This is a genomic window from Streptomyces sp. NPDC088194, from assembly GCF_040702025.1.
Lineage (GTDB): Bacteria > Actinomycetota > Actinomycetes > Streptomycetales > Streptomycetaceae > Actinacidiphila.
This window is the reverse complement of sequence record NZ_JBFBIV010000021.1, coordinates 1-111,678: the sequence shown is the minus strand read 5'-3', so window position 1 is coordinate 111,678 and position 111,678 is coordinate 1. Positions and strand designations below refer to the sequence as shown.

At 72.3% G+C, this 111,678-nt stretch carries 107 protein-coding genes, 2 pseudogenes and 1 riboswitch; of the genes and pseudogenes, 79 read left to right on the top strand and 30 right to left on the bottom strand.

Features of this window, described 5'->3' with window-relative positions:
- Window positions 1-91: 91 nt before the first annotated feature.
- On the bottom strand, window positions 92-826 hold the full coding sequence (locus tag AB0399_RS14385) for a Crp/Fnr family transcriptional regulator (protein WP_366411463.1): 735 nt from the start codon (window positions 824-826) through the stop codon (window positions 92-94).
- Between the two features lie 362 nt (window positions 827-1,188).
- On the opposite strand from AB0399_RS14385, the gene rpsL reads away from it, so the two are divergent.
- From rpsL to tuf, 4 genes are all read left to right on the top strand, one after another.
- Window positions 1,189-1,560: a 30S ribosomal protein S12 gene (rpsL, locus tag AB0399_RS14380; RefSeq protein ID WP_014144289.1), complete on the top strand. Its 372-nt coding sequence runs from the start codon at window positions 1,189-1,191 to the stop codon at window positions 1,558-1,560.
- Window positions 1,561-1,562: 2 nt separating this feature from the next.
- Window positions 1,563-2,033 carry a 30S ribosomal protein S7 gene (gene rpsG, locus AB0399_RS14375; RefSeq protein WP_073492360.1) on the top strand — a complete coding sequence of 157 codons (471 nt, stop codon included), beginning with the start codon at window positions 1,563-1,565 and terminating at the stop codon, window positions 2,031-2,033.
- A gap of 38 nt (window positions 2,034-2,071) precedes the next feature.
- Window positions 2,072-4,201, top strand: coding sequence for an elongation factor G (fusA, locus tag AB0399_RS14370; RefSeq protein ID WP_329365808.1), 2,130 nt, complete (start codon window positions 2,072-2,074; stop codon window positions 4,199-4,201).
- Between the two features lie 150 nt (window positions 4,202-4,351).
- Window positions 4,352-5,545 (top strand): elongation factor Tu, encoded by a 1,194-nt coding sequence (gene tuf, locus AB0399_RS14365; protein WP_329365806.1) that lies wholly within the window; start codon window positions 4,352-4,354, stop codon window positions 5,543-5,545.
- 76 nt (window positions 5,546-5,621) lie between these two features.
- Here tuf and AB0399_RS14360 read toward each other — a convergent pair whose 3' ends face one another.
- The 3 genes from AB0399_RS14360 to AB0399_RS14350 all read right to left on the bottom strand — a co-directional run bounded on the left by AB0399_RS14360 (window position 5,622) and on the right by AB0399_RS14350 (window position 9,771).
- On the bottom strand, window positions 5,622-7,421 hold the full coding sequence (locus tag AB0399_RS14360) for a hypothetical protein (protein ID WP_366411462.1): 1,800 nt from the start codon (window positions 7,419-7,421) through the stop codon (window positions 5,622-5,624).
- Window positions 7,418-8,125 (bottom strand): ABC transporter ATP-binding protein, encoded by a 708-nt coding sequence (locus AB0399_RS14355; protein WP_329365802.1) that lies wholly within the window; start codon window positions 8,123-8,125, stop codon window positions 7,418-7,420. Before AB0399_RS14355 ends, AB0399_RS14360 begins: the two co-directional genes overlap by 4 nt.
- A 218-nt stretch (window positions 8,126-8,343) precedes the next feature.
- On the bottom strand, window positions 8,344-9,771 hold the full coding sequence (locus AB0399_RS14350) for a ricin-type beta-trefoil lectin domain protein (RefSeq protein ID WP_366411461.1): 1,428 nt from the start codon (window positions 9,769-9,771) through the stop codon (window positions 8,344-8,346).
- 561 nt (window positions 9,772-10,332) lie between these two features.
- Here AB0399_RS14350 and rpsJ point away from each other — a divergent pair.
- The 32 genes from rpsJ to truA all read left to right on the top strand — a co-directional run bounded on the left by rpsJ (window position 10,333) and on the right by truA (window position 28,420).
- Window positions 10,333-10,641, top strand: coding sequence for a 30S ribosomal protein S10 (gene rpsJ, locus AB0399_RS14345; RefSeq protein WP_014144312.1), 309 nt, complete (start codon window positions 10,333-10,335; stop codon window positions 10,639-10,641).
- A 14-nt stretch (window positions 10,642-10,655) separates the two neighbouring features.
- Window positions 10,656-11,300, top strand: a complete 645-nt coding sequence (gene rplC / locus AB0399_RS14340; RefSeq protein ID WP_103886919.1) for a 50S ribosomal protein L3 — start codon at window positions 10,656-10,658, stop codon at window positions 11,298-11,300.
- Window positions 11,301-11,305: 5 nt separating this feature from the next.
- On the top strand, window positions 11,306-11,968 hold the full coding sequence (rplD, locus tag AB0399_RS14335) for a 50S ribosomal protein L4 (RefSeq protein WP_328468086.1): 663 nt from the start codon (window positions 11,306-11,308) through the stop codon (window positions 11,966-11,968).
- 38 nt (window positions 11,969-12,006) lie between these two features.
- Window positions 12,007-12,330: a 50S ribosomal protein L23 gene (gene rplW, locus AB0399_RS14330; protein ID WP_329374021.1), complete on the top strand. Its 324-nt coding sequence runs from the start codon at window positions 12,007-12,009 to the stop codon at window positions 12,328-12,330.
- 47 nt (window positions 12,331-12,377) lie between these two features.
- Entirely contained in the window at window positions 12,378-13,214 is an 837-nt protein-coding gene (rplB, locus tag AB0399_RS14325) for a 50S ribosomal protein L2 (protein WP_202235516.1), read from the top strand.
- A gap of 12 nt (window positions 13,215-13,226) precedes the next feature.
- Complete coding sequence (gene rpsS / locus AB0399_RS14320) at window positions 13,227-13,508, top strand: 30S ribosomal protein S19 (RefSeq protein WP_202235517.1); 282 nt, start codon at window positions 13,227-13,229, stop codon at window positions 13,506-13,508.
- A 47-nt stretch (window positions 13,509-13,555) separates the two neighbouring features.
- A complete protein-coding gene (gene rplV, locus AB0399_RS14315) occupies window positions 13,556-13,903 on the top strand; it encodes a 50S ribosomal protein L22 (RefSeq protein ID WP_328468094.1) in 348 nt (115 codons plus the stop codon).
- The gene (gene rpsC, locus AB0399_RS14310; RefSeq protein WP_328468096.1) at window positions 13,903-14,742 is read left to right on the top strand and encodes a 30S ribosomal protein S3; all 840 of its coding nucleotides are present in this window, start codon (window positions 13,903-13,905) and stop codon (window positions 14,740-14,742) included. The genes rplV and rpsC overlap by 1 nt, the downstream gene beginning before the upstream one ends.
- Before the next feature lie 5 nt (window positions 14,743-14,747).
- On the top strand, window positions 14,748-15,167 hold the full coding sequence (gene rplP, locus AB0399_RS14305; RefSeq protein ID WP_093786106.1) for a 50S ribosomal protein L16: 420 nt from the start codon (window positions 14,748-14,750) through the stop codon (window positions 15,165-15,167).
- On the top strand, window positions 15,167-15,391 hold the full coding sequence (gene rpmC / locus AB0399_RS14300) for a 50S ribosomal protein L29 (RefSeq protein WP_328468099.1): 225 nt from the start codon (window positions 15,167-15,169) through the stop codon (window positions 15,389-15,391). Before rplP ends, rpmC begins: the two co-directional genes overlap by 1 nt.
- Window positions 15,391-15,681, top strand: coding sequence for a 30S ribosomal protein S17 (rpsQ, locus tag AB0399_RS14295; protein WP_328468101.1), 291 nt, complete (start codon window positions 15,391-15,393; stop codon window positions 15,679-15,681). The genes rpmC and rpsQ overlap by 1 nt, the downstream gene beginning before the upstream one ends.
- Window positions 15,682-15,797: 116 nt before the next feature.
- Window positions 15,798-16,166 carry a 50S ribosomal protein L14 gene (rplN, locus tag AB0399_RS14290; RefSeq protein ID WP_103886911.1) on the top strand — a complete coding sequence of 123 codons (369 nt, stop codon included), beginning with the start codon at window positions 15,798-15,800 and terminating at the stop codon, window positions 16,164-16,166.
- A gap of 3 nt (window positions 16,167-16,169) precedes the next feature.
- Window positions 16,170-16,493: a 50S ribosomal protein L24 gene (gene rplX / locus AB0399_RS14285; RefSeq protein ID WP_328468103.1), complete on the top strand. Its 324-nt coding sequence runs from the start codon at window positions 16,170-16,172 to the stop codon at window positions 16,491-16,493.
- A gap of 1 nt (window position 16,494) precedes the next feature.
- Window positions 16,495-17,076 (top strand): 50S ribosomal protein L5, encoded by a 582-nt coding sequence (rplE, locus tag AB0399_RS14280; RefSeq protein ID WP_329365791.1) that lies wholly within the window; start codon window positions 16,495-16,497, stop codon window positions 17,074-17,076.
- Between the two features lie 2 nt (window positions 17,077-17,078).
- Window positions 17,079-17,264 (top strand): type Z 30S ribosomal protein S14, encoded by a 186-nt coding sequence (locus AB0399_RS14275; RefSeq protein ID WP_093713218.1) that lies wholly within the window; start codon window positions 17,079-17,081, stop codon window positions 17,262-17,264.
- 130 nt (window positions 17,265-17,394) lie between these two features.
- On the top strand, window positions 17,395-17,793 hold the full coding sequence (rpsH, locus tag AB0399_RS14270; protein ID WP_328468109.1) for a 30S ribosomal protein S8: 399 nt from the start codon (window positions 17,395-17,397) through the stop codon (window positions 17,791-17,793).
- A gap of 21 nt (window positions 17,794-17,814) precedes the next feature.
- Complete coding sequence (gene rplF / locus AB0399_RS14265; protein ID WP_328468111.1) at window positions 17,815-18,354, top strand: 50S ribosomal protein L6; 540 nt, start codon at window positions 17,815-17,817, stop codon at window positions 18,352-18,354.
- A 2-nt stretch (window positions 18,355-18,356) separates the two neighbouring features.
- Entirely contained in the window at window positions 18,357-18,740 is a 384-nt protein-coding gene (gene rplR, locus AB0399_RS14260; protein WP_328468113.1) for a 50S ribosomal protein L18, read from the top strand.
- A gap of 42 nt (window positions 18,741-18,782) precedes the next feature.
- Window positions 18,783-19,388 (top strand): 30S ribosomal protein S5, encoded by a 606-nt coding sequence (gene rpsE, locus AB0399_RS14255; RefSeq protein WP_031524774.1) that lies wholly within the window; start codon window positions 18,783-18,785, stop codon window positions 19,386-19,388.
- On the top strand, window positions 19,388-19,570 hold the full coding sequence (rpmD, locus tag AB0399_RS14250) for a 50S ribosomal protein L30 (protein WP_031524772.1): 183 nt from the start codon (window positions 19,388-19,390) through the stop codon (window positions 19,568-19,570). The genes rpsE and rpmD overlap by 1 nt, the downstream gene beginning before the upstream one ends.
- Window positions 19,570-20,025: a 50S ribosomal protein L15 gene (gene rplO, locus AB0399_RS14245; RefSeq protein ID WP_328474400.1), complete on the top strand. Its 456-nt coding sequence runs from the start codon at window positions 19,570-19,572 to the stop codon at window positions 20,023-20,025. The genes rpmD and rplO overlap by 1 nt, the downstream gene beginning before the upstream one ends.
- A 194-nt stretch (window positions 20,026-20,219) precedes the next feature.
- Window positions 20,220-21,536, top strand: a complete 1,317-nt coding sequence (gene secY / locus AB0399_RS14240) for a preprotein translocase subunit SecY (protein WP_328468115.1) — start codon at window positions 20,220-20,222, stop codon at window positions 21,534-21,536.
- A complete protein-coding gene (locus tag AB0399_RS14235; protein ID WP_329365785.1) occupies window positions 21,536-22,207 on the top strand; it encodes an adenylate kinase in 672 nt (223 codons plus the stop codon). The genes secY and AB0399_RS14235 overlap by 1 nt, the downstream gene beginning before the upstream one ends.
- Before the next feature lie 170 nt (window positions 22,208-22,377).
- Window positions 22,378-23,214, top strand: coding sequence for a type I methionyl aminopeptidase (gene map, locus AB0399_RS14230; protein ID WP_329365783.1), 837 nt, complete (start codon window positions 22,378-22,380; stop codon window positions 23,212-23,214).
- A 198-nt stretch (window positions 23,215-23,412) separates the two neighbouring features.
- Window positions 23,413-23,634 (top strand): translation initiation factor IF-1, encoded by a 222-nt coding sequence (gene infA / locus AB0399_RS14225; RefSeq protein WP_003956442.1) that lies wholly within the window; start codon window positions 23,413-23,415, stop codon window positions 23,632-23,634.
- A gap of 42 nt (window positions 23,635-23,676) precedes the next feature.
- Window positions 23,677-23,790: a 50S ribosomal protein L36 gene (gene rpmJ, locus AB0399_RS14220; RefSeq protein ID WP_003956441.1), complete on the top strand. Its 114-nt coding sequence runs from the start codon at window positions 23,677-23,679 to the stop codon at window positions 23,788-23,790.
- A gap of 187 nt (window positions 23,791-23,977) precedes the next feature.
- A complete protein-coding gene (gene rpsM, locus AB0399_RS14215; RefSeq protein WP_328468121.1) occupies window positions 23,978-24,358 on the top strand; it encodes a 30S ribosomal protein S13 in 381 nt (126 codons plus the stop codon).
- A gap of 69 nt (window positions 24,359-24,427) precedes the next feature.
- Window positions 24,428-24,832 (top strand): 30S ribosomal protein S11, encoded by a 405-nt coding sequence (rpsK, locus tag AB0399_RS14210; RefSeq protein WP_006376016.1) that lies wholly within the window; start codon window positions 24,428-24,430, stop codon window positions 24,830-24,832.
- A gap of 26 nt (window positions 24,833-24,858) precedes the next feature.
- Window positions 24,859-25,485 (top strand): 30S ribosomal protein S4, encoded by a 627-nt coding sequence (rpsD, locus tag AB0399_RS14205; protein ID WP_328468123.1) that lies wholly within the window; start codon window positions 24,859-24,861, stop codon window positions 25,483-25,485.
- Between the two features lie 130 nt (window positions 25,486-25,615).
- Entirely contained in the window at window positions 25,616-26,638 is a 1,023-nt protein-coding gene (locus tag AB0399_RS14200) for a DNA-directed RNA polymerase subunit alpha (RefSeq protein WP_093786121.1), read from the top strand.
- Between the two features lie 198 nt (window positions 26,639-26,836).
- On the top strand, window positions 26,837-27,358 hold the full coding sequence (rplQ, locus tag AB0399_RS14195; protein ID WP_329365777.1) for a 50S ribosomal protein L17: 522 nt from the start codon (window positions 26,837-26,839) through the stop codon (window positions 27,356-27,358).
- A gap of 186 nt (window positions 27,359-27,544) precedes the next feature.
- Window positions 27,545-28,420 (top strand): tRNA pseudouridine(38-40) synthase TruA, encoded by an 876-nt coding sequence (gene truA / locus AB0399_RS14190; RefSeq protein WP_366411460.1) that lies wholly within the window; start codon window positions 27,545-27,547, stop codon window positions 28,418-28,420.
- A 52-nt stretch (window positions 28,421-28,472) separates the two neighbouring features.
- Here truA and AB0399_RS14185 read toward each other — a convergent pair whose 3' ends face one another.
- On the bottom strand, window positions 28,473-29,960 hold the full coding sequence (locus tag AB0399_RS14185; protein WP_366411459.1) for a hypothetical protein: 1,488 nt from the start codon (window positions 29,958-29,960) through the stop codon (window positions 28,473-28,475).
- A 76-nt stretch (window positions 29,961-30,036) separates the two neighbouring features.
- Between AB0399_RS14185 and AB0399_RS14180 the strand changes: the two genes are divergently transcribed.
- The 4 genes from AB0399_RS14180 (at window position 30,037) to glmM (ending at window position 34,544) form a co-directional block, all read left to right on the top strand.
- Complete coding sequence (locus AB0399_RS14180) at window positions 30,037-31,659, top strand: ATP-binding cassette domain-containing protein (RefSeq protein WP_366411458.1); 1,623 nt, start codon at window positions 30,037-30,039, stop codon at window positions 31,657-31,659.
- A gap of 310 nt (window positions 31,660-31,969) precedes the next feature.
- Entirely contained in the window at window positions 31,970-32,413 is a 444-nt protein-coding gene (rplM, locus tag AB0399_RS14175) for a 50S ribosomal protein L13 (protein WP_103886886.1), read from the top strand.
- A gap of 39 nt (window positions 32,414-32,452) precedes the next feature.
- Complete coding sequence (rpsI, locus tag AB0399_RS14170) at window positions 32,453-32,968, top strand: 30S ribosomal protein S9 (protein WP_328468134.1); 516 nt, start codon at window positions 32,453-32,455, stop codon at window positions 32,966-32,968.
- Window positions 32,969-33,185: 217 nt separating this feature from the next.
- Window positions 33,186-34,544 carry a phosphoglucosamine mutase gene (gene glmM, locus AB0399_RS14165; RefSeq protein ID WP_329365767.1) on the top strand — a complete coding sequence of 453 codons (1,359 nt, stop codon included), beginning with the start codon at window positions 33,186-33,188 and terminating at the stop codon, window positions 34,542-34,544.
- 45 nt (window positions 34,545-34,589) lie between these two features.
- Here the strand turns inward: glmM and AB0399_RS14160 are convergent, their stop codons facing one another.
- Together AB0399_RS14160 and coaA are read right to left on the bottom strand one after the other, a co-directional pair.
- A complete protein-coding gene (locus tag AB0399_RS14160) occupies window positions 34,590-35,564 on the bottom strand; it encodes a DUF389 domain-containing protein (protein ID WP_366411457.1) in 975 nt (324 codons plus the stop codon).
- A gap of 100 nt (window positions 35,565-35,664) precedes the next feature.
- On the bottom strand, window positions 35,665-36,666 hold the full coding sequence (gene coaA / locus AB0399_RS14155) for a type I pantothenate kinase (protein ID WP_329365763.1): 1,002 nt from the start codon (window positions 36,664-36,666) through the stop codon (window positions 35,665-35,667).
- A gap of 205 nt (window positions 36,667-36,871) precedes the next feature.
- Here coaA and AB0399_RS14150 point away from each other — a divergent pair, with 205 nt between their 5' ends.
- Window positions 36,872-37,240 carry a holo-ACP synthase gene (locus AB0399_RS14150; protein ID WP_328468142.1) on the top strand — a complete coding sequence of 123 codons (369 nt, stop codon included), beginning with the start codon at window positions 36,872-36,874 and terminating at the stop codon, window positions 37,238-37,240.
- 116 nt (window positions 37,241-37,356) lie between these two features.
- Window positions 37,357-38,796 (top strand): NAD(P)H-hydrate dehydratase, encoded by a 1,440-nt coding sequence (locus AB0399_RS14145; RefSeq protein ID WP_366411456.1) that lies wholly within the window; start codon window positions 37,357-37,359, stop codon window positions 38,794-38,796.
- Here AB0399_RS14145 and AB0399_RS14140 read toward each other — a convergent pair.
- On the bottom strand, window positions 38,793-39,770 hold the full coding sequence (locus tag AB0399_RS14140; RefSeq protein ID WP_329365756.1) for an RNA polymerase sigma-70 factor: 978 nt from the start codon (window positions 39,768-39,770) through the stop codon (window positions 38,793-38,795). The genes AB0399_RS14145 and AB0399_RS14140 overlap by 4 nt on opposite strands.
- 615 nt (window positions 39,771-40,385) lie before the next feature.
- Here AB0399_RS14140 and alr point away from each other — a divergent pair.
- The 4 genes from alr to AB0399_RS14120 all read left to right on the top strand — a co-directional run bounded on the left by alr (window position 40,386) and on the right by AB0399_RS14120 (window position 43,930).
- Window positions 40,386-41,543, top strand: a complete 1,158-nt coding sequence (gene alr, locus AB0399_RS14135; RefSeq protein WP_329365754.1) for an alanine racemase — start codon at window positions 40,386-40,388, stop codon at window positions 41,541-41,543.
- A gap of 131 nt (window positions 41,544-41,674) precedes the next feature.
- A complete protein-coding gene (locus AB0399_RS14130) occupies window positions 41,675-42,943 on the top strand; it encodes an alpha/beta hydrolase (protein WP_329365752.1) in 1,269 nt (422 codons plus the stop codon).
- Between the two features lie 101 nt (window positions 42,944-43,044).
- The gene (gene tsaE, locus AB0399_RS14125) at window positions 43,045-43,563 is read left to right on the top strand and encodes a tRNA (adenosine(37)-N6)-threonylcarbamoyltransferase complex ATPase subunit type 1 TsaE (protein WP_366411470.1); all 519 of its coding nucleotides are present in this window, start codon (window positions 43,045-43,047) and stop codon (window positions 43,561-43,563) included.
- A 190-nt stretch (window positions 43,564-43,753) separates the two neighbouring features.
- Window positions 43,754-43,930 (top strand): hypothetical protein, encoded by a 177-nt coding sequence (locus AB0399_RS14120; RefSeq protein ID WP_329365751.1) that lies wholly within the window; start codon window positions 43,754-43,756, stop codon window positions 43,928-43,930.
- A gap of 10 nt (window positions 43,931-43,940) precedes the next feature.
- Here the strand turns inward: AB0399_RS14120 and AB0399_RS14115 are convergent, their stop codons facing one another.
- Window positions 43,941-44,462, bottom strand: a complete 522-nt coding sequence (locus AB0399_RS14115; protein WP_366411455.1) for a hypothetical protein — start codon at window positions 44,460-44,462, stop codon at window positions 43,941-43,943.
- Between the two features lie 147 nt (window positions 44,463-44,609).
- On the opposite strand from AB0399_RS14115, the gene tsaB reads away from it, so the two are divergent.
- From tsaB to AB0399_RS14095, 4 genes are read left to right on the top strand one after another with little or no spacing between them, the layout of a single operon-like run.
- Window positions 44,610-45,275, top strand: a complete 666-nt coding sequence (tsaB, locus tag AB0399_RS14110) for a tRNA (adenosine(37)-N6)-threonylcarbamoyltransferase complex dimerization subunit type 1 TsaB (RefSeq protein ID WP_329365747.1) — start codon at window positions 44,610-44,612, stop codon at window positions 45,273-45,275.
- Window positions 45,276-45,322: 47 nt separating this feature from the next.
- The gene (gene rimI / locus AB0399_RS14105; RefSeq protein WP_366411469.1) at window positions 45,323-45,874 is read left to right on the top strand and encodes a ribosomal protein S18-alanine N-acetyltransferase; all 552 of its coding nucleotides are present in this window, start codon (window positions 45,323-45,325) and stop codon (window positions 45,872-45,874) included.
- 25 nt (window positions 45,875-45,899) lie between these two features.
- Window positions 45,900-47,039 carry a tRNA (adenosine(37)-N6)-threonylcarbamoyltransferase complex transferase subunit TsaD gene (gene tsaD / locus AB0399_RS14100; protein ID WP_366411454.1) on the top strand — a complete coding sequence of 380 codons (1,140 nt, stop codon included), beginning with the start codon at window positions 45,900-45,902 and terminating at the stop codon, window positions 47,037-47,039.
- Window positions 47,036-47,296: a hypothetical protein gene (locus tag AB0399_RS14095; protein ID WP_329365743.1), complete on the top strand. Its 261-nt coding sequence runs from the start codon at window positions 47,036-47,038 to the stop codon at window positions 47,294-47,296. The genes tsaD and AB0399_RS14095 overlap by 4 nt, the downstream gene beginning before the upstream one ends.
- On the opposite strand, the gene AB0399_RS14090 is transcribed toward AB0399_RS14095, so the two are convergent.
- Window positions 47,286-48,479 carry an SAM-dependent methyltransferase gene (locus AB0399_RS14090; protein ID WP_366411453.1) on the bottom strand — a complete coding sequence of 398 codons (1,194 nt, stop codon included), beginning with the start codon at window positions 48,477-48,479 and terminating at the stop codon, window positions 47,286-47,288. The genes AB0399_RS14095 and AB0399_RS14090 overlap by 11 nt on opposite strands.
- A gap of 244 nt (window positions 48,480-48,723) precedes the next feature.
- Here AB0399_RS14090 and groES point away from each other — a divergent pair, with 244 nt between their 5' ends.
- Complete coding sequence (gene groES, locus AB0399_RS14085; RefSeq protein ID WP_033177833.1) at window positions 48,724-49,032, top strand: co-chaperone GroES; 309 nt, start codon at window positions 48,724-48,726, stop codon at window positions 49,030-49,032.
- 134 nt (window positions 49,033-49,166) lie between these two features.
- On the top strand, window positions 49,167-50,789 hold the full coding sequence (groL, locus tag AB0399_RS14080; protein WP_329365739.1) for a chaperonin GroEL: 1,623 nt from the start codon (window positions 49,167-49,169) through the stop codon (window positions 50,787-50,789).
- Window positions 50,790-50,908: 119 nt separating this feature from the next.
- Here groL and AB0399_RS14075 read toward each other — a convergent pair whose 3' ends face one another.
- The 4 genes and pseudogenes from AB0399_RS14075 to AB0399_RS14060 all read right to left on the bottom strand — a co-directional run bounded on the left by AB0399_RS14075 (window position 50,909) and on the right by AB0399_RS14060 (window position 54,500).
- Window positions 50,909-51,682, bottom strand: a complete 774-nt coding sequence (locus tag AB0399_RS14075; RefSeq protein ID WP_329365737.1) for an SDR family oxidoreductase — start codon at window positions 51,680-51,682, stop codon at window positions 50,909-50,911.
- A gap of 46 nt (window positions 51,683-51,728) precedes the next feature.
- Window positions 51,729-52,368, bottom strand: a pseudogene (locus AB0399_RS14070) (MOSC domain-containing protein).
- Window positions 52,369-52,397: 29 nt separating this feature from the next.
- Window positions 52,398-53,174, bottom strand: a complete 777-nt coding sequence (locus AB0399_RS14065; protein ID WP_366411452.1) for a GNAT family N-acetyltransferase — start codon at window positions 53,172-53,174, stop codon at window positions 52,398-52,400.
- A 252-nt stretch (window positions 53,175-53,426) separates the two neighbouring features.
- Window positions 53,427-54,500 carry an aminotransferase class V-fold PLP-dependent enzyme gene (locus AB0399_RS14060; RefSeq protein ID WP_366411451.1) on the bottom strand — a complete coding sequence of 358 codons (1,074 nt, stop codon included), beginning with the start codon at window positions 54,498-54,500 and terminating at the stop codon, window positions 53,427-53,429.
- Between the two features lie 84 nt (window positions 54,501-54,584).
- On the opposite strand from AB0399_RS14060, the gene AB0399_RS14055 reads away from it, so the two are divergent.
- The gene (locus tag AB0399_RS14055) at window positions 54,585-55,613 is read left to right on the top strand and encodes a LysR substrate-binding domain-containing protein (protein WP_366411450.1); all 1,029 of its coding nucleotides are present in this window, start codon (window positions 54,585-54,587) and stop codon (window positions 55,611-55,613) included.
- Between the two features lie 341 nt (window positions 55,614-55,954).
- On the opposite strand, the pseudogene AB0399_RS14050 reads toward AB0399_RS14055, so the two are convergent.
- Window positions 55,955-56,236 (bottom strand): annotated as a pseudogene (locus AB0399_RS14050) (WhiB family transcriptional regulator); the annotation flags it as partial.
- A 514-nt stretch (window positions 56,237-56,750) separates the two neighbouring features.
- Between AB0399_RS14050 and AB0399_RS14045 the strand changes: the two are divergent.
- The 4 genes from AB0399_RS14045 (at window position 56,751) to AB0399_RS14030 (ending at window position 61,766) form a co-directional block, all read left to right on the top strand.
- A complete protein-coding gene (locus tag AB0399_RS14045) occupies window positions 56,751-57,362 on the top strand; it encodes a response regulator transcription factor (protein ID WP_003948568.1) in 612 nt (203 codons plus the stop codon).
- A gap of 632 nt (window positions 57,363-57,994) precedes the next feature.
- Window positions 57,995-58,612, top strand: a complete 618-nt coding sequence (gene shbA, locus AB0399_RS14040) for an RNA polymerase sigma factor ShbA (protein WP_328468178.1) — start codon at window positions 57,995-57,997, stop codon at window positions 58,610-58,612.
- Between the two features lie 352 nt (window positions 58,613-58,964).
- Entirely contained in the window at window positions 58,965-60,464 is a 1,500-nt protein-coding gene (gene guaB, locus AB0399_RS14035; RefSeq protein ID WP_329365728.1) for an IMP dehydrogenase, read from the top strand.
- A 180-nt stretch (window positions 60,465-60,644) separates the two neighbouring features.
- Window positions 60,645-61,766, top strand: coding sequence for a GuaB3 family IMP dehydrogenase-related protein (locus tag AB0399_RS14030; protein WP_329365726.1), 1,122 nt, complete (start codon window positions 60,645-60,647; stop codon window positions 61,764-61,766).
- A 129-nt stretch (window positions 61,767-61,895) separates the two neighbouring features.
- Here the strand turns inward: AB0399_RS14030 and AB0399_RS14025 are convergent, their stop codons facing one another.
- Window positions 61,896-62,549, bottom strand: coding sequence for a hypothetical protein (locus AB0399_RS14025; RefSeq protein ID WP_366411449.1), 654 nt, complete (start codon window positions 62,547-62,549; stop codon window positions 61,896-61,898).
- Window positions 62,550-62,742: 193 nt separating this feature from the next.
- Window positions 62,743-64,029: a nucleotide sugar dehydrogenase gene (locus AB0399_RS14020; protein ID WP_366411448.1), complete on the bottom strand. Its 1,287-nt coding sequence runs from the start codon at window positions 64,027-64,029 to the stop codon at window positions 62,743-62,745.
- Window positions 64,030-64,355: 326 nt separating this feature from the next.
- Here AB0399_RS14020 and AB0399_RS14015 point away from each other — a divergent pair, with 326 nt between their 5' ends.
- The 6 genes from AB0399_RS14015 to AB0399_RS13990 all read left to right on the top strand — a co-directional run bounded on the left by AB0399_RS14015 (window position 64,356) and on the right by AB0399_RS13990 (window position 76,132).
- Window positions 64,356-66,062, top strand: a complete 1,707-nt coding sequence (locus tag AB0399_RS14015) for a glycerol-3-phosphate dehydrogenase/oxidase (RefSeq protein ID WP_366411447.1) — start codon at window positions 64,356-64,358, stop codon at window positions 66,060-66,062.
- Window positions 66,063-66,122: 60 nt separating this feature from the next.
- Window positions 66,123-67,895 (top strand): serine/threonine-protein kinase, encoded by a 1,773-nt coding sequence (locus tag AB0399_RS14010; RefSeq protein WP_366411446.1) that lies wholly within the window; start codon window positions 66,123-66,125, stop codon window positions 67,893-67,895.
- 181 nt (window positions 67,896-68,076) lie between these two features.
- Entirely contained in the window at window positions 68,077-69,933 is a 1,857-nt protein-coding gene (locus AB0399_RS14005; protein ID WP_366411445.1) for a serine/threonine-protein kinase, read from the top strand.
- Between the two features lie 150 nt (window positions 69,934-70,083).
- Entirely contained in the window at window positions 70,084-72,240 is a 2,157-nt protein-coding gene (locus AB0399_RS14000) for a protein kinase (RefSeq protein ID WP_366411444.1), read from the top strand.
- A gap of 302 nt (window positions 72,241-72,542) precedes the next feature.
- On the top strand, window positions 72,543-74,180 hold the full coding sequence (locus AB0399_RS13995) for a succinic semialdehyde dehydrogenase (protein WP_329365711.1): 1,638 nt from the start codon (window positions 72,543-72,545) through the stop codon (window positions 74,178-74,180).
- A 107-nt stretch (window positions 74,181-74,287) separates the two neighbouring features.
- Window positions 74,288-76,132, top strand: a complete 1,845-nt coding sequence (locus AB0399_RS13990; protein ID WP_329365709.1) for a GMC family oxidoreductase — start codon at window positions 74,288-74,290, stop codon at window positions 76,130-76,132.
- 335 nt (window positions 76,133-76,467) lie between these two features.
- Here the strand turns inward: AB0399_RS13990 and AB0399_RS13985 are convergent, their stop codons facing one another.
- The gene (locus AB0399_RS13985) at window positions 76,468-76,734 is read right to left on the bottom strand and encodes a chorismate mutase (protein ID WP_366411443.1); all 267 of its coding nucleotides are present in this window, start codon (window positions 76,732-76,734) and stop codon (window positions 76,468-76,470) included.
- A gap of 398 nt (window positions 76,735-77,132) precedes the next feature.
- Between AB0399_RS13985 and guaA the strand changes: the two genes are divergently transcribed.
- Together guaA and AB0399_RS13975 are read left to right on the top strand one after the other, a co-directional pair.
- The gene (guaA, locus tag AB0399_RS13980) at window positions 77,133-78,734 is read left to right on the top strand and encodes a glutamine-hydrolyzing GMP synthase (protein ID WP_366411442.1); all 1,602 of its coding nucleotides are present in this window, start codon (window positions 77,133-77,135) and stop codon (window positions 78,732-78,734) included.
- 195 nt (window positions 78,735-78,929) lie between these two features.
- On the top strand, window positions 78,930-79,499 hold the full coding sequence (locus AB0399_RS13975) for a DoxX family membrane protein (RefSeq protein WP_366411441.1): 570 nt from the start codon (window positions 78,930-78,932) through the stop codon (window positions 79,497-79,499).
- Here AB0399_RS13975 and AB0399_RS13970 read toward each other — a convergent pair.
- Together AB0399_RS13970 and AB0399_RS13965 are read right to left on the bottom strand one after the other, a co-directional pair.
- A complete protein-coding gene (locus AB0399_RS13970; RefSeq protein ID WP_329365702.1) occupies window positions 79,441-79,668 on the bottom strand; it encodes a hypothetical protein in 228 nt (75 codons plus the stop codon). The genes AB0399_RS13975 and AB0399_RS13970 overlap by 59 nt on opposite strands.
- Window positions 79,665-81,134, bottom strand: a complete 1,470-nt coding sequence (locus AB0399_RS13965; RefSeq protein ID WP_366411440.1) for a PspC domain-containing protein — start codon at window positions 81,132-81,134, stop codon at window positions 79,665-79,667. Before AB0399_RS13965 ends, AB0399_RS13970 begins: the two co-directional genes overlap by 4 nt.
- A gap of 156 nt (window positions 81,135-81,290) precedes the next feature.
- Here AB0399_RS13965 and AB0399_RS13960 point away from each other — a divergent pair, with 156 nt between their 5' ends.
- Both AB0399_RS13960 and AB0399_RS13955 read left to right on the top strand, forming a co-directional pair.
- On the top strand, window positions 81,291-82,592 hold the full coding sequence (locus AB0399_RS13960; protein WP_329365699.1) for a PspC domain-containing protein: 1,302 nt from the start codon (window positions 81,291-81,293) through the stop codon (window positions 82,590-82,592).
- Window positions 82,589-83,272, top strand: a complete 684-nt coding sequence (locus tag AB0399_RS13955) for a response regulator transcription factor (protein WP_328468210.1) — start codon at window positions 82,589-82,591, stop codon at window positions 83,270-83,272. Before AB0399_RS13960 ends, AB0399_RS13955 begins: the two co-directional genes overlap by 4 nt.
- Window positions 83,273-83,315: 43 nt before the next feature.
- Here AB0399_RS13955 and AB0399_RS13950 read toward each other — a convergent pair whose 3' ends face one another.
- Window positions 83,316-83,633 carry a hypothetical protein gene (locus tag AB0399_RS13950; protein ID WP_329365696.1) on the bottom strand — a complete coding sequence of 106 codons (318 nt, stop codon included), beginning with the start codon at window positions 83,631-83,633 and terminating at the stop codon, window positions 83,316-83,318.
- Between the two features lie 275 nt (window positions 83,634-83,908).
- Between AB0399_RS13950 and AB0399_RS13945 the strand changes: the two genes are divergently transcribed.
- On the top strand, window positions 83,909-84,940 hold the full coding sequence (locus AB0399_RS13945; RefSeq protein ID WP_366411439.1) for a hypothetical protein: 1,032 nt from the start codon (window positions 83,909-83,911) through the stop codon (window positions 84,938-84,940).
- A gap of 82 nt (window positions 84,941-85,022) precedes the next feature.
- Here the strand turns inward: AB0399_RS13945 and AB0399_RS13940 are convergent, their stop codons facing one another.
- A complete protein-coding gene (locus AB0399_RS13940) occupies window positions 85,023-86,249 on the bottom strand; it encodes a MerR family transcriptional regulator (RefSeq protein ID WP_366411438.1) in 1,227 nt (408 codons plus the stop codon).
- Between the two features lie 7 nt (window positions 86,250-86,256).
- Window positions 86,257-86,877, bottom strand: coding sequence for an HAD family phosphatase (locus tag AB0399_RS13935; RefSeq protein WP_366411437.1), 621 nt, complete (start codon window positions 86,875-86,877; stop codon window positions 86,257-86,259).
- A 338-nt stretch (window positions 86,878-87,215) separates the two neighbouring features.
- On the opposite strand from AB0399_RS13935, the gene AB0399_RS13930 reads away from it, so the two are divergent.
- Both AB0399_RS13930 and AB0399_RS13925 read left to right on the top strand, forming a co-directional pair.
- The gene (locus tag AB0399_RS13930) at window positions 87,216-88,124 is read left to right on the top strand and encodes a transglutaminase-like domain-containing protein (RefSeq protein WP_366411436.1); all 909 of its coding nucleotides are present in this window, start codon (window positions 87,216-87,218) and stop codon (window positions 88,122-88,124) included.
- A gap of 122 nt (window positions 88,125-88,246) precedes the next feature.
- Window positions 88,247-89,077 carry a class I SAM-dependent methyltransferase gene (locus AB0399_RS13925; protein WP_366411435.1) on the top strand — a complete coding sequence of 277 codons (831 nt, stop codon included), beginning with the start codon at window positions 88,247-88,249 and terminating at the stop codon, window positions 89,075-89,077.
- A 4-nt stretch (window positions 89,078-89,081) separates the two neighbouring features.
- Here AB0399_RS13925 and AB0399_RS13920 read toward each other — a convergent pair whose 3' ends face one another.
- Window positions 89,082-90,338 (bottom strand): NlpC/P60 family protein, encoded by a 1,257-nt coding sequence (locus AB0399_RS13920; protein WP_366411434.1) that lies wholly within the window; start codon window positions 90,336-90,338, stop codon window positions 89,082-89,084.
- Window positions 90,339-90,656: 318 nt separating this feature from the next.
- Here AB0399_RS13920 and AB0399_RS13915 point away from each other — a divergent pair, with 318 nt between their 5' ends.
- Together AB0399_RS13915 and AB0399_RS13910 are read left to right on the top strand one after the other, a co-directional pair.
- A complete protein-coding gene (locus AB0399_RS13915; RefSeq protein ID WP_329365671.1) occupies window positions 90,657-91,016 on the top strand; it encodes a hypothetical protein in 360 nt (119 codons plus the stop codon).
- A 5-nt stretch (window positions 91,017-91,021) separates the two neighbouring features.
- Entirely contained in the window at window positions 91,022-91,795 is a 774-nt protein-coding gene (locus AB0399_RS13910; protein ID WP_366411433.1) for a class I SAM-dependent methyltransferase, read from the top strand.
- A 106-nt stretch (window positions 91,796-91,901) separates the two neighbouring features.
- Here AB0399_RS13910 and AB0399_RS13905 read toward each other — a convergent pair whose 3' ends face one another.
- Complete coding sequence (locus AB0399_RS13905; RefSeq protein WP_366411432.1) at window positions 91,902-92,975, bottom strand: NlpC/P60 family protein; 1,074 nt, start codon at window positions 92,973-92,975, stop codon at window positions 91,902-91,904.
- Between the two features lie 6 nt (window positions 92,976-92,981).
- Window positions 92,982-93,137, bottom strand: a riboswitch (cyclic di-AMP (ydaO/yuaA leader).
- Between the two features lie 191 nt (window positions 93,138-93,328).
- Window positions 93,329-94,456: an NlpC/P60 family protein gene (locus AB0399_RS13900; RefSeq protein ID WP_366411431.1), complete on the bottom strand. Its 1,128-nt coding sequence runs from the start codon at window positions 94,454-94,456 to the stop codon at window positions 93,329-93,331.
- 256 nt (window positions 94,457-94,712) lie between these two features.
- Here AB0399_RS13900 and pcrA point away from each other — a divergent pair, with 256 nt between their 5' ends.
- Window positions 94,713-97,169, top strand: coding sequence for a DNA helicase PcrA (gene pcrA / locus AB0399_RS13895; protein ID WP_329365663.1), 2,457 nt, complete (start codon window positions 94,713-94,715; stop codon window positions 97,167-97,169).
- A 179-nt stretch (window positions 97,170-97,348) separates the two neighbouring features.
- On the opposite strand, the gene AB0399_RS13890 is transcribed toward pcrA, so the two are convergent.
- Both AB0399_RS13890 and AB0399_RS13885 read right to left on the bottom strand, forming a co-directional pair.
- The gene (locus AB0399_RS13890; protein ID WP_366411430.1) at window positions 97,349-98,827 is read right to left on the bottom strand and encodes a M23 family metallopeptidase; all 1,479 of its coding nucleotides are present in this window, start codon (window positions 98,825-98,827) and stop codon (window positions 97,349-97,351) included.
- Window positions 98,828-98,966: 139 nt separating this feature from the next.
- Window positions 98,967-99,992, bottom strand: coding sequence for an alpha/beta fold hydrolase (locus AB0399_RS13885; RefSeq protein WP_366411429.1), 1,026 nt, complete (start codon window positions 99,990-99,992; stop codon window positions 98,967-98,969).
- A gap of 362 nt (window positions 99,993-100,354) precedes the next feature.
- Here AB0399_RS13885 and AB0399_RS13880 point away from each other — a divergent pair, with 362 nt between their 5' ends.
- The gene (locus AB0399_RS13880) at window positions 100,355-100,762 is read left to right on the top strand and encodes a cobalamin B12-binding domain-containing protein (RefSeq protein ID WP_328468237.1); all 408 of its coding nucleotides are present in this window, start codon (window positions 100,355-100,357) and stop codon (window positions 100,760-100,762) included.
- Between the two features lie 43 nt (window positions 100,763-100,805).
- Here the strand turns inward: AB0399_RS13880 and AB0399_RS13875 are convergent, their stop codons facing one another.
- Window positions 100,806-102,365, bottom strand: coding sequence for a DUF5691 domain-containing protein (locus AB0399_RS13875; protein ID WP_366411428.1), 1,560 nt, complete (start codon window positions 102,363-102,365; stop codon window positions 100,806-100,808).
- A 116-nt stretch (window positions 102,366-102,481) separates the two neighbouring features.
- Window positions 102,482-103,834, bottom strand: a complete 1,353-nt coding sequence (locus tag AB0399_RS13870; RefSeq protein ID WP_366411427.1) for an SWIM zinc finger family protein — start codon at window positions 103,832-103,834, stop codon at window positions 102,482-102,484.
- 159 nt (window positions 103,835-103,993) lie between these two features.
- Between AB0399_RS13870 and AB0399_RS13865 the strand changes: the two genes are divergently transcribed.
- The 5 genes from AB0399_RS13865 to sucD all read left to right on the top strand — a co-directional run bounded on the left by AB0399_RS13865 (window position 103,994) and on the right by sucD (window position 111,521).
- Window positions 103,994-105,178: an AAA family ATPase gene (locus tag AB0399_RS13865; RefSeq protein WP_366411426.1), complete on the top strand. Its 1,185-nt coding sequence runs from the start codon at window positions 103,994-103,996 to the stop codon at window positions 105,176-105,178.
- Between the two features lie 191 nt (window positions 105,179-105,369).
- On the top strand, window positions 105,370-107,910 hold the full coding sequence (locus AB0399_RS13860) for a DUF5682 family protein (protein ID WP_366411468.1): 2,541 nt from the start codon (window positions 105,370-105,372) through the stop codon (window positions 107,908-107,910).
- Between the two features lie 47 nt (window positions 107,911-107,957).
- Window positions 107,958-109,139 (top strand): VWA domain-containing protein, encoded by a 1,182-nt coding sequence (locus AB0399_RS13855; protein WP_366411467.1) that lies wholly within the window; start codon window positions 107,958-107,960, stop codon window positions 109,137-109,139.
- A 303-nt stretch (window positions 109,140-109,442) separates the two neighbouring features.
- Window positions 109,443-110,615 (top strand): ADP-forming succinate--CoA ligase subunit beta, encoded by a 1,173-nt coding sequence (gene sucC / locus AB0399_RS13850; protein ID WP_329365648.1) that lies wholly within the window; start codon window positions 109,443-109,445, stop codon window positions 110,613-110,615.
- 21 nt (window positions 110,616-110,636) lie between these two features.
- Window positions 110,637-111,521 carry a succinate--CoA ligase subunit alpha gene (gene sucD / locus AB0399_RS13845; protein WP_329365645.1) on the top strand — a complete coding sequence of 295 codons (885 nt, stop codon included), beginning with the start codon at window positions 110,637-110,639 and terminating at the stop codon, window positions 111,519-111,521.
- Window positions 111,522-111,678 lie beyond the last annotated feature (157 nt).

Below are 111,678 nucleotides of genomic sequence, written 5' to 3'. Positions count from 1 at the left end.
TGCACACAACGGGGCTCCGGCCTGTGGCAGCCGCCGTCCGCTGCTCGCCGAGACCGACTACTCGCCGAGACCGACTACTCGCCGCGGCCGACTACTCGCCGCGGCCGATCCGGCGCAGTTGTTCCGGCCGGACGATGATCAGACTGCGGCGGCTGGTGCGGACGATGCCGCGCTGGCGCAGGTCCTTGAGCAGCCGCGCGACGGCCTCGCGGGAGGCCCCCACCGAACCCGCCAGATCGTGCTGGCTCAGGCCGGTGGTCAGCCGCAGCCCTTCCGGTACCTGCGTGCCGTGGGTGCGGGCCAGTTCCAGCAGCAGTATGGCCAGCCGCTCCCGTACCCCGAGGGCGCCGAACTCCACCCGCCGGCGGTCGCTGGCCCGGGTGCGGTCGGCGGTGAGGCCCAGGAGCTTCAGGGCGATGGCGGGTGAGGCGGCCAACTGGGCCAGGAACCGGTCGCGTTCGACGGTGACCGCGTTGACCTCCTCCAGCGCGGTCACGGTCGCCGAGCGTGGCCGCCCGCTGACCGCGGACGCCTCGCCCACGATGTCGCCGGGGCCGCGGAGGGCGAGCAGCGCCTGGTATCCGTTGACCGCGGAGCGCGTGACCTTGGTCCAGCCGGTGAGCACCAGCAGCACATGGGCGGCCGGCTCGTCCTGGTGGACGAGGGTCGATCGCGCGGGGTAGACGAGCGGGCGGCCGAGGGCCAGCAGCGCGACGCGGTCGTCCTGCTCCAGGCGGGCCAGGAAGGGAATCCGGTCGTCCAGCGTGCTGGGCTGCTCCGCCCAGCCGGGAGAGGTGCTTCGGCCGGCGTCACCGGTGACAGTCATGAGCGAAGCTCCCCCGAATCGCGGCGGTACGAGGCCGCAGCACCCTAGCGCAGCGCGCGGCCCCGGGGAGCGGAACGGCGTCGGCGGGCGGCCGGTGGAAGCCGCCTCCACCAGGGTCAAGGGGTGAGGTGCATTTGTTTTGACCGTAGCCGATGCGGTAGGTACGCTCTCATCTTGTGCCTGGGGTGTGCCCGGGTCCTTGTGCGTGCCATGTGACCGGACGAGGACACCGAGGCCGCGGCGCCCGACCAAACGCACTTTCCGTTCCTTCGGATACGTGCGGGGTCCGCGACACACCCGACCGCGTGGGTCGGTCCCCAGGTTAGTTTTATCGAGATCGGCACACAGAAACCGGAGAAACGGTGCCTACGATCCAGCAGCTGGTCCGAAAGGGCCGGCAGGACAAGGTCGAGAAGAACAAGACGCCCGCGCTGAAGGGTTCGCCCCAGCGCCGCGGCGTCTGCACGCGTGTGTACACGACCACCCCGAAGAAGCCGAACTCGGCTCTCCGTAAGGTCGCGCGTGTCCGTCTGACCAGCGGTATCGAGGTCACTGCCTACATCCCGGGCGAGGGCCACAACCTTCAGGAGCACTCCATCGTGCTCGTGCGCGGCGGCCGTGTGAAGGACCTGCCGGGTGTTCGCTACAAGATCATCCGCGGTTCGCTCGACACGCAGGGCGTGAAGAACCGCAAGCAGGCCCGCAGCCGCTACGGCGCCAAGAAGGAGAAGTAAGCATGCCTCGTAAGGGCCCCGCCCCGAAGCGCCCGGTCATCATCGACCCGGTTTACGGCTCCCCGCTGGTGACCTCGCTGGTCAACAAGATCCTCCTGCACGGGAAGCGCTCCACCGCCGAGCGCATCGTGTACGGCGCTCTCGAGGGCGTGCGCGAGAAGGCCGGCGCCGACCCGGTCATCACGCTCAAGCGCGCTCTGGAGAACATCAAGCCGACCCTTGAGGTCAAGTCCCGCCGCGTCGGCGGCGCGACCTACCAGGTGCCGGTCGAGGTCCGTCCGGGCCGCCAGAACACGCTGGCGCTGCGCTGGATGGTCGGGTACTCCCGCGCCCGTCGCGAGAAGACCATGACCGAGCGACTGATGAACGAGATCCTCGACGCCAGCAATGGCCTCGGCGCCTCCGTGAAGCGCCGCGAGGACACGCACAAGATGGCCGAGTCCAACAAGGCCTTCGCGCACTACCGCTGGTAGTCACCACCCCCATCGAAACCGAGAGAAGACTGAGCCACATGGCCACCACTTCGCTTGACCTGGCCAAGGTCCGCAACATCGGGATCATGGCCCACATCGACGCGGGCAAGACGACGACCACCGAGCGGATTCTGTTCTACACCGGTGTCTCCTACAAGATCGGTGAAGTCCACGACGGCGCTGCCACCATGGACTGGATGGAGCAGGAGCAGGAGCGCGGCATCACCATCACGTCGGCCGCGACGACCTGTCACTGGCCGCTCGACGATGTCGACCACACCATCAACATCATCGACACCCCCGGCCACGTCGACTTCACCGTCGAGGTGGAGCGTTCGCTGCGCGTCCTCGACGGCGCCGTGACCGTGTTCGACGGTGTCGCCGGTGTGGAGCCGCAGTCCGAGACGGTCTGGCGTCAGGCCGACCGTTACGGCGTGCCCCGCATCTGCTTCGTCAACAAGCTCGACCGCACCGGCGCGGAGTTCCACCGCTGCGTCGACATGATCGTGGACCGCCTCGGCGCGGTGCCGCTGGTCATGCAGCTTCCGATCGGCGCGGAGGCCGACTTCAAGGGCGTGGTCGACCTCGTCCAGATGAAGGCCCTGGTCTGGTCGCTCGAAGCGACCAAGGGCGAGATGTACGACGTCGTCGACATCCCGGACACGCACGTCGAGGCGGCCGAGGAGTGGCACGGCAAGCTGCTCGAGGCTGTCGCCGAGCACGACGACGAGATGATGGAGCTGTACCTGGAGGGCCAGGAGCCCACCCAGGAGCAGCTGATGGCGGCCATCCGCCGGATCACGCTCGCCTCCAAGGGCAGCGCGGACTCGGTCACCGTCACCCCCGTGTTCTGCGGCACCGCGTTCAAGAACAAGGGCGTGCAGCCCCTGCTCGACGCGGTCGTGCGCTACCTCCCGTCGCCGCTGGACGTCGAGGCCATCGAGGGCCACGCCGTCGGTGACGCCGACGAGATCATCAAGCGCAAGCCGTCGGACGACGAGCCGTTCTCCGGTCTCGCGTTCAAGATCATGAGCGACCCGCACCTGGGCAAGCTCACCTTCGTCCGGGTCTACTCGGGCCGCCTGGTGTCGGGTACAGCGGTGCTGAACTCGGTCAAGGGCAAGAAGGAGCGCATCGGCAAGATCTACCGCATGCACGCGAACAAGCGTGAGGAGATCGAGTCGGTGGGCGCCGGCGACATCATCGCCGTGATGGGTCTGAAGCAGACCACCACCGGTGAGACGCTGTGCGACGACAAGAACCCGGTGATCCTGGAGTCGATGGACTTCCCGGCGCCGGTGATCGAGGTCGCGATCGAGCCCAAGTCCAAGGGCGACCAGGAGAAGCTGGGTGTCGCCATCCAGCGGCTCTCGGAGGAGGACCCCTCCTTCCAGGTCCACTCGGACGAGGAGACCGGCCAGACCATCATCGGCGGCATGGGCGAACTGCACCTCGAGGTGCTGGTCGACCGGATGCGGCGCGAGTTCCGGGTCGAGGCCAACGTCGGCAAGCCGCAGGTCGCGTATCGCGAGACCATTCGCAAGACGGTCGAGCGCATCGACTACACCCACAAGAAGCAGACCGGTGGTACCGGTCAGTTCGCCAAGGTGCAGATCATGCTGGAGCCGCTGGAAGGCGGCGACGCGACCTACGAGTTCGTCAACAAGGTCACCGGTGGCCGCATCCCCCGCGAGTACATCCCCTCGGTGGACGCGGGTGCGCAGGAGGCCATGAAGTTCGGCATCCTGGCCGGCTACGAGATGGTGGGCGTCCGCGTCACCCTGCTCGACGGCGGCTACCACGAGGTCGACTCCTCCGAGCTGGCGTTCAAGATCGCCGGTTCGCAGGCGTTCAAGGAGGGTGCCCGCAAGGCGAGCCCCGTGCTTCTCGAACCGATGATGGCCGTCGAGGTCACCACCCCCGAGGACTACATGGGCGACGTCATCGGCGACCTCAACTCCCGCCGTGGCCAGATCCAGGCCATGGAGGAGCGCAGCAGCGCCCGGGTCGTCAAGGGCCTGGTTCCGCTGTCGGAGATGTTCGGCTACGTCGGTGACCTGCGGTCCAAGACCTCGGGCCGGGCCAGCTACTCCATGCAGTTCGACTCCTACGCCGAGGTTCCGCGGAACGTCGCAGAGGAGATCATCGCGAAGGCCAAGGGCGAGTAGTACCCCTCGGTACCTCGTTTAGGCTTGACAGCAGGCTTTCGGGGTGTTTCCGGCACAATGTGTCGGAAACGCCCCCGGGTCGGCATTCCAGCAAAGATCACCTGGCGCCGATGAACCAAGGCGTACAGATCCACTCCCAGGAGGACCCCAGTGGCGAAGGCGAAGTTCGAGCGGACTAAGCCGCACGTCAACATCGGCACCATCGGTCACATCGACCACGGTAAGACCACGCTTACCGCGGCGATTACCAAGGTGCTGCACGACGCGTACCCGGAACTCAACGAGGCTTCGGCCTTCGACCAGATCGACAAGGCTCCTGAGGAGCGCCAGCGCGGTATCACCATCTCGATCGCGCACGTCGAGTACCAGACCGAGTCGCGTCACTACGCGCACGTCGACTGCCCCGGTCACGCGGACTACATCAAGAACATGATCACCGGTGCCGCGCAGATGGACGGCGCGATCCTGGTGGTCGCCGCGACCGACGGCCCGATGCCGCAGACCAAGGAGCACGTGCTGCTGGCCCGCCAGGTCGGCGTGCCGTACATCGTGGTGGCCCTGAACAAGGCCGACATGGTGGACGACGAGGAGATCCTGGAGCTCGTCGAGCTCGAGGTGCGCGAGCTGCTCTCCGAGTACGAGTTCCCGGGCGACGACCTGCCGGTCGTGCGCGTCTCCGCGCTCAAGGCCCTCGAGGGCGACAAGGAGTGGGGCGAGAAGCTGCTCGGCCTGATGAAGGCCGTCGACGAGTCGATCCCCACCCCCGAGCGTGACGTCGAGAAGCCGTTCCTGATGCCGATCGAGGACGTCTTCACGATCACCGGTCGTGGCACCGTCGTCACCGGTCGTATCGAGCGCGGTGTGCTCAAGGTCAACGAGACCGTGGACATCATCGGCATCAAGACCGAGAAGACCACCACCACGGTCACCGGCATCGAGATGTTCCGCAAGCTGCTCGACGAGGGCCAGGCCGGTGAGAACGTCGGTCTGCTGCTTCGCGGCATCAAGCGCGAGGACGTCGAGCGCGGCCAGGTCATCATCAAGCCGGGCACGGTCACCCCGCACACCGAGTTCGAGGCGCAGGCGTACATCCTGTCCAAGGACGAGGGCGGCCGCCACACGCCGTTCTTCAACAACTACCGCCCGCAGTTCTACTTCCGTACCACGGACGTGACCGGCGTGGTGACCCTCCCCGAGGGCACCGAGATGGTCATGCCGGGCGACAACACCGCCATGACGGTCTCGCTGATCCAGCCGGTCGCCATGGAGGAGGGCCTGAAGTTCGCCATCCGTGAGGGTGGTCGTACGGTGGGCGCCGGCCAGGTCACCAAGATCAACAAGTAAGTCCTGCGGGCTCGTCGAGCCGTAGCCGAGGTGCCCCACTCCGCTTGGAGTGGGGCACCTTCTTGCGTGCGGAGGGTCAGCGCAGGAGCTTGTTCGCTGCCGCGCTCGCCGCGTAGGCGATGGCCGCCGTGAGGAGCACCGTGACCGTCAGCACGGTGGCGGGGGCGCCGTGGGAGAGCGTGAGCGCCAGCACGGTCACCGCGACGAGCGGCCCGGCCGCGTACCACGCGAGGTAGATGAGGGGCCCGGGGGAGCCGATGGGGGAGCCGCCGCCGAGGAACATGAGCTGGGTGCGGGCGGGGCCGCGGCAGGCGCCGTAGAGCGCGGCGGCGGTGAACGGGAAGGCGCACAGCGGCAGGTAGAGCAGGGCGATCGGGGCGCCGTGCAGCGCGAAGGGCACCGCGGCGAGCAGGCCGAGGACCGCGCCCACGACGGCCGGCACGATGCCGTGCTGCAGCATGAGGCCGCGCAGTCGGTACGGCGACCAGGCCGCGCGGCGCAGGTCGTCGGTCTCGACCCGGGCGGACTCGGCGAGCGCGCCGACCGCGAGGTAGCCGCAGACCAGGCCGACCACCAGGCCGACCGGCCGCCGCTCGCCGCCGAGGTCGGCGCCGAGCCCGGCCGCGGTCGCGGCGGCGGCCGTCCACAGCACGGCCCGGCCGACCCGGCCGGGCGCGCGCAGCAGCGTCAGGGCGTCGCGCCAGACGACGGCGAGGTGCCGGGCCCAGCGCCCGCGCGGGGGCGGCAGCCGGACCATGCGGGTGGCGTCACCGCCGCCGGCCTCCAGCAGGGCGAGCTTGGCGGCGCGCAGTTCGAGCGACCAGGCGACCGAGGCGACGGTGGTGGCGGTGGCGGCCCTGGCCCGCAGTTGCCCGGTCGGTACGGCGGCGGCCTCGCGGTGGGCGAGCACGACCGCGGCGGCGGTGGCGGCCAGCAGCAGCGCCAGGGCGGCCGGCCAGCCCGGCACGCTGCCGCCGCAGGCGCGGACCACCGGCTGGGCGGCCCAGCCCCACGGCCCCGACCACAACTCGACCCACTCCAGCGGCCGGACCCGGTGCCCGGAGCCGGCCAGCCCGGTCTGCGCGCCGAGCGCGGCCAGCAGCAGGACGGCGGGCGCGGTCCAGCGCCGTACGGTCCTGGCGCGGTCCGGGCGGCGCTCCACGGCCATGCCGAAGGCGACCGCGAGCAGGGGCAGGCAGACGGCGGCGGGCAGCGCGGCCGGCAGGGCCTCGCCGATGGACGCCTGGCCGGTGACGCGCAGCGCCACCGCCCCCGCGACGCCGCCGAGCACGCCGGGGATCAGCGCGAGCCCGGCGGAGAGCCGGAACCAGGGCCGCAGCACCGCCGCGCGCCGCACCGGCTGCGCCAGCAGCCAGCCCACGGCCGGGCCGGGCAGCACCACCGGGCCGCGCCACAGCGCGTCGCGGGCCGAGACCAGGAACAGCAGCAGGCTCAGCGCGGTGAACAGGGCGGGCAGGCCGCGGGTCAGACCGGCGCCGAAACCGCCGTAGTCCGTCCCTTCGTCGAGGCCGCGCAGGAAGTGCACGGCCAGCCCGCTGCCGTAGCCGACGACGGCGAGCAGCACGGAGTAGAGCAGCACCGCCAGGTCGCGGCCCTGCCGGCGGCGGTGGGCCTTGCGCTTGGTCCGCAGCCAGGCGAGCGTCTCGGTGGTGCGGTCGTCGTCGGCCTCGCTCCAGCCGCCGGAAGCGTACGTGTCGGGGTCGTCGGCTGCCGGGTCGTCGGGTGCGAGCTCGCCGGGTACGGGGCTGTCGGGTACGGGGCTGTCGGGCGCGGGGCTGTCGGTCATGTCGGCGTCGTGGTCCGCGAGTCCGGGCCCCTCGGGGGTGTCCGCCGAGGCGCGGCTGCTGCCGGTCATGCGCCCGCGCCGAGCTGCCGCAGCACGTCGGCCGGCGGGCCCTGGGCGGCGACCCGGCCGTCCTCCAGGGCGACCAGGTGGTCGGCGACCGCCTCGGCCAGCTCGGCCTGGTGGGTGGCGAGCAGCACCGCCACGCCGCTCTCCTTCTCGGCGACCAGCAGTTCGGCCAGCCGCTGCCGGGCGTCGGGGTCGAGCCGCTGCTCGGGCTCGTCCAGGACCAGCAGGTCCCGCGGGCGGACCAGCGCGGCGGCCAGCAGCAGGGACTGCATCTGGCCGGAGGACAGGGCGCCGGGCAGCGCGTCCGCGTGGTCGGACAGCCGGCGGTCGGCGAGCACCTGGTCGATCCAGCCGGCCGCGTCGTCGACGGCGTGCGCGACCGTCACCAGTTCCAGGTGCTCGCGCACGGTGAGGTCGGGGTAGCAGGCCACGGTGTCACCGACCACGGCGACCCGGGCGCGTACCTCCGGGTCGTCCTCGCTGATCGGCCGCCCGGCGAAGAGCGCCTGGCCGCTGGTGGGGGCGTCGCGGCCGGACGCGATCCGCAGCAGCGTCGACTTGCCCGACCCGTTGTGCCCGAACAGCGCGGTGCACTTCCCGGCGGTCACATCCAGGTCCAGCGGCAGCAGCGCCTGCCGCTTCCCGTAGTTCCTGCTGACCTTCCGCAGCCGCAGCAGGGCACCCGAACCCTGGGCCTTCACCGCCATCGCGGCCTCCCTGCACTAGGTGGATTCCCGTGACCCTAGTACGGCCGGCTGCGCAGGCGGCGGGGCGTGTCAGTTTCGCGACCGGCCGCCCCCGGTGCGGAGCGGTCGCCCGGCGAGCGCCGGACCGGGCATCGGTGCGGGCCGGTGCCGGTCACGGCCCGACACCCACAGCGGTGTGCCGAGGACGCCGGTCGCATGTCGCCGGGCCTTCCGCACCCTCACGGTTTGGCCCGGACCCACTTCTGGTTGGAGGTGCCGGCGCAGTCCGCCAACTGCAACTTGGTCCCGTTGCCGGTTCCCTTGTTGACCGCGGCCACGCACTTGTTGGCGAGGATGCTCACCAGATCGCCGCCCGTGGTGGTGTTGAGGGTCCACACCTGGGCCGGGCCGCCGTTGCAGTTGGCCAGCTGGACCGTGGTGCCGGCGGCCGTGTTCGCGTTGGCGACGTCCATGCACAGTCCCAGCGAGTGGATGGTGCCCCGGTAGTCGGCCTTCCCGTCCAGGACGAAGGTCCACTGCTGCCAGGCGGCGCCGCTACAGTCCCACAGCTCCAGCGGCTTGCCGTCCTTGCCCCCCGGCGCGACGCCGTCCGTCACCGTGATGCACCGGTGGGAGCCCTGGCCGACCAGCTCGACGGCCGAACTCCCGCTGGCGGGCGGCGTCGTGTGCTTGGGGCCGCTGCCGCTCCCACCGCTGCTTCCGCCGCCGTGGCCCCCACCGCTGCTGCTACCGCCGCTGCCGCCTCCGCCGCTGGTGCCGCCGCCTCCGCGGGCCGGGGTGTCCTGCGGGGTGGTGGGCACCGCCGCACTCGGGGTGGTGGCGGCCGGCTGCGGCGGCGCGGGCGCGGAACTCGGGCTGGGGAGCACACTCGCGGTGCTCTGCTGGACGAGTGGCGTGGCCCGGCTGCTGAGGGCGGGCGCATGGGTGAACCAGAGCGCGACGCCGACGATGACGAGCCCCAGGCAGAGGGTGAGGGCGGTGAAGAGCCAGCGGGGCAGGACGCCGCGCTGGACGTAGGCGCCGTCCACGGTCAGCGGGCTGACCCCCGAGCGGGACACCGACAGCCGGTACGGCCGGTTCTGCTTGGCGCCGATCCAGATGATCTGGCGGGGCTTCAACGTGGCGGCGACGAAGGCCGCTCGGCCCGGCTCGATACGGACGTTGGACGGGACGATCTCGTAGCCGAGCTGGTCGCCGTTGTCCTCGCCGTTCACGGAGGCGGTGAGGGCGGTGTTGCCGAGGTTGTCGACAGCCAGCTTGGGCCGTCCCCGGAAGCGCCCCTTGACGGTGTGCGGGACGAGTTCCGCGCGCACCTCGACGAACGGCGTCACCGTGATGTTGCCCTCGGGGACGGTGGTCGCCTCGGGCTGCTCGGACGGGGTGATCTGCACGGCGTAGGGGTGCGGCCCGGCGGTGGCGTCGGGGGTGCGGGGCGGCGCGACCGTGAGCTCGACCGTGCCCGTGGTGCCCGGGTAGAGGCGGAGGGTCGCCGGCTCGGCGGTGATGTAGGGCGCGAGGTCACCGACGACGGTGAAGCGGTACTCGTCGACGACGTCGCCGGTGTTGCGGATGCGAAGGCGCACGGCCGCGGTGCTGCCCGCGTCGACAGTCGTGGACGGGGGCTCCAGGGAAGTCCATAGGCTCACCTTGGAAAGTTACCCGGGCGGGCGGGTATCGGGACAGAGCGCCAATAGGCCACGATTCGCGCCTCAAAGCGCCTGCCGCGCGCCCCTGTTGACCGCCGCCCGCGCGGGCGGGGCGGACACCGGCGAGGCGACGGCCCCGCGCGGGCGGTCATCGGGACCTGTCCGGACCCGCCCCGCCCAGGTTTGGGTGTTCCGGGCCACGGGGTAAGCTACCCGGCTCGATTGGCGTCCGGTGCGTCCGGTATGGCAGACTACCCAAGTTGCTCGGTCGAGCGCCGATGTTGCGCGCCTCCCGTCGGGAGGACCGGAAGCGAGTCCCACAGTACTCGTCGTCCTTATCTGCCCTCCGGGCAGCGCTGGGGCGGACGTACGGGAATCTTCCGGGAAGTGTCAACGCGGCTCCGATCAGGCATCCGGTGGGTGAGATCTCCCACGCAAATCCCTGGTGCAGGGCCTTTCCGCATGCGGAAAGTCATGTGCGAGAGACGCGACACGCCCGACCGCGTGGGTCGGACAAGCGGATGCCAGAGCGTAAAAAGAGACAAGGACTACGGAGTAGCCATGGCGGGACAGAAGATCCGCATCCGGCTCAAGGCCTACGACCACGAGGTCATCGACTCTTCGGCGAAGAAGATCGTCGAGACGGTGACCCGTACTGGTGCGCAGGTCGCGGGCCCGGTGCCGCTGCCCACTGAGAAGAACGTGTACTGCGTCATCAAGTCGCCGCACAAGTACAAGGACTCGCGCGAGCACTTCGAGATGCGCACGCACAAGCGCCTGATCGACATCCTCGACCCGACGCCCAAGACCGTTGACTCGTTGATGCGCCTGGACCTGCCGGCCGGCGTCGACATCGAGATCAAGCTCTGAGAGGCGCGGAGAAGATGACCAAGCAGATCAAGGGCATCCTGGGCGAGAAGCTCGGCATGACCCAGGTCTGGGACGAGAACAACCGTGTCGTCCCGGTGACCGTGGTCAAGGCCGGCCCGAACGTTGTGACCCAGGTGCGTACGAACGACGCCGACGGCTACGAGTCGGTCCAGCTCGCCTTCGGCGAGATCGACCCGCGCAAGGTGAACAAGCCCCTCAAGGGCCACTTCGCCAAGGCCGACGTCACCCCGCGCCGCCACCTCGTGGAGCTGCGCACGGCCGACGCCGCCGAGTACACCCTCGGCCAGGAGATCACCGCCGAGGTGTTCGAGGCCGGTGTCAAGGTCGACGTGACCGGCAAGAGCAAGGGCAAGGGCTTCGCCGGTGTCATGAAGCGCCACAACTTCAAGGGCCTCGGCGCCGGCCACGGTGTCCAGCGCAAGCACCGCTCTCCCGGCTCCATCGGTGGCTGCGCCACCCCGGGCCGCGTGTTCAAGGGTCTGCGTATGGCGGGCCGCATGGGCAACGAGCGGGTCACCACCCAGAACCTGACCGTTCACGCCGTTGACGCGGAGAAGGGCCTGCTGCTCATCAAGGGCGCGGTTCCCGGTCCGAACGGCGGCCTCGTCCTGGTCCGCAGCGCGGCCAAGGGGGCCTGAAGGATATGAGCACCAGCATCGACATCCTGTCGCCCGCGGGCGACACCGCCGGGACCGTAGAGCTCCCGGCCGAGATCTTCGACGCCAAGGTCAGCATCCCGCTGATCCACCAGGTCGTCGTCGCGCAGCTTGCCGCGGCCCGCCAGGGCACGCACAAGGTCAAGACGCGTGGCGAGGTCCGCGGTGGTGGCAAGAAGCCGTACCGCCAGAAGGGCACCGGCCGCGCCCGTCAGGGCTCGACCCGCGCACCGCAGTTCGCCGGCGGTGGCGTCGTGCACGGCCCCGTGCCGCGCGACTACTCGCAGCGCACGCCCAAGAAGATGATCAGGGCCGCCCTGCGCGGTGCCCTGACCGACCGCGCCCGGCACAGCCGTATCCACGTCGTGACCGGCATCGTCGAGGGCGAGACGCCGTCGACCAAGGCCGCGAAGACGCTGCTGGGCAAGATCAGCGAGCGCAAGAACGTGCTGCTCGTCGTCGAGCGGGCCGACGAGGCCGGGTGGCTGTCCGCCCGCAACCTCCCCCAGGTGCACATCCTGGAGGCCGGCCAGCTCAACACGTACGACGTGCTCGTCTCCGACGACGTGGTCTTCACCAAGGCCGCCTTCGACCGGTTCGTCAGTGTCCCCGGTACCGGCGCCGCCGAGACCGAAGGGAGCGACGCCTGATGGCCGAGCAGACCGAACTGACCGAGGTCACCGACCAGGTGCCGGCCGCCTCGATCACCAGCAAGACCTTCACGGACCCGCGCGACCTGCTGATCAAGCCGGTCGTCTCCGAGAAGAGCTACGCGCTGCTGGACGACAACAAGTACACCTTCGTCGTCGACCCGCGCGCCAACAAGACCCAGATCAAGCAGGCCGTCGAGGCGGTCTTCCAGGTCAAGGTCACCGGGGTCAACACGATCAACCGGCAGGGCAAGCGCAAGCGCACCCGCACCGGTTTCGGAAAGCGCGCCAACACCAAGCGCGCCATCGTGACCCTTGCCGAGGGCGACCGCATCGACATCTTCGGCGGCCCGGTCTCCTAACGGGGATCGGTTCGAGTCGAAGTCCGGAATATTCCGAGGACTGAGAAATGGGTATCCGCAAGTACAAGCCGACGACCCCGGGCCGTCGTGGCTCCAGCGTCGCCGACTTCGTCGAGATCACGCGGTCCACGCCGGAGAAGTCGCTGGTCCGCCCGCTGCACAGCAAGGGCGGCCGTAACAACGCCGGTCGTGTGACCGTTCGCCACCAGGGCGGTGGCCACAAGCGCGCCTACCGAGTGATCGACTTCCGTCGGCACGACAAGGACGGCGTGCCCGCCAAGGTCGCGCACATCGAATACGACCCCAACCGCACCGCGCGCATCGCGCTGCTGCACTACGCGGACGGCGAGAAGCGCTACATCCTCGCCCCCGCCCGCCTGCAGCAGGGCGACCGGATCGAGAACGGCCCCAGCGCCGACATCAAGCCGGGCAACAACCTGCCGCTGCGCAACATCCCGGTCGGTACCACGATCCACGCGATCGAGCTGCGGCCCGGTGGCGGCGCCAAGATCTCCCGCTCCGCGGGCGCCTCGGTGCAGCTGCTGGCGAAGGAAGGCAACATGGCCACCCTTCGCATGCCGTCCGGCGAGGTCCGGATGGTCGACGTCCGCTGCCGCGCCACCATCGGGGAGGTCGGCAACGCCGAGCAGTCGAACATCAACTGGGGCAAGGCCGGCCGCATGCGGTGGAAGGGCGTTCGCCCGACCGTCCGCGGTGTCGCCATGAACCCGGTGGACCACCCGCACGGTGGTGGTGAGGGCAAGACCTCCGGTGGTCGCCACCCGGTCTCGCCCTGGGGTCAGAAGGAGGGTCGTACTCGTTCTCCCAAGAAGGCGAGCAACAAGTACATCGTCCGCCGCCGCAAGACGAACAAGAAGCGCTAGGAGCGGGTTTAGATGCCGCGGAGTCTCAAGAAGGGGCCCTTCGTCGACGACCACCTGATCAAGAAGGTGGATGTCCAGAACGAAGCAGGCACCAAGAACGTCATCAAGACCTGGTCCCGCCGCTCGATGATCGTCCCGGCCATGCTGGGCCACACGATCGCGGTGCACGACGGCCGTAAGCACGTCCCGGTGTTTGTCACTGAGTCGATGGTCGGCCACAAGCTCGGCGAGTTCGCGCCGACCCGCACCTTCCGCGGTCACGAGAAGGACGACCGCAAGGCGCGGCGTCGCTGACCAGCGGCGAGAAGCGACCGACCATGACAGACACTGAAGGGACAACCATGGAAGCCAGGGCCCAGGCGCGGTACATCCGCGTCACGCCCATGAAGGCCCGCCGCGTGGTGGACCTCATCCGTGGCATGGATGCCACGGAGGCTCAGGCGGTCCTGCGTTTCACGCCGCAGGCCGCGAGCGAGCCGGTGGGCAAGGTGCTCGACAGCGCCATCGCCAACGCCGCGCACAACTACGACCACACGGACGCCGAGTCGCTGTTCATCAGCGAGGCGTACGTGGACGAGGGTCCGACCCTGAAGCGGTTCCGGCCGCGCGCCCAGGGCCGCGCCTACCGCATCCGCAAGCGGACGAGTCACATCACCGTGGTCGTTGCCAGCAAGGAAGGGACCCGGTAATGGGCCAGAAGGTTAACCCTTACGGGTTCCGGCTCGGCATCACCACGGACTTCAAGTCCCGGTGGTACGCCGACAAGCTCTACAAGGACTACGTCAAGGAAGACGTCGCCATCCGCCGGATGATGACGCAGGGCATGGAGCGGGCCGGCATCTCCAAGGTGGAGATCGAGCGCACCCGTGACCGCGTCCGCGTCGACATCCACACCGCCCGGCCGGGCATCGTCATCGGCCGTCGCGGCGCGGAGGCCGACCGTATCCGCGGTGACCTGGAGAAGCTGACCGGCAAGCAGGTCCAGCTGAACATCCTCGAGGTCAAGAACCCCGAGATGGACGCGCAGCTGGTGGCCCAGGCGGTCGCCGAGCAGCTCTCCTCCCGGGTCTCCTTCCGCCGTGCCATGCGCAAGAGCATGCAGGGCACGCTGAAGGCCGGCGCCAAGGGCATCAAGATCCAGTGCGGTGGCCGTCTCGGCGGCGCCGAGATGTCCCGCTCGGAGTTCTACCGCGAGGGCCGGGTGCCGCTGCACACCCTGCGGGCGAACGTGGACTACGGCTTCTTCGAGGCCAAGACCACCTTCGGCCGGATCGGTGTGAAGGTGTGGATCTACAAGGGCGACGTGAAGAACATCGCCGAGGTCCGCGCCGACAACGCCGCGGCCCGTGCCGGCAACCGCCCGGCCCGTGGCGGTGGCAACGAGCGTCCGCAGCGCCGCGGTGGCGAGCGCGGCGGCCGTGGTCGTCGTCCCCAGACGGACGGTGCCGCAGCGGCCCCCAAGGCCGACGCGCCCGCTCCTGTCGAGGCGGCGGCTCCGGCTGCTGAGACCCCCGGAACGGAAGGCTAAGTACCATGCTGATCCCCCGTAGGGTCAAGCACCGCAAGCAGCACCACCCCACCCGGCGCGGTATGGCCAAGGGCGGCACGGAGCTGGCGTTCGGCGAGTTCGGCCTGCAGGCCGTCACCCCCGCCTACGTGACCAACCGGCAGATCGAGTCCGCTCGTATCTCCATCACCCGCCACATCAAGCGTGGCGGCAAGGTCTGGATCAACATCTACCCGGACCGCCCGCTGACGAAGAAGCCGGCCGAGACCCGCATGGGTTCCGGTAAGGGTTCGCCGGAGTGGTGGATCGCGAACGTCAAGCCCGGTCGGGTGATGTTCGAGCTGTCCTTCCCGAATGAGAAGGTTGCGCGCGAGGCGCTCACTCGTGCCGCGCACAAGCTTCCGATGAAGTGCCGCATCGTGCGGCGCGAGGCAGGTGAGTCGTGATGGCGGCCGGTACCAAGGCGACCGAGCTGCGCCAGCTTGGCGACGAGGACCTCGTCGGCAAGCTGCGTGAGGCCAAGGAGGAGCTGTTCAACCTCCGCTTCCAGGCGGCCACCGGACAGCTTGAGAACAACACCCGGCTCAAGACCGTCCGCAAGGAAATCGCCCGGATCTACACCCTCATGCGTGAGCGTGAGCTCGGCATCGAGACGGTGGAGAGCGCCTGATGAGCGAGAAGAATGTGACTGAGACCCCCGCCAGTGACGCGCGCGGCTTCCGCAAGACCCGTGAGGGTCTCGTGGTCAGCGACAAGATGGACAAGACCGTTGTGGTCGCTGTCGAGGACCGCGTGAAGCACGCGCTCTACGGCAAGGTCATCCGCCGCACCAACAAGCTCAAGGCACACGACGAGCAGAACGCCGCAGGCATCGGCGACCGCGTCCTCCTGATGGAGACCCGGCCGCAGTCCGCGACGAAGCGCTGGCGTGTCGTGGAGATCCTCGAGAAGGCCAAGTAACCCAGTAATTCCTGCGGGGATTCCCTCGCAGGACGGTTCCGCCAGGCTCGGCGGGCGCCACGCAGGTCAGCTTGCGTGGCGCCCGCCGGGAACCGGCAGACAAACAGGAGACAGACGTGATCCAGCAGGAGTCGCGACTTCGTGTCGCCGACAACACTGGTGCCAAGGAGATCCTTTGCATCCGTGTTCTCGGTGGTTCGGGTCGCCGCTACGCGGGCATCGGTGACGTCATCGTCGCCACCGTCAAGGACGCGATCCCCGGTGGCAACGTGAAGAAGGGCGAGGTCGTCAAGGCGGTCATCGTCCGGACCGTCAAGGAGCGCCGTCGCGCCGACGGCTCGTACATCCGCTTCGACGAGAACGCCGCCGTGCTTCTCAAGAACGACGGCGACCCCCGCGGCACCCGTATCTTCGGCCCGGTGGGCCGTGAGCTGCGCGAGAAGAAGTTCATGAAGATCGTCTCGCTCGCGCCGGAGGTGCTGTAACCGATGAAGATCAAGAAGGGCGACCTGGTCCAGGTCATCACCGGCAAGGACAAGGGCAAGCAGGGCAAGGTCATCGTGGCCTTCCCCCGCGAGGACCGGGTCCTTGTCGAGGGTGTCAACCGGGTCAAGAAGCACACCAAGGCCGGCCAGACCGACCGCGGTTCGAAGACCGGCGGGATCATCACCACCGAGGCGCCGATCCACGTCAGCAACGTGCAGCTGGTTGTTGAGAAGGACGGCAAGAAGGTCGTGACCCGCGTCGGCTACCGCTTTGACGACGAGGGCACCAAGATCCGCGTTGCCAAGCGGACCGGTGAGGACATCTGAGATGACTACTGCAACTTCAGGTGCCGCTACCACCAGCACCGCTCCGCGTCTCAAGACGCGCTACCGCGAGGAGATCGCGGGCAAGCTGCGTGAGCAGTTCGACTACGCGAACGTCATGCAGGTCCCCGGTCTCACCAAGATCGTGGTCAACATGGGTGTGGGCGACGCCGCCCGCGACTCCAAGCTGATCGAGGGCGCGATCCGCGACCTCGCCACGATCACCGGCCAGAAGCCGCAGGTCACCAAGGCCCGTAAGTCCATCGCGCAGTTCAAGCTGCGTGAGGGTCAGCCGATCGGCGCGCACGTCACGCTGCGCGGTGACCGGATGTGGGAGTTCCTGGACCGCCTGCTGTCGCTGGCGCTGCCGCGTATCCGCGACTTCCGGGGCCTGTCGCCGAAGCAGTTCGACGGCCGGGGCAACTACACCTTCGGTCTCACGGAGCAGGTCATGTTCCACGAGATCGACCAGGACAAGATCGACCGGGTCCGGGGCATGGACATCACCGTGGTCACCACGGCGACCAACGACGACGAGGGTCGTGCCCTCCTTCGTCACCTCGGCTTCCCGTTCAAGGAGAACTGACCGTGGCGAAGAAGGCTCTGATCGCTAAGTCGGCTCGCAAGCCCAAGTTCGCTGTGCGCGCGTACAACCGCTGCCAGCGCTGTGGCCGGCCGCACTCCGTCTACCGCAAGTTCGGCCTGTGCCGCGTGTGCCTTCGTGAGATGGCCCACCGTGGCGAGCTGCCGGGCGTGACCAAGAGCTCCTGGTAGTCCTCTCCCGGACATCAGGACCCGATCCACTACGCCGTAGGTCCCCGCACCACACCCGCTCCCGGCTCAAGCCGGGGGAGAGGGACGGAGCAGACAGGAAACCCCGGCGAGAGAGGCCCAGGGCCAACTCATGACCATGACCGACCCCATCGCAGACATGCTGACCCGTCTGCGGAACGCTAACTCGGCGTACCACGACGAAGTCGGGATGCCGTTCAGCAAGATCAAGTCGCACATCGCGGAGATCCTCCAGCAGGAGGGTTACATCACCGGCTGGAAGGTCGAGGAGGCCGAGGTCGGCAAGAACCTCATCCTCGAGCTGAAGTTCGGCCCCAACCGCGAGCGCTCGATCGCCGGCATCAAGCGGATCAGCAAGCCGGGTCTTCGGGTCTACGCAAAGTCCACCAACCTGCCTCGGGTGCTGGGCGGCCTGGGCGTGGCGATCATCTCCACGTCGCACGGTCTGCTCACCGGCCAGCAGGCGCAGAAGAAGGGCGTGGGTGGGGAAGTCCTCGCCTACGTCTGGTAACCGGGAAAGAGAGGTAGAGCAATGTCGCGCATCGGCAAGCTGCCCATCTCGGTTCCCGCCGGAGTGGACGTCACCATCGACGGCCGCACGGTTGCGGTGAAGGGCCCCAAGGGCTCCCTCACCCACACCGTTGCCGCGCCGATCGAGATCGCAAAGGGCGAGGACGGCGTGCTGCTGGTCACCCGCCCCAACGACGAGCGTGTCTCGAAGGCCCTGCACGGCCTGTCCCGCACGCTGGTGGCGAACATGATCACCGGCGTGACCGCGGGCTACAGCAAGTCCCTTGAGATCAGCGGAGTCGGGTACCGCGTCCAGGCGAAGGGCTCCAACCTGGAGTTCGCGCTGGGATACAGCCACCCGATTCTCGTCGAGGCCCCCGAGGGCATCTCCTTCAAGGTCGAGTCCCCGGTGAAGTTCTCCGTCGAGGGCATCGACAAGCAGAAGGTCGGCGAAGTGGCCGCCAATATCCGCAAGCTGCGGAAGCCTGACCCGTACAAGGCGAAGGGCGTCAAGTACGCCGGCGAAGTCATCCGCCGCAAGGTCGGAAAGGCTGGTAAGTAGCCATGGCATACGGTGTGAAGATCGCCAAGGGCAAGGCGTACAAGGGTGCGGCGCTCAAGCGGCGCCACATTCGGGTCCGCAAGCGCGTCAACGGTACGACCGAGCGCCCGCGCCTGGTGGTGACGCGGTCCAACCGCGGCATCGTGGCGCAGGTCATCGACGACCTCGCGGGCCACACGCTCGCGTCGGCGTCGACCCTCGACGCGTCCATCCGCGGCGGCGAAGGCGACAAGAGCGCCAAGGCGAAGCAGGTCGGCCAGCTCGTGGCCGAGCGTGCGAAGGCCAAGGGCGTCGAAGCTGTCGTATTCGACCGTGGCGGCAACCAGTACGCTGGGCGGATCGCCGCCCTGGCGGACGCCGCCCGCGAAGCCGGTCTGAAGTTCTGACCGGTTCCGTTAGCTAGCGGATAACGAAGAGAGGTAATTCCAATGGCTGGACCCCAGCGCCGCGGAAGCGGTGCCGGTGGCGGCGAGCGACGGGACCGTAAGGACCGGCGGGACGGCGGCCAGCAGGCCGAGAAGACCGCCTATGTCGAGCGGGTCGTCGCGATCAATCGCGTCGCCAAGGTTGTGAAGGGTGGTCGTCGCTTCAGCTTCACCGCGCTGGTCGTGGTGGGCGATGGCGACGGCACCGTCGGTGTCGGCTACGGCAAGGCCAAGGAGGTGCCGGCCGCCATCGCCAAGGGTGTTGAGGAGGCCAAGAAGCACTTCTTCAAGGTCCCCCGTATCCAGGGCACCATCCCGCACCCGATCCAGGGCGAGAAGGCCGCGGGCGTCGTCCTGCTCAAGCCGGCTTCCCCCGGTACCGGTGTGATCGCCGGTGGCCCGGTGCGCGCCGTGCTGGAGTGCGCGGGCATCCACGACGTGCTGTCCAAGAGCCTCGGCTCGGACAACGCGATCAACATCGTGCACGCCACGGTGGCCGCGCTCCAGGGCCTTCAGCGGCCCGAGGAGATCGCCGCCCGCCGCGGTCTGCCGATCGAGGATGTCGCGCCGGCCGCGCTGCTGCGCGCCCGAGCCGGGGTCGGTGTGTGATGGCGCGCCTGAAGGTCACGCAGACCAAGTCCTACATCGGCAGCAAGCAGAACCACCGTGACACCCTGCGTTCGCTCGGGCTCAAGCGCCTGCACGACGTCGTGGTCAAGGAGGACCGCCCGGAGATCCGCGGCATGGTCCACACCGTCCGCCACCTCGTCACGGTCGAGGAGGTCGACTGATCATGGGTGACAACCCGATCAAGGTGCACAACCTCCGTCCGGCTCCGGGCGCCAAGACCGCCAAGACCCGTGTGGGTCGCGGCGAGGCGTCCAAGGGCAAGACGGCCGGTCGTGGTACCAAGGGCACCAAGGCCCGTTACCAGGTTCCGGAGCGCTTCGAGGGCGGGCAGATGCCCCTCCACATGCGCCTCCCGAAGCTCAAGGGCTTCAAGAACCCGTTCCGCACCGAGTACCAGGTCGTCAACCTGGACAAGCTCGCCGCCCTCTACCCCGAGGGTGGTGAGGTCACCGTTGCCGACCTGGTCGCCAAGGGTGCCGTGCGCAAGAACCAGCTCGTCAAGGTGCTCGGCGCCGGCGACGTCTCCGTGGCTCTGCAGGTGACCGTGGACGCGGTCTCCGGCTCCGCCAAGGAGAAGATCACCGCGGCCGGCGGTACCGTCACCGAGCTCGTCTGAGCCGGATGTGCAACCCGACCGGGGACGCCCAGTACCTCAGGGCGTCCCCGGTCGTTCATTTCTGTGAATTTTCCCTGGCCGATGGGTCATTCCTACCGGGGCCACGTCGCCGGTAAGGTGGCCGAGCCCCTATCCGTCAGAAATCTCACCAGAGACCGTCCTTCCGCCGTGGCGCGGGGGGTGCAGGAGGCACCGTGCTCACCGCGTTCGCCCGGGCGTTCAGGACGCCCGACCTGCGCAAGAAGCTGCTCTTCACGCTGGCCATCATCGTGGTGTACCGGCTGGGCGCGCACGTCCCGGTGCCCGGTATCGACTTCGGCGTCGTCAATGACTGTGTGAAGCAGACGAAGGGCAACAACAGCCTCTTCGGTCTGGTCAACATGTTCAGCGGCGGAGCTCTGCTCCAGCTCACCATCTTCGCGCTCGGGATCATGCCGTACATCACGGCGAGCATCATCCTGCAACTGCTGACCGTGGTGATTCCGCGGCTGGAGGCCCTGAAGAAGGAGGGGCAGGCCGGCACCACCAAGATCACGCAGTACACCCGGTACCTGACGGTCGCGCTGGCGATCCTGCAGGGCACCGGTCTGGTGGCGACCGCCCGCTCCGGCAACCTCTTCTCGACCTGCTCCAAGGGCAACGACATCGTCCCGAACCAGTCGATCTTCACCACCGTCACCATGGTGACCTGCATGACCGCGGGCACCGTGATGATCATGTGGCTGGGTGAGCTGATCACCGACCGCGGCATCGGCAACGGCATGTCGATCCTGATGTTCGTCTCGATCGCGGCCGGCTTCCCCGGCTCGCTGTGGGGCATCAAGGTCTCCGGCACCATCGCGGGCGGCTGGGTCGAGTTCCTCGCGGTGATTCTGATCGGCCTGGTCATGGTCGGCCTGGTGGTCTTCGTCGAACAGGCCCAGCGCCGTATCCCGGTGCAGTACGCGAAACGCATGATCGGCCGCCGGTCCTACGGCGGCACCTCGACGTACATCCCGCTCAAGGTGAACCAGGCCGGTGTGATCCCGGTCATCTTCGCCTCCTCGCTGCTCTACATCCCGGCGCTGATCGTGCAGTTCTCCGGGTCGACGGCCGGCTGGGCACAGTGGATCGAGCGCAACTTCACCAAGGGTGATCACCCGGCGTACATGGCCGCGTACTTCCTGCTGATCGTCTTCTTCGCCTTCTTCTACGTCGCGATCTCCTTCAACCCCGAAGAAGTAGCCGACAATATGAAGAAGTATGGTGGGTTCATCCCGGGTATCCGGGCCGGTCGCCCCACCGCTGAATACCTGAGTTACGTGCTCAACCGCATCACGTGGCCCGGTTCGCTGTACCTGGGCCTGATCGCCCTCGTTCCGACGGTCGCGATCGCGATCTTCAACGGGAGCAACGGCAACTTCCCTCTGGGTGGCACCAGCATCCTCATCATCGTCGGTGTGGGTCTGGAGACCGTGAAGCAGATCGAAAGCCAGCTCCAGCAGCGTAACTACGAAGGGTTCCTCCGCTGATGCGTATCGTCCTGGTCGGGCCGCCCGGCGCAGGCAAGGGAACGCAGGCCGCGTTCCTCGCCAAGAACCTCTCGATCCCGCACATTTCCACGGGCGACCTGTTCCGCGCCAACATCAACCAGGGCACCGACCTGGGCAAGCAGGCGAAGGCGTACATGGACGCCGGCGACCTGGTGCCCGACGAAGTCACCATCGGCATGGCCGAGGACCGGCTGGAGCGCCCGGACGCGGCCGGCGGCTTCCTGCTGGACGGCTTCCCGCGCAACGAGCACCAGGCGCGGGCGCTGGACGCCTACCTGGCCCGGCATGACATCGCGCTCGACGGCGTGCTGGACCTGGAGGTCCCGGAGGAAGAGGTGGTCAAGCGGATCGCCGGCCGCCGGATCTGCCGCAACGACAGCGCGCACGTCTTCCACGTCGAGTACAAGCAGCCGAAGACCGAGGGTGTCTGCGACGAGTGCGGCGGCGAGCTGTACCGGCGTGACGACGACGCCCCGGACAAGGTCCGCAACCGGCTGGAGATCTACCACCGCGAGACCGAGCCGATCATCGACTACTACAAGAAGCAGGGCCTGGTGGTGACGATCTCCGCGCTCGGCGCGGTGGCCGACGTCACCGGGCGGGCCATGGCGGCCCTGCGCGCGGACGCGGACAGCGAGCAGAGCGCGTAGCCCACCTGGTACCGGCCCGGCCGGTACGCGTACCTCCCACGGCCGTGGTGCCCCGACGGGCGCCACGGCCGTATGGTTGGTGGAGGCAAGGACTTACCGCAGCAACGACTTACGGCAGTAGCGACTTACGGCAGTAGCGACTCACGGCAGCAAGGAAGGCATCAGCCGCGATGGTGGAGCTGAAGACCCCGGAGCAGATCGCCAAGATGCGGGAGGCCGGTCTGGTCGTCGCGGCGATCCACGAGGCGACCCGGGCGGCGGCCGTACCGGGCGCCAGCACCAAGGACCTGGACGAGGTCGCCGCGAAGGTGATCGCCGACCACGGCGCCAAGCCCAACTTCCTGGGCTACGGCGGCTTCCCCGGCAACATCTGCACGTCGGTCAACGACGTGGTGGTGCACGGCATCCCGGACGCCGTGACGGTGCTCAAGGACGGCGACATCCTCGCGATCGACGCGGGCGCCATCGTCGACGGCTGGCACGGCGACGCGGCCTTCACCTGCCTGGTGGGCACCGGACACGCCCCGGAGCTGGCCGAGTTGAGCCGGGTCACCGAGGAGTCCATGTGGGCCGGCATCGCCGCCTTCCGCAAGGGCAGCCGGCTGGACGACATCTCGCAGGCGGTCGAGTCCTACATCCGCCGCCAGCCGCGCCCGTCCTCGGGCAAGTACGGCATCGTGGAGGGGTACGGCGGCCACGGCATCGGCACCCAGATGCACATGGACCCGCACGTGCTCAACTACGTCACCAAGAAGCGCGGCCGCGGCATCCGGCTGGTGCCCGGGCTGTGCCTGGCGATCGAGCCGATGGTGACACTCGGCACACCGCACACCCACGTGCTGGAGGACGAGTGGACCGTCAAGTCCGACGACGGCTCCTGGTCTGCGCACTGGGAGCACACCATCGCGCTCACCGAGCAGGGCCCGCTGGTGCTCACCGCCCCTGACGGGGGCAAGGCCAAGCTGGCGGAGTACGGCATCACCACCGCCCCCGACCCGCTTCGTTAGCGCCTTCTCGCCTCCGGCCGGCTGAACCCGTCCTTCGGCTCGCCGGCGAGGGGTGGCCTCCGCGCGTAACGATCACGCTCGGTGGGCATACATCTCGATTCGTGTTTCAGCGGCGCTTGCCGTAGACTCATATGTCGGCCCCGCGTGTCTTCCGGCATGTCCGGAGCCGACCCCGGTAGCCGATCCCGAAAGCAGGACATGGCCAAAAAGCAAGGCGCCATCGAGATCGAGGGCACCGTGATCGAGTCTCTGCCGAATGCGATGTTCAAGGTGGAACTGCAGAACGGTCACAAGGTCCTCGCGCACATCAGCGGCAAGATGCGGATGCACTACATCCGAATCCTTCCGGATGACCGGGTCGTCGTGGAGCTGTCTCCCTACGACCTGACGCGCGGACGGATCGTCTACCGATACAAGTAACCCGCTTGTAGATCTCACCACGACCCGGAGAACCTCAGTCCCATGAAGGTCAAGCCGAGCGTCAAGAAGATCTGCGACAAGTGCAAGGTGATCCGCCGTCACGGCCGGGTCATGGTCATCTGCGACAACCTGCGCCACAAGCAGCGCCAGGGCTGACGCCCGCCGACCACCCCTGCACCAGCAGAACTTCGCGCGACGCACCACGCGTACATACGCAGTTCCCATCCCCGTCCGGTACGGGGATGACACCCCCGGTGGAGGCCGGGGACCCGTTCCGTACCTGGTACGGCGGAAGGGAACCCGGAACTGCGGAAGACCTCCGAGAACACCAGGAGCCAAGCACATGGCACGCCTTTCAGGCGTTGACCTCCCGCGCGAGAAGCGCGTGGAGATCGCCCTCACCTACGTCTTCGGCATCGGGCGCTCGCGCGCCCAGGAGATCCTGAAGAACACCGGTGTGAACCCCGACACCCGCGTCCGCGACCTTGCCGAGGAAGACCTCGTCAAGATCGGCAAGTGGGTCGACGAGAACTACACGACCGAGGGTGACCTCCGCCGTGAAGTCCAGGCCGACATCCGCCGCAAGGTCGAGATCGGCTGCTACCAGGGTCTGCGCCACCGTCGGGGCCTGCCGGTCCACGGCCAGCGCACTCACACCAACGCCCGCACCCGCAAGGGCCCGCGTCGCGCCATCGCCGGTAAGAAGAAGCCGGGCAAGAAGTAGTCCGACAGCCAGACCCCATCAGCGGTCTTCGCTGTAGGACCGATCACCTCCACCGGGAGAAGTTGACACATGCCTCCTAAGGGCCGTCAGGGCGCAGCCAAGAAGGTGCGCCGCAAGGAAAAGAAGAACGTCGCTCACGGGCACGCCCACATCAAGAGCACGTTCAACAACACCATCGTCTCGATCACCGACCCTGCCGGGAACGTGATCTCCTGGGCCTCCGCCGGTCACGTCGGCTTCAAGGGCTCGCGCAAGTCCACCCCCTTCGCCGCGCAGATGGCCGCCGAGTCGGCTGCCCGCCGCGCGCAGGAGCACGGCATGCGCAAGGTGGACGTCTTCGTCAAGGGTCCCGGCTCCGGCCGCGAGACCGCGATCCGCTCCCTCCAGGCCACCGGCCTCGAGGTGGGTTCGATCCAGGACGTCACCCCGACCCCTCACAACGGCTGCCGCCCGCCGAAGCGCCGCCGCGTCTGACCAGCTGATACAGGAGAACTGAGACAATGGCGCGTTACACCGGGGCCGACTGCAAGCGATGCCGTCGGGAGAAGCAGAAGCTCTTCCTCAAGGGAGCTAAGTGCGAGAGCGCGAAGTGCCCGATCGAGATCCGTCCTTACCCCCCGGGTGAGCACGGACGCGGGCGCACCAAGGACAGCGAGTACCTTCTCCAGCTTCGCGAGAAGCAGAAGTGCGCGCGTATCTACGGTGTCCTCGAGAAGCAGTTCGTGAACTACTACAAGGAAGCGAACCAGAAGACCGGCAAGACCGGTGAGAACCTTCTGCGCATCCTCGAGACCCGCCTCGACAACGTGGTGTACCGGGCCGGCTTCGCCAAGTCCCGTGACCACGCCCGTCAGCTGGTCCGGCACGGACACATCACCATCAACGGCCGCAAGACCGACATCCCGTCGGCGCGCGTGGCCGTGAACGACATCGTCGAGGTCCGCGAGCGCTCTCGTAACCTGACCCCGTTCGCGGTGGCGCAGGGCGAGGCCGGCGACAAGACCGTGCCCGCGTGGCTCGAGTCGAACGCCGGCAAGCTGCGGATTCTGGTGCACAGCATGCCCGAGCGCCAGGTGATCGACACCCAGGTGCAGGAGCAGCTCATCGTCGAGCTCTACTCGAAGTAGTAGTCGAGTAGAAGTTCGCAGGTGGGGGGTGGTGCGGCGGCCGTTTCACGACGGTTTCGCCGCGCCACCCGTACCCTCGTAGTACAGGGGGCGTCAAATAGCGGGCGCCCACGACTGAAGGACCGAACACATGCTGATCGCTCAGCGTCCCTCGTTGACCGAAGAGGTCGTCGACGAGTTCCGCTCCCGGTTCGTGATCGAGCCGCTGGAGCCGGGATTCGGCTACACCCTCGGCAACTCCCTGCGTCGTACGCTCCTCTCCTCGATCCCGGGTGCGGCTGTCACCTCGATCCGGATCGACGGGGTCCTGCACGAGTTCACCACCGTGCCGGGCGTCAAGGAGGACGTCACCGACCTCATCCTCAACATCAAGCAGCTCGTCGTCTCCTCGGAGCACGACGAGCCGGTCGTGATGTACCTGCGCAAGCAGGGCCCGGGTGTGGTCACCGCCGCCGACATCGCGCCGCCGGCCGGTGTCGAGGTGCACAACCCCGACCTGGTGCTGGCCACGCTCAACGCCAAGGGCAAGCTGGAGATGGAGCTGACCGTCGAGCGCGGTCGCGGCTACGTCTCCGCGGTGCAGAACAAGCAGCAGGGCCAGGAGATCGGCCGTATCCCGGTCGACTCCATCTACAGCCCGGTGCTCAAGGTCACCTACAAGGTCGAGGCGACCCGTGTCGAGCAGCGCACCGACTTCGACAAGCTGATCGTCGACGTCGAGACCAAGCAGGCCATGCGGCCGCGTGACGCCATGGCGTCGGCCGGCAAGACCCTGGTCGAGCTGTTCGGCCTGGCCCGCGAGCTGAACGTCGACGCCGAGGGCATCGACATGGGTCCGTCCCCGACGGACGCCGCCCTGGCCGCGGACCTGGCGCTGCCGATCGAGGAGCTGGAACTCACCGTCCGCTCCTACAACTGCCTCAAGCGCGAGGGCATCCACTCGGTGGGCGAGCTGGTGGCCCGCTCCGAGGCGGACCTGCTCGACATCCGCAACTTCGGTGCCAAGTCGATCGACGAGGTCAAGGCGAAGCTGGCCGGCATGGGCCTGGCCCTCAAGGACAGCCCGCCCGGATTCGACCCGACCGCCGCCGCCGACGCCTTCGGCGCCGACGACGACGTGGACGCGGGCTTCGTGGAGACCGAGCAGTACTGACCGTCTCCGACGGTTGACGTGTGACATGCCCCGAAGGGGCGCGTGGGAACTCCCGGGCCGCCAGGCCCAGGGGGAGGACCCCGCGCCCCTTCGGGGAGCCCCGAGGCGCGAGCCTCGGGTACTGACGAGCCGGCGGCCGCCGGCTCGCACTGACATCGGTACCTGACACGGCCGGTGCAGCGTAGAAGGAGAAGGACCATGCCCCAGCCCGCTAAGGGCGCCCGTCTGGGCGGGAGTGCCGCGCACGAGAAGCTGCTGCTCGCGAACCTCGCGAAGTCGCTCTTCGAGCACGGCCGGATCACCACCACCGAGGCCAAGGCGCGCCGGCTGCGCCCGGTCGCGGAGCGGCTGATCACGAAGGCGAAGAAGGGCGACATCCACAACCGTCGCCAGGTGCTGCAGCAGATCACCGACAAGGGGATCGTGCACACCCTCTTCACCGAGATCGCGCCGCGGTACGAGAACCGCCCGGGTGGCTACACCCGCATCACCAAGATCGGCCCCCGTCGCGGCGACAACGCCCCGATGGCGGTCATCGAGCTGGTGGAAGCCCTCACCGTGCAGCAGAACGCGGTGGGCGAGGCCGAGGCCGCCACCAAGCGCTCCGCCAAGGACCGCGCCGGTGACGAGGCCCTGGCCGACGTCAAGAAGGACGCGCCGGTCGAGGACGCCGCGCCCGAGGCCGACGCGGCCGCGGACGAGGAGTCCAAGGACGCCTGAGCGTCCTGACGGTTCCCCGGATCTCCGAGGACCGACGAGCGGGCCCGCACCCACCGGGGTGCGGGCCCGCCGCCGTATGGCGAGGGTGAGGGCGGTGCGCGCCGTGGCGTGGGCGCGGGCCGAAGCAGGTGGCACAGGCACCGGACGGGGCACCGGACCCGGGGCACGAGGCGCGAGGAGCGACGGGTGAGCGAGGGGCCGGCGGCCGGATTCGTACGGGTCAGGTTGGATCTCGGGTACGACGGGGCGGACTTCTCCGGGTGGGCGAAGCAGCGCAGCCGGCGGACGGTGCAGGGGGAGCTGGAGTCGGCGATCGGCACGGTGCTGCGGCTGCCGGACCCGGTCGAGCTGACGGTGGCGGGCCGCACGGACGCGGGGGTGCACGCGCGCGGGCAGGTGGCGCACGTGGACCTGCCGGCGGAGGTGTGGGAGCGGGAGAGCGGGAAGCTGCGGCGCCGGCTGGCCGGGCGGCTGCCGTGGGATGTGCGGGTGTGGGGGGTGGCGCGGGCGCCGTCCGGGTTCGACGCGCGGTTCTCGGCGGTGTGGCGCCGCTACGCGTACCGGATCGGGGACCACCCGGGCGGGGTGGACCCGCTGCTGCGCGGCCATGTGCTGTGGCACGACCGCCCGGTGGACGTGGACCTGATGAACGACGCCGCGAAGCTGATGCTCGGCGAGCACGACTTCGCCGCGTACTGCAAGAAGCGGGAGGGCGCGACCACCATCCGCACCCTGCTCGACCTGTCGTGGGAGCGGACCGCGGACGGCCTGGCGGTGGCGACCGTACGGGCCGACGCCTTCTGCCACAACATGGTGCGGGCGCTGGTCGGCGCGATGATCCTGGTCGGCGACGGACACCGGCCGGTCGGCTTCCCGGCGGAGGTGCTGGCCGGACGGGAGCGGCACTCGGCGGTCAACGTGGTGCGGCCGCACGGACTGACGCTGGAGGAGGTCGGCTACCCGGCGGACGAGCTGCTGGCCGCGCGCAGCCGGGAGGCCCGCAACATGCGGACGCTGCCCGGCTGCCTGGAAGGACCCGGGGCGCCAGGGCCCGCGGTGTGAGGAGCTGGGGTGTAAGGACCCGCCTCCTGGAGGTGGGTCCTTACCCGCGTCCTTACTGCTTGTTCGCCTGGGCCTGTGCCGCGTCGCGGCCGCGCTGGACGATCCGCTGGAAGGCGAAGTCCGAGGCGTCGTTGGCGGCCTGGGTGCCCGTGGTGTTGCCCGCGGTGAGGGTCTTGCCGTTCTTGAAGCCGGCGATCGCGAAGTAGGCGTACCGGCCGACCGAGTTCGAGGTCATCTGGCAGGCCACGGCGTGGCAGAAGTCGGAGATGCCGCCGCCGTTGAGCGGGGCGACGTACTGCGCGACGTTGTGCACCTTGGTGGCGCGCGCCTCGTCCGCGAAGACCGCGACGCCGACGGTGACGGCGATCTGGCCGTTGGTGTACGTGGCGCGCAGCAGCTTGGTGCAGCCGTTGGAGGCGAGCACGCCGGACAGCTGGCCGCCGGCCGCCGAGGAGCAGCTGGTGGTGCTGGTGCTGTTGGTCTTGACGTAGGTGCGGCCGCCGAGCACGAACTGCTTGCCCGGGAAGAGCGACGCCGGGGTGATGGGCGCCTTGTCCTTCGCCGCCGTGGAGAGGAAGTCCAGCGGGTTCGCGGGCGGCGGCGGGGCCACCGAGGAGAACGACGGCTCGGGCGGCAGCGGCTTCTGGCTGGCCGTGCCGCTCCCCGACGCGCTCGGGTCGGCGATGGCGTGGCCCGAGCTCTTGCCGGACATGACCACGGCGGTGGCCACACCTCCGGCTATCACCGCCACCGCGACGATCCCGCCGACCAGCATCATGACCCGGCGCCGCCGGGCCGCCCCGCTGGCCTGCTCCTCGGCCAGGGCGCCCCAGTCCGGCGTCCCCGGCTCCGAGGACGGGCCGGGCCCCCTCGCGGGTGCCGGGCCGGTCGAGGGCGCCCCCGGCCCGGTGCCGCCGCCCGCGCCGGGACCACCCGGAGCGCCCGGCCCACCGGTGCCTTGCGGGCGCGGGAAGCCGTATCCGCCCTGGGAGGCAGGGGGTGCGGCGGGGTTGCCCGCGGTTCCGGGTGGCTGCTGCTGGGGGAAGCCGTATCCGCCCTGGCCGCCGGGAGGTGTGCCGGGGTTGCCCTGGGCGGGGGGTGGCTGCTGTTGCGGGAAGCCGTACCCGCCGGCCGGCTGGCCCGGCCGGCTCTGAGGGCCGCCCTGGGCGGGGCCGGGGTTCTGCGCCGGGCCGGGGTTCTGGGCCGGGCCGGGCGGCGCCGGGGCGGCCTGCGTGGGGGTGTGCGGGGGCTGCTGCCCCGCGGCCGCCCCACCACCGGGCTGGCCCGGGCCGCCAGGGCCGCCCGGCCGGAAGCTGTAGGGGCCGTCGGGGGTGGCGCCCCCGGGTGCCGTGGCGGCAGGGCCCTGGGGGTCCTGCTCCGCCTCCTCCCGGGGCCGCGCGTGCTGCGGCGGGCCTGCGAAGCCGCGCCGGGGGTCGGATGTGCGGGAGGGGATGACACGTCCCTCCAGGACCTCGCGGGGGCCGTCGGAGGCTTGGTTACGGGGTTCCTGCGGGGGCTGCTGCCCCGGCCCTTCACTCATGTGGCGCATCATATTGCCGCCGAGGCCCCGGAAAAGGACTTGGGGCAGGTCCGTGGAGGCAGGGAGAATCCGGGCCATGGGTCATGTGGAAGCCGCGCACATCGAGTACTACCTCCCGGACGGCCGGGCGCTGCTCGGCGACGTCTCGTTCCGGGTCGGCGACGGCGCCGCGGTGGCCCTGGTGGGCCCCAACGGCGCGGGCAAGACGACACTGCTGCGGCTGATCTCCGGCGAGCTGAAGCCGCACGGCGGCACCGTCACCGTCAGCGGCGGCCTCGGCGTGATGCGGCAGTTCGTGGGCAGCGTCCGCGACGACCGCACCGTCCGCGACCTGCTGGTGTCCGTGGCGCACCCCCGTATCCAGGCCGCCGCGAAGGCCGTCGACGCCGCCGAGCTGGCGATCATGGCGCAGGACGACGAACCCGCGCAGATGGCGTACGCCACGGCGCTGAGCGAGTGGGCGGAGGCGCGCGGGTACGAAGCGGAGACGCTGTGGGACATGTGCACCATGGCGGCGCTCGGGGTGCCGTACGACCGGGCGCAGTGGCGCGAGGTGAAGACGCTCTCCGGCGGCGAGCAGAAGCGGCTGGTGCTGGAGGCGCTGCTGCGCGGCCCCGACGAGGTGCTGCTGCTGGACGAGCCGGACAACTACCTGGACGTGCCGGGCAAGCGCTGGCTGGAGGAGCAGATCGCGCAGACCCGTAAGACCGTGCTGTTCGTCAGCCACGACCGCGAGCTGCTGTCGCGTACCGCGGAGAAGATCGTCAGCGTGGAGACGGGCCCGGCCGGGTCCACCGCGTGGGTGCACGGCGGCGGGTTCGACACCTTCCACGAGGCCCGCAAGGAGCGGTTCGCCCGGTTCGAGGAGCTGCGCCGCCGCTGGGACGAGGAGCACGCCAAGATCAAGGCGATGGTGCTGCGGCTGCGGCAGCAGGCGGCCATCAGCCCCGACATGGCCTCCCGGTACCACGCGGCGCAGACCCGGCTGCGGCGGTTCGAGGAGGCCGGCGCGCCGCAGGAACCGCCGCGCGAGCAGGACATCCGGATGCGGCTCCAGGGCGGCCGGACCGGGGTGCGCGCGATCACCTGCGAGCAGCTCGAACTGACCGGCCTGATGCGGCCGTTCGACCTGGAGGTGTTCTACGGCGAGCGGGTCGCGGTGCTGGGCTCCAACGGCTCGGGCAAGTCACACTTCCTGCGGCTGCTGGCCGGGGACACGTCCGTCGCGCACACCGGGGTGCACAAGCTGGGCGCCCGGGTGGTGCCCGGGCACTTCGCGCAGACCCACGCCCATCCCGAGCTGACCGGCCGCACCCTGGTGGACATCCTGTGGGCCGAGCACGCCCGCGACCGCGGCCGCGCGATGTCCGTGCTGCGGCGGTACGAACTCGAGCGGCAGGGCGACCAGACCTTCGACAAGCTGTCCGGCGGCCAGCAGGCCCGCTTCCAGATCCTCCTGATGGAGCTCCAGGGCACCACCGCGCTGCTGCTGGACGAGCCGACGGACAACCTGGACCTGGAGAGCGCGGAGGCCCTCCAGGACGGCCTGGAGGCGTACGACGGCACGGTCCTCGCGGTCACCCACGACCGCTGGTTCGCCCGCGCCTTCGACCGCTACCTCGTCTTCGGCTCCGACGGCCTGGTCCGCGAGACGGCGGAGCCGGTCTGGGATGAGCGCCGCGTGGACCGGCCGCGCTGACCCCCCCGGGGGTGGTGCGTTCTGTCGGTCGAGGGACCACCTGTCGGTGGGTGGCTGGTCGCGCGGTTCCCCGCGCCCCTGGCCCCCGCAGGGGATCGTTTTGACCCGGCAGGGACCACACGGGTATTCTGCGATGTCGTTATGCGTATTGGCTTGCTCTATCTCACGTGAGAGGCCCTTACGCCGGTCCACCGGGCCGATGACCAGCGGTAGGCCCATGGGTTGCGTCCCCTTGTGTCTCCAAGGCTGTCGTGATCGCCGGGTGGCCTTGTCAGGACCAACTCACCGAAGATAGCGAAGGCTAACGACCGTGCGTACGTACAGCCCCAAGCCCGGCGACGTTCAGCGCCAGTGGCATGTCATCGACGCGCAGGACGTCGTCCTGGGTCGCCTGGCCACCCAGGCCGCGACTCTCCTGCGGGGCAAGCACAAGCCCATCTACGCGCCCCACGTCGACACCGGTGACTTCGTCATCATCATCAACGCCGACAAGGTGCACCTGTCCGGGAACAAGAAGACCCAGAAGATGGCCTACCGCCACTCCGGGTACCCCGGCGGCCTGCGCTCCGTGCGCTACGACGAGCTGCTGGCCAAGAGCCCGGAGAAGGCCGTCGAGAAGGCCGTCAAGGGCATGCTCCCCAAGAACACCCTGGGCCGCCAGATGCTCACCAAGCTGAAGGTCTACTCGGGCGACCAGCACCCGCACGCTGCCCAGCAGCCGGTGCCGTTCGAGATCACCCAGGTCGCGCAGTAGTCCCGGCCACCTGCTACCAGAAAGAATCTGAGGAGAATCGTGGCTGAGACCACCGCCGAGACCGTCGTCGAGGGCGAAGAGTCCTACGACGAGATCACGACCTTCGAGTCCGAGGCCGTCGAGGGGGAGTACACCTCCGAGTCGCTCGCCTCCCGCTTCGGCGACCCGCAGCCGGCTGCCGGCACCGGCCGCCGCAAGCGCTCGATCGCCCGCGTCCGGATCATCCCCGGCAGCGGCAAGTGGAAGATCAACGGCCGCACCCTTGAGGGCTACTTCCCCAACAAGGTGCACCAGCAGGAAGTCAACGAGCCGTTCAAGGTGCTCGAGCTCGACGGTCGCTACGACGTCGTCGCCCGCATCTCCGGCGGCGGCATCTCCGGCCAGGCCGGTGCGCTGCGCCTGGGTGTCGCCCGTGCGCTCAACGAGGCGGACGTCGACAACAACCGCGGCCCGCTCAAGAAGGCCGGCTTCCTGACCCGTGACGACCGCGCGGTCGAGCGGAAGAAGGCCGGTCTGAAGAAGGCCCGCAAGGCGCCGCAGTTCAGCAAGCGCTAGTCGTCCCGACGGGGGAGTCGGGCGTTCCGCTTCACCCCCGTTCGGCGCGCAACGCAACGCCCCGGAGGCACATCGGTGCCTCCGGGGCGTTCGCATGATGAGCTAGGGGCGTATATGTGTGCTTGTACGACCCAGCGGCACCGCGACACCCAGCAGTACCGCGGCACACCGCAAGCACCGCAAAGCAGAGCCGCCGCATCGCATCGGAGGAAACACTGTGGGACGACTCTTCGGCACCGACGGGGTGCGGGGCATCGCCAACGCCGACCTGACCGCGGAGCTGGCGCTCGGGCTGTCGGTCGCGGCGGCGCATGTACTGGCCGAGGCGGGCAGTTTCGCCGGACACCGGCCGGTGGCCGTGGTCGGGCGCGATCCGCGTGCCTCGGGTGAGTTTCTGGAGGCCGCCGTGGTGGCGGGCCTGGCCAGCGCGGGCGTGGACGTCCTGCGCGTCGGTGTGCTGCCCACTCCCGCGGTGGCGTATCTCACCGGCGCGCTGGGCGCCGACCTCGGCGTGATGCTCTCCGCCAGCCACAACGCGATGCCGGACAACGGCGTCAAGTTCCTGGCCCGCGGCGGCCACAAGCTCGACGACGAGCTGGAGGACCGGATCGAGTCGATCTACGAGGAGCACCGCACCGGCGCCCCGTGGGTCCGCCCGACCGGCGCCGGCGTCGGCCGGGTCCGCGACTACGACGAGGGCTTCGACCGCTACGTCGCCCACCTGGTCGCGGTGCTGCCGAACCGGCTCGACGGCCTGAAGATCGTGCTCGACGAGGCGCACGGCGCGGCCTCCCGGGTGTCGCCCGAGGCGTTCTCCCGGGCCGGCGCCGAGGTGATCACCATCGGCGCCCAGCCCGACGGCCTCAACATCAACGACGGCTGCGGCTCCACCCACCTCGACCTGCTCAAGGCCGCCGTGGTCGAGCACGGCGCGGACCTGGGCATCGCCCACGACGGCGACGCCGACCGCTGCCTGGCCGTCGACGCGGCCGGCGAGGAGGTCGACGGCGACCAGATCCTCGCGGTGCTGGCGCTGGCGCTGCGCGAGCAGGGCACGCTGCGGGAGAACACCGTGGTCGCCACGGTGATGTCCAACCTCGGCTTCAAGCTGGCGATGGAGCGCGAGGGCATCACCTTCGTGCAGACCGCGGTCGGCGACCGCTACGTGCTGGAGGCGATGAAGGAGCACGGCTACGCGCTCGGTGGCGAGCAGTCCGGCCACGTCATCGTGCTGGACCACGCCACCACCGGCGACGGCACCCTGACCGGGCTGCTGCTGGCCGCCCGGGTCGCCGCCACCGGCCGTTCGCTCGCCGACCTGGCCACCGTCATGCAGCGGCTGCCCCAGGTGCTCGTCAACGTCCCCGACGTCGACAGGAGCCGGATGTCCCGCGCGCCCGAACTGGCCGTCGCCGTCACCGAGGCCGAGGCCGAACTCGGCACCACCGGACGGGTCCTGCTGCGCCCCTCGGGCACCGAGCCGCTGGTGCGGGTGATGGTCGAGGCCGCGGACATCGACCACGCGCGCACGGTGGCCGGACGGCTGGCGGACCTGGTCAAGGCGACGCTCGGGTAGTGCCCGGGCCCGGCGGACGGGTACGCGTACGGGCCCGGCGGAAGGTCAGCGCGGGGCCCGGCCCGGGCCGCGCCGGGTGAACAGGCCCTTGGGATACCGCTGCACGTTGCTCGCCCAGTACCACTTCTGGGCGAGCAGCGTCAGCGTGCCGGCCATCGCGATGCCCGCCAGGTTCAGCGCGAGCTGCACGGTGGAGCCCCAGACCTCGTGCCAGTCGGTGTACGAGATGGCCAGCGCGGCGTTCGCGGCGGCCGGCACGGTGGTCACCGAGATCGCCACGCCGACCAGCGCGCCGGACTTCGCCGACGTCAGCGACAGTATTCCGGCGATTCCGGCGAGGAAGGCCACCATGAAGGAGTCCGCGGTCGGCTGCCAGATGAACTGGGTGGCCGGGTGCGGGGCGGAGAACTTCGCCTGGGTGAACAGGCCGACGGCGTTCAGGATCTCCGCGAAGGCGCCGGTGAGCAGCACCGCCAGCGGGAAGCCGATCAGCAGCGCCACCAGCGAACGCCGGGCCAGCGCCGCGTCGCGCCGGACCAGCGACGTGCAGAACCCGGCCAGCGGGCCGAACTCCGGGCCGACCACCATCGCGCCGACGATCAGGATCGAGCTGTCCAGCATCACGCCGTAGGCGGCGAGCATGGTCGCCACCGTGAGGAACGCCAGATAGGTGACGGTCAGCGAGGACTCCTCGTGGGTCTCCTCGACCAGGGACTCCCACAGCACGGCGTCGGCGCCCTCGCCCGGCGCCTCCTCCTCCGCCCGGTCGGCGCTCTTCGAGAGCGTCAACTCGACCGGCTCCACCGAGATCGAGCCGGTCTCGCTGATGCCGAGCTCGCGCAGCGCGGCCAGCAGCGGGTCGGCCGCCTCGCGGGCCACCTCGCACGTCAGCAGGTCGCCGGGCGGGTCGAGCGCGGCACCGCGCAGCCGGGTCAGGTGGGTGGCGCCGACGGTGTTCCGTACCAGGTCGCAGACCTGCTCGGTGCGGTCGGACGGCACGATCAGCCGCAGATGAAGCACGGGTTGCTCTCCGTCGGGTAGCGCGGGGTGGGAGGGCCGGGGGGCGGGTCCGCCGCAGTGGGGCGGGGGTGGTTCTGGGCGGCTGCCGGGCGCCGGCCGGTCAGAGCTTGCGCAGCCTCAGCCGCTGGACCTTGTGCCCCTCGCCCTTGCGCAGCACCAGCGTGGCGCGGCTGCGGGTGGGCAGCACGTTCTCCTCCAGGTTCGGCTGGTTGATGGTCCGCCACATCAGCCGGGCGTAGTCCAGCGCCTCCTCCTCGGGCACCTGGGTGTACTTGCGGAAGTACGAGTCCGGGTTCTGGAAGGCGGTCGCGCGCAGCTTGCGGAAGCGGTCGAGGTACCACTGCTCGATGTCCCCGGTGCGCGCGTCGACGTACACGCTGAAGTCGAAGTGGTCGGCGAGGCCGATCCGGGTGCGGCCGTCCTTGCCGGGCAGCGTGGGCTGGAGGACGTTGAGCCCCTCGACGATCAGGATGTCCGGGCGGCGCACGGTCAACCGCTCGCCGGGCACGATGTCGTAGCTCAGGTGCGAGTAGACCGGCGCGGTGACCTCGGGGCGGCCGGACTTCACGTCCACGACGAAGCGGGTGAGCGCGCGGCGGTCGTAGGACTCGGGGAAGCCCTTGCGGGCCATCAGCCCGCGCCGCTCCAACTCGGCGTTGGGCAGCAGGAATCCGTCGGTGGTGACCAGCTCCACGCGGCGCGGGGGCCGCACGGCGCCCCCGGACGGGGCCTGGGGGAGGGCGAGCAGGGCGCGCAGCACCCGGGCGGTGGTGGACTTGCCGACCGCGACGCTGCCGGCCACCCCTATCACGAACGGCGTGCCGGGCTGCACGCCGGCCGGTCCGGCCGCCGCGCCGAGGAAGGTGTTGAGCGCGCCGCGCAGCCCGCTGTGCGCGGCGATGTACAGGTTCAGCAGCCGGGACAGCGGCAGGTAGACGTCGACCACCTCCTCCAGGTCGACGACGTCGCCGAGCCCGCGCAGCCGCTCCACCTCCTCGGCGGTGAGCGTCAGCGGCGTATGGTCGCGCAGCGCGCTCCACTGGGCGCGGGTCAGGTCGACGTAGGGACTCGTGGCGGCGGCGAGCGGCGGCGTGGTCGGCACCGGGCCATTGTCCAGTGGCCGCGGGCCGGCGGTGCCGCGGGGGCGGGTGCGGACGGCGTTCAGGTCGCCCGCCGCGCCCTAAGCTGACCTCCATGGACGGCAGCACGCGGCAGGGCGGTCCGGTCGGGACGGCGCCCCGGACCGCATCCCGGACCGCATCCCGGACGGCACCCGGTACGGTCCCCGGCACGGCAGCGGGCGCGGCGTGATCGTCGGCGTCGGCATCGACGTTGCCGAGATCCAGCGCTTCGAGGCGGCTCTGGCCCGCACCCCGGGCATGGCCGGACGCCTTTTCACCCCGGCCGAGTTGCTGCTGCCCTCCGGCGCCCCGCGCGGGTCCGCCTCACTGGCGGCCCGCTTCGCCGCCAAGGAGGCCCTCGCCAAGGCGCTGGGCGCGCCCGCGGGCCTGCAGTGGCTCGACGCGGAGATCACCACGTCCCCGGCCGGCCAGCCGCACCTCGCCGTCCAGGGCACCGTCGCCGCCCGCGCCGCCGCTCTCGGCGTCCGCAACTGGCACGTCTCGCTCTCCCACGACGCGGGCATCGCCTCGGCCGTGGTCATTGCCGAGAGCTGAGACCGCGACGGCTCACCTCGGCCGGGCCCCGGAGCGGGCACCACGGGTCGGCTTGGCGTGGCAGGGAGTTCGGGTGCTCCGTAAGCTCGGGAGGGGCGCCGAGCGGAAGGTTGCTGATGAGGTACGGGCACAGTGTGGAGACCGTGCGGCGGGGCGAGGCGGCGCTGATGGCGCGGGTGCCGCAGGGCGCGCTGATGCAGCGCGCGGCGGCCGGGCTGGCCACCGCGGGCGCGGACCTGCTGGGACGGGTCTACGGAGCGCGGGTGGCGGTGCTGGTGGGCAGCGGCGCGAACGGCGGGGACGCGCTCTTCGCGGCGGCGCGGCTGGTCCGCCGGGGCGCGGCGGCGACCGCCGTGCTGCTGAACCCGGAGCGGGCGTACGCCGAGGGGCTGGCGGCGTTCCGGGCGGCCGGGGGACGGGTGGTGACGGCGGACGAGGGTGCGCGGGCCGTCGCGCGGGCGGACCTGGTGCTGGACGGCGTGACCGGCATCGGCGGCAAGGGCGGGCTGCGGCCCGAGGCGGCCGACCTCGCGCGGGCCGCCCAGGACGCGCGGGCCGCGGTGCTCGCCGTGGATCTGCCCAGCGGGGTGGACGCCGACACCGGCGAGGTGCACGGCCCGGCGGTGCGCGCGGACGCGACCGTCACGTTCGGCACGTACAAGCCCGGGCTGCTGATCGACCCGGCGGCGGGGTTCGCCGGGGCGCTGCGGCTGGTGGACATCGGCCTGGACGGCGACCTCGGGGCGCCCGAGTTGGCGGCGCTCCAGCACGCCGACGTGGCCGCGCTGCTGCCGCGGCCGAGCGGGGAGAGCGACAAGTACCGGCGGGGCGTGGTCGGGGTGGCCGCCGGGTCGGAGCGGTACCCGGGCGCGGCGGTGCTCGCGGTGTCCGGGGCGCTGTGCGGCGGCGCGGGCGCGGTGCGGTACGCCGGGCCCGGCGGGGCGGCGGTGCTGGCCCGGCACCCGGAGACCCTGGTGTCGGCCGGATCACCGCGCTCCGCGGGGCGGGTGCAGGCGTGGGTGGTCGGGCCCGGGCTCGGCGACACCGCGGACGCGCACACCGCGGTGGGCGACGCGCTGGCCGCGGACGTGCCGATCCTGGTCGACGCGGACGGGCTGCGGCTGCTGACCCCCGAGGCGGTCCGGCGGCGTACGGCGGCCACCGTGCTGACGCCGCACGCCGGGGAGGCGGCGGCGCTGCTCGGCTGGGCGCGCGAGGAGGTGGAGGGGCGGCGGCTGCACGCGGTGCGCGAGCTGGCCGCGCGGTTCGGGGCGACCGTGCTCCTCAAGGGCTCCACGACCCTGGTGGCCGACCCGGACCCGGCCCGCCCGGTGCGGGTCAACGCGACGGGCAGCGCGTGGCTGGCCACGGCCGGCAGCGGCGACGTGCTGTCCGGGCTGACCGGTTCGCTGCTCGCGGCCGGCCTCGCGGCCCAGGACGCCGCCTCGGTCGGCGCCTACCTGCACGGCCTGGCGGCCAGGCTGACCGAGGTCCCGCTGACCGCGCTCGACCTCGCCGACGCGCTGCCCCGCGCCTGGCGGAACGTGTCGGACTAGGGCTTGCCGCCGTCAGATCCGGGGGACCAGGTCGCGGTCGGGTCGCCTGGTCCGCGCAGCCCGCTCAGCTTGTCGGGGTTGACCTGGAAGCGCAGCTCGCTGATCAGGCCGTCGGTGACTTCGAAGGTCAGCGCGCCGACGGGGTGGCCGCCGAGGGTGAACAGCACGCCGGGCTGCCCGTTGATGCCGGCCGCCCGCACGACGACGTCGGCCAGTTCCGGCTTGGCGAGCACCCCCAGCATCCAGCGGGCGACGCGGTCGGGCCTGCGCAGTGGCCTGGTCGCCGCGGTGACCTTTCCGCCGCCGTCGGACCAGGAGGTCACGTCGGGCGCGAGCAGTTCCATCAGCGCGTTGACGTCGCCGCCCGCGCTCGCGGCGAGGAACCGCTCGGTCAGTTCCCGCCGCGCTGCCTGGTCGACGTCCTCGGTGTCGTAGCGGGGGCGGCCGGCCTGGACGTGGTTCCTGGCGCGGTGCGCGGTCTGCCGTACGGCCGGCTCCGTACGGTCCAGGAACCCCGCGATCTCGCCGTAGCCGTAGCCGAAGACGTCGTGCAGCACGAACACCGCCCGCTCCAGCGGGCTCAGCGACTCCAGGACCACCAGCATCGCCATCGACACCGAGTCCGCGCGTTCGGCGTGTTCGGCCGCGTCCGGGCTCGCCAGGCCGGTCAGCAGCGGCTCCGGCAGCCACGGTCCGACATACGTCTCCCGGGTGGCACGCGCCGACGTCAGGCGGTTCAGGCACAGATTCGTGACGGTGCGCACCAGATACGCCGTCGGGCGCTCCACCCTCGTACGATCCACCGCCGCCCACTTCAGCCAGGCGTCCTGCAGCACATCCTCCGCGTCCGCCACGCTCCCGAGCATCCGGTACGCCGTCGAGAAGAGCAGCGCCCGGTCCCGGGTAAACGGCTCCACCGCCGCCCCCCCGACCACCTCGCCCTCCCCCGACTCCCCCTCAAAAAACCCGCGCATACGCCCACGCTATCCCGACCCCCGAGCAACCGATCCCCGGGTAGCTGGGGCAGGCCCGGGTGAGCCGCACTTATCCGGGGGCGCGGGGAACTGCGCGCGCAACCGGCCCCCGGCGGGTGGCCGGGGCAGGCCCGGGTGAGCCGCACCTACTCAGGGGCGCGGGGAACTGCGCGCGCAACCGGTCACCGGCGGGTGCTCGGCGCCGAGGCCGGAGCCGTCGCGGCGGGGAGCCGGGGGACCCGCGGGTATACGCGGCGAGCAGCCACTCCCCAGGGGCGCGGGGAACTGCGCGCGCAACCCACCACCGGCGGTGGCCGGCGCCGAGGCCGGAACCGTCGCGGCGGGGAGCCGTCGCCCGTTTCTGCGGCGGGAGTCGAATCGCGGGGTGCCGTCGCCCGTTTCTGCGGCGGGAGTCGAATTGCGGGGTGCCGTCACCCGTACCCGCGGCGGGAGCCGAGCTGCGGGGAGCCGTCACCCGTACCCGCGGCGGGAGCCGAACCGCGGGGCCCGGGCCTGCGACACTTGCACGTGCGCAACGCGCAAAACCGCACCCGGACCGCCGCCCGACAAGAAGATTCCGCACCGCACCCACAAGTCACCGCAAGGACCACCGCCATGGACACCGACTCCGCCGTCGCCCCCGCGCTTCGCGCCACCGCACGGATCGACCTCGCCGCGCTCCGCTCGAACGTGGCCGCGCTGCGCGCGCACGCGCCCGGCGCGGCGTTCATGGCCGTGGTGAAGGCGGACGCGTACGGCCACGGCATGGTGGCGTGCGCGCGGGCCGCGCAGCAGGCCGGCGCGGAGTGGCTCGGCGCGGCCACCCCGCAGGAGGCCCTCGCGTTGCGGGCGGCCGGCCTCGGCGGCAGGGTGCTGTGCTGGCTGTGGACCCCCGGAGGGCCCTGGCAGGAGTGCGTGGAGGCGGACATCGACGTGACGGTCAGCGCCCGTTGGGCGCTGGACGAGGTGGTCGCGGCGGCCCGCGCGGCGCACCGCACCGCACGGGTCCAGCTCAAGATCGACGCGGGCCTGGGCCGTAACGGCGCGCAGCCCGCCGACTGGCCGGACCTGACCCGCGCGGCACGCGCCGCCGAACGGGCCGGCGCGATCCGCGTCACCGGCGTGTGGTCCCACTTCTCGTGCGCCGACGAGCCCGACCACCCCTCGATCGCGCGCGAGCTCGGCGTGTTCCGTACCGCCCTCGCGCAGGCCGCGGAGGCCGGGCTCGACCCGGAGGTGCGGCACCTGGCGAACTCGCCCGGCACGCTCACCCTCCCCGAGGCCCACTTCGACCTGGTGCGGCCGGGCGTGGCGATGTACGGCATCTCGCCGGTGCCGCAGATCGGCGGCCCCGCGGACTTCGGGCTGCGCCCCGTGATGACGCTCGCGGCCCGGCTCGCCTCGGTCAAGCGCGTCCCCGGCAACCACGGCGTGAGCTACGGCCATATGTACGTCACCCCGGGTGAGACCACGCTTGCCCTGGTCCCGCTGGGGTATGCAGACGGTGTACCGCGGCATGCGTCGGGCAGCGGCCCGGTGCTGGTGGCCGGCAAGTGGCGGACGGTGGCGGGACGGGTGGCGATGGACCAGTTCGTGGTGGACCTCGGCGGCGACACCGCGGCGCCGGGCGACGAGGCGGTGCTCTTCGGTCCGGGCGACGCGGGCGAGCCCACCGCCGAGGACTGGGCGCGCGCCTGCGGCAGCATCGCGTACGAGATCGTCACCCGGATCGGCCCGCGGGTGCCGCGCGTGTACGTGGGCGAGGTGGCATGAGCGGCCAGGCCCAGGGGGCGCGGTCCGCGGGCTTCCGCGCGCCGGCGTGCATCGATCGGGTCCAGTGCGCCCCCACCTCCGGCCGGCCCGGCCGGAGTGCCGCCTCCGCACCGACGGGGAGTGGCTGACCGATGGCGGAGGGAGCGGGGATGAAGTGGGAGCGGGCCGGGCTGGTCGGCGCCGCGATCGGCGTGGTGGCGGCCGGCGCGGCCGCGGGCGTGGCGATCGAACGGGCCACCGTCGGCCGCGGGATGCGCCGCCGCGCGCAGCTCGCGCTCGATGCCGCGGGCCCGTACGGCAGCCTGCGCGGCACCCCTGGCGTCGCGGTGGCCGAGGACGGCACCGAGCTGTACTACGAGGTGGACGAGCCGCCGCCCGCACCGGAGCCGGAGAGCCCGCCGCCACCCGCCAGGTCCGCCCGTCCCGCCAATCGCGGCTGGCTGCGTGCCCGCCGCGCCGAGTCCGACGCAGAGTCCGGGGCCGGGCCGGAGGCCGAAGGGGCGCCGCAACCGCCGGTCACCGTGGTCTTCTCGCACGGGTACTGCCTCAACCAGGACTCCTGGCACTTCCAGCGGGCGCTGCTGCGCGGCGCGGTGCGGGCGGTGTACTGGGACCAGCGCAGCCACGGCCGCAGCGAGCGCGGCCGGGACCAGCTCGCGGGCGAGCCGGCCACCATCGACGAGCTGGGCCGCGACCTGAAGGCGGTGCTCGACGCGGCGGTGCCGCAGGGCCCGGTGGTGCTGGTCGGGCACTCCATGGGCGGGATGACGGTGATGGCCTTCGCGGACCAGTTCCCGGAGTACGTCCGCGAGCGCGTCGCCGGAGTCGCGCTGATCTCCACCTCGGCGGGCAAGCTCGCCGCGGTGCCGCTGGGTCTTCCCGCGGTCGGCGCGCGGGCCTTTCGGGCGCTCGCGCCCGGCATGCTGCGGGTGATGGGCCGCCAGGCGGAGCTGGTGGAGCGCGGCCGGCGGGCCACCGCCGAGCTGTTCGCCGGCGTCATCAAGCGCTACAGCTTCGGTTCCAGCGATGTCGATCCGGGCGTGGCCCGCTTCGCCGAGCGGCTGATCGAGGGCACCCCGATCGACGTGGTGGCCGAGTTCTACCCGGCGTTCACCGAGCACGAGAAGAGCGAGAAGCTCGCCGCGCTCGCCGGCCCGCCCGCGCTGGTGCTGGCCGGCGACAAGGACCTGCTGACGCCGAGCGCGCACAGCGCGGACATCGCCGAGAAGCTGCCCGGCGCCGAGCTGGTGGTGGTGCCGGGCGCCGGTCACCTCGCGCTGCTGGAGCAGCCCGAGGTGGTGGGGGCCGCGCTGGCGGGGCTGATCGCGAAGGCCGCGGACGGCGTGCGCGCCCCCGTACCGCAGCGGCTGCGCGACCTGACGGCCACCATCGACGCGTAGCATTCGCCTTCATGGGCAAACCGCACGACCCTTATCCCGCGGCCGCGGGCACCGCAGAAGACGCGCACGCGGTCCGGATCACCGTACGCACCGCGGATCACATGCGTGAGCTGGGCAGACGGCTCGCCGCGCTGCTGGTTCCCGGCGATCTGGTGCTGCTCACCGGTGAGTTGGGCGCCGGCAAGACCACGCTCACCCGCGGGCTGGGCGAGGCGCTCGGCGTGCGCGGCGCGGTCACCTCGCCGACGTTCGTCATCGCCCGGGTGCACCCCTCGCTCACCGGCGGACCGGCGCTGGTGCACGTCGACGCGTACCGCCTCGGCGGCGGCCTCGACGAGATGGAGGACCTGGACCTCGACGTCTCCCTGCCGGAGTCCGTGGTGGTGGTGGAGTGGGGCGAGGGCAAGGTCGAGGACCTGTCGGACGCGCGGCTCCAGGTGGTGATCGGCCGCACGATCGGCGAGGAACGGGACCACGCGGCGGGCGGGGAGCCGCCCCACCCGGGCCCGGACGACGCCCTCGGGTCGGAGCCGGAGGCCGCCGACGACACGCGCGAGGTGACCGTGATCGGAATCGGGCCGCGCTGGGTCGGGCAGGACCTCACACCGCTGGTCTTCTGAGCGGCCGAGCGAGCGGCCGGCCGAGCGGTCCGCCGAGCAGTCGGACCCGCGGTCGGCCATGCGGTCCGCCGAGCCGGAGGTTACGCCGACAGGCTGTCGGGAAGATGTTGCGCGAGGGTGGGTGGCCGTGGTGTGCTGGTAGCGGACACCTGCTTAGGGTTGCCTAACTTCTCTTCCCGGGGAGGCGCGCATGACGGCCCACGACGACGCTGCTGCACAGGCCCCGGCGCCTGCTGTGCCCAGGGTGCCCACGGTGCGGGACGTCCTCGCGTCCTGCGCCGCCGCGCGCACCGTCTCCACCGCTCCCTGCGACCCCGCCGAGCGGTCCGAGGACGAACCGGCCGACGGCCCGGCCCCGTCCGCCTGAGATCGCGGGGCTACGGCACCACGGCCACGAGGGAGCCCATGGGCGCGTGCCGCCAGAGCGCGGCGGCGTCGGAGGGCGCCTCGCGCATCACGGCGCCAGGAGCGCCCGCGCCCGCCCCCGCGTCCGCACTGGAGCCGAACCCGACGTTCGCTCCGTTGGTGGACGCGAACAGCACCACCTCGCCGCCCTCGCGGGCGAAGACGCGGTGCGTGCCGCGCGCGGGGGCGACGGTGCCGCCGCGCACCCCGTAGGTCCGCAGCACACCCTCGTGCGCGTCGACGAGCCACACCCGGTGCCGCCCGAGGCTGTAGACGACCCGGGCGCCGTGTCCGGAGCCGGCGGGGAGCGCGGTGGGCGCGGGGTCGGGGGAGGCGGCGGCGGAGCCGGGCGCGGAGGTGGCGGTCCTGCCGGGTGCGGCGCCCGGGTGGTGCCGCGGCGGCGCGCCCACCGCGGCGGCCGTGAGCATCCCCACCGTCGCGAGCGCCGCCGCGAGGAACCCGGCCGCCGCGACCCCCGAACTGATCCGCACCACGGCCGCCGTCCTCCCGCCGGATCGACGTGCCGCCGAACCGACTGTCATATACGTGTAATGAGGCTTTTGTCGGAATTGAAAGTAGCAGTCGCACCGCTCGCCCCCCTGGCGCCCCGCCGCGCCCCGCGTGCGCCGTAGGCTGGGGGCGTGCTGCTGCTTGCCTTCGACACCGCCACACCCGCTGTCACCGCCGCCCTGTACGACGGGGAGAGGGTGCTCGCCGAGTCCACCGTGATCGACGCGCGCAGGCACGGCGAACTTCTCGTACCCGCCGTCGACCGGGTGCTGGGCACCGCCGGCCGCGCCCTCGCCGATGTCACGGGCGTGGTCGTCGGCACCGGCCCGGGCCCGTACACCGGGCTGCGGGTCGGCCTGGTCACCGCCGCGTCCTTCGGCGACGCCCTCGGCGTTCCGGTGCACGGCGTCTGCACGCTGGACGGGCTGGCCTGGGCGGCCGGCGAGGCGGGCCTGGACGGCCCGTTCGCGGTGGCCACCGACGCGCGCCGCAAGGAGGTGTACTGGGCGCGGTACGACGGCCCGCTGCACCGGGTGGGCGAGCCCGCCGTGGACCGCCCGGCCGACATCGCCGCCGAAGTCGCGGGGCTGCCCGCGGTCGGCGCCGGCGCCGCGCTCTACCCCGACGTCTTCACCGACCACCGCCCCGACCCCGCGCACCAGTCGGCCGGTGCGCTCGCCGCGCTCGCCGCCCACCGGCTGGCCGCGGGCGAGACGTTCCCGCCGGCCCGGCCGATGTACCTGCGCCGGCCCGACGCCCAGGTGCCGGCCGGCTACAAGGCGGTACTGCCGAAGTGACCGAGCGAACCGGCGGCGCCCCCGCGGGCGGCGCCACCCTGCGCGCCATGCGCTGGTGGGACCTGGACGCCGTACTCGCCCTCGAACACGAACTCTTCCCCGAGGACGCGTGGTCGCGCGGCATGTTCTGGTCCGAACTCGCCGACGCCCGGCACCCGTCCGCCAGCCGCACCTACGTCGTCGCCGAGGAAGCCGTCGAGGAAGCCGTCAAGGAAGCCGTCGAGCAGGCCGGAGCGCAGGCCGCCCCGGACCCGCCCGGCGCCGCCCCGGCCGGCGCCCCGCGGATCGTCGGCTACGCCGGTTTCGCGGCGATCGCCGGCACCGGCGACGTGCAGACCATCGCCACCGCCCGCGACCAGTGGGGCAGCGGCCTCGGCGGCCGGCTGCTCACCGAGCTGCTGCGGGCCGCGACCGCCGCCGAGTGCCACGAGGTGCTGCTGGAGGTGCGGGTGGACAACGCCCGCGCCCAGCGGCTCTACCAGCGCTTCGGCTTCGAGCCCATCGGCGTGCGCCGGGGCTACTACCAGCCCGGCAACGTGGACGCGCTCGTGATGCGGCTGGCCGATCCCGCGCAGACCTTCGCCGCCGACCTTCGTTGAGGAATTCTGAGGATCTGAGGAACTGATGGCTGACGAACCCCTGGTCCTGGGTATCGAGACCTCCTGCGACGAGACCGGCGTCGGCATCGTCCGCGGCCACACCCTGCTCGCCGACGCCGTCGCCTCCAGCGTCGACGAGCACGCCCGCTACGGCGGGGTGGTGCCCGAAGTCGCCAGCCGCGCGCACCTGGAGGCGATGGTCCCCACCATCCAGCGCGCCCTGAAGGACGCCGGGGTCAGCGCCCGCGACCTCGACGGCATCGCGGTCACCGCCGGGCCCGGGCTGGCGGGCGCGCTGCTGGTCGGCGTCTCGGCCGCCAAGGCGTACGCCTACGCGCTCGGCAAGCCGCTGTACGGGGTCAACCACCTCGCCTCGCACATCTGCGTCGACCAGCTCGAACACGGCGCGCTGCCCGAGCCGACGATGGCGCTGCTGGTCTCCGGCGGCCACTCCTCGCTGCTGCTCGCCCCCGACATCACCAGCGACGTCCGCCCGCTCGGCGCGACCATCGACGACGCGGCCGGCGAGGCGTTCGACAAGGTCGCCCGGGTGCTCGGCCTCGGCTTCCCCGGCGGGCCGGTGATCGACCGCTACGCCCGTGACGGCGACCCGCGGGCGATCGCCTTCCCGCGCGGCCTGACCGGCGGCCGCGACCCGATCTACGACTTCTCCTTCTCCGGCCTGAAGACCGCCGTCGCCCGCTGGGTCGAGGCGCGCCGCCGGGACGGCGAGGACGTGCCGGTCGCCGACGTGGCGGCGTCCTTCCAGGAGGCCGTGGTCGACGTGCTGACCCGCAAGGCCGTCCGCGCCTGCAAGGACAACGGCGTCGACCACCTGATGATCGGCGGGGGAGTGGCCGCCAACTCCCGGCTGCGCGCGCTCGCCCTTCAGCGGTGCGAGGACGCCGGCATCCTGCTGCGGGTGCCGCGCCCCGGGCTGTGCACGGACAACGGCGCCATGGTCGCCGCGCTCGGCGCCGAGATGGTCGCCCGCGGCCGCTCGGCCTCCACCCTGGACCTGCCGGCCGACTCCTCGCTGCCGGTCACCGAGGTCTCGGTGCCCGGCCACACCCACGACGAGCAGCACCCCCACGACCACGGCCACGCACATCCCCACGACCACGACCATGTGCACGAGTTGAGCAAGGACAACCTGTACGGATGACCGTCACGCTGATGTGGGAGGCGGCCGCGGCCGACGACCGCGGCGCCGAACTCCTGGACTGGGCACGGCGGCAGGAGCTGTCCGGCGCGCCCGAGCGGGTGGAGTACCTGACCGCGCCCGGCGACCGGGTGCTCGTCATCACCTGGTGGGACGCGCCCTACGGTGCCGAGCTGCCCGAACTCCCGGACCCGCCGGCTGAGTTGGTCCGCCGTCAGGTGCACCGCTGGCGGTTCGTGTCGGTCGCGGTCAGACCCTGATCCGGCCGTCCCACGCCACCGGCTCGCCGACCAGCATCGCCGGCGCCCCCGCCATCCGGGTCAGGAACACCGTCGCCTCGTGCGGCCCCCGCGGCCGTACCCGGCGCCTCAACTCCTCGGGTTCCATGGCGAATCCGCGCTTCTTCACGGTCAGCCGCCCCACCTCGCGCTCCCGCAGCAGCGCCTTGAGCCGCTTGAGCCCGAACGGCAGCGCGTCCCGGATCTCGTACGCCGCCGCGTACGGCGTCGGGTGCGGCGCGTCGCCGGTCACGTACGCGATGGTCGGGTCGATCAGCCCGCCGCCCACCTCGTCCGCCACCAGGGCGACCAGGTGCGCGCGGATCACCGCGCCGTCCGGCTCGTACAGGTACCGCCCCACCGGCCGCACCGGCGGGTCCGGCGGCAGGCCGCGCACGGCGAGGTCGGCCCCGCCCGGCAGCAGCGTGGCGCGTACGGTGCCGGGCGCGGTGCCGAACCACAGCGCCGCCTCCTTCACCTCGCCCCGGTCCGAGACCCACTCCGCCTCCGCGTCCTGGGGCACCGCCTCGTGCGGGATGCCCGGCGCCACCTTCACCGCGGCGTGCGGGACGGTGCGTGCCGCCGCCAGCGCCCAGGACAGCGGCGGGGAGTACGCCTCCGGGTCGAACGTGCGGCCCCGGCCCGAGCGGCGCGCCGGGTCCACGAACACCGCGTCGTACCCGGCGGTGTCCACCTCCGCGACGTCCGCGCAGCGCACCTCGATCCGGTCGGCCAGGCCCAGCGCGTCGGCGTTCGCCCGGGCCACCGCGCAGGTGAGCGGGTCGCGGTCCACCGCCAGCACCTCGATGCCGGCGCGGGCCAGCGCGACCGCGTCGCCGCCGATGCCGCCGCACAGGTCGGCCAGCCGCCGTACGCCCAGCGCGCGGAAGCGCTCCGCCCGGTGCGCGGCGACCGACGCGCGGGTCGCCTGCTCGACGCCGTCGGGCGTGAAGTACATCCGCGCGGCGTCCTCGGCCGCGAACTTCGCCGCGGCGCGCTGCCGCAGCCGGCTCTGCCCGAGGGCGGCGGAGACCAGCGCGATGTCGTGGGTGCGCCGCAGCCGGGTGGCGGCCGCCAGTTCGTCGGCGGGGTCCAGTTCACGCAGCTCGGCGAGCAGGGCCTGCCCCTCGGGGGTGAGCAGCGCGTCGAAGTCCTCGGGATTCACCCGCCCATTGTCCGCGCCCGGCCGAACCCCCTTGGACGGGGCCGCGGGTACACCCGTATGTGCGGCGCCGCTGGCACTCCGCTTGACCGAGTGCTAAGCGCGTCCTAGTCTCGGTTCTGGCACTCGGCACCGCTGAGTGCCAGAACTCAGCGACGGGCAGGTCCGGCACCCGCGACGACGGGCCTACCAGGTCGCCGACCCAGACAGACACTCCCGTGAGCCCTTTGAAGGGGGAGGTCGGATCGTGACGACCGCCAGCACCAAGGTTGCCATCAAGCCGCTTGAGGACCGCATCGTGGTCCAGCCGCTCGACGCCGAGCAGACCACGGCCTCGGGCCTGGTCATTCCGGACACCGCCAAGGAGAAGCCCCAGGAGGGCGTCGTCCTGGCCGTGGGCCCGGGCCGCTTCGAGGACGGCAACCGGCTGCCGCTCGACGTCGCCGTCGGCGACGTCGTGCTCTACAGCAAGTACGGCGGCACCGAGGTGAAGTACAACGGCGAGGAGTACCTCGTCCTCTCGGCCCGCGACGTTCTCGCGATCATCGAGAAGTAATTTTCCGGCTTCACCACCAGCCGTGATCCCGCCCCGGATTCTCCGCGCCCTCTTCCGGCCGGGGCCGGGGCGGTTTCGTTGACCGTCCTCACTGACTGACGACGACATACGAGTAGACGAGGTAGTTCGCAGGCATGGCCAAGATCCTTAAGTTCGACGAGGACGCCCGTCGCGCCCTTGAGCGCGGTGTCAACAAGCTCGCCGACACCGTGAAGGTGACCATCGGCCCCAAGGGCCGCAACGTCGTGATCGACAAGAAGTTCGGCGCCCCGACCATCACCAACGACGGCGTGACCATCGCCCGCGAGGTGGAGATCGAGGACCCGTACGAGAACCTGGGCGCCCAGCTCGTCAAGGAGGTGGCGACCAAGACCAACGACATCGCGGGTGACGGCACCACCACCGCGACCGTGCTGGCGCAGGCGCTGGTCCGCGAGGGCCTGCGCAACGTCGCCGCCGGCGCCTCCCCCGCCGCGCTGAAGAAGGGCATCGACGCGGCCGTCAAGGCGGTCTCCGACGAGCTGCTCTCCTCCGCCCGCGCGATCGAGGGCAAGGAGGACATCGCCGCCGTCGCCGCCCTGTCCGCGCAGGACAAGCAGGTCGGCGACCTGATCGCCGAGGCGATGGACAAGGTCGGCAAGGACGGTGTCATCACCGTCGAGGAGTCCAACACCTTCGGGCTCGAGCTGGACTTCACCGAGGGCATGGCCTTCGACAAGGGCTACCTGTCGCCGTACTTCGTCACCGACCAGGAGCGGATGGAGGCCGTCCTCGACGACCCGTACATCCTCATCCACCAGGGCAAGATCGGTTCGATCCAGGACCTGCTGCCGCTGCTGGAGAAGGTCATCCAGGCCAACTCCTCCAAGCCGCTGCTGATCATCGCCGAGGACGTCGAGGGCGAGGCGCTCTCCACCCTCGTGGTCAACAAGATCCGCGGCACCTTCAACGCGGTCGCGGTCAAGGCCCCCGGCTTCGGTGACCGCCGCAAGGCCATGCTGGGCGACATCGCCACGCTGACCGGCGCCACCGTCATCGCCGAGGAGGTCGGCCTCAAGCTCGACCAGGCCGGTCTCGACCTGCTGGGCTCCGCCCGCCGGGTCACCGTCACCAAGGACGAGACCACCATCGTCGACGGTGCCGGCGACAAGGCCGAGATCGAGGGCCGGGTCGGCCAGATCAAGGCCGAGATCACCACCACCGACTCCGACTGGGACCGCGAGAAGCTCCAGGAGCGCCTCGCGAAGCTGGCCGGCGGCGTCTGCGTGATCAAGGTCGGCGCGGCCACCGAGGTCGAGCTGAAGGAGAAGAAGCACCGCCTGGAGGACGCGATCTCCGCGACCCGCGCGGCCGTCGAGGAGGGCATCGTCTCCGGCGGTGGCTCCGCGCTCGTGCACGCGGTCAAGGTGCTCGGCGACAACCTGGGCAAGTCCGGCGACGAGGCCACCGGTGTCGCCGTCGTGCGCCGCGCCGCGGTCGAGCCGCTGCGCTGGATCGCCGAGAACGCCGGCCTGGAGGGCTACGTCATCACCTCCAAGGTCGCCGAGCTCGACAAGGGCCACGGCTTCAACGCCGCCACCGGCGAGTACGGCGACCTGGTCAAGGCCGGCGTCATCGACCCGGTGAAGGTCACCCGCTCCGCCCTGGAGAACGCGGCGTCCATCGCCTCCCTGCTGCTCACGACCGAGACCCTGGTCGTCGAGAAGAAGGAAGAGGAGCCGGAGGCCGCTGCCGGCGGTCACGGCCACAGCCACTGACGCACACCCGCGTCCGAGGCCCCTTGAGGCCCCGAGGGCCCGCCACCCCGTTCACGGAGTGGCGGGCCCCGGTCGTTCCCGCGGGCGGGTTCCCGCGGTGGCCGGCCCTCGCCGCGCGGTCAGCCCTTCGGGTCGAACCGGCCGGTCCGGCTGGAGGCCGCGCCGAAGAGGGCCGGCGGCACATGGCGGGCGAGCGAGACCGCCACCTTGTAGCGGGCCGACGGCACGCTGATCGTGCGGCCCCTGGCCAGGTCGCGCAGGGCGGTGGCGACGACCGCGTCCGCGTCGAGCCAGGCCCACGACGGCAGCCGGGAGGCGTCCATGCCGGCCCGGGCGTGGAACTCGGTGCGCACGAACCCCGGGCACAGGGCGAGGAAGCGCACCCCCGAGCCGCGCAGTTCGTGCGACAGCCCTTCGGTGAACCGCACCACCCACGCCTTGCTCGCGCCGTACGTGCCGCGCGGCACGTAGGCCGCGACCGAGGCGACGTTCACCACGAAGCCGCGCCGCCGCTCCCGCATCCCCTCCACCGCGGCCGTGGTCAGCCGCAGCACCGCCTCGCAGTGCACCTTGATCATCCGCACCTCGTCCTCGACGGGCACGTCGAGGAAGGTGCCGCCGTGGCCGAACCCGGCGTTGTTCACCAGCACGTCCACCGGCCGGGCGGAGTCGCGCAGCCGCGCCTCGACCGCCTCGATCCCGGTGTCCGTCGCGAGGTCGGCGGCCAGCACCTCCACCTCGACGCCGTGCCGCTCGCGCAGGTCCGCCGCGAACCGGGCGAGCCGGTCGGCGTTCCGGGCGACCAGCACCAGGGCGTGATCGTCGGCGGCGAGCCGGCGGGCGAAGGCCGCGCCGAGGCCCGCGGTCGCCCCGGTCACCAGAGAAGTCGTCATACCGCCACCCTAGAAGGGCCGGGCCGCGCCTGGCGCCCCGCCGCGGTCAGCGGTCCAGCCGCCGCCGGATCTGCGCCCGGTCCGCGGCCGGGAAGGCGGCCAGGTCGACCAGCAGCGGCAGCAGTTCGGGCTCGCTGGTCACCGCGCGGAACGCCACCGCCACGGTCACCTCGTGCGCCGGCCGGTCCACCACGTCCACCGCGTCGCCCGCGCTGACCTCGCCCGGCTCGATCACCCGCAGATACGGTCCCGGCCGCGGCCCGCACGAACCGCCGGGTCCACCCGCCCTCCGCCAGCCATCCGGCGAAGGTCGCACACGGGATGCGCGGGCAGGACACCTCCAGCAGCGCGGAGCCGATCCGCCAACGCTCCCCGATCAGCGCCGCGTTGACGTCGATCCCGGCCGTGGTCAGGTTCTCCCCGAAGGAGCCGTTGGGCAGCTCCCGGCCCAACTCCTGCTGCCAGCGGTCCAGATCCTCCCGGGCGTACGCGTACACGGCCTGGTCGTCGCCGCCGTGGTGCTTCACGTCGTACACCCGGTCGCCCGCGAGCCCGACCGCGCCGGTTCCCTTCGGACCAGGCGCCGCCACGGCCACCGGACCGGGCACCGGCCGCTTGTCGATGCCGGTCGCGGGCAGCTGCTTCCACTGATTCGGCTGCGGCCGACCGATGTTGACGGTCAGCACCTTCCGGTCCGTCGCCCGCCGCCCCTTCGTCAGTCCGCCGCGAGGATGTACGGCGTGGTGACGGCCAGCGCGGCGAAGCCCAGCCGCTCCAGGATCGGCCGGCTCTGGTCCGAGGCGTCCACCTGGAGGTAGCGGCAGCCGCGCGCGGCGGCGATACGGGCGCGGTGCGCGACCAGCGCGCGGTAGATGCCGCGGCCACGCCACTCCTCGACGGTGCCGCCGCCCCACAGGCTCGCGAACTCCGTGCCCGGGTGGAACTCCATCCGGGCGCCGCACACCGGCCGCTCGCCCGCCATCGCCACGGTCATCTCCACGTCGGGACCGCCCACTTCGGCCAGCAGCCGCTCCCTCAGGCGGGCGGATTCCGTGCCGAACGCCTGGTCGTGCACGTCCGCGATCAGGTGCACGCCCGCCGCGTCCGTCACCGGCTCCAGCTGGACCCCCTCCGGCACCGGGGTGTCCGTCGGCAGCGCCGCGATCTCCGCGACCATCAGGGTCTCCGGGGGTTCGGCGACGAACCCCGCGGCGGTCAGGCGGTCGGGGAGGTCCGCGGGCAGGTCGTACGAGTACAGCTTCCACTCGAACTCGCGGCCCTTGCCTTCGGGGGAGCGCAGCCATGTCCGCTGCGCGGCGATCGCCCGGTCCGCCTGCGCGCCCTCCTCCGCGGTGAACCCCGACCACACGACTCCGGCCCACCCGTTCGGGCCGTCGCCCTCGACAAGGCGCACGACCCCCTCCGCCGTCACCGGTCCCGCCCCCCGCCGGATCTGGCCGTCAAACGTCTTCCGCAGCTGCCCCATGTCCATCCCCGCACTCTAGGGGGCCCCTGTCCCCCCGGGCTGCCCCTTTTTCCCCGTCCCGGGACCTCGCGGCCGGTGGGTGGTTGCGCGCGCCGTTCTCCCCCGGAGCTCCGCCTGGGAGGTGCCCCCACGCGCCCCTGAGCAACTGCGGCTCGCCGCGTGCTTGCCCCGGGGGACCCGGGCACGTCCGCGCAACCGGCCACCGGGAGGTGGTCCCGGAGCCGACAGCACGAGGCACCCCGGGGGGTCAGGGGCCCCTCAGGGAGCAAGGGCGTTCAGGACCCGCTCCACGTCGGCTGACGTGTTGTGGAGGTGGACCGCCAGACGGATGGCGCCGAGGGGCGCGGAGAAACGGATGCCGGCGGCGGAAAGGCGGCTCGGGTAGGAGGAGGGCGCCCCCGGCACCGAGACGATCGCCGAGTCCCCCGGCACCGCGGGATACCCGAGCGCGGCGAACCCTTCGCGCAGGCGCGCCGCGAGCGCGAGGTCGTGGGCGCGGACGGCGTCCACGCCCAGCTCGGCGAGGAGCGAGAGGGACGCGGCGGCACCGACGAACGGCAGATACGCCGGGCGGGAGTCGAAGGCGTGCGCGGCGGCCGCGAACCGCTCGATCGGGCCGTAGCAGTTCGCCCACCGGTCCGCCGCGGCGTACCACCCGGCGGAGCCGGCGGACAGGGCGTCCTCCGCCCCTTCCCGCACCGTGAGGAAGCAGGCCCCGTGCGGGCTCACCAGCCACTTGTAGCCGTGGGCCACCACGAAGTCGTAGTCGTCGGCGCCCAGCGGCAGCCACCCCACCGACTGGGTGCCGTCGATGAGGACGCGGGCCCCGGCCGCCGCGGCGGCCGAGCGGATCGCCGGGAGGTCGGCCACCCGGCCGTCCGCGGACTGCGCACCGCTGACCGCGACCAGCGCGGTGGAGGGCCGGACCGCGTCGGCGATCCCCTCCAGCGGCACCAGCCGCAGCTTCAGGTCCGCGCGGGCCGCGAAGGGCTGGACCAGCGAGCTGAAGTCCCCCTCGAAGGCGACCACCTCCGCCCCGGCGGGCAGCGCGGCGGCGATCAGGCCGACCGCCTCGGCGACGGTACTGGCCAGCGCCACCCGCTCGACGGCGACGCCGACCAGCCCGGCGTACGCGGCCCGTGCGGCGGCCACCGCGGCTTCGTATCCGTCGAGGTCGGGCCGGCCGGCCGCCCACGCGTCGACGGCGGACCGCAGCGCGGCGGCGGTACGGGCCGGCGCCAGCCCGTGGCTGGCCGTGTTGAGGTACCCGGGCGCGATGCCCGCGTACTCGGAGCTGACGATTTCCTGGAAGCGGGAGGCGTCGGTGTCCATGACTCCTGAGCCTGACGGCTCCTCGTCCCAAAGTCCATCAACGATGTCTGTCGTGTGCATCCAAGCTCCGCTTATGGTTGTGGGGTGATCGAGGCACGACATCTACGAGTGCTGCGCGCGGTGGCCCGTACCGGTTCCTTCTCCGCCGCGGCCCGCGAACTGGGCTGTACCCAGCCGGCGGTGAGCCAGCAGATGAAGGCGCTGGAGGGCGCGGCGGGCACCCCGCTGCTGGTCCGCGGTGCCCGCGAGATGCGGCTGACGGAGGCCGGCGAGGTGCTGGTGCGGCATGCGGCGGGCATCCTCGCCGGGCTGACCGCGGCCGAGGAGGAGGTCGCGGCGATCGCCGGGCTGCGGGCCGGACGGGTCCGGCTCGCCTCCTTCCCCTCGGGCAGTTCCACGCTCGTGCCGGCCGCGGTGGCCGATCTTCGTGCCCGCCATCCGGACACCCGCGTCTCGCTGGTCGAGGCGGAGCCGCCCCGGTCGGTGGAGATGCTGCGGGCCGGCGACTGCGACATCACGCTCGCCTTCCGGTACGTGGACCTGCCGACCCCGGCCGAGGAGTCCTGGTCGGACCTGGTGGTGCGCCCCCTGTTCACCGACCGCCTGGTCGGCCTCGTCCCCGAGGGCCACCGGCTGGCGAAGGCGGGAACACAGAGGGGGCCGGAGCCGGGAGCCGGGACGGAGAGCGTGGCGCCGACAGCGGCGGTGGCCGACACGCGTGCCGCCGCGGGCCCGCACAGCTCCCGCGCGGGCGGGGCGCCCGTGCCGTACGCGGAGCTGGCCGCCGAGCAGTGGATCGCCGGCTGCCCGCGCTGCCGCCGGCACCTGGTCGAGGTCTGCGAGCGGGTCGGCTTCACCCCCCGGATCGACTTCGCGACCGACGACTACCCGGCGGTGGTCGGCCTGGTCGCCGCCGGTCTGGGCGTGGCCGTGCTGCCCGAACTCGCCCTCGCGGCGGTGCGGACCGACGGGGTGGCCGTGCTGGAGATGGCCCCCGCGGTGGAGCGCGAGGTCGTGGCGCTCACCCTCCCCGACCTCGCCCACGTACCGGCGGTGGACATGATGCTCACCCGGCTGAGCCGGGCGGCGCTTCGTTCCCGAGTCCCCCGATGACCCCCCTCCGATGACCGAGCCCCCCGACACCCCCGGCGGGGCCCGTGGGGACCCCGTCTGAAAAATCGATTCTTCGGAACGGTCGCGGTATCCCGCGGTCAGTAGATGCGCACCGCTTCGGTGTCGCGGTCGGGCTCCATGCCGAGGTCGGGCTCGCCGTCGTACGGGTCGTAGTCGTCGTGGGCGTCGTGGCCGGCGTGCGGGCCGTCCTCGTCGGCGTCCGCCGCGGCTTCGGCGGCGTCGGCCTCCTCCAGGTCCGCGTCGGCGTAGCGCTCGTACCGCTTGCGCTCGCGGTCCCGCTCACGTTCGCGCTCGCGTTCGTCGTCGTCCCGGTCGTTGGCGCGGTGGCGCGAGCGGCCCATCATGGCCTCGCGCTCGTCCTCGGTGAGCCCGCCCCACACTCCGTACGGCTCGCGTACGGCCAGTGCGTGGGTGGCGCACTCCGCGCGGACCGGGCAGCGCATGCACACCTCCTTGGCGGCGGCCTCGCGCGCGCTGCGGGCAGCGCCGCGCTCGCCCTCGGGGTGGAAGAACAGCGAGCTGTCGACGCCGCGGCAGGCGGCGACGAGCTGCCAGTCCCATAGGTCCGCGTTCGGGCCGGGAAGGCGGGAGAAGTCTGCCATTGCTCATCCCCTCGAAGCGTGGGTGACGGCCTGGGAGGTCGGCTTCGCTCAGCCGTACGTCCGACCGTACATCTACTGTCGTAGTAGATGTAAATATGACTCATCGCCAATCTAGCGGCGATTACCCCACGCACCAGAAAAGAGCCGCCAAACAGTGCAAATTCCGGCATAAGACCCGTTTGGCAGAATTCGCGAACCCGATCGCTGCGCCGCGCGGGTGGCGCGTCACCCCTCGCGCGGCTGAACCAGGCCGCCCGTCACCTCGGAAATCACGGCCGCCTCGCCCATCTGACCTGCGACATGGTCGATCCGTACACGCATGATCACGTAGAGTGCACACGACTGCGATCCGACGTCGTAACTCTTTCGGGTGAGGGTCGTTGAGTGTGGCGGAAGCGGTTGGCGGGATCACGTGATTCGGGCACTTGCCCGAGCCGTCAGCCCCAACGGTGAAGATTCGTACTTCGTACAGCCTGGAGGCACAAGTGACGCGGTTCAGCTGCGGAGGGCGGTCATGACTTCCGTCCTCGTCTGCGACGACTCCCCGCTCGCCCGAGAGGCCCTGCGCCGCGCGGTGGCCACCGTGCCCGGCGTCGAGCGCGTTACCACCGCGGCCAACGGCGAGGAAGTCCTCCGCCGCTGGGGTGCCGACCGCTCGGACCTCATCCTGATGGATGTCCGCATGCCCGGCCTCGGCGGCGTGGAGACGGTACGGCGGCTGCTGTCCGCCGACCCCGGCGCCCGCATCATCATGCTCACCGTCGCCGAGGACCTGGACGGGGTGGCGCTCGCCGTGGCGGCCGGCGCCCGCGGCTACCTGCACAAGGACGCCTCGCGCGCCGAACTGCGGGCCACCGTCACCCAGGCGCTCGCCGACCCGACCTGGCGGCTCGCCCCGCGCCGGCTGCGCTCGGCCGAGATGGGCGCCGCGCCCACCCTGACCGCCCGCGAGATCCAGGTGCTCGAAGGGATGAGCCACGGCCGCTCCAACGCGGAGATCGGCCGCGAGCTGTTCCTGTCCGAGGACACCGTCAAGACGCACGCCCGGCGGCTGTTCAAGAAGCTCGGTGCCTCCGACCGGGCGCACGCGGTCGCCCTCGGCTTCCGCTGGGGCCTGGTCCGTTAGGGCCGTGTCCCGGTGGGTGTCGGCGGGTCCATTCGGTCGCCCGGACCCCCGGCCGACCTCGGCGAACTCCCGTGGAACTGCCGCGGGAACGCCGGGAAGTCACCGGCGGGTCCTCGGTTTCCCGGGGGAGGACGCATGCTTGACGTATGGACTTCCTCGGGGATCGGTGGGGGCCGGGTATGGCGGAGATGACGGCGGCGGGCGCGCGAGCGCGGCCGTCCGTGCCCGCTCCCGGTGTGAACGGCGGGCCTGACGCCGTGCGGAGCGCGCCTTCCGGTGCGGCTTCCGCGGCTTCGGCAGCCTCGGCTGCTCCGGCGGTGCCGGGCGCCGTGCCAGGCGCGCGGTCGTCCGTTGCCGCGCGCGGCACTTCGTCCGGGGCGCCGTCCGCGGCGCGGTCCGGAACCGGGTCCCCGGCAGGGGCCGGAACCGGGGCCGGAACGGGCGTCGCGACCGGCGTCGCGACCGGCGTCGCAACTGGCGTCGCGACCGGGTCCGATGCCGCGGGCGACTCCGTCCCGGAGGCCGGGTCGGGGGCTCCGTCGGATGCCCTGCCGGGCGGACCGCATAACGCTTCGGTGCAGAAGTACGGCCGCGATGCGGCGAATCGTCCGGTGGCGAGGCACCATGGGGGGATGCGTGACGACGACCCCCCGGCCATCGGTGCCCTCGTTCGTCGCGCGGTCGACGGGGATCAGCGGGCCACCCACGACCTGCTCGCCGCCGTTCACCCCCTCGCTGAGCGCTACTGCCGGACCAGGCTGTCCCGTCTGCCCGGTGACGCGCGGCACTTCGTGGACGACCTCGCCCAGGAGGTCTGCCTCGCGGTGCTGTGCGCGCTGCCCCGCTACCGCGACCTCGGCCGCCCGTTCGAGGCGTTCGTCGTATCGATCGCCGCGCACAAGATCGCCGACCTCCAGCGGGCCGCGATGCGCGGCCCCGGCGCCGCGGTGCCGTCCGACGAGATGCCGGAGAAGCCGGACGACTCGCTCGGGCCCGAGGAGCGCGCGCTGCTCAACAGCGACGCGGCGTGGGCCCGCAAGCTGCTCGCCCGCCTCCCCGACCACCTGCGCGAGCTGGTGCTGCTGCGGGTCGCGGTGGGCCTGAGCGCGGAGGAGACCGGGCAGGTGCTGGGCATGTCGCCGGGTGCCGTCCGGGTCGCCCAGCACCGCGCGCTCAGCCGGCTGCGGGCGATCGCGGAGGAGTCCGGCGCGGTGTCGGCCGAGACGGACGCGTCGGGCCTGAGCGCGTAGCCGTTCCGGGTACAGCGGTCTGAGCGGGTTCAGCGGTTCCGGGGCCGACCGGCGGTCCGGGAGGGTCGTTCGGGTTGAGTCGTTCCCGGGGTGAGTTCCCGGGTCGGTCGTTCCCGCTCACGCGTTCCGGGGGCGTTCGTTGCCGCTCCCGCGTTCCGGGGCGGCCGTCCGCGGGCGGCTGTTCGCGGGGAGCCGCCGTTCCGGGGCCGGGGCGCCCGCGTCCCCGGGCGGTGCGGGCGACGCGCGGGGGTGGCGAAGCCGACAGACCGGGCGGCTCCGGGCGGTCAGGGGAATAGCGGCAAAGCCACTACCATTGAACAACTCGCCGGGCAAGACCATTCGGGAAGGTGTCATGTCGCTGAACGCCGACGGAGTAGCCGAGAAGTTCGCCACGCTCGGGCTCACCTACGACGATGTGCTGCTGCTCCCGGGGGCGTCCTCGGTGCTGCCGCACCAGGTGGACACCTCCTCCCTGATCTCGCGGAACGTCCGGGTCAACATCCCGCTGCTCTCCGCCGCGATGGACAAGGTCACCGAGGCGCGGATGGCGATCGCGATGGCCCGCCAGGGCGGCGTCGGCGTGCTGCACCGCAACCTTTCGGTCGAGGACCAGGTCAGCCAGGTCGACCTGGTCAAGCGCTCCGAGTCCGGCATGGTCACCGACCCGATCACGGTCCGGCCCGACGCCACCCTCGGCGAGGCCGACGCGCTGTGCGGCCGGTTCCGGATCAGCGGCGTGCCGGTCACCGACGAGGCCGGGCGGCTGCTCGGCATCGTCACCAACCGCGACATGGCCTTCGAGTCCGACCGCAACCGCCAGGTCCGCGAGGTCATGACCCCGATGCCGCTGGTCACCGGCAAGGTCGGCATCTCCGGCACCGACGCGATGGCGCTGCTGCGCCGGCACAAGATCGAGAAGCTGCCGCTGGTCGACGACGAGGGCCGGCTCAAGGGCCTGATCACCGTCAAGGACTTCGTCAAGGCCGAGCAGTATCCGCACGCCGCCAAGGACGCCGAGGGCCGGCTGCTGGTCGGCGCGGCCGTCGGCGCCAGCCCCGAGGCGCTCGACCGGGCCCAGGCGCTGGCCGCCGCCGGCGTCGACTTCCTGGTGGTCGACACCTCCCACGGCCACAACAGCAACGCGCTGGACTGGATGGCGAAGATCAAGTCCAGCGTCCAGGTCGACGTGGTCGGCGGCAACATCGCCACCCGCGACGGCGCCAAGGCGCTGCTCGACGCGGGCGTCGACGGTGTCAAGGTCGGTGTCGGCCCCGGCTCGATCTGCACCACCCGGGTGGTGGCCGGCATCGGTGTGCCCCAGGTCACGGCGATCTACGAGGCGGCGCAGGTCTGCATCGACGCCGGTGTCCCGGTGATCGGCGACGGCGGCCTGCAGTACAGCGGCGACATCGGCAAGGCGCTGGCCGCGGGCGCGAGCAGCGTCATGCTCGGCAGCCTGCTGGCCGGGTGCGAGGAGTCGCCCGGGGAGCTGCTGTTCATCAACGGCAAGCAGTTCAAGTCCTACCGCGGGATGGGCTCGCTCGGCGCGATGCAGTCGCGCGGGCAGGCCCGGTCGTACTCCAAGGACCGTTACTTCCAGGCCGACGTCTCCTCCGACGACAAGCTCGTTCCCGAGGGGGTCGAGGGGCAGGTCGCCTACCGCGGTCCCCTCTCGGCGGTCCTCCACCAACTGGTCGGCGGGCTGCGGCAGACCATGGGGTACGTCGGCGCGGCGGGCATCGCCGAGATGGAGTCCAAGGGGAAGTTCGTCCGTATCACGGCCGCGGGGCTCAAGGAGTCCCACCCGCACGACATCCAGATGACCGTCGAGGCCCCCAACTACCACGGCTGAACCCGGACGGGACCGCCCGGGTCGCCTGGTTGCCGATCTGCCCGGACCTTGCGGTCCGCGGGTGGCTTGTCGCGCAGTTCCCCGCGCCCCTGGATCACTGCGGCTGCTTCCGGGGCAGGCAACCCACCCGGGGGGACCCGTCATACTGGGCTGCGCAGGACGTACAGAGAGGCGTAGGACGTGACTGAGATCGAGATCGGGCGGGGCAAGCGGGGCCGCAGGGCGTATGCGTTCGACGACATCGCCGTGGTGCCCAGCCGGCGGACCCGGGACCCCAAGGAGGTCTCGATCGCGTGGCAGATCGACGCCTACCGGTTCGAGCTGCCGTTCCTGGCCGCGCCGATGGACTCGGTGGTCTCCCCCGAGACGGCGATCCGGATCGGCAACCTGGGCGGCCTCGGGGTGCTGAACCTGGAAGGGCTGTGGACGAGGTACGAGGACCCGGAGCCGCTGCTCGCGGAGATCGCCGAGGTCGACGACTCCCGGGCCACCGCGCGGCTCCAGGAGATCTACGCCGCGCCGATCCGCGAGGAGCTGATCGGCCAGCGAATCAAGGAGGTGCGCGACGCCGGGGTGACCACGGCGGCGGCGCTGTCGCCGCAGCGTACGGCGCAGTTCTCCAAGGCCGTGGTGGACGCGGGCGTCGACCTGTTCGTGATCCGCGGCACCACGGTGTCGGCCGAGCACGTCAGCGGGTCGCACGAGCCGCTGAACCTGAAGCAGTTCATCTACGAGCTGGACGTGCCGGTGATCGTCGGCGGCTGCGCCACGTACACCGCGGCGCTGCACCTGATGCGGACCGGGGCCGCGGGCGTGCTGGTCGGCTTCGGCGGCGGGGCCGCGCACACCACGCGGAACGTGCTGGGCATCCAGGTGCCGATGGCGACCGCCGTCGCGGACGTCTCGGCGGCCCGCCGGGACTACATGGACGAGTCCGGCGGCCGGTACGTACACGTCATCGCGGACGGCGGCTTCGGCGCGAGCGGCGACCTGCCCAAGGCGATCGCGTGCGGCGCGGACGCGGTGATGATGGGCTCCCCGCTGGCCCGCGCCACCGACGCGCCCGGCCGCGGCTTCCACTGGGGCATGGAGGCGGTCAACACCGAACTGCCGCGCGGCAAGCGGATGAACCTCGGCACCGCCGGGACCACCCAGGACATCCTGCTCGGCCCGTCGCACGCCCCTGACGGCTCGATGAACTTCTTCGGCGCCCTGCGCCGCTCGATGGCCACCACCGGGTACTCGGACCTGAAGGAGTTCCAGCGCGTCGAGGTCACCGTGTCGCCGACCCACCACCGCTGAGGCCGGGAGCACCGGAACCGGAGCACCGGAACCGGAGCACCGGAGCCGGAGCCCCCGACCGGGAGCACACGAAGGGGCCCGTACCGCGTCCGCGCGGTACGGGCCCCTTCGTCATGCGGTGGTGGCGGCTCAGCTTTCGCCCATCCGCTTGGCCAGGCCGAAGGCGGCGAGCGCGGCGAAGATCAGGAAGAAGACCCGCATCGCGCCGAAGTCCGACTTCCACGCCTTGAAGAGGGTGCCGAAGTGGTGGAAGAGCAACTGGCTGACGGAGAGGTCCCCGCCCTGCTGGCTGATGTAGTGGCTGATGACCAGCGCGCCGCCGAAGATCTCGCCGAACATCACCGAGAGCAGCGCGAGCACGATCGCCACGAACGGCAGCGCGAGGTTGCGGCCGCCGACCTTGCCCATCGCGACGCCGATCAGCGCGCCGACCGCGAGCGCCGCGTAGCGGAACTCGACCGTGGTGCCGTCGCTCTTGGCCATGGCGCGCAGCAGCCCGCCGTAGGCGAGCGCCGCGACGATGGCGACCACGACGCCGGCCACGATGCCCAGGCCCACGTTGTCGCGGTGCTGGGCGACCGCCGGCGGCGGGTAGGCGTTCGGGTTGAAGGCGGGTGCGGCCTGCGGAGCGCCGTACGGGTTCTGCGGCTGGTTCTGCGGCTGGTTCTGCGGCTGGCCGTACGGGCTCCCGGCCGGCGGCTGGCCGTAGGGGCTGCCGGGCGGCTTCGGGGCGAACGGGTTCTGGCCGGACGGCTGTTGCGGAGGTGGGAAGTTGGCGCTCACGAAAGGTTCCCCCGGGGACGGAAGCGGGTATCGCACAAGGTTGCGCAGGTGCGAAACAGTGACGCCGAAATCTAGCAGGGGGGGATGACAATCGGACAAGATGCTTCATCTGCTCGTTACAGGACCACGACAAGTGTGCGCAACCTCCGCCCCACAGGACCCTGTTGTCCCGTCCCGGGCCCGGGCCCGGGGCCTACAGCCGGGCCGCCGCTCCCGCGGGGGTCGCGCCCCTGGTGTCCAGCAGGAGTTGGGCCTTGACCGCCAGCCCCTGGAGGTCGTAGGTGCGGTGGTGCTGGAGCAGCAGCGTCAGGTCGGCGTCGGCGGCGGCCTCCCACAGCGAGTCGGCGCGCGGCACCGGATGGTCGAGAACGCGCCACTGCGGCACGTACGGGTCGTGGTAGCAGAGTTGGGCGCCCAGTTCCATCAGCCGGGTGCCGATCTCCCGGGCCGGCGCGCCCTCCTGGTCGGCGAGGTCCGCCTTGTAGGTGACACCGAGCAGCAGCACCCGGGCGCCGCGCAGCGACTTGCCGTGCTCGTTGAGCAGGGCCGCGGCGCGCTGCACCACGTAGCGCGGCATGCGGCCGTTGACCTCCTGGGCGAGTTCGACCATGCGCAGCGGGTGGCCGGGGGTGCGCGGGCGGCCGGTGCCGCCGCCGGTGCCGGTGGCGAAGTGCGGTGCCGCGTTGGGGTCGAGGGGCACCGCGTGGCCGCCGACGCCGGGGCCCGGGCGGAACGCCTGGAAGCCGAACGGCTTGGTCTCCGCGCAGCGGATCACGTCCCACAGGTCGACGCCGAGGTCGTGGCAGTAGACCGCCATCTCGTTGGCGAAGGCGATGTTGACGTGCCGGTAGTTGGTCTCCAGCAGCTTGACCGCCTCGGCCTCGCGCGGGCCGCGGGCGCGTACCACCCGCTCGCTCAGCCGGCTGTAGAAGGCGGCGGCCGCCTCGGTGCAGGCGGGGGTGAGGCCGCCGACCACCTTGGGGATGTGGGAGAGCGGGAAGTCGCGGTTGCCGGGGTCGAGCCGGCCGGGGGAGTAGGCGAGGTGGAAGTCGCGGCCGGCCCGCAGCCCGCCGGCCTCGATCAGCGGCCGCAGGTACTCCTCGGTGGTGCCCGGGTGCACCGCCGACTCCAGGACGACGGTGGTGTGCGGGCGCAGGTGCCCGGCGAGCGCGCGGGCGGCGGCGGCGACCGCGGTCAGGTCCAGCGCGTGGTCCTCGCCGAGCGGGGTAGGAGCGCAGATCACAGCGGTTCTGACCCGGCCGAGCACCGCGGGGTCGCTGGTCGCGCGGAAGCCGCCGGCCAGCATCCGGCGCAGTTCGGCCGCGGCCAGGGTGCCCGGCGGCACCCGGCCGGCGTTGATGTCGGCCACGACGGCCGGATCGGGGTCGTAGCCGATGGTGCCGATACCGGCGGCGGTGGCCGCCTGCGCGAGGGGGAGACCGGTATGGCCCAGTCCGAGTACGGCGAGGTCTGCGGGCATCGTTGCGGGTCCTCTCCCTGGAGCCGACCCTCGGTGAGACACACAAAGAGGCTCACAGATGGTTTTAAAACAGGCTAACCAGACAAATCACTGATATGACCACACGGCGCGCCGGGCAGCGCTGGCCGGTCGGCGCGGGTGCGGTCACTATCGAGAGGGAGCGGGTAGGTACGCGGCGGCCCGGTCCGACCGCGCCACCAGCCGCGGAACGCGCTGTGGCGGCGACGCCACGGCACCGATCGGCAGGCGGCAGCGCGACACCGCGCGACAGCGAGCGACACCGAGACACCGAGCGACACCGCAGCGACGCAGTCACGGAGGCACGGATGCGTACGACATCACTCGGCCCGGCGGAAAGGGCCCAGGCTCTCGCCCGGATGGCCGAGCACGAACTGGACATCCTGGTCGTGGGCGGCGGCGTGGTCGGCGCGGGCACCGCGCTGGACGCCGCCACCCGCGGCCTGTCGGTGGGCCTGGTCGAGGCCCGCGACTGGGCGTCCGGCACGTCGAGCCGGTCGAGCAAGCTCATCCACGGCGGCCTGCGCTATCTGGAGATGCTGGACTTCGCCCTGGTCAGAGAGGCGCTGAAGGAGCGCGGCCTGCTGCTGGAACGGCTGGCCCCGCACCTGGTCAGGCCGGTGCCGTTCCTCTACCCGCTCCAGCACAAGGGCTGGGAGCGGCTCTACGCGGGCTCCGGCGTGGCGCTCTACGACGCGATGTCGATCTCCTCCGGGCACGGCCGCGGCCTGCCCGTCCACCGCCACCTCAGCCGCAAGCACGCGCTGCGGATCGCGCCCGCGCTGCGCAAGGACGCCCTGGTCGGCGCCCTGCAGTACTACGACGCCCAGGTCGACGACGCCCGCCTGGTGATGACGCTGGTGCGCACCGCGGCGTCGTACGGCGCGGTGGTGGCCAACCAGGCCCGCGTGGTCGGGTTCCTGCGCGAGGGCGAGCGGGTGGTCGGCGCCCGGGTCGAGGACCTGGAGGCCGGCGGCGAGTACGAGGTCAGGGCCCGTCAGGTGGTCAACGCGACCGGGGTGTTCACCGACGACACGCAGGCCCTGATCGGCGAGCGCGGCCAGTTCCACGTCCGCGCCTCCAAGGGCATCCACCTGGTCGTGCCGAAGGACCGCATCCACTCCAGCACCGGGCTGATCCTGCGGACCGAGAAGAGCGTGCTCTTCGTCATCCCGTGGGGCCGGCACTGGATCGTGGGCACCACCGACACCGACTGGGACCTGGACAAGTCGCACCCGGCCGCCTCCAGCGCCGACATCGACTACCTGCTCGAACACGTCAACTCGGTGCTCGCCACCCCGCTGACCAGGGACGACGTCCAGGGCGTGTACGCGGGCCTGCGGCCGCTGCTGGCCGGCGAGTCCGACGCGACCAGCAAGCTGTCCCGCGAGCACACCGTCGCCCACCCGCTGCCGGGCCTGGTGGTGGTGGCCGGCGGCAAGTACACCACCTACCGGGTGATGGCCAAGGACGCGGTGGACGAGGCCGTGCACGGCCTGGACCGCAAGGTGGCCGGCTGCTGCACCGAGGAGGTGCCGCTGCTCGGCGCCGAGGGCTACCAGGCGCTGTGGAACGGCCGGGCCCGCACCGCCGCCCGTACCGGCGTGCACGTCGCCCGGGTGGAGCACCTGCTCAACCGGTACGGCACGCTCGCCGAGGAGGTGCTGGCGCTGATCGACGAGGACCCCTCACTCGGCGAACCGCTGCCCGCCGCCGACGACTACCTGCGCGCCGAGATCGTCTACGCGGCCCAGAGCGAGGGTGCCCGTCACCTGGAGGACGTGCTGACCCGCAGAACGCGTATCTCGATCGAGACCTTCGACCGCGGCACCGGAAGCGCGCGCCCCGCCGCGGAGTTGATGGCACCCGTGCTGGGCTGGGACCAGGCGCAGATCGACAAGGAAGTCGAGTACTACGAGAAGCGGGTCGAGGCCGAGCGCGAGTCGCAGCTCCAGCCCGATGACCAGACCGCGGACGCCGCTCGGTTGGGCGCGCCCGATATCGTGCCTCTCTAGGCGCCAAGTTCGCCTGGGCGCAAGACGGGAGGCGCCCGCGGGGGACCGGAAGGGCACGACATGAATGGGGCCGGACACGGCGACGAAGGGCGGCTCGTCGCGGGCCGCTACCGGCTGCTCGAACGCATCGGCCGGGGTGGGATGGGCACGGTGTGGCTGGCCGAGGACGAACTCCTCGGCCGGCGGGTCGCGGTGAAGAAGCTGCACCCGCCGCAACCGCACATGGACGACGAGGAGATGGCCACCCTCTTCGAGCGCACCAGACGCGAGGCCCGGGCCGCCGCGCGGATCAGCCATCCCAACGTGGTGGTCGTGCACGACGTGGTCGACGACGCCGGGCTGCCGTCGATAGTGATGGAGTACGTCCCCTCGGTCACCCTGGGCGAACGGCTCAAGGCGCAGGGCCCGTTGGAGCCGGCCGAGGCCGCCCGGGTGGGCCGCGGCATGGTCGCCGCGCTGCGCGCCGCCCACCGCGCCGGGGTGCTGCACCGCGACGTGAAGCCCGGCAACGTGCTGCTCGGCGAGGACTCCCGGATCGTCCTCACCGACTTCGGCATCGCCCAGGCGTCCGGCACCTCGACCCTCACCCGCACCGGCGAACTCATCGGCTCCATCGACTTCCTGAGCCCGGAGCGGATACGCGGCGTCCTGCCCGGGCCCGAGTCGGACCTGTGGGCGCTGGGCGCGACCCTGTACCAGGCGGTCGAGGGCATCTCGCCGTTCCGCCGCCCCACCGCGATCGAGACCGCGTACGCCATCGCCGAGGAGCCGCTCGAACCGCCGGGCAAGGCCGGGGTGCTCGCCGACCTCATCGCCGGACTGCTCGTCAGGGACCCGCAGCAGCGGCTGTCGGCCGAGGATGCCGAGCGGATGCTGCGGCTGCCGGCCGCGGAGACGGACACCGCGGAGGTGGAGCGCGAGCGGTTCGGCGCCGAGCAGTCGCCCCGCACCGGGACCACCGTCGTCACACCGCTGGGCACGGCCACGGCGGCGGGCCCGCAGCAGGGCGCGGACGCCGCTCAGGAGCACCCTGGCGGTGCTGCGGGAGCCGCGGGCGGCCCGGGGACGGCGCCCGGCCCGGGGGAGCCCGAGCCGGGCGGGCAGGGCCGGGACGACGACACACCGCGGAGCCCGCAGCACAGCGACTCGCTCGCCTCCCACCGGTCGGGCACCGCCCCGCGCCGCCGGCGCCGCGCCCTGCCGTGGATCGCGGCCGTCGCCGTGGCCGCCCTGGCCGCCGGCGGCGCGCTGTACGCCGTCCACCGCTCCCACAGCGGCGGCGCGGACGACTCCGCCGTCGGCAGTCCGACACCGACCGCTCCGACCAGCGCCCCGGCTCCCACCACGGCCCCCGCGCCGACCACACCGCCGCCGCCGAAGCTCCCGGCCGGCTACCGGCTCGCCACGGAGCAGCACGACGGCTACGACTACTCCTTGCCCGTGCCCGAGGGGTGGACCAGGTCCACGCCGAACGGCAGCGACGAGGTCGACTGGCTCACCGCCGACGGGCTGGTCGGGCTGAAGGTCAACGCGCTGCCGTTCGGCAGCACCGACCCCCTGGAGCACTTCGAGGAACTGGAACCGCAGACCGAGAAGCAGGTCGACGGCTACCACCGCAAGCGGATGGACCGCACCCTGGTCCTCGGCGAGCGGGCCGCGCTGTGGGAGTTCACCTTCAAGGGCAAGATCCGCGACTGGCACGCCATCGACATGGGCTTCGGCAAGCCGGGCGGCACCGAGTACGCGATCTACCTGTCGGCCCCCGAGGCCCAATGGCAGCAGTGGCTACCGGTGTTCAACAACGCCGTCGCCGGATTCCGGGCCAAGGACTGACCTGCGGGGTTCGCAAGCACCTTCCCCGTTCGGGGATGATGGGTAGCCGAACCGCCCGACAACCGCCGCCGGTGAAGCCGTTGGCGGCTGCCGCCATCCGGCACGCGCGCAGGCGAGCACCGGTGCGCGCCGCCACCCCGGGAACCAGGCACCCACCCGGAAGACACGACAGAGGGATTCCATGAGCGAGGACGAAGGTACCGACGGACGCCTGCTCGCCGACCGGTACCGCCTCGGTGGCGTGCTCGGCAAGGGCGGCATGGGCACCGTGTGGCGCGCGGTCGACGAGACGCTCGGCCGCAGCGTCGCCGTGAAGGAGCTGCGCTTCCCCGGCAACGTGGACGAGGACGAGAAGCGCCGGCTGGTCACCCGCACCCTGCGCGAGGCGAAGGCCACCGCGCGCATCCGCAACACCGGCGCCATCACGGTCTTCGACGTCGTCAAGGAGGACGACCGGCCGTGGATCGTCATGGAGCTGGTCGAGGGCCGCTCGCTGGCCGACGCGATCCGTGAGGACGGGCCGCTCTCCGCCCGGCGCACCGCGGAGATCGGCCTGGTGCTGCTCGACGTGCTCAAGGCGGCGCACGCGGAGGGCATCCTGCACCGCGACGTGAAGCCGTCCAACGTGCTGCTCGCGGAGACCGGCGACGACGAGGAGGGCCGGGCCTCGGGCAGCGGGCGGGTCGTGCTCGGCGACTTCGGCATCGCGCTGATCGACGGTGACCCGTCGGTGACGTCCACCGGCATGCTCGTCGGCGCGCCGTCGTACATCTCGCCCGAGCGGGCCCGCGGCCAGAAGCCCGGCCCGCCCGCCGACCTGTGGTCGCTCGGCGCGCTGCTGTACGCCTCCGTCGAGGGCCACCCGCCCTACGACAAGGGCTCCGCGATCGCCACCCTCACCGCGGTGATGACCGAGCCGGTCGGGCCGATGCGCAACGCCGGGCCGCTCGCCGAGGCGATCAACGGGCTGCTGGTCAAGGACCCGGACCGGCGGCTGGACGACGCGGGTGCGCGGCGGCTGCTCAACGCCGTGGTGAACGCCCCGGAAGAGCCGGTCGAGCCGGCCGCCGACCCGACCAGCGTGATGCCGATGCCGTCGGTGCCACCCACCGTGGGTACCGCGATCGACCCCCAGCCCGTGCCGACGGACGCGCCGCCCGCCGCCCGCAAGGCCGCGATCGACCAGGCCAGGGCACGCGAGGCGCTGCGCGCGCTGCGCAAGGCGACCGACCGGAAGGTGCCCGCGGGAGCGGGAGCGGGTGCGGCGGCCCCGGCCGGACCGGCGCGCGCGCCGCTGAGCGACGTGGTGCCGCGCCGCACCATGGTGATCGTCATCGCCTTGGTGGTGCTGGCGCTGCTGGGCACCGTGATAGGCATCGCGATAGCCAACTCCGGTGGCGGCGACGGCAAGAGCGGCAAGGGCGCGTCCGGCGGCGGCGCGCCGAGCACCTCCGCCCAGGGCACCGACGAGAACGCGGCCAAGGAGAAGGGCCAGAGCCAGGACCCCGACGGCGCGGCCGGGTCGCCCAGCACGGCCGGCACGGCCGCCTCCACCACCCCGCCGGCCTCCGGGTCCGGCACCGACGCCCTCCCCCAGGGCTGGCACACCTTCAAGGACTCCGAGGGCTTCTCGATCGCGCTCCCCGCGGGGTGGAAGCGGGTCGGCGACGACGGCTACGGCGTCGGCTCGCGCTTCAAGGGCAGCGGCGGCGAGAACCTGCTGGTGGACTGGACCCACAGCCCGGGCAAGAGCGCCCTGCACAACTGGCAGGTCTCGGCGGCCGCCGCGCCCGGGCAGATGAAGAACTACCACCAGATCAAGGTGGCTTCCGCGGACTACCGTGACTACGACGCCGCCGACTGGGAATACACCCGGCAGCAGAACGGCAAGGCCGTACATGTCCTGAACCGCGGCATGGTGACGGACAAGAAGCACGGCTACGCCCTGATGTACACCACCCCGGCCGGCGCGTGGGGCAGCGACGTGAACCAGCACAGGCTCACGACCTTCTTCAGTACCTTCAAACCGGCCAAGTAGGCGGGGCGAAGCACGTAAGGTGAGTGCGTGTGGACTGTCCGCAGCCGGATACGGACCGACTCGCCGTCGGAAGTGTCCGGACCTGAAAGGGCCTGACCGTTTCGGGTGCGCGGGCGGATGAGCGAACGGGCGGGCCGGAAGGGGGGCGCCGTGGAGGAGTACGCAGGACGGGTGCTCGCTGAGCGCTACCGGCTGCCCCGGCCGCCCGCCGACGAGTTCGAACTCGTCGAGAGCCGCGCCTTCGACACCTACAGCGGCCAGGAGGTCCTGGTCCACCAGGTGCTGCTGCCCGAGGTGGTCAGCGCCGACTCCGGCGAGGAGGGCCCCGGCGGGTCCGACGGCGCCGGGGGGCTGGACGAGAGCGCCCGGCGCGCCCTGGAGGCGGCCCGCACCGCGGCCGCCATCCCCGACCACCCGCGGCTGGTCCAGGTCTTCGACATCTTCGTCGAGGACGGCAGCCTGTGGATCGCGAGCGAACTGGTGTCCGCCCGGTCGCTGGCCGCGTTACTCGCCGAGCGCCCGCTGGACGCCTACCGCGCCGCCGAGGTCGCCTCCGACGTGCTGACCGCGCTGCGCGCCCTGCACGCCACCGGCTGGACGCACCGCAACGTCACCGCGAGCACCGTGCTGGTCTGCGACGACGGCCGCGCGATGCTCGCCGGCCTGGCCGCGGGCGCCGCCCAGGAGGCGCTGTGCGGATACGACCCGGTGCCCGAGCAGGTGCTCGCCGGCGGCACCGACGCGGACCCCGACGACTGGCACGGCCCGCGGTCCGCGCTGGAACAGGAGCGGGCCCGGCAGAACCGCATCACCGTGGTCGGCGCCGTCACCGAGCGCTGGGCGCCCGAGCAGGCGCACGAAGTGCACGAGAACTGGCGGCTGTCCCCGCCGGTCGGCCCGGCCGCCGACCTGTGGGCGCTCGGCTCGCTGCTGTTCCGCAGCGTCCAGGGCCACCCGCCCTTCCCCGAGGAGAGCGCGGCCGAACTCGTCCAGCTGGTCTGCGCGGAGCCGCCGGCCTTCGCCGAGGAGTGCGGCCCGCTGCGGCCGATCGTGGAATCGCTGCTGCGCCCGGACCCCGAGGAGCGGCCGGAGGCCGAGGAGCTGGGCGGCTGGCTGCGCTCGCTGATCCGCTCCGCGCCCGAACCCGACCTCGGCGTCAGCACCGTGCAGGTGCCCACCGACCCGGCGAAGCTGCCGGTGAAGCGGCGCCGGGGCGAACTGGTCCGGCGGCGCCGGCGGAAGGCGGCCGCCGAGGAGGCCGGCGCCCAGCACCGCAGGCACGCCCGCGGCAAGCAGGCCAAGGTGGGCCGCCCGCCGAAGCCGCCCAAGCCCGCCAAGCTGCCGAAGGCGCCCGGTGCCACGACCGCCCTCGGGATGTCCGGCACCGGTCCGGCCCCCGCCGCGCCGGTCGCGCCGGCCGCGTCGATGGAAGCGACCCGCCCGGCCAAGGCGGCCCGGCAGCCGCGCCCGTCCGTGCCGGCCCAGCCCACCGCCGGCCGTAGCGGCCCGCGCACCGCGGCCCGCCCGCACATCCACGAGGAGGACGTCGTCTACCGGCGTCCCGACGGCAGCGACGACTCGCCGCGCCGGCTCGGGGTGCGGCTGCTGATCGCGGTGCTGGTGATCCTCGCGGCCGCGGTGGCGTACGCCCTGCTGGTGATGCCGCACCGCGGCGACTCCTCCGACGGCGCGAAGGCCGACCGCAGCGTGCCGGCCCGGATGCCGAACCCCGGTGCGGGCAAGGGCGACGGCAAGGGGGACGCTTCCACGGCGCCGTCCACCGGCACCTCCGCGCCCGCCGGCAAGTCCCCGACCAAGCCCGCGAAGACGGCGCCCGCCTCCCCGTCGGGACCCGCGCTCGGCCCCGGCTACGCGCTGCGGCACGACACGGCCGGCTTCTCCGTCGCGGTGCACACCGGCTGGCAGCGCTCGAGCCCCAACGCCCAGGACGAGGTCACCTACTCCGGCGACGACCTCCAACTCACCGTGGTCCCCGGCCGAGACAAGTCCTCCGCGCGCGGCACCGACCCGGTCGCCTACCAGCTCAACGAGCCGGAGCTGTCCGACTTCCGCTCCTCGTCCTGGTCCTCCGCGTCGGGCCTGCAGTCCCTGACGCTCGACGGCCACCCGGCGGCCGAGGGCGAGTACACCTACCGCAACTCCAGCGGCCAGGGCGTGTACGCGCGGAACCTCGCCATCCTGATCGACGGGAAGTACCACATCGTGCTGGTCACCGGCCTGGACAACCAGCGGGCGGCGGTCCAGCAGGCGTTCGACAAGGCCGTCCAGACCTACACCGCGAACTGACCCCGGCCCGGCCCCCAGGCCCGACGGTCCGTCAGCCCGCCGCCCGTTCGCGGTCCCGCTCGTTCGCAGGTCCGTGCGTGCGCCCGCCGCCGGTCGTTCGCCTGCCGTCCTTCCGTTCGCCCGCCGGACCGCCGTCCGTCCGTTCGCCCGCCGGACCGCCGCCCATCCGCCCGCCTGTTCGACCGTGCTGACCTGCGAAGATCACCACGATGCCATTGCGCGCTGGCGTGGTTGCAGAAGTCACGGAGAAAAAAGCTACTGATGGGTACCCACGGCGGGCCGGTCGCCGTACCCTCACCGGCATGACGGATTCGCCGGAAAGCGTGACACGCAGTGCCTCCCTCACCGACGGCAGCACCGACAACCCCGTCGCGCCGCAGCCCGCCACCGCACGCGGCCCGCGGGATGTCGTCACCCCCGACCTCGTCGCCCGGCTGACCCGGGGCGTGCTCGGCTCCGGCCGCACCGCCGGCCACACCCCGCTGACCGGCGACAAGCTCGCCGACCTGCCCGAAGCCACCCCGGACGACGTCGCCGAGGCGTACCGCCGCGCCCGCGCCGCCCAGACCGGCTGGGCGGCGACCTCCGTACGCGAGCGCGCCCGGGTGCTGCTGCGCTTCCACGACCTGGTGCTCGCCCGGCAGGCCGAAGTCCTCGACCTGATCCAGCTGGAGACCGGCAAGGCGCGGCTGCACGCCCACGAAGAGGTGCAGGTGGTCGCGATGGCCGCCCGGCACTACGGCTTCAAGGCGCCCGCCTACCTCAGGCCGAAGCGGCACACCGGCGCCGTGCCCACCCTCACCAAGGCGCTCGAAGTGCGCCAGCCGCGCGGGGTGGTGGGGCAGATCGCGCCCTGGAACTACCCGCTGGAGCTGTCCGTCGGCGACGCGCTGCCCGCCTTCGCGGCGGGCAACGCGGTGGTGATGAAGCCCGACACCGAGACCGCGCTGACCGCGCTGTGGGCCCGCCGGCAGCTCATCGAGGCCGGGCTGCCCGAGGACGTCTGGCAGATCGTGATCGGGGACGGCCCGGTGGTCGGCCCCGCGGTGGTCGAGCACGCCGACTACGTCTCCTTCACCGGCTCCACCCGCACCGGCCGCGAGGTCGCCCAGCGCGCCGCCGCCCGGCTGGTCGGCGCCTCGCTCGAACTCGGCGGCAAGAACGCCCTGCTGGTGCTGCGCGACGCCGACCTGGACCGGGCCGCGGCCGGCGCGGTGCGGGCCTGCTTCGCCTCCGCCGGGCAACTGTGCATCTCCATCGAGCGGTTGTTCGTGCACGAGTCGGTCGCCGACGCCTTCACCGCGAAGTTCGTCGAGCTGACCCGCTCGCTGCGGCTCGGCACCGCGCTGGCGTACGGCGCGGGCATGGGCTCGCTGGTCGGGCCGCGGCAGCTCGACGTGGTCACCCGGCATGTGGACGAGGCCCGGGAGAAGGGCGCCACGGTGCTCACCGGCGGCCGCCCGCGCCCCGACATCGGCCCGTACGTCTACGAGCCGACGGTGCTGACGGGCGTCGAGGCCCCGATGGCGGTGTGCGCCGAGGAGACCTTCGGCCCGGTGGTGTCCGTCTACCGCTTCCACGACGAGGACGAGGCGGTCGAGCGCGCCAACGCCACCGAGTACGGCCTCAACTCCAGCGTGTGGACCCGCGACGTCCGCCGCGGTACCGCGCTCGCGGCCCGGCTGCGCTCCGGCACGGTCAACGTCAACGAGGCGTACGCGGCGGCCTACGGCAGCGTGCGGGCGCCGATGGGCGGCATGAAGGACTCCGGGCTCGGCCGCCGGCACGGCTCGGAGGGCATCGTGAAGTACACCGAGGCGCAGACCATCGCGGTGCAGCGGCTGATGCCGATGGGCCCCGCGTTCGGCATGAGCGACGAGAAGTACGCGGCGCTGCTCAACGCCTCGCTGCGGCTGATGAAGGGGCTGCACATCCGCTGAGCGCGGCCCGGCTCCCGACGTGCGCCGGCTCCCGACCGCGCCGGTATCCGACGTGATCCGACCCGACCCGACCCCGCTCGACGACCGATCACCCTCCGGAGGACCAGGTGGCACAGGAAGACGGCTACGACTACGACGTCATCGTCGTCGGATCGGGCTTCGGCGGTGCGGTGTCCGCGCTGCGGCTGACCGAGAAGGGCTACCGGGTCGGCGTGCTGGAGGCGGGCCGCCGCTTCACCCGCGAGGAGCTTCCGAAGAACTCCTGGGACGTGCGCAACTACCTGTGGGCGCCGTCGCTCGGCCTCTACGGCATCCAGCGCATCCATGTGCTGGGCAAGGTGCTGGTGCTGGCCGGCGCGGGCGTCGGCGGCGGTTCGCTGAACTACGCCAACACGCTGTACGTCCCGCCGGCCGCGTTCTTCCAGGACCGGCAGTGGGGCGCGATCACCGACTGGCAGCAGGAGCTGGCGCCGTACTACGACCAGGCCAAGCGGATGCTCGGGGTGCGGCTCAACCCGACGATGACGCCGTCCGACGTCCATCTGAAGTCCGCCGCCGAGAAGATGGGCGTGGGGGAGAGCTTCCACCTCGCGCCGGTCGGGGTGTTCTTCGGCGACGGGCGGGACGCCTGCGGCGGCGAGGGAGCCGGCGGCGCGGGCGACGGGACCGGCGGGCCGGGCGCGGCGCCCGGCGAGGAGGTCGCGGACCCGTACTTCGGCGGCGCCGGGCCGCGCCGGCGGGCCTGCGTCGAGTGCGGCGAGTGCATGACCGGCTGCCGGCACGGCGCGAAGAACACGCTCAACGAGAACTACCTCCACCTCGCGGAGCGGGCCGGCGCCGAGATCCGGGCGATGACCACCGTCGTCGAGCTGGCCGACGACCCGGCGGGGGGCTACCGGGTCACCACCGTGCCCACCGACCGGCGCAGGAAGGGCGCCCGCGGCGTGCTGCGGGCCCGCCAGGTGGTGGTCGCGGCCGGCACCTACGGCACCCAGACGCTGCTGCACGCCATGCGGGACTCCGGCCGGCTGCCGCGGATCTCGGCCCGGCTGGGCGAGCTGACCCGGACCAACTCCGAGGCGCTGGTGGGCGCGCAGACCTCCGCGTCCCGCTACCGCAAGCGCCACCCGGACCGCCCGCTGGACTTCACCCGGGGCGTGGCCATCACCTCGTCGGTGCACCCGAACGACCACACCCACATCGAGCCGGTCCGCTACGGCCGCGGCTCCAACGCGATGGGCAACCTGTCGATCATGGCCGCGCCGTACCGCGGGAAGCTGCCGCGCTGGGCGGAGTTCGCGGTCAACTACCTGCGGCACCCGGCGGTCGCGTTCCGTTCGCTGTCGAATTTCCGATGGTCGGAACGGACGATCATCGGACTGGTGATGCAGACCAGCGACAACTCGCTGACCACCTACCGCAAGGACAAGGGCCTGGGCAAGGGGCTGCTGACGGCACGTCAGGGCCACGGTGCCCCGAACCCCGTGCACATCCCCGAGGGCGCGCGGGCGGCCGAGCTGATCGCCGAGGAGATCAACGGCTTCGCGGGCAGCAACGTCGGCGAGGCCACCGACCGGCCGATGACCGCGCACTTCCTGGGCGGCTGCCCGATCGGCGCGGACGCCGACCACGGCGTGATCGACCCGTACCACCGGCTGTTCGGGCATCCGGGCATCCATGTGGTCGACGGCGCCGCGGTCTCGGCGAACCTCGGCGTCAATCCCTCGCTGACGATCACCGCACAGGCCGAACGGGCGATGTCGCTGTGGCCGAACAAGGGCGCGGCGGACCCGCGGCCGTCCCAGGGCGAGGCGTACCGCAGGATCGCCGCGGTCGAGCCGGAATCCCCGGCGGTGCCGGCGGACGCGTTCGGCGCGCTGCGGCTCACGCTGCTGCCGATACCCCGAGTTCCTCGGGCGGAAGAAGCGCCGCGGGTGCCCAAAACGCCCTGAACACGCTGTAATGTGTCACTCGCAGAGCGGCCGGTCCCGGGCGTCCCCGGGAACCGACCGCCTCTTTAGAGTCGTGACCGGGCTGCTGTCCCCTGCCGTCCGGCCACTCGCACCGATGCGAGGTCCCACGGCGGCCACATTGCCGCGGCCGCCTCATCGCACCGGCTCACACCCCGCCTAGCTGCGTCTAGGCGGTGTCCATTTCCACGCGTGGTGTTGGGTTACCGCCCCTGGCTGGCACGGACATCACCTCCAACGAAGGGGCCGTCGGCCGGTCACGTGCCGTTCGGGTGATCCCCCTCGAAAGGGGAACCTCGCCCGTCGCGGTCATACCGTCATACCCGGCCCCGGCCCAGTTCCAGCAGGGTCATCGCGAGCGCGGTGCCGGGGCGGCCGAGGGTGTCGCCGTACGCCCGCAGCACCTCCATCTCGCGGGCCAGGTGCAGCCGCCGGCCGCCGGCGCCCATCCGGGCCCGCTGCACCTCCTGCGACACCGCGGCGCGCTGCTGGACGAGTTCGATGATCCGCGCGTCGAGGTCGTCGATGCGCTGCCGGGCCTCGGCGATGATCTGCTCGGTGTCGGAGGGAAGGGTCTCGGTCACGGTCTGCTCCTCGGGTCGGTGGCACGTCGGTCACGACCCGGGCCGCGGTCCGGGGAAACGACAGGCGCCCCGGGCCGAGTGGCCCGGGGCGCCTGGAGGTCGCTTGCGTCAGCTCACGCGACGCGACCATGGCAGCCGGACCAGCCGGTGCCATAGGTAAACGCGAAGGTGTGCGTGTGCATGGCGCCCAGTATGGACCACCGACCGGGTGCGCGCGCAAGGCGGTGCGCGGGCGGTGCGGCGGCGGTGCGGTGGGGGCTGCGTCGGACGGTGTGGCGCTGGGCGCGCGGGGCGGGGCGGCGGGCGGAAGCGGTGGGGGCGGCGGGCGCCGTCGGGGGAGCCGCCCGGCGCTGGGTAGACTGGCGGCACACTCCCGCACCCTCGCCGGAAGGCCGCCCGTGTCCTCAGCGACCCCAGCCGACCCCGCTCCCGACGCCGCCGCCACCGACACCGTCCTGGTCGTGGACTTCGGCGCGCAGTACGCCCAGCTCATCGCCCGCCGGGTGCGCGAGGCGCGGGTCTACAGCGAGATCGTGCCCTCGTCCATGCCGGTCGCCGAGATGCTGGCGAAGCGGCCGAGCGCGATCATCCTGTCCGGCGGCCCCTCGTCGGTCTACGCACCGGGCGCGCCCAGCCTGGACCGCGAGCTGTTCGAGGCCGGAGTACCCGTCTTCGGGATGTGCTACGGCTTCCAGCTGATGGCCACCTCACTCGGCGGCACCGTCGACAACACCGGCGCCCGCGAGTACGGCCGGACCGCGCTCGAGGTCTCCAAGCCCGGCTCCACCCTCTTCGAGGGCACCCCCGCCCAGCAGTCGGTGTGGATGTCCCACGGCGACGCCTGCTCGGCCGCGCCCGACGGCTTCACCGTCACCGCGAGCACCGACGTCGTCCCGGTCGCCGCGTTCGAGAACGACGAGAAGCGGCTGTACGGCGTGCAGTACCACCCCGAGGTGATGCACTCCACACACGGCCAGCAGATCCTGGAGCACTTCCTCTACCGCGGCGCCGGCATCAAGCCGGAGTGGACCACCAGCAACGTGGTGGACGAGCAGATCGCCGCGATCCGCGCCCAGGTCGGCGACCGGCGGGCGATCTGCGGACTGTCCGGCGGGGTGGACTCCGCGGTCGCCGCCGCGCTGGTGCAGCGCGCCATCGGCGACCAGCTGACCTGCGTCTACGTCGACCACGGCCTGATGCGCAAGGGCGAGACCGAACAGGTCGAGAAGGACTTCGTGGCCGCCACCGGGGTGCGGCTGAAGGTCGTCGACGCCTCCGAGCGGTTCCTCGCCGCGCTCGCCGGGGTGTCCGACCCGGAGCAGAAGCGCAAGATCATCGGCCGGGAGTTCATCCGGGTCTTCGAGCAGGCGCAGGCCGAGATCATCGCCGAGGCGCCGGACGACCAGCCGGTGGAGTTCCTGGTGCAGGGCACCCTCTACCCGGACGTGGTGGAGTCCGGCGGCGGCACCGGCACCGCCAACATCAAGTCCCACCACAACGTGGGCGGCCTGCCCGAGGACCTCCAGTTCGCTTTGGTCGAGCCGCTGCGCAAGCTCTTCAAGGACGAGGTGCGGATGGTCGGGCAGGAGCTCGGCCTGCCCGACGAGATCGTCCAGCGGCAGCCGTTCCCCGGCCCGGGCCTCGGCATCCGTATCGTCGGCGAGGTCACCAGGGACCGCCTCGACCTGCTGCGCGAGGCCGACGCCATCGCCCGCGAGGAGCTGACCGCGGCCGGCCTGGACCGCGACATCTGGCAGTGCCCGGTGGTGCTGCTCGCCGACGTCCGCTCGGTGGGCGTCCAGGGCGACGGCCGCACCTACGGCCACCCGGTGGTGCTGCGGCCGGTCTCCTCCGAGGACGCCATGACCGCCGACTGGTCCCGGCTGCCGTACGACGTGCTGGCCCGGATCTCCACCCGGATCACCAACGAGGTCGCCGACGTGAACCGGGTCGTGCTCGACGTCACCAGCAAGCCGCCGGGCACCATCGAGTGGGAGTGAGCGGGCACCGCCCCCGTACGGTCTCGCGCCAGGGGGCGGTCCGCTGCGGCAGCAGGTGCGGCGGCCGGTGCGGCGGGCCGGGAAATGTCCCGCCGGGTTGAGTCACAGCCCGCCGGTATACGTATGACCCCCTGACGCCGCTGCAACGGAAGACGACTTCCACCCCACCAAGAGCGGCGGGAGAGGCGGGAGACGATGCTGGAGATGTGGCGGGAGACCGCACGTCGCTACGCACTGCTGCCGTTGCGGATCTTTCTCGGTGTGACGTTCACCTACGCCGGGCTCGACAAGCTGACCAGCAACACCTTCTTCACCGACTCGGCGAACGGCTCGCTGCTGCAGACCCTGCACGGCGTGCGGGACTCCGCGGCGATCCCGGCCATGGTCGACCTCGCGCTGAAGGCGCCGCACGGCTTCGGATACGCGATCGCGCTCGGCGAGCTGGCGGCCGGTCTCGGCGTGCTCTTCGGGCTGCTCGGCCGGGTCGCCGCGCTCGGCGGCGCGCTGATCTCGCTGAGCCTGTGGCTGACCGTGAGCTGGTCCACCACGCCCTACTACTACGGCAACGACCTCGCCTACCTGATGGCATGGCTGCCGCTGGTGCTGGCGGGCACGCCCTACCTGTCGATCGACCTGCTGATCAGGAAGCGGCGCACCGGTGCGGGCGCCGGCGCCGCCGTCGCCGGGGCGGCCGGGTCCGCGGCGGCTACCGCCGAGGGGATCGACGCTTCCGCAGGGCCCGTACGGTCCGCACCCCCTGCGTGACGACCCCCGTCGCCACCACCAGGCCGAGGCAGGTGCCCGCGACGGGGATCGACAGGTTGGGGTCCGAGAGGTTCCCCACGCCGGCCACGTCGAGGAAGAAGGCCACCGCCAGGCCGATCAGGACCAGGCCCATCACCAGGGCGGTCGGTTCAAAACGGTGCCGCTTCACCGGACCACCCGCAGATCTCCGACGCCGACCTTGACCGTGAGGTCGATGGTGCCGGTCGACGGGGTGCCCGGCCTCGGGCTGTAGACCTCGGTGTCGTGGGTGCCGCTCCTGATGTTCACTCCGCTGTGGCTCTTTCCCGGCAGCAGCACGTCGCCGACGCCGATGTGGTAGGTCAGGACCACCGTGGCGTTCGGCGGCAGCTTCACTTCTGCCTCGCCCACGTGCACGTCCAGCCGGGTGCTGACCGTGCGGTTGCCCAGGGGCACGGTCCGCAGGTCGAGGACGCCGTCGCCCGCGCCGCGCACGTACGACGGTTGGATCGCGGTCGCGGTGGCCGGGGTCCAGCGGCTGGTCCACCCCTCCTGGTCCTTCGGCAGCGAGGCGGCGCCGATCAGGCCGGCGATGGTCAGCAGCGACCAGAACGCGGTCAGGCCGCGCGGCCGCCCCGCGAAGGACGCGATCAGGTAGGCCACGCCGAACACGCCCAGCGCGGACGCCAGTCCGATCTCCACGCTGCTGCCCACCGACGTCCGGTGCACCGCCACGCAGGTGCCCACGCCCGCGGCCGTCGCCGCCAGCAGGAAGGCCACCAGGCCGAACGGCCACTGGCGTTCCTTGCGGGTCTTCCTCTTCCGCTCCCGCCACGCCTGCCGGTCCGCCGCCTGGTACGGCCCGTCGTCCGGGCCCCACAGGTAGGGCGGCGCCTTCGTCAGCGGGTCGCGCCACCAGGACGGGGCGCTGCCGGGCTCGGGCGGCGCCTGCGCGGCGGGCGGTGCGTCGGCGACGGCGCTCGCCGCCGCGAGCGGGGTCTCGCCGGCCGCCTGCATCCTGGTCCGCTGCTGCGACCAGTACACGGCGGCCACGGTGGCGGCCAGCAGGATCAGGGAGAACGCCTGGTTGGCGCCGTTGCCGAGCATCGAGGCGTACAGACCGCAGCCGACCAGTGCCATCAGCACGGCGGTCAGCGGCGCCCCCTCGATCCGGCCGGAGAGCAGGCGGTGCGCCTCGCTCTCCTCCTCGTCCTCCTGCGGGATGACCAGCCAGCCCAGGCCGTAGATGATCAGACCGATGCCGCCGGTCAGCGCGAGGACGGCGAGCACGATACGGAAGATGACCGGGTCGACGCCGAAGTAGCGGCCCGCGCCGTGGCAGACGCCGGCCAGCACCTTGTCCTTGCCGTGGCCGCGCCGGAGTTGCGGGCGGCTGTCGTCGGAGGTGCCCTCGCCGTCGCCGTCCTTGCCGTCGTCCCCGTGCGAGGCGCGGGTGCTGCCGGACCGCGTGCCGGTGTCCGTGCCGCCCGCGTCGGTGCCGCGGTCGTCCCGGGTCGCGCCGGCCGGCGGCGGGGCCTCGTCCGCGGGCGAGGGGGGCGGCGCACCGGCGCCCTCGTCCCGAACCTCGCCGCGGACCTCGTCCCGGTCCGTGGCCCGGTTACGGGCCGCGCTCGTCTCGGTGGGGTCGTCGGTCATGGACACCATGGTCGCCCGTCCGCCGCCGTACCGGCACCCGCCCCGACCCTGGTACGACCCTGATCCCGCCCCGGACGCTCCCTGGGGGTCGGGCCGGGCAATCCTCGGGGGTTCACCCTGATGCCCGCGAGGACGTGCTTGTGTGACGATCGGGGTATGTCAGCCAGCACCCCGCCGCCGCCCGGACCGTCCGGCGGCGTCTCCGGAGCGTCCTTCCTCACCCCGCCCGAACCGGCGGGGTCCGGTGTGCGCAAGCTCTACCGCAGCTCCGAGGGCCGGATGGTCGGCGGGGTGGCGCGCGGGCTGGCCGGCCACCTCGGGCTGCCCGTGCTGTGGGTACGGGCCCTGTTCGTGCTGCTCGCCGTCTTCAACGGCATCGGCATCCTGCTCTACGCGGTGTTCTGGTTCTTCGTGCCGCTCGGCGTCGGCGGTGTCTCCGAGGCCAAGGAGCCGCGCGACGCCCGGTCCTGGCTGGCGGGCAAGCGTCCGGACAAGGGCCAGATCATGGCCCTGATCGCGCTGGCCGGCGGCACCGGCATCCTCGTGGACAACCTCAACCTCGGCGCGGCCAACCGCGCGGTGTGGCCGCTGCTGCTGATCGGCGCCGGCGTCGCGCTGGTGTGGCGGCAGGCCGACAACGCCCGCAAGGCGCGCTGGGTCGAGATGAGCCACGGCAAGCGGTTCTGGCCGCTGGTACGGGCCGCGGGCGGCATCGTGCTGGTGATCGCGGGGGTGACCGGCTTCATCGTGGTGCGCGGTTCCGGCAGCCACCTCGGCGGCATCCTCCAGGCCGCGCTCGCCGTGCTGGTCGGGGTCGCGCTGATCGCCGGGCCGTATCTGGTGCGGATGACGCAGGACCTGTCCGCGGAGCGGCTGATGCGTATCCGCGCCCAGGAGCGCGCGGAGGTCGCCGCCCACGTGCACGACTCGGTGCTGCACACGCTCACGCTGATCCAGCGGCACGCGGAGGAGCCGCGCGAGGTGGCGCGGCTGGCCCGGGCCCAGGAACGCGAGTTGCGCGCCTGGCTCTACCGCCCCGAGGGCACCGGCCGCGACGACGAGCCGACCACGCTCGCCGACGCCGTACGGGCCGCCGCCGCGGAGGTGGAGGACGCGCACGGCGTGCCGGTGGAGGTGGTCTGCGTCGGCGACTGCCCGCTCGACGAACGGCTGGCGGCGCAGATGCAGGCCGCGCGCGAGGCCATGGTCAACGCGGCGAAGTACGGTGGCGACGGCGCGGTCCAGGTCTACGCCGAGGTCGAGGAGGCGAAGGTGTTCGTCTCCGTACGCGACCACGGTCCCGGTTTCGACCTCGACCAGGTTCCCGGCGACCGCATGGGCGTAAGAGAATCGATCATCGGACGGATGCGGCGCAACGGCGGCGAGGCCCGGTTGCGGGCCGCGCCCGGCGGCGGCACGGAAGTCGAACTCGAGATGGAGAGGGTGGCGGTGGCATGACTACGCCCACGGGAGACGAACGACGGGTCCGGGTGGTCCTCGTCGACGACCACCGCATGTTCCGCACCGGGGTGCAGGCGGAGATCGGCGTCACCGCGGAGACCGGGGTCGAGGTGGTCGGCGAGGCGGCCGACGTGGACCAGGCGGTCACCGTCGTCAACGCGACCCGGCCGGAGGTGGTGCTGCTCGACGTCCACCTGCCCGGCGGCGGCGGGGTGGAGGTGCTGCGGCGGTGCGCGGCGCTCAGCGCGGACCCGGACCGGCCGGTGCGCTTCCTCGCGCTGTCGGTGTCCGACGCGGCGGAGGACGTGATCGGCGTCATCCGCGGCGGCGCGCGCGGCTACGTCACCAAGACCATCACCGGGCCCGACCTGGTCGACTCGATCTTCCGGGTGCGCGACGGCGACGCGGTCTTCTCGCCCCGGCTGGCCGGCTTCGTGCTGGACGCCTTCGCCTCCACCGACGCCCCGCCCGTCGACGAGGACCTGGACCGGCTCACCCAGCGCGAGCGCGAGGTGCTGCGGCTGATCGCCCGCGGCTACGCCTACAAGGAGATCGCGAAGCAGCTGTTCATCTCGGTGAAGACCGTCGAGTCGCATGTCTCCGCGGTGCTGCGCAAGCTCCAGCTCTCCAACCGGCACGAGTTGACGCGCTGGGCGACCGCCCGGCGGCTGGTCTGAGCGCGCGGGTCGCGAAGAGCGGGCCGGGCCGGGCGGCGACGGCTCACTCGTCCTCGTCGGTGGGCCAGACCAGGACGTAGTTGGGGGTGTGCGCGGTGCGCTCCTCCACCGGGGTGTGCACGGAGTCCATGGGGACGTCGTCCGGCACCGCGCAGCGGCTGAGGTGGATGCCGGTCAGGCACCCGTCGCACCAGAAGGACGCGTAGCCGACGCGGTCGGCGGGCAGACCGCAGAAGGTCAGATTCAGCTCGCGGGCACCGCAGTTGGGACAGCGGACGTCCGGCGCCGTGCGCGGCAGCCGGTCGTAGCGCTGCTGGAAGGCTGCCATCCAGTCGCCCCAACTCGCCTTCAGGGCTTGCATCGGTGGTTCTCCCGTCGGGTCGGCTCATCGGGCGAGCGTAGACACTACGCCGGTGCGGGGCGGCGACGGTCGGAATGCCCGAACCGTGACCTTCGGCGGCGCGGGGAACGGCGATTGGTCCTTTATGTCGGACAAGTTCTCACAGAAACTTCACAGCTCGTGCAACGTGTGCGGGCGCGGGCCCGTCAAGCAGGGTGAGCCACAAGGCTCTTGATTCCTCTCGTCACGGCGGCCGGGCCTCCCGGCCGCCGTGACGCTGCTCAAGCGGAGAATCCATGCGTATACGCGCAACCGCGGCCGTCGCAGTCGTCTCGGGCGCACTGGCCCTGACTGCCGTCGCGATCCCGGCCGCACAGGCGACCGGCGCTTCCGGCGCTTCCGGCGCTTTTCCGGCCCACGGCGGCTGGGCGTCCGTCCACCGGTTCGCGGTGGGCACCTCGGCCGCCGGGCCGGAGGCCAGGTCCGCCGCCAAGCCTGCGGTGAAGGAAGCCACTTCGGCCGCGACTTCGGCCGCTGCCTCGGCCGCGACCGCCGCCGCCGAGCCGTACCCGCTCGCCGTGACCTTCTCCCAGCTCAAGGTCGACAACGGCAAGCCGGCCGTGGTCGTCGGCACGACGAACACGGTGCACGTGCCCTTCAGCTTCACCCTCACCGCCACGAACGTCGACGTCCGCGCGGCCGACTTCTACGCCGGCGTCGACCTCTACCGCGGCTCGGCGAACACCCCGAGCAACGACCTGTTCGGTGACAACCCGCCGAAGTGCAGCGTCACTTCCTCCACCAGCTCCGCGAACTCCGTGGTCACGGTGGAGAGCTGCAAGGGCACCGTGGACATCTACCCGGGCCAGGACCTCACCTTGAAGGACCCGGGCACGGGCTGGCACTCGGTGGCCTGGGCGGTCGCGCTCAACGGCCAGGACGGCGACAACCCGGACCCGAGCAAGATCGGGCAGGCCGCGCTCACCGGCCAGCACGCGCCGGCCATCCAGCGCTACGCGACGCTGACCGCGAGCGCCAAGCCGAAGCCGGTGAAGAAGGGCGGCACCGTGACCGTCACCGGCAAGCTCAGCCGCGCCAACTGGGACACCCACAAGTACGCCGGCTACACCGGCCAGCCGGTCAAGCTGCAGTTCCGCAAGAAGAACAGCAGCACCTACACCACGCTCAAGACGGTGAAGACCGACAGCCACGGCAACCTGAAGACCACCTACAAGGCGACGGCCGACGGCTACTGGCGGTTCTCCTTCGCCGGCACGTCGACCACCCCGGCGGTCTCGGCCGCGGGCAGCCACGTCGGCCTCAAGTGAGCAGCGCGCCCCGGCCGGTTGACGGTCCGGGGCGCCCCTGAGGTGATTCCTGACGGATTCCTGACGGGAGTCCTGACGGAAGTTACGGCGTGGCGGGGGCGACCACGTCCGCCACCACGCAGCTCACGTTGTCGGGGCCGCCCGCGCCGTTCGCGAGAGCGATCAACGCGCGGGTGGCCTCGTCGGGTTCGGCCTCCTCCATCAGCACCCGGCGGATGTCGGCCGGCTCGGCGACCACCGGCAGCCCGTCGGAGCACAGCAGGTAGCGGTCGCCGGGCCGCGGGGCGTGCAGCTTCAGGTCGGCGGTGGGCGGCGGGCCGTCGGACAGCAGCGCCCGCAGCAGCAGGGACCGGTCCGGGTGGGAGGCCGCCTCGGCCTCGGTGAGCCGGCCGTCGTCGATCATGGACTGCACGAGGGTGTGGTCGTGGGTGATCCGGAACAGCTCGCCGTCGCGCAGCAGATACGCCCGGCTGTCGCCGATGTGCACCAGGGCGAGGTGGGTTCCGGTCCACAGCATGGCGGTGAGCGTGGTGCCGACGGGGGCCGTGCCGGGTGCGGGTGGTGCGGACGGTGCGGATGTCGGTACGGGTGCGGGTGCCGCGGTCCCGACCGCGCGGGCCGCTGCCTCCACCGCGTCCTGGAGGACGTTGAGCAGGTTGCCCGGCGGGAGCGGTGCGCCCGTGTCCAGGTCGGCGAGCGCCTCGATCGCGGCCGCGCTGGCCGGGGCGCCGGCCGGCCCGAAGCCGTCGGCGACCGCGAGCAGGCGGTCGCCCGCGTACACCGCGTCCTGGTTGCCGGGCCGGACCAGACCGGTGTCGGAGCGGGCGGAGTAGCGCAACGTCAGAGTGGTGTCGGGCATGGGTGCGTTCCCTTCTGAAGGGCCAGGTGTTCGGGGGCCGTGCTCTTGGGGGCCGTGCTCTTGGGTGTCGGGCGTTTGGGTGTCGGGCGTTTGGCGGCCGGTTGCTCCGGCGTGCGGCGCGCGGTCGAGGTGGGCGAGCAGGAAGCCGGCGAGGTCCCGCCGCGCGGCGGTCTCCGCCTCCACCTGCGCCCAGTACCCGCGTATCTCCTGGGCGGCGGCCGCGTCGGTGGCGCACGCGCACACCCGCTGGATGCGGGCCAGCGGCATGCCCAGCCGGCGCAGCCACGCCACCAGCCGGGCCCGTTCGAGCTGTTCGGGGGCGTAGAAGCGGTAGCCGGTGTCCGGGTCCACCCGGGCCGGGGGGAGCAGTCCGAGGTCGTCGTACAGCCGCAGCGCCTTCGGCGAGAGCCGGGCCGCCTTCGCGAAGGCGCCGATGGTCAGCAGGTCCATGCCCGGGTCAGGCCGCGGCCGCGACGTGGGAGGCGATCCGCTCCCGCGTCGTCGCGTTGTCCGTGTGCAGCACCGCCGACATGCCGAGCGCCTGAGCCGCCTCGACGTTCGCCGCCAGGTCGTCCACGAACAGGCAGTCCGCCGGGCGCGCCCCCAGCCGCTCGCAGGTCAGCGTGAAGGCGCGCGGATCGGGCTTGGACCACCCGATCTCGTGCGAGTAGACCACCGCGTCCGCGCCGCCCACCAGCGCCGCGAAGCCGTACCGCTCCTCCTCGCGCTCCCGGGCGCCGACGAAGCTGTTGCTGAGGATGCCCAGGGTGCAGATGCCCTTCAACTCCCTTATGTACGCGATCAGTTCGGTGTTCGGCGTGCCCAGGTACTCCGTCCACAGGTCGGCGAAGAACGCGTCGGTCCGGGCCGGGTCGAGGCCCAGCTCGGCGCTGACCGCGGCCCGGGTCTCCGGCTCGGTCATGGCGCCGGACCCGCCCGCCGTCCACACCGCCTCCAGCCGCTGGTCCACCGCGCCGGCCGGCAGCCCCAGCCGCCGCTCCCAGGCGGCGTCCCAGCCGGTGCGCGGGGTCAGTTCCAGCACCCCGCCGATGTCGAGGATCAGGCACGCAGTGGTCATCCCGGTCGTCCTTCCGATGCGTGGCCGGGCGGGCGGCCCGGGGAACCGGCCTGGTCGGCGGCCGGTACGACCACGATGGGCCCTGTCCCAGGGGGAAGGTCAAGCACGGCCCGGCCGGGCGCCCGGCCGCCATCCGGTGGGCGCCCGGTCGCCATCCGGTGGGCGCCCGGCAGATGCGTGCCCTCGGGCCGCCCCCGGATCGGCCTCGGGCCGGCCTCGGCCCAACCCCTGGACAGTGCGGCCCGGTTTTTGGCACGGTGGGGTGCGCCGACCCACCCTTCGAAAACGTGGCCGATGGTCGACGTCACAGTCGAATGCCGCAGGCAGGGGGCTCCACCATGACCGCAGACCGCCTCGCCCCAGAGGAAGCCGCCTTCTACGCCTCGCAGAGCAGCTTCTCCGACCCCGGCGAGCTGGTCGGCTGGTACACCGACCTCCCCAGGGACGTCGGCGAACTCGCCCGGGTGGTGCGGGACGTGATGGTCCACCGGGTCGAGGGCGGCCAGTTCGGGGTGCCGATCGCCGAGGACCGGATGCGCGACGACGCGGAGACCCGCTACGTCGACGACATCCTGCGGCTGGTGGTGAACCGCAACGGCGCGCCGCTGGTGGAGCGGCGGGAGTTCGCCGACCGGTTCGTGGGGATCTGCCGCGACTTCACCCTCCTGCACGTCTCCCTGCTGCGCCACGTCGGCATCCCCGCGCGGCTGCGCTCCGGGTTCGCCGACTACTTCGGCGACGACGGGTTCCACTTCGACCACGTCGTCACCGAGTACTGGGACGACCAGCGCGGCTGGCTGCTGGCCGATGCCCAGATCGTCGACCCCGAGCGGTACTCGATGCCGTTCGACCCGACCGACGTGCCCAGGGACCGCTTCCTGGTCGCGGGCAAGGCGTGGCAGCTCATCCGCGCCGACGGGGCGGACCCGAAGTCCTTCGGGCTCCACCTGCCGGAGGGGCCGATGGTGGGCGCGTGGTTCGTGGCCGGCAACGTCAGGCTCGACCTGGCCGCCCTCAACAAGGTCGAGACCCTGCTGTGGGACGTCTGGGGGACCGGCGCGGGGTCGGACGACGAGATGGGCGACGAGATCCGCGACCTCTACGACACCGCCGCCCGCGTTACCGGCGACGAGGTGCCCTTCGCTGAGGCCCGCGCGCTCTTCGCGGACCACGACGGGCTGCGCACGCCGTCCACCGTGCTGTCGCTGGCCCCCTTCAACGGCCCCAGCCGGGTCGCACTGCGCTGACGGTCCGCTCTGCGCTGAAGACCGGCCCGCGCTGACTGCCGACCCCGCACTGACAGCCGACCCGGCGCGCGGGTCCGGCCGCCGGTGATCCTCGCCTCCCACTCGACAGAGAGGTACTTGACATGGTTCAGGTGTACGAGGACCGGCGGCTCGCCGGCTCCTACCACGCGGGAAACGACATGCCGGACGCTTCGCTCCGCGCCTGGGCCGGACTGATCGCGGACTGCGCTCCCGTCCCGGCGCCGCGCGTGCTGGAAGTGGGCGCCGGCACCGGCATGTTCGCGGCGGCGCTGGCCCGGTGGACGGACGCGCGCCTCGTGGTGGGCGTCGAGCCGTCGCCCGCGATGCTCGCCGAAGCACATCGGCTGCACCCGGCCGCGCACCGCCCGGACCGCCTGCACTTCGCGGCGGGCCGCGCCGAGGCGGTGCCGCTCCGCCCGCGCTCGGTCGACCTCGCCCTGCTCTCGCGGGTGATCCACCACCTGCCCGACCGCCGCGCCTGCGCACGGGAGTTGGCGCGGGTGCTGCGGCCCGGCGGGGTGGTGGTCGTCCGGACCACCTTCCGGGAGCGGCTGGACGCCGTCGTCTACACCTACTGGCCGCGGCTGCTCGACATCGACCGCGTCCGTTTCCCCGCGGAGGCGGACGTCCGCGCGGACTTCGCGGCGCACGGGTTCGAGGTCGTACGGATCAGCTCGCACGCCGAGCCGGTCGCCGCCGGCCTGCGGGCGTACCACCAACGGCTGGTAACGCGCCCGCAGTCGAAGTTCACCCACCTCACCGAGGCCGAATTCGCCACGGGGCTGGCCCGGTTGGCCGCTGACGCGAAAGCAGAAGCCGAAGCAGAAGCCGAGGCCGCAGCCGCAGCCGGAGCCGGAGCGGACGCCGAGCCGCTCGTACGGCCGCGCCCCGTGTCGGAGCGCTACGACGTGGCGGTGTTCCGGCTCCGTTAGCCGGTCACGCGGGGCGGGTGGCGCCGGCGAAGGGCATCTCGGAGATGGGGGCGATCCGGATCGGGGCGCCCGGGTGCGGGGCGTGGATCATCTCGCCGTGGCCGATGTAGAGGCCGACATGAGAGATGCCGGAGTAGAAGAAGACCAGGTCGCCCGGGCGCAGTTCGGACTCGGCCACGCGGGTGCCGGCGTTGATCTGGGTGTAGGTGGTGCGCGGCAGGGAGACGCCCGCGGCCCTCCACGCGGCCTGGGTGAGGCCGGAGCAGTCGTACGAGCCGGGCCCGGTGGCGCCCCAGACGTAGGGCAGCCCGATGGCGCGGTAGGCGAACGCGACGGCCTGGGCGGCGCGCGCGGAGGGTGCGGGCGAGGCGTCGAGCGGCGGCCGGGAGGTGCCGCGGGTGGCGGTGCCGGAGCCGGGGGCGCCGGAGCGGTTCGCGTCCGCGCCGCCGTCGGAGCCGTCGACGGTGGCACGCTGGGCCGGCGTGAGGGAGTCCAGCAGCACCTGCGCCTGGTGCAGCGCGGTCTGCACGGTCCGCTTGCGGTCGGCGAGTTGGCCCTGCGCGGCCTTGAGGGTGGCGAGCTTGCCGTCCGCCTCGGCGCGGGTCTGCTCGATGTCCCTTCGCTGCCCGGCCAGTTGGGCGAGCGTGGCGGCCTGCCGGTCGCCCATCCGGTCCAGCGCGCCGACCTGGGCGAGGTAGGTCTCGGGCGAGGAGCTGAGCGCGAGTTGCAGGGCGGGGTCCAGCGTGCCGGAGCGGTACTGCGCGGTCGCGATCGAACCCAGCCGGTCCCGGGTCGTGTTGAGCTGCGCGGTCTTGCGGGCCAGCTCGTCCTGGAGGTCGGTGACCGCCGCGCGGGCGGTGGCGGCCTTCTGCCGCGCGCCGTCGTACTGCTGTGTCGCCGCCTCCGCCTGCTGGTAGAGCGCGTCGACCCGCGCCTTGACCGCCGTGACGGAACCGGCCGGGCCGTTCGCGCCATTCGGGCCGTTCGCGCCGTCGGCTTCCTTCGCGCCGTCCGCGCCGTCCGCGCCGTCCGCGCCGTCCGCTCCGGACGCCGTCGTGGCGCCGGCGGCGGCCGGGCCCGGTTCGGCCTGCGCACTCTCGCCGAGCAGGCTGACGGACGCGGCCGACACCAGCGCCAGCGACAGCGCGGCGCGGGCGGTCGCCCGTGAGACGAGCGGTGGCCGGGCGGCGGTGCGGTCCGTGACGCGGTCAGCGGGGACCGGGCCGCGGCGGTGGCGACTCCGGCGACTGTGCGAGGCCATGCGGCCGTCACTCCTTCGGCAGGGCGGGCCCGGCGGCGCCGCGTTACGGGGGGACGCGGCACCGCCGGACGTCGGCAGGGCGGCCGTGCCGACGACGTACCGACGGCGAAGGGAACCGGCCACCTGCCAGTGACGCTAAACCTGCCCCGGGGGCCGTCCGGGGCAGGTGTCCGGGACTGCCCGCTTTCCGCCGCGGCCGACCGGATTCGACCGCCGTTCGACGGGTGACCCGCCCGCATCCGGGCGCCCGCCGACCGAAGCCCGCGATACGGCACCCCGCCCGCCGCGCGCTGCTATACGCGCCGTAGGGTCCGGCCCATGGACACCCTCATCAATGTCTTTGTCGGGCTGCACATCATCGGCATCGCGGCGCTGCTGGGCGGCTTCCTCACCCAACTCAAGGCGATGGGCCGGGGCAGCGCCGAGCCGCGGTTCGTGCCCGGCATGCTCTACGGGGCCGGCACGATGCTCGTCACCGGGGTGGCGCTGGTCGGCCTCGCACACGCCGACGACCGGCACCTCAGCAACGTGAAGCTGGGCATCAAGCTGGTCGTGCTGCTGGTGATCCTCGGGCTCGTCTACGTCAAGCGCGACGAGGAGAAGGTCGACGCGGCCTCCTTCGGCGCGGTCGGCGGCCTGACCGTCGTCAACATCTTCATCGCCGTGCTCTGGACCTGACCGCGATGACCGGCATCTCCTACGACCGCGCCACCGCCGAGCAGTACCGGCTGGCCCGCGAGGTCCCACGCGCCGGGCTGGCCGCGTGGCGGGCGGCGATCGAGGCGGCGGTCGAGGCGGCGGCTGAGCGCACCCCCGGGCTCACCCCCGGGATGACCGTGCTCGACGTCGGTGCCGGCACCGGGGGTTTCGCGGCCGCGCTGCACGACTGGTTCGGCGTCCACGTCGTGGCGGTCGAACCGGCCGAGGCGATGCGCGCGCTCATCCCGCGGGTCCCCGCGACGGACGGCCGCCCCGGCATCGAGGCCCTGGCCGGCCGGGCCGACGCGCTGCCGGTGCCGGACGGCGGCGCGGACGCGGCCTGGCTCGGCTCGGTGCTCCACCACATCCCCGATCTGCCCGCCGCCGCCCGCGAGTTGCGCCGCGCCCTGAAGCCCGGCGCGCCGGTGCTGATCCGCAACCTCTTCCCCGGCCGGGCCGACCGCGACCTGCGGGTCCGCTTCTTCCCCGAGACGGTGGCGGAGATCGACGGCTACCGGACGGTGGACGGCGTCTGCGCCGACTTCGCGGCCGCCGGGTTCGTACGGCGCCGACTGGTCGCCGTACCGCAGGAGAGCGCGCCGAGCCTCGGGCACTACGCCCGCCTGCTGCGCCGGGACACCGACTCCAAGCTGCGGGCGCTGAGCGACGAGGACTTCGAGCGCGGCATGGCACGGCTGCGGGCGGCCGATCCGGCGGCGCCGGCGACGAGCTGGATGGACCTGCTGGTGCTGGCCTGAGCCGCGGGGTGGGGCACGAAGGCCATGGGTAAGGGCCGGTCTCCTGGAGACCGGCCCTTACCCATTACGTGCTGACGTGGCCTGCGTTCAGCCGCCGCACGCCCGCTTACGCGATGCGGCGGGCCGCCGCGAACGGCATCCAGTCCATCGGGGCGACCTCGACCGTCGCGCCCGTGTGCGGGGCGTGCACGATGTTGCCGTTGCCGATGTAGATCCCGACGTGGCTGATGCCGGAGTAGAAGAACACCAGGTCGCCCGGGCGCAGATCGGCCTTGGAGACCGCGGTGCCGTCCTTGACCTGGTCCCAGGTGGTGCGCCCGATGGTGATCCCGGCGGCGTGGTAGGCGGCCTGGGTCAGCCCCGAGCAGTCGTACGATTCCGGGCCGGTGGCGCCGCGGTAGTACGGCTTGCCGCGCTGGGCGAGCGCGAACTGGATCGCGGCGGCGGCGCGGCCGGACGCGGGCCCGTTGTACTTGTAGGTCGAGCTGGAGCCGGACGACGAGGACGAAGACGAGGACGACGAAGAGGTCGACGTCTTGGGCTGCATCGCGGCGAGCTTCCTCTTCTGCTCCGCGTTGAGGCTGTTGAGCAGTTTCTGCGCGGCGGCGAGCTTCGTCTGCAGGTTCTTCTTCTGCGTGGCGAGCGTGCTCTGCGAACCGGTCAGCTTCTTGAGGCTCGCGGTGGCCTGGGCCCGCTGGACCGACGCCTGCTCCTGCTGGATCTTGAACGTCTTGAGCGCCTGCTCCTGAGTGGCGGTCATCCGGTCCAGCAGGTGGTTCTGCGAGAGGAAGCTCTCCGGGTCGTCGGAGAAGAGCAGCTGCGTGGTGGCACCGAAACCGCCGGTGCGGTACTGCTCGGCGGCGAACTGCCCCAGCACCCGCCGGGACTCGTTCATCTGCTGGGTCTTGTCGGCGACCTGGGCGAGCAGCTGGTTGGTCTTGGTGCGCTGCGCCGCCGTGTCCTCCTGGGCCTGGTCGTACTTCTGCGTGGCGACCTCGGCCTGCTCGTTCAGCGAGTCGACCTGCTTCTTGACCTCGGCGATGGAGGGCTTCGCGGGCGCCGCGTTCGCGGTCTCGCTCATCAAGGTGACCGAGGCCAGGGCCGCGGTGGTGATACCGACGGCGGCCCGTGTGCCGGTCGACGCGAGTATCGGGGTACGCGGCTTGCGATGCGACGCCAAGGAGACGACTCCTTCCGGGTACCGCCGACCGGGTTAGCTGACGGGTTCGGGCGGGGAAGGTCGCCCTACGGGTCGAACGCTCGTCGCGTCCACCCCGATTCACCCCAAAGTGCCTGTGGGTCCCCGGTTCCGGCCGCCGGCCGGATTAGGCGGAGATGGTTCGCTGCCGGACCTTCGCCGACGGGAGGCGGACCACCTAGCGGGCTACCGTAGTCAACTTCGCCGGGTCTTGGGAAGTTTGGATTGCAATGTGACCGAAATCGCTTTGTGACCTTGGGTTTTGCCGGATACTTCGCCCCGGCGCCTTATCGGTCATCCGGGTCATCCGGTGGCGACCCGGTCGGGATGCTCCATTACGGACGGACGGCCCCGTAGAAGGGCATCTCGGTGATCGGGGCGATCTTCACCACGGTGCCGGTGTGCGGGGCGTGGATCATCTCCCCGTTGCCGATGTAGAGGCCGACGTGGCTGACGTCGCTGTAGAAGAAGATCAGGTCGCCCGGCTGAAGGTCGGCCTCCGACACCCGGGTGCCCACGTCCACCTGGTCGTAGGTGGTGCGCGGCAGGTCGATCCCGGCGGCCTTGTAGGCGGCCTGGGTCAGCCCCGAGCAGTCGTACGAGTCCGGGCCGGTCGCGCCCCACACGTACGGCTTGCCGATCTGCTTCCGGGCGAAGGCGATGGCCTGGTCGGCGGCCGAGGAGTTGACCGGCGCGACGGGCGCGTCGGTGCCCTTGGCGGCGGCGGCCTTCGCGGCGGCCTCCGCCTTCTGCTTCTCCTGCGCGGCGAGCTTCTTCGCCTTCTCCTTCGCCTCGGCCTCCTGCTTGGCCTGAAGCTCCGCCAGCCGCTTCTTCTCCTGCGCGTTGAGGCTGTTGAGGAGCTTCTGCGCCGCGCCCAGCTTCGTCTGCACGTCCTGCTTGGCGGACTTGAGCTGCCCCTGCTGCGCGGTCAGCGAGGCCAGGCTCTTGGCCGCCTCGATCCGCTGCTGGGTGACCGCGACCTGCTGGGTCTGGTAGTCCTCGACCGCCGCCTGCTGCCGCTTGCCCATCACGTTGGCGAGGTGGATCTCGTTCGCGAGGTCCTGCGGGTTCTCCGACAGCAGGTAGCGGGTGGTGGTCAGGTCGCCGCCGCTGCGGTACTGCGCCGCCGCGAACTCGCCCAGCACGCGCCGCGAGTCGTTGAGCTTCTGCGTCTTCTGGGCGACCTGCGCGAGCAGCTTGTTGACCTTGGTGTTCTGCTGGTCGGTCTGCTCCTGCGCCTGGTCGTACTTCTGGGTGGCGGCCTCGGCCTGCTGGTTGAGGGAGTCGACCTGCTTCTTGACCGTGCTGATCGACGGCTGCTTGGGCTTGGTGGGAGCGGGGGTGGCGCTCGCGCTCTCGCTGAGCAGCGTCACAGTGGCCAGTGCCGCCGTGGTGAGCCCCACGGCGGCACGCGGACCGGGGGTGCTGAGTAGCGCGGTACGAGCCTTACGGTGCGTCGCCATGGCGCGCGGACTCCTCTCGGACGCTGCCGGTTCCGGCTGGTGCGGCACGCTAGCCAACGCCCGGCGCGCCTGGGAAGGGCGATGTCCGATAGGCCCGATACCTTTTCGTAATCTTTTGCCGAAGCGGCGCGGCCGTCACGCAGCGTGGTAATCGGGCTACCCGGGAGGCCGCTTTCCGGCAGGCCCGGGCGCCGAGCGCGTGGACTTCGGCGGACGGCGGTGGACTGTCGGTGCGGGCGCCTAGACTCGGGAGGCGATGAGCAGCCTCTTTGACGACAACTTCCTGGCCGGTATGGACGCGGCCCACGGGCCTTCCGACGGCGAGCAGCCCCCGCCGCCGGAGGACGGCCCCGGTGGCGAGGACGTCCCGCACGACCTGTTCCAGGGGCGGTACGACAGTCCGCCCGCGCACGACGCGCACTACCGCAACGGCGCGGCGCGTCCCGTGCTCGACCCCGCGCAGCTCCTCGTGGGGCTCAACGAGCAGCAGCGCGCCGCCGTCGAGCACCACGGCGGGCCGCTGCTCATCGTCGCCGGCGCCGGCTCCGGCAAGACCCGCGTGCTCACCCACCGCATCGCCCACCTGCTCGGCGCCCGCGGCGTCCACCCGGGCGCGATCCTCGCCATCACCTTCACCAACAAGGCCGCGGGCGAGATGAAGGAGCGCGTCGAGGAACTGGTCGGGCCGCGCGCCAACGCCATGTGGGTGTCCACCTTCCACAGCGCCTGCGTGCGCATCCTGCGCCGCGAGTCCAAGACGCTCGGCTTCACCTCGTCGTTCTCGATCTACGACGCCACCGACGCGCGCCGGCTGATGGCCCTGGTCTGCCGCGACCTGGACCTCGACCCCAAGCAGTTCCCGCCGAAGTCGTTCAGCGCCCAGGTCTCCAACCTCAAGAACGAGCTGGTCGACCACGAGACGTTCGCCGCCAAGGCGGAGAACCCGTTCGAGCGGAAGCTCGCCGAGGCGTACGCGATGTACCAGGCCCGGCTGCGCGACGCCAACGCGCTGGACTTCGACGACATCATCATGACCACGGTCAACCTGCTCCAGGCGTTCCCCGACGTCGCCGAGCACTACCGGCGGCGCTTCCGGCACGTCCTGGTCGACGAGTACCAGGACACCAACCACGCCCAGTACACCCTGGTCCGCGAGCTCGTCGGCACCGGCGACGAGGCCGCCGAACTCTGCGTCGTCGGCGACGCCGACCAGTCGATCTACGCCTTCCGCGGCGCGACGATCCGCAACATCCTCCAGTTCGAGGAGGACTACCCGCAGGCCCGCACCATCCTGCTGGAGCAGAACTACCGCTCCACCCAGAACATCCTCAACGCCGCCAACGCCGTCATCGAGCGCAACGCCGGCCGCCGCGCCAAGAACCTGTGGACGGAGTCCGGCGAGGGCCCCGTCATCACCGGCTACGTCGCCGACCAGGAGCACGACGAGGCGCAGTACGTCGCCGAGGAGATCGACCGGCTCACCGACGCCGGCGACGCCCGCCCCGGCGACGTCGCGGTCTTCTACCGCACCAACGCCCAGTCCCGTGTCTTCGAAGAGATCTTCATCCGGGTCGGCCTGCCCTACAAGGTCGTCGGCGGCGTCCGCTTCTACGAGCGCCGCGAGGTCCGCGACGTCCTCGCCTACCTGCGCGTCCTCGCCAATCCCGAGGACGCCGTGCCGCTGCGCCGCATCCTCAACGTGCCCAAGCGCGGCATCGGCGAGCGCGCCGAGGCGATGATCGACGCGCTCGGCCGGCGCGAGCGGATCTCCTTCCCGCAGGCCCTGCGGCGGGTCGACGAGGCGTACGGCATGGCGGCGCGCTCGGCCAACGCGGTCAAGCGCTTCAACACCCTCATGGACGAGCTGCGCACCGTCGTGGAGTCCGGCGCGGGCCCGGCCGTCGTCCTGGAGGCGGTGCTGGAACGCACCGGCTACCTGGCCGAGTTGCAGGCGTCCACCGACCCGCAGGACGAGACCCGGGTCGAGAACCTCCAGGAACTCGCCGCCGTCGCGCTGGAGTTCGAGCAGGAGCGGGAGGGCGAGGAGACCGGATCGCTCGCCGAGTTCCTGGAACGCGTCGCCCTGGTCGCCGACTCCGACCAGATCCCCGACTCGCCCGAGGGCGAGGAGGACACCGGCGGCGTGATCACCCTGATGACGCTGCACACCGCGAAGGGCCTGGAGTTCCCGGTGGTGTTCCTCACCGGCATGGAGGACGGCGTCTTCCCGCACATGCGCGCCCTCGGCCAGGCCAAGGAGCTGGAGGAGGAGCGCCGGCTGGCCTACGTCGGCATCACCCGCGCCCGCCAACGGCTCTACGTCACCCGGTCGATGATGCGCAGCGCCTGGGGCCAGCCCTCCTACAACCCGCCCTCCCGCTTCCTGGAGGAGATCCCCGAGGCGCTCATAGAGTGGAAGCGGACCGGGCAGTCCTCCGGCGGTGGCGCCGGGTCCAAGGCGGCCGCGTCCGTCGCGTCCTCCATCGGCGCCCGCGGGCGCTCCGGCACCGGCGGGTTCGCCACGAAGCGCTCCGTCGGGGACCGGCCGGTGATCTCGCTGAGCGTGGGAGATCGCGTCACCCACGACCAGTTCGGGCTCGGCACCGTGGTCGCGGTCACCGGGCGCCCCGGTGACGAGAAGGCGACGATCGACTTCGGGGACGAGCGGCCCAAGCAGTTGCTGCTGCGCTACGCGCCGGTGGAAAAGCTCTAGCGAAGGTGAGGGGGCTCCCTCCGTGCCTGGCGCGGGAGGAGCCGCACTTGCTCAGGAGCGCGCGGGGGCACTCCCCCTGGCTCCGCCGGGGGCACCCGCATCCAGGCCAAGCTCTGGGGGGAGAACGGCGCGGCAAGCCACCCGCTCAGCGCAAGGTCCCTCGACCCGTGGAACCGGGACTACCTCGGGTCCAGCCCGTGGGAGAGAAGCCAGGGGAGGGGGTCGATGGGGGTGCCGCCGTGCGGGCGGACCTCAAGGTGGAGGTGCGGCCCGGTGGTGTTGCCGGTGTTGCCCGAATAGGCGATGACCGTCCCGGCCTTGACCGTGCCGGAGCGGATCTTCGTGCTGCTCAGGTGGCAGTACCAGGTCTCCGTGCCGTCGGGCGCGGTGACGATCGCCATGTTGCCGTAGGAACTGTTCCACTGGGTGCGCACGGTGCCGTCGGTCACGGCCATCACCGGGGTGCCGACCTGCACCGGGAAGTCGATCCCGGTGTGCAGCGCCATCCAGTGCTCGCCGGACTGCCCGAAGTACGCGCTCAGCCCCTTCTGCTTCACCGGCAGCACGAACTTCGGCCGCAGCGCCTCCTTGCGGGCCGCCGCCGCCTCCGCGGCCTTCTTCGCCGCGGCCTGCCGGTCCTTGAGGTCGACCCGCTCCTGGGAGCGGCTGGCGCGGCTGGCGAAGTCGTCGGCGTCCCGGCTCACTCCGGACAGCTGCCGGTCGAGCTGGGTGGTCGGAGCCTTGCCCGCGGCCTCGTCGGTCGTCGTCCTCGAGGTGTCCCGGGCGACTCCGACCCCGCCGAACGCCGCCGCACCGACCGCCGCCACGCCCATCACGGCCACTGACGGCACCCCGACGGTCAGCAGCGCCGAGCGCTTGGCCGGCTTTCGGCGGCGGCTGCGCGCGGTGGGCACCTCGTCGTCGGTGAAGTCGTGCCGTACGGGTTCGTCGTCGTCGGGCGTGCCGAGCGCGAACTCCTCGCCGAGCAGCGCGGTGTCGTCGGGCGCCGTCTCGGGCGCGACGGGCGACACGGTCGCCATCGTGGCCGTGGCAGAGCCCGGTTCCGCGGCCGGCTGGTAGCCGGACCCGTACGCGGTGGCGGAGTAGCCGGCGGGCGCTTCGTACGCCTCGGAGGTCGCGAACGGCGCGGACACCTGCTCGTAGACGCCGGTGTCGCCGCTGCTGTCGTACCCGTAGCCGTACCCGTAGGCCGGGTAGGCGCCGGACTCCCACTCCTGCTGCTGCGGGTGGGCCGGCTGCTGGGTGGTCTGCCAGGCGGTCGTGTCGTACGTGCCGGTGTCGTAGTACGTCGTACCGGTGCCGGTCGTGGTGCTGGTCGCGGCGTACGGGTCGTACGTGGAGAAGCCGCCGGTGTCGTAACTGCCCGTGTCGTAACCGCCGACGGCGTACGTGCCGGTGTCGTACCCGTTCGGGTCGTAGCCGGGCTGCGGCTGCTGGGCCGCACCCTGGTCGTAGCCGTAGGCGTACTGCTGGTCGTACGGGGCGGCGGCCTGCTGCGGGATCTGGGCGTAGCTGTAGCTGCCGGTCGTGTCGTCCGCGTAGGTGGTGCCGACGGTCGGGTAGGAACCCGAGGAGTAGGCGTCGTACGCGTGGGCGTCGTGGTCGGAGGCGTACTCCGACGGGTGACGTTGGTTCACCGCCAGCTTCTCTTTCGCCTAGGCAGCAGGAGAATTAGCGGCGACTGTAGCCCTCCGTACCGGCTGCGGACAATCTTCTGGCCGGACCTGGCGCCCGCCTTGCCCGGTGTTCGGTTGATATTCGACCGTTATGTGTCCGTTATGCGGCGTCGATCGCGTCGGGCAGCGGCCCCGGACCGGACAGTGCCTGCCTGATTTCGGCGGCCACCGAGCCGTGCACGGGGAGGGCGAGGTGACCGATCCCGCGCACCTTGATGTTCGCGGTGGAAAGGTCCGGGTGTTCGAGGCGCGCCGACTCGGCGGGGATCATGAACTCGTCGAGGTCGCTCCAGAAGGCCACGAACCGGGTCCGGCAGCCCGGGGCGGGGCCCGCCAGCTCCGCCAGCACCGGCGAACCCGGCCGCATCTGGCGGGCCAGCGGGTGCGGTGCGAGCGCGGGCACCGCGCGGGTGCCGGAGTGCGGGGTGCCCATGGTGACCAGGTTGCGCACCCGGGCGTCACCGCCCAGGCACTGGACGTAGTAGCGGGCGACCAGGCCGCCCAGGCTGTGCCCGACGATGTCCACCTGCGCGTGCCCGGACTCGGCGCAGACCCGCTCGATGTGCGGGCCGAGCATCGCGGCGGCGGTGCGGATGTCGCCGGTCAGCGGGGAGTAGTTCAGCGCCTGGACGCGGGTCCAGCCGTGCCGCAGCAGCGAGCGGCGCAGCAGGGTGAAGGCCGAGCGGTTGTCGACGAAGCCGTGCAGGAGCAGGACCGGGGGCTGGTCGCGGCCTTCGGAGGGGCCCTCGGAGGGGCCCTCGGCGCGGCGCTCGGTGCGGCTCTCGGCGGGGAGCGGCGTGGCGCCGCGGGCGCGCCGTGCGCGGGAGGCCCCGGAGCTGCCGGAGCTGCCGGAGCTGCCGGAGCCGTCAGGGCCGTCCTGGTCGTCCGGCGGGCGCGGTGGCGTGGGGATGCGCTCGGGCAGTATTCCGGTCGGATACAGCAGCAGGTGCCCGGCGAAGAGGGCGAGGTCGATGGCGGCGACCTTGGCCAGCTCGGCGCTGTGCCCGCTCCACAGTGAACTGGTCCACAGCGCGTGACCGGGGATGCGGTTCCAGTGGCTGTCGCCGGGGGGCTCCTCCGGTGTCGGCCCCGGCTCCGGCTCGCTTTCCGAGGACTGGGCTGCCATGGCCCACCTCCCGTCGCGGCGCCGCGGGGTCGTCGTCGACCCCGGGTGCCCTCAGCGGGAGCCGGAGCGGATGCCGCACCGCCGCGCCCTGCGGCTTGATACGCGGTGATGCGGCGTCCTGGCTGCGGCTCTCGAAGGAACGAGCCGGGCGTCCCCGCGGCTCCCGGCGTGTCCCGCGCCGGCCGCCGTGGGCAGCCCCGACCCTTTGGTGAATGTGTCCCACTGTGTGATTTCCCCCTCCCCGCCCCACGTAAAACTGTCGGGTGCGGCGCGTGGGCGCTAACGTTCGTTTACGCGGTACAGCTCGCTCACTCTGCGCCACCGCACCCGGTGTGCCGCATCCCATGATCATGGAGGCAGTTATGGGAGTGTCCGGACCGATCCGCGTGGTGGTCGCCAAGCCGGGGCTCGACGGCCACGACCGCGGAGCCAAGGTGATCGCGCGTGCGCTCCGCGACGCCGGCATGGAGGTCATCTACACCGGGCTGCACCAGACGCCCGAGCAGGTGGTGGACACCGCGATCCAGGAGGACGCCGACGCGATCGGGCTCTCCATCCTCTCCGGCGCCCACATGACGCTCTTCGCCAAGGTGGTCGAGCTGCTCCGCGAGCGCGACGCCGCCGACATCAAGGTCTTCGGCGGCGGCATCATCCCCGAGGCCGACATCCCCCCGCTCACGGAGCTGGGCGTCGCCGCGATCTTCACCCCCGGCACGTCCACGGGCGAGGTCGTGGCGTGGGTCAAGGCGAATATCGGGCAGGCCGCCTGACGGGGACCCTCCGGGGCGCCTCGCTCTGGCACCCCTGGGCACGTCAGGCCGCCCCCAACTCCTCGGCCATCAGCGCGCGCAGGCGCAACGTGGTGGTCAGCCGCTGGAACGCCTCCGACCAGTAGGCGGATGCGCCGGGGGAGCCGTTGGGGGCCTCCTCGGCGGCGGCGCTGAGGAGGGCGACCTGCTCGGCCGCGGCGGGGTCGAGGCAGCGTTCCGCGAGGCCCATCACCCCGCTGAAGCTCCACGGGTAACTCCCGCCGTCCCGGGCGATGTCGAGCGCGTCTACCACCGCGCCGCCGAGCGGCCCGCTCCACGGCACCGCGCACACCCCGAGCATCTGGAACGCCTCGGACAGACCGTGGGCGGCGACGAACTCCGCGACCCAGCCGGCCCGTTCGTCCACCGGGAGGATCGCCAGCAGCTTCGCGGGGTCGCCGATCGCCGCCACCGGACCGCCCCGCGCGGACGGGGCGCCGAGCAGGGCGCGGGCCCAGGCGGCGTCGCGTTGGCGTACGGCCGCTCGGCACCAGGCCGCGTGCAGGTCGGGCTGCCAGTCGTCCAGCACCGGGAGGGCGACGATCTGCTCCGGGGTGCGCCCGCCGAACCGCGCCGGCCAGGTCGACAGCGGGGCGGCGTCCACCAACTGGCCCAGCCACCAGGAGCGTTCGCCCCTTCCGTTGGGCGGCTTCGCGGCCACCCCGTCCCGCTCCATGGCCGCGTCGCACTCGTACGGCGCCTCGACGGTGATGCCGTCGGGGCCGAGCGACACGCAGCTACGGGCGCGGGCCGCCATCCGCCCGGCCAGCGCGGAAGCGGGCAGCGCGGAGAGCAACTCGGCCGCCGTGGCACGTACGTTGCGGCTGCGGTCCGCCAACGAGGACTCCAGGAACGGTTCGTCCGACGGAGACAGGCCGGTACGCAGCGCGTCCATGAACATCAGCCGGTCCTCGGCGCGTTCGCTGCGCCAGGTGGAGACGAGCAGGGCCAGCGCGCCCGCCGCGTCGGTCTGGCGCAGCCGGGTCAGCAGGGCGACCCGCTCGGCGAACAGGCCCTCATCCCAGAGCCGTTGCCGTGCCGCCTCGTCGCCGGCCGCTGACGCCGCACCCACCGCGCCGCCGCCCGCCCGCAGCGCGAACTTCCACTCCGGGTTCAGCTCCGCCAGCCACAGCGCCCGCGGGCCCGCGAACGCCAGGGCGTCCGCGCGCAGGTCCGTGCGGGCCCGGGCGATGTCCAGGAGCGCGGGCAGCAGCGCGGGGGGTGCGGCGAAGCCGCGGACGCGGGCCGTCGCCAGCCACTGCGGCAGCAGTTCCAGCAGGTTGGGCGCTGTGCCCTGCCGGCTGCGGCCGGTCTCGGTCAGCATCATCTCCAGCCGGCGCCGGGCCGCGTCGGGCAGCTCCGGGCGCGGGTCCGGCGCCACCGTCTTCGGCCGCTGCCCGGCGACCCCCGGCCGCAGCCCGGCCCGGCGCCGCACCACGCCCACCGCGGCGGCGTCCAGCAACCCGACGGCCGCTTCCTCCGCGTCCCCCACGACCCCCGTGGGCCGGCGCCGCTCCGTGCCCAGCAGCGCGCTGCCCACCAGGTCCTCCCATGTCCCACCCATCGGGTTCCCCTTCCTGTCCACTGCTTGCGTCTCAACAGGGCCGGTGCTGCGGTCTCTTCGGTCTCCCGGGTCTGCCGGGTCTCCTCCTCGGTCGCGCGGCGGGCGCGCGGCGGCGGTCAGGGCAGGACGGGGGTGGGCGTGGGCGAGGACGGGGACCACGCGGTGAGCGGCTTCGCCCCGGTGGGGGTGAGTTCGGCGAAGAGGGTGAGCGGGTGTCCGCCGGACAGGGCGGCCAGGCGCCAGGGCGCGGGGCCGTTGAGCGGGATGGCGTCGGTGCCCGCCGCGTCGGCGAGTTGCCAGCGGTCGGGCCCGGGTATGGGGACGACGTCGCTGAGCAGGACCGGCCAGGCGTCCAGCCAGGGGTCGTCGGCGAGGGCGGCACCGTACGCGTCGAGCGCCGGGCCGATCGGGGTGCCGGGCGGGACGGCCGCCGGGGGAGTGGTGGTGGTCCCGTGCGAGCCGAGAACCGCACGGAGCGGGACCGCCGACGGGTGGTAGGCGAGGTCGGCCTCGATCATGACGCCGACCGGCAGGGCGAGTTGGGGCGCGCGGCCGGCGGCTCCGAAGGACAGTACGAGGGCGAACCGCCCGGCCGCGCTGTCACGCAGCCAGATCCGGCGGGTCGTCAGATCCTCGGTGGTGTCGTACTGGGCGAGGACCAGCCAGTGCCCCCGCACGGTCGGCCCCGCGAGCAACTCGGCGCTGTCCACGGTGAATCCGACCCGCGCCCGCACGGTGTCCACCAGCGGACCCGGCAGGCCCTCGCGGCCGAGGAACCCGCGGGCGAGCAGGTGCAGCAGCGCGGTCTCCTCCAGCATGCGGGACGGCCAGTCACCGCCCGACGCCGGTATCGCGCCCAACTCCCGCACCCGCGTGGCCAGTCCGGGCGCCTGGGCGTCCACCATCCGGGCCGCCGTCTCGTCGAACGAGCGGTGCCCGGCGCGGTCGGCCCCGGCCAGCCCGCCGCGCAGCAGATCGGCGAGCCGCTGCTCCAACTCGGCGGCGCCGCCCTCGACCCGGACCGCCCGCCGGTCGGCCCGCCGCCTGGCCGCCTCCGGGTCCGCGGGCCCGGACGCACGCGGCGCACCGGCGCCGGCGGCATCGGCCTCCTCCTTCTTACGCCGCGCGGCCACCCACTGCTCCACCCACTCCGGCTCCGAGCCCGCCGCGCCGGCCGTCGCCATCGGCCCGTCCGCGCCGCCGGCCCACAGCAACAGCAGCGCCAGCGCGTGCTTGCACGGGAACTTCCGGCTCGGGCAACTGCACCGGTACGCGGGCCCGCGGGTGTCCACCGCCGTCTGGTACGGCTTGCTGCCGCTGCCCTTGCACAGCCCCCACACCGCCGTGCCCGCCGTCCCCGTGCCGGACCACGGCGCGGGCGTGGCGAGCTTCGCGCCGGCCTTCCGTGATGCGGCGTCAGGCGCGAGCGCGAGCACCTGATCCACCGTCCACCGCGTTTCCGTCTCCATGTCACAGACCGTAGAACCCGCCACTGACAATCGTCATGACCTGCGGAAATAGCGCTGGGTGACCGATTGTCAGTGGTCGGGTGCATCGTGGAGACCACACCGAACGAGCACGGGGCCGAAGGGTCCCGCGCAAGCGAGTGGGGGAGAACCGTGTCGCTCATGTCCGAAACCAGCAGCACCACCGCCGGTCCCGAGCCGGTCGCGCCCGGCGGCGGCTCCGGCACCGCTCAGGCCGGTCCTGACGGCAGTGCCGCGCCCGGCTTCGAGCAGGCCCTGCGGCCGCACGCGGAGGACACCTTCGCGGGAGAACTCGCCGCGCTCGCCGCCGCCGACGACCGCACCCGCCCGGCCCGCTGGAAACTGTCCCCGTGGGCGGTCGCCACATACCTGCTCGGCGGCACCCTCCCGGACGGCACCGCGATCACCTCGAAGTACGTCGGCCCACGCCGCATCGTGGAGGTCGCCGTCACCACCCTCGCCACCGACCGCGCGCTGCTGCTGCTCGGCGTGCCCGGCACCGCGAAGACCTGGGTCTCCGAACACCTCGCCGCCGCGATCAGCGGCGACTCCACCCTCCTGGTCCAGGGCACCGCGGGCACCCCGGAAGAGGCGATCCGCTACGGGTGGAACTACGCACAGCTGCTCACCCACGGCCCCACGCCCGACGCCCTCGTGCACAGCCCGGTGATGCGCGCGATGGCCGAGGGCCGGATCGCCCGGATCGAGGAGCTGACCCGCATCCCGGCCGACGTGCAGGACACCCTCATCACCATCCTCTCCGAGAAGACCCTGCCGATACCGGAGTTGGGCACCGAGACCCAGGCCGTGCGCGGCTTCAACATGATCGCGACCGCCAACGACCGCGACCGCGGGGTCAACGAACTGTCGAGCGCCCTGCGCCGCAGGTTCAACACCGTGGTGCTGCCGCTGCCCGCCACCGCGGAGGAGGAGGTGGACATCGTCTCCCGCCGGGTGGACCAGCTCGGCCGCGGCCTCGACCTGCCCGCCGCCCCGCGCGGCGCCGACGAGATCCGCCGCGTGGTCACCGTCTTCCGCGAACTGCGCGGCGGCGTCACCGAGGACGGCCGCACCAAGGTCAAGTCGCCCTCCGGGACGCTCTCCACGGCCGAGGCGATCTCCGTCGTCACCGGTGGGCTCGCGCTCGCCGCGCACTTCGGCGACGGGGTGCTGCGCGCGAGCGACATCGCCGCCGGAATCCTCGGCGCGGTCGTCCGCGACCCGGCCGCGGACCGGCTGGTCTGGCAGGAGTACCTCGAAACGGTGGTCCGCGGGCGCGACGGCTGGAAGGACTTCTACCGGGCCTGCCGCGAGGTGTCCGCATGACCGCCCCCGGCGGTGAGGCGGTCGCGGTGCGGTCGGCCGCCGTCATGGCCGCAGCCGCGGCCTCTGTCGAGTCCGCCGCGCCGGATGCCGCACCCGCACCCGACGTCGTGGCCGGCGCGGTCACCGGTCCGTCCCCGTCGCGACTGCCCGCGGCCCGGCGCGTCCGGGCCGCCCGCGGCGCGGACGACGTACTGCTGCTGGGGGTGCGGCACCACGGACCCGGTTCGGCGCGGGCGGTGCGTGCCGCGCTGGACGCGTACCGCCCGGAGGCCGTGCTGATCGAGGGACCGCCGGAGGCCGACGCGTTGACCGCGCTGGCCGCGGACCCGGCGATGCAGCCCCCGGTCGCGCTGCTCGCCCATGTGGCCGACGATCCGGCGCGCGCCGCGTTCTGGCCGTTCGCCGAGTTCTCCCCCGAATGGGTGGCGATGCGGTGGGCGGCCGAGGCGGGCGCCGCCGTACGGTTCATCGACCTCCCGGCCGCGCACACCCTGGCCCTGCGCGCGGCCGACCCGGCCGAGGACACCCCCGCCGATCCCGCACCCGAAGCCGATCCCGCACCCGATTCCGGTTCCGGTTCCGAAGCCGCGCCCGATTCCGGCCCTGATTCCAGCTCCGATTACGGCTCCGACGCCGCGGCCGTACGGATCGACCCGCTGGCCGTGCTCGCCGAGACCGCGGGGTACGACGACCCGGAGCGCTGGTGGGAGGACGCGGTCGAGCACCGGGGCGGCGGCGCGGACGACACCGACCCGCTCGCGCCGTTCGCCGCCGTGGCCGAGGCGATGGCCGCGATCCGGGCGACCTACGGCGACGGCGGCGACCCGCGCGACCCGCTGCGCGAGGCGCACATGCGGCTGCGGCTTCGGGAGGCCCGCCGGGCGTACCCGCGCACCGCCGTGGTGTGCGGCGCCTGGCACGTCCCGGCGCTCGCCGCGCCCGTCCCGGCCACCGCCGACCGGCAGTTGCTCAAGGGCCTGCCGAAGGCCAAGGTCGAGACGACCTGGGTGCCCTGGACCCACCGCAGGCTCGCCCGGGCGGGTGGATACGGCGCGGGGATCGACTCGCCGGGCTGGTACCAGCACCTGTTCACCGCGCCGGACCGCCCGGTCACCCGGTGGATGACGAAGGTCGCCGGGCTGCTGCGTGCGGAGGACCTGCCGGTCTCCTCGGCCCATGTCATCGAGTCGGTGCGGCTGGCCGACACGCTCGCGGCGATGCGCGGCCGCCCGCTGGCCGGACTCGGCGAGACGGTCGACGCGGTGCGGGCGGTGATGTGCGACGGCTCGGAGGTGCCGCTCGCGCTGATCCGGGACCGCCTCGTGGTCGGCGACGTGCTCGGCGAGGTCCCGCCGGACGCCCCCGCGGTGCCGCTCGCCCGCGATCTCGCCCGCGAGCAGCGCCGGTTGCGGCTGAAGCCGGAGGCCCTGGAGCGCGAACTCGACCTCGACCTGCGCAAGGAGACCGACGCCGACCGCAGCCGGCTCCTGCACCGGCTGCGGCTGCTGGGCATCGACTGGGGCGAGCCGGGCACCGGGCGAGGCGGCAAGGGCACCTTCCGGGAGACCTGGAAGCTGCGCTGGGAACCGGAGTTGGCGATCCGTGTCGCCGAGGCCGGGATCTGGGGCACCACGGTACGGGCCGCGGCCGGCACCCGCGCCCAGGAGGTGGCGGTCGCCGGGGCGACACTCGCCGACGTCACCTCGACCGCCGAACTGTGCCTGCTGGCCGGGCTGTCCGACGCCTTGCCGACGGTGATGCGGGTGCTCGCCGACCGCGCCGCGCTGGACGCGGACGTCGCCCACCTCGCGGCGGCGCTGCCCGCACTGGTCCGCGCGGTCCGGTACGGAGACGTCCGCGGCACCGACTCCGCGGCCCTCGCCCGGGTCGCGGCCGGGCTCGCCGAGCGGGTCCGGATCGGCTTCCCGCCGGCCTGCGTCAACCTCGACCAGGACGGCGCCGCCGCACTGCGCGCCCACATGGACGAGGTCCACCGTGCGATCGCCCTGCTGCCCGAAGCCGAATCCGAACACGGACCCGAGCGTGGAACTGAGCCAAAATCCGGGCATGTACCCGAGCCTGCGGAGAAGGCCGAGCCCGGGCCCGCCCCCGAACCCGGACCGGCGCCCCCTTCCACCGGCGGCCTGCGGGACCGGTGGGCCGGGATGCTGCGGGCGCTCGCCGAGCGGGACGGCGCGGTGCCGGGGCTGCTGCGCGGCGCCGCCGCCCGGCTGCTGCTGGACGAGGGCCGGCTGGACGCGGCCGAGGCGGCCAGGCTGATGGGCCTCGCCCTCTCGCCGGGCACCGGCCCCGCGGAGGCGGCCGGCTGGGTCGAGGGCTTCCTCGCCGGCGGCGGGATGCTCCTCCTGCACGACGAACGGCTGCTCGGCCTGGTGGACGGCTGGCTGGCCAGGGTGCCGCAGGACGCGTTCACGGACGTACTCCCGCTGCTTCGGCGGACGTTCGCGGAGTTCGAACCCGGAGTGCGGCGCTCGGTCGGCGAGTTGGTGCGGCGCGGACCGGCCGCCGTACACCGGCCGCGGGCCGCGGCGGGCGGCACCGGGGAGGCGGGGCTGCCCGGCTTCGGCCCCGATCTGGACCGGGCCCGCGCGAACACCGCGGCCAGGACCGTACGGCTGCTGCTCGGTCGCGCCGGGACCACCGGCCCGGCCGAACTGGAGGACGACCAGGACCCGGCGGAGCCGGACGACCGAGGGGGAGCGCACGCGTGACGCACACACCACACCCGACCGGACCCGGCACCGCACCCGGCACCGGCATCGACACCGCTTCCCGCCCTCCGTACGCCGCCGATGCCGACGAGCGGCTGCGGCGCTGGCGGCTCGTCCTCGGTGGCGGCGCGGCCGAGGGGACCGGTTGCGAGCTGAGCGGCCGGGACGCGGCGATGGACCGTACGCTCGGCGCGCTCTACGGCGGCGGCAGGTCCGGCCAGGGGGAGAGCGGGGGAGCGGAGCGGTCGGCCGGCCTGGGTGGTTCGGCGCCCCGGGTGGCCCGCTGGCTGGGTGACATCCGGACCTACTTCCCCAGTTCCGTCGTCTCGGTGATGCAGCGCGACGCGATCGACCGGCTCGGCCTGTCCGCGCTGCTGCTGGAGCCGGAGATGCTGGAGGCGGTCGAGGCGGACGTCCACCTGGTGGGCACCCTGCTGTCGCTGAACCGGGCGATGCCGGAGACCACCAAGGAGACCGCCCGGGCGGTGGTGCGCAAGGTGGTGGCTGACCTGGAGAAGCGGCTCGCGACCAGGACCCGGGCGACGCTGACCGGCGCGCTGGACCGTTCGGCGAAGACCTACCGGCCGCGCCACCGCGACATCGACTGGGACCGCACCATCCGGGCCAACCTCAGGCACTACCTGCCCGAGCACGGCACCGTCGTGCCCGAGCGGCTGGTCGGCTACGGCCGCGCGGACCAGGCGGTGAAGAAGGACGTCGTGCTGTGCATCGACCAGTCCGGCTCGATGGCCGCGTCCGTCGTCTTCGCCTCCGTCTTCGGCGCCGTGCTCGCGTCCATGCGGTCCATCGACACCAAGCTCGTGGTCTTCGACACGGCCGTGGTCGACCTCACCGACGCGCTCGACGACCCGGTGGACGTCCTCTTCGGCACCCAGCTCGGCGGCGGCACCGACATCAACCGCGCGCTGGCGTACTGCCAGTCGCTGATCACCCGGCCGGCCGAGACCGTCGTGGTGCTGATCAGCGACCTCTACGAGGGCGGTATCCGTGACGAGATGCTCCGGCGGGTCGCGGCGATGAAGGCGTCCGGTGTGCAGTTCGTGGCGCTGCTCGCGCTGTCCGACGAGGGCGCACCGGCATACGACCGGGAGCACGCCGCCGCGCTCGCCGCCCTGGGCGCCCCGGCCTTCGCCTGCACTCCCGATCTCTTTCCCGAGGTCATGGCCGCCGCGATCGAGAAACGTCCCCTCCCCATACCGGAAGCCTGACCCCCGGGGCACCCCCTTCCGTGCGGCGGGGCCACTCCGCAGGAGGCTGTGACCGTTCTCACCGCCTCCATGTGAGGCACGATTTAGGACGTCACGGCCCACGGCGATAACCTGCAAGACGGACATGCCGCGTACTCGGTCACCGTGTGCGCTTCCCTTGTGACTGCGCACAGTCGCCTTGCCCGTAGCGGCACGCCCAGCCGATCAGGCGGCGCTGTACTTCCGGCGGCAGCCGCCTGCGAGACGCTGAATTCCGGGCCTCCGCCCGAGGAATCCAGAAGACCATAAGGGAGACGGACGCGCGTGGACCTGTTCGAGTACCAGGCGAGGGACCTCTTCGCCAAGCACGGTGTACCGGTGCTGGCCGGTGAAGTCATCGACACGCCTGAGGCGGCGCGCGAGGTGGCGGAGCGGCTGGGCGGCCGGGCGGTCGTCAAGGCACAAGTCAAGGTGGGCGGCCGCGGCAAGGCCGGCGGTGTGAAGCTCGCCGCGGACCCGGCCGACGCGGTGGCGAAGGCCGACGCGATCCTCGGCATGGACATCAAGGGCCACACGGTCCACAAGGTCATGCTCGCCCAGACCGCGGACATCAAGGAGGAGTACTACGTCTCCTTCCTGCTGGACCGCACCAACCGGACCTTCCTCGCGATGGCCTCCGTCGAGGGCGGCGTCGAGATCGAGGTCGTCGCCGAGGAGAACCCCGACGCGCTCGCGAAGGTCCCGGTGGACGCGCTGGAGGGCGTGACCCCGGAGAAGGCCGCCGAGATCGTGGCCGCCGCGAAGTTCCCGGCCGAGATCGCCGACCAGGTCGCGGACGTGCTCCAGCAGCTGTGGACCGTCTTCGTCAAGGAAGACGCCCTGCTGGTCGAGGTCAACCCGCTGGTGAAGACCGGCGAGGGCAAGATCGTCGCGCTCGACGGCAAGGTCTCGCTCGACGAGAACGCCGCCTTCCGGCAGCCCGAGCACGAGGCGCTGGAGGACAAGGCCGCGGCCAACCCGCTGGAGGCCGCCGCCAAGGCCAAGGGCCTGAACTACGTCAAGCTCGAAGGCCAGGTCGGCATCATCGGCAACGGCGCGGGCCTGGTCATGTCCACCCTGGACGTCGTCGCCTACGCCGGTGAGGCGCACGGCGGCGTGAAGCCCGCCAACTTCCTCGACATCGGCGGCGGCGCCTCCGCCGAGGTGATGGCGAACGGCCTGGAGATCATCCTGGGCGACCCGGACGTCAAGTCCGTCTTCGTCAACGTCTTCGGCGGCATCACCGCCTGCGACGAGGTCGCCAACGGCATCGTGCAGGCCCTGGCGCTGCTCGCCTCCAAGGGCGAGGAGGTCACCAAGCCGCTGGTGGTCCGTCTGGACGGCAACAACGCGGAGCTGGGTCGCAAGATCCTCTCGGACGCCAACCACCCGCTGGTGCAGCGCGTCGACACGATGGACGGCGCGGCCGACAAGGCCGCCGAGCTGGCTGCGAAGTAAGGGAAGAGGACTCAAGACACCATGGCTATCTTCCTGACCAAGGACAGCAAGGTCATCGTCCAGGGCATGACCGGCGCCACCGGCATGAAGCACACCACCCTGATGCTGGGCGACGGCACCAACATCGTCGGCGGCGTCAACCCGCGCAAGGCCGGCACCACCGTCACCTTCGAGCAGGGCGACGTCCCGGTCTTCGGCTCCGTCAAGGAGGCCATGGAGGCCACCGGCGCGGACGTCACCGTGATCTTCGTACCGGAGAAGTTCACCAAGAGCGCGGTCGTCGAGGCGATCGAGGCCGAGATCCCGCTCGCGGTCGTGATCACCGAGGGCGTCGCCGTCCACGACACCGCCGCCTTCTGGGCGCTCGCCCAGTCGAAGGGCAACAAGACCCGGATCATCGGCCCGAACTGCCCCGGCCTGATCACCCCCGGCCAGTCGAACGCGGGCATCATCCCCGGCGACATCACCAAGCCGGGCCGGATCGGCCTGGTCTCCAAGTCGGGCACGCTGACCTACCAGATGATGTACGAGCTGCGTGACATCGGCTTCTCGTCCGCGGTCGGCATCGGCGGCGACCCGATCATCGGCACCACGCACATCGACGCGCTCGCCGCGTTCGAGGCCGACCCCGACACCGACCTGATCGTGATGATCGGCGAGATCGGCGGCGACGCCGAGGAGCGGGCCGCGGCCTACATCGAGAAGAACGTGACGAAGCCGGTCGTCGGCTACGTCGCGGGCTTCACTGCGCCCGAGGGCAAGACCATGGGCCACGCCGGCGCCATCGTCTCCGGCTCCTCCGGCACCGCGCAGGCGAAGAAGGAGGCCCTGGAGGCCGCGGGCGTCAAGGTCGGCAAGACGCCGTCCGAGACCGCGCGGCTGGCGCGGGCCATCCTGGCGGGCTGACCGAACCCGCCACCGGGCCCGGACCGGGCCCGGCTCAGTGGTTCACGGCGGCGCGGGTCCGCTCGACTCGATCGTCGCCGACGGGTGCGTGCGTACGCCGCTGGTGGAGGCCGCGTTCCGTACGGTCCCCCGCCACCGCTACGCGCCCGAAGTCCCC

Excerpts from the sequence above, each read along its gene's own strand:
- AB0399_RS14385 (WP_366411463.1), bottom strand. The coding sequence starts at position 826 with ATGACTGTCACCGGTGACGCCGGCCGAAGCACCTCTCCCGGCTGGGCG.
- rpsG (WP_073492360.1), top strand. The coding sequence starts at position 1,563 with ATGCCTCGTAAGGGCCCCGCCCCGAAGCGCCCGGTCATCATCGACCCG.
- fusA (WP_329365808.1), top strand. The coding sequence starts at position 2,072 with ATGGCCACCACTTCGCTTGACCTGGCCAAGGTCCGCAACATCGGGATC.
- AB0399_RS14360 (WP_366411462.1), bottom strand. The coding sequence starts at position 7,421 with ATGACCGGCAGCAGCCGCGCCTCGGCGGACACCCCCGAGGGGCCCGGA.
- AB0399_RS14355 (WP_329365802.1), bottom strand. The coding sequence starts at position 8,125 with ATGGCGGTGAAGGCCCAGGGTTCGGGTGCCCTGCTGCGGCTGCGGAAG.
- rpsJ (WP_014144312.1), top strand. The coding sequence starts at position 10,333 with ATGGCGGGACAGAAGATCCGCATCCGGCTCAAGGCCTACGACCACGAG.
- rplC (WP_103886919.1), top strand. The coding sequence starts at position 10,656 with ATGACCAAGCAGATCAAGGGCATCCTGGGCGAGAAGCTCGGCATGACC.
- rplD (WP_328468086.1), top strand. The coding sequence starts at position 11,306 with ATGAGCACCAGCATCGACATCCTGTCGCCCGCGGGCGACACCGCCGGG.
- rplB (WP_202235516.1), top strand. The coding sequence starts at position 12,378 with ATGGGTATCCGCAAGTACAAGCCGACGACCCCGGGCCGTCGTGGCTCC.
- rpsS (WP_202235517.1), top strand. The coding sequence starts at position 13,227 with ATGCCGCGGAGTCTCAAGAAGGGGCCCTTCGTCGACGACCACCTGATC.
- rplV (WP_328468094.1), top strand. The coding sequence starts at position 13,556 with ATGGAAGCCAGGGCCCAGGCGCGGTACATCCGCGTCACGCCCATGAAG.
- rpsC (WP_328468096.1), top strand. The coding sequence starts at position 13,903 with ATGGGCCAGAAGGTTAACCCTTACGGGTTCCGGCTCGGCATCACCACG.
- rplP (WP_093786106.1), top strand. The coding sequence starts at position 14,748 with ATGCTGATCCCCCGTAGGGTCAAGCACCGCAAGCAGCACCACCCCACC.
- rpmC (WP_328468099.1), top strand. The coding sequence starts at position 15,167 with ATGGCGGCCGGTACCAAGGCGACCGAGCTGCGCCAGCTTGGCGACGAG.
- rpsQ (WP_328468101.1), top strand. The coding sequence starts at position 15,391 with ATGAGCGAGAAGAATGTGACTGAGACCCCCGCCAGTGACGCGCGCGGC.
- rplX (WP_328468103.1), top strand. The coding sequence starts at position 16,170 with ATGAAGATCAAGAAGGGCGACCTGGTCCAGGTCATCACCGGCAAGGAC.
- rplE (WP_329365791.1), top strand. The coding sequence starts at position 16,495 with ATGACTACTGCAACTTCAGGTGCCGCTACCACCAGCACCGCTCCGCGT.
- rpsH (WP_328468109.1), top strand. The coding sequence starts at position 17,395 with ATGACCATGACCGACCCCATCGCAGACATGCTGACCCGTCTGCGGAAC.
- rplF (WP_328468111.1), top strand. The coding sequence starts at position 17,815 with ATGTCGCGCATCGGCAAGCTGCCCATCTCGGTTCCCGCCGGAGTGGAC.
- rplR (WP_328468113.1), top strand. The coding sequence starts at position 18,357 with ATGGCATACGGTGTGAAGATCGCCAAGGGCAAGGCGTACAAGGGTGCG.
- rpsE (WP_031524774.1), top strand. The coding sequence starts at position 18,783 with ATGGCTGGACCCCAGCGCCGCGGAAGCGGTGCCGGTGGCGGCGAGCGA.
- rpmD (WP_031524772.1), top strand. The coding sequence starts at position 19,388 with ATGGCGCGCCTGAAGGTCACGCAGACCAAGTCCTACATCGGCAGCAAG.
- AB0399_RS14235 (WP_329365785.1), top strand. The coding sequence starts at position 21,536 with ATGCGTATCGTCCTGGTCGGGCCGCCCGGCGCAGGCAAGGGAACGCAG.
- map (WP_329365783.1), top strand. The coding sequence starts at position 22,378 with ATGGTGGAGCTGAAGACCCCGGAGCAGATCGCCAAGATGCGGGAGGCC.
- infA (WP_003956442.1), top strand. The coding sequence starts at position 23,413 with ATGGCCAAAAAGCAAGGCGCCATCGAGATCGAGGGCACCGTGATCGAG.
- rpmJ (WP_003956441.1), top strand. The coding sequence starts at position 23,677 with ATGAAGGTCAAGCCGAGCGTCAAGAAGATCTGCGACAAGTGCAAGGTG.
- rpsM (WP_328468121.1), top strand. The coding sequence starts at position 23,978 with ATGGCACGCCTTTCAGGCGTTGACCTCCCGCGCGAGAAGCGCGTGGAG.
- rpsK (WP_006376016.1), top strand. The coding sequence starts at position 24,428 with ATGCCTCCTAAGGGCCGTCAGGGCGCAGCCAAGAAGGTGCGCCGCAAG.
- rpsD (WP_328468123.1), top strand. The coding sequence starts at position 24,859 with ATGGCGCGTTACACCGGGGCCGACTGCAAGCGATGCCGTCGGGAGAAG.
- AB0399_RS14200 (WP_093786121.1), top strand. The coding sequence starts at position 25,616 with ATGCTGATCGCTCAGCGTCCCTCGTTGACCGAAGAGGTCGTCGACGAG.
- rplQ (WP_329365777.1), top strand. The coding sequence starts at position 26,837 with ATGCCCCAGCCCGCTAAGGGCGCCCGTCTGGGCGGGAGTGCCGCGCAC.
- AB0399_RS14185 (WP_366411459.1), bottom strand. The coding sequence starts at position 29,960 with ATGAGTGAAGGGCCGGGGCAGCAGCCCCCGCAGGAACCCCGTAACCAA.
- AB0399_RS14180 (WP_366411458.1), top strand. The coding sequence starts at position 30,037 with ATGGGTCATGTGGAAGCCGCGCACATCGAGTACTACCTCCCGGACGGC.
- AB0399_RS14145 (WP_366411456.1), top strand. The coding sequence starts at position 37,357 with ATGAGGTACGGGCACAGTGTGGAGACCGTGCGGCGGGGCGAGGCGGCG.
- AB0399_RS14140 (WP_329365756.1), bottom strand. The coding sequence starts at position 39,770 with ATGCGCGGGTTTTTTGAGGGGGAGTCGGGGGAGGGCGAGGTGGTCGGG.
- alr (WP_329365754.1), top strand. The coding sequence starts at position 40,386 with ATGGACACCGACTCCGCCGTCGCCCCCGCGCTTCGCGCCACCGCACGG.
- AB0399_RS14130 (WP_329365752.1), top strand. The coding sequence starts at position 41,675 with ATGGCGGAGGGAGCGGGGATGAAGTGGGAGCGGGCCGGGCTGGTCGGC.
- tsaE (WP_366411470.1), top strand. The coding sequence starts at position 43,045 with ATGCGTGAGCTGGGCAGACGGCTCGCCGCGCTGCTGGTTCCCGGCGAT.
- AB0399_RS14120 (WP_329365751.1), top strand. The coding sequence starts at position 43,754 with ATGACGGCCCACGACGACGCTGCTGCACAGGCCCCGGCGCCTGCTGTG.
- rimI (WP_366411469.1), top strand. The coding sequence starts at position 45,323 with ATGCGCTGGTGGGACCTGGACGCCGTACTCGCCCTCGAACACGAACTC.
- tsaD (WP_366411454.1), top strand. The coding sequence starts at position 45,900 with ATGGCTGACGAACCCCTGGTCCTGGGTATCGAGACCTCCTGCGACGAG.
- AB0399_RS14095 (WP_329365743.1), top strand. The coding sequence starts at position 47,036 with ATGACCGTCACGCTGATGTGGGAGGCGGCCGCGGCCGACGACCGCGGC.
- groL (WP_329365739.1), top strand. The coding sequence starts at position 49,167 with ATGGCCAAGATCCTTAAGTTCGACGAGGACGCCCGTCGCGCCCTTGAG.
- AB0399_RS14075 (WP_329365737.1), bottom strand. The coding sequence starts at position 51,682 with ATGACGACTTCTCTGGTGACCGGGGCGACCGCGGGCCTCGGCGCGGCC.
- AB0399_RS14065 (WP_366411452.1), bottom strand. The coding sequence starts at position 53,174 with ATGGACATGGGGCAGCTGCGGAAGACGTTTGACGGCCAGATCCGGCGG.
- AB0399_RS14060 (WP_366411451.1), bottom strand. The coding sequence starts at position 54,500 with ATGGACACCGACGCCTCCCGCTTCCAGGAAATCGTCAGCTCCGAGTAC.
- AB0399_RS14045 (WP_003948568.1), top strand. The coding sequence starts at position 56,751 with ATGACTTCCGTCCTCGTCTGCGACGACTCCCCGCTCGCCCGAGAGGCC.
- shbA (WP_328468178.1), top strand. The coding sequence starts at position 57,995 with ATGCGTGACGACGACCCCCCGGCCATCGGTGCCCTCGTTCGTCGCGCG.
- guaB (WP_329365728.1), top strand. The coding sequence starts at position 58,965 with ATGTCGCTGAACGCCGACGGAGTAGCCGAGAAGTTCGCCACGCTCGGG.
- AB0399_RS14020 (WP_366411448.1), bottom strand. The coding sequence starts at position 64,029 with ATGCCCGCAGACCTCGCCGTACTCGGACTGGGCCATACCGGTCTCCCC.
- AB0399_RS14015 (WP_366411447.1), top strand. The coding sequence starts at position 64,356 with ATGCGTACGACATCACTCGGCCCGGCGGAAAGGGCCCAGGCTCTCGCC.
- AB0399_RS14010 (WP_366411446.1), top strand. The coding sequence starts at position 66,123 with ATGAATGGGGCCGGACACGGCGACGAAGGGCGGCTCGTCGCGGGCCGC.
- AB0399_RS14005 (WP_366411445.1), top strand. The coding sequence starts at position 68,077 with ATGAGCGAGGACGAAGGTACCGACGGACGCCTGCTCGCCGACCGGTAC.
- AB0399_RS13995 (WP_329365711.1), top strand. The coding sequence starts at position 72,543 with ATGACGGATTCGCCGGAAAGCGTGACACGCAGTGCCTCCCTCACCGAC.
- AB0399_RS13975 (WP_366411441.1), top strand. The coding sequence starts at position 78,930 with ATGCTGGAGATGTGGCGGGAGACCGCACGTCGCTACGCACTGCTGCCG.
- AB0399_RS13965 (WP_366411440.1), bottom strand. The coding sequence starts at position 81,134 with ATGACCGACGACCCCACCGAGACGAGCGCGGCCCGTAACCGGGCCACG.
- AB0399_RS13960 (WP_329365699.1), top strand. The coding sequence starts at position 81,291 with ATGTCAGCCAGCACCCCGCCGCCGCCCGGACCGTCCGGCGGCGTCTCC.
- AB0399_RS13955 (WP_328468210.1), top strand. The coding sequence starts at position 82,589 with ATGACTACGCCCACGGGAGACGAACGACGGGTCCGGGTGGTCCTCGTC.
- AB0399_RS13950 (WP_329365696.1), bottom strand. The coding sequence starts at position 83,633 with ATGCAAGCCCTGAAGGCGAGTTGGGGCGACTGGATGGCAGCCTTCCAG.
- AB0399_RS13945 (WP_366411439.1), top strand. The coding sequence starts at position 83,909 with ATGCGTATACGCGCAACCGCGGCCGTCGCAGTCGTCTCGGGCGCACTG.
- AB0399_RS13940 (WP_366411438.1), bottom strand. The coding sequence starts at position 86,249 with ATGGACCTGCTGACCATCGGCGCCTTCGCGAAGGCGGCCCGGCTCTCG.
- AB0399_RS13935 (WP_366411437.1), bottom strand. The coding sequence starts at position 86,877 with ATGACCACTGCGTGCCTGATCCTCGACATCGGCGGGGTGCTGGAACTG.
- AB0399_RS13930 (WP_366411436.1), top strand. The coding sequence starts at position 87,216 with ATGACCGCAGACCGCCTCGCCCCAGAGGAAGCCGCCTTCTACGCCTCG.
- AB0399_RS13925 (WP_366411435.1), top strand. The coding sequence starts at position 88,247 with ATGGTTCAGGTGTACGAGGACCGGCGGCTCGCCGGCTCCTACCACGCG.
- AB0399_RS13920 (WP_366411434.1), bottom strand. The coding sequence starts at position 90,338 with ATGGCCTCGCACAGTCGCCGGAGTCGCCACCGCCGCGGCCCGGTCCCC.
- AB0399_RS13915 (WP_329365671.1), top strand. The coding sequence starts at position 90,657 with ATGGACACCCTCATCAATGTCTTTGTCGGGCTGCACATCATCGGCATC.
- AB0399_RS13910 (WP_366411433.1), top strand. The coding sequence starts at position 91,022 with ATGACCGGCATCTCCTACGACCGCGCCACCGCCGAGCAGTACCGGCTG.
- AB0399_RS13900 (WP_366411431.1), bottom strand. The coding sequence starts at position 94,456 with ATGGCGACGCACCGTAAGGCTCGTACCGCGCTACTCAGCACCCCCGGT.
- pcrA (WP_329365663.1), top strand. The coding sequence starts at position 94,713 with ATGAGCAGCCTCTTTGACGACAACTTCCTGGCCGGTATGGACGCGGCC.
- AB0399_RS13885 (WP_366411429.1), bottom strand. The coding sequence starts at position 99,992 with ATGGCAGCCCAGTCCTCGGAAAGCGAGCCGGAGCCGGGGCCGACACCG.
- AB0399_RS13880 (WP_328468237.1), top strand. The coding sequence starts at position 100,355 with ATGGGAGTGTCCGGACCGATCCGCGTGGTGGTCGCCAAGCCGGGGCTC.
- AB0399_RS13875 (WP_366411428.1), bottom strand. The coding sequence starts at position 102,365 with ATGGGTGGGACATGGGAGGACCTGGTGGGCAGCGCGCTGCTGGGCACG.
- AB0399_RS13870 (WP_366411427.1), bottom strand. The coding sequence starts at position 103,834 with ATGGAGACGGAAACGCGGTGGACGGTGGATCAGGTGCTCGCGCTCGCG.
- AB0399_RS13865 (WP_366411426.1), top strand. The coding sequence starts at position 103,994 with ATGTCCGAAACCAGCAGCACCACCGCCGGTCCCGAGCCGGTCGCGCCC.
- sucD (WP_329365645.1), top strand. The coding sequence starts at position 110,637 with ATGGCTATCTTCCTGACCAAGGACAGCAAGGTCATCGTCCAGGGCATG.